This is a genomic window from Burkholderia sp. Bp9016 (assembly GCF_003857765.1).
Classification (GTDB): Bacteria; Pseudomonadota; Gammaproteobacteria; order Burkholderiales; family Burkholderiaceae; genus Burkholderia.
Genome location: NZ_QTPY01000006.1, coordinates 115,344 through 228,047 on the forward strand (window position 1 = coordinate 115,344; position 112,704 = coordinate 228,047).

The 112,704-nt window shown below is 66.6% G+C and carries 108 protein-coding genes, 1 tRNA gene and 1 pseudogene (2 of these 110 running past the window's edge); 70 read left to right on the forward strand and 40 right to left on the reverse strand.

Annotation, left to right across the window (positions count from 1 at the left end; translation table 11 throughout):
- From DIE13_RS09560 to DIE13_RS09590, 7 genes are all read left to right on the forward strand, one after another.
- Window positions 1–284 carry the 3' end of a glycosyltransferase gene (locus DIE13_RS09560; RefSeq protein ID WP_124826912.1) on the forward strand. Its footprint begins 1,000 nt before the window's first position, so 284 of the gene's 1,284 nt are visible here — the last part of the coding sequence; its start codon lies beyond the left edge, outside the window; it ends in the stop codon at window positions 282–284.
- Window positions 281–1,879, forward strand: a complete 1,599-nt coding sequence (locus tag DIE13_RS09565; protein ID WP_124826913.1) for a DHA2 family efflux MFS transporter permease subunit — start codon at window positions 281–283, stop codon at window positions 1,877–1,879. Before DIE13_RS09560 ends, DIE13_RS09565 begins: the two co-directional genes overlap by 4 nt.
- A gap of 10 nt (window positions 1,880–1,889) precedes the next feature.
- Window positions 1,890–2,828 carry a glycosyltransferase family 2 protein gene (locus DIE13_RS09570; protein ID WP_124826914.1) on the forward strand — a complete coding sequence of 313 codons (939 nt, stop codon included), beginning with the start codon at window positions 1,890–1,892 and terminating at the stop codon, window positions 2,826–2,828.
- A gap of 8 nt (window positions 2,829–2,836) precedes the next feature.
- On the forward strand, window positions 2,837–4,645 hold the full coding sequence (locus tag DIE13_RS09575; RefSeq protein WP_124826915.1) for an efflux transporter outer membrane subunit: 1,809 nt from the start codon (window positions 2,837–2,839) through the stop codon (window positions 4,643–4,645).
- Window positions 4,645–5,835: an HlyD family efflux transporter periplasmic adaptor subunit gene (locus tag DIE13_RS09580; RefSeq protein ID WP_124826916.1), complete on the forward strand. Its 1,191-nt coding sequence runs from the start codon at window positions 4,645–4,647 to the stop codon at window positions 5,833–5,835. Before DIE13_RS09575 ends, DIE13_RS09580 begins: the two co-directional genes overlap by 1 nt.
- 232 nt (window positions 5,836–6,067) lie before the next feature.
- Window positions 6,068–7,264, forward strand: a complete 1,197-nt coding sequence (gene fdhA / locus DIE13_RS09585) for a formaldehyde dehydrogenase, glutathione-independent (protein WP_057927550.1) — start codon at window positions 6,068–6,070, stop codon at window positions 7,262–7,264.
- Window positions 7,265–7,457: 193 nt separating this feature from the next.
- Window positions 7,458–8,372: a LysR substrate-binding domain-containing protein gene (locus DIE13_RS09590; protein ID WP_124826917.1), complete on the forward strand. Its 915-nt coding sequence runs from the start codon at window positions 7,458–7,460 to the stop codon at window positions 8,370–8,372.
- Here DIE13_RS09590 and DIE13_RS09595 read toward each other — a convergent pair.
- Window positions 8,361–9,248 carry a DMT family transporter gene (locus tag DIE13_RS09595; RefSeq protein ID WP_124826918.1) on the reverse strand — a complete coding sequence of 296 codons (888 nt, stop codon included), beginning with the start codon at window positions 9,246–9,248 and terminating at the stop codon, window positions 8,361–8,363. The two genes, DIE13_RS09590 and DIE13_RS09595, sit on opposite strands and share 12 nt — an antisense overlap.
- A 425-nt stretch (window positions 9,249–9,673) precedes the next feature.
- Window positions 9,674–10,789 (reverse strand): GlxA family transcriptional regulator, encoded by a 1,116-nt coding sequence (locus tag DIE13_RS09600; RefSeq protein WP_124826919.1) that lies wholly within the window; start codon window positions 10,787–10,789, stop codon window positions 9,674–9,676.
- Window positions 10,790–11,145: 356 nt separating this feature from the next.
- On the opposite strand from DIE13_RS09600, the gene DIE13_RS09610 reads away from it, so the two are divergent.
- The 11 genes from DIE13_RS09610 to DIE13_RS09660 all read left to right on the forward strand — a co-directional run bounded on the left by DIE13_RS09610 (window position 11,146) and on the right by DIE13_RS09660 (window position 25,423).
- Window positions 11,146–12,420 (forward strand): serine hydroxymethyltransferase, encoded by a 1,275-nt coding sequence (locus tag DIE13_RS09610; protein ID WP_124826921.1) that lies wholly within the window; start codon window positions 11,146–11,148, stop codon window positions 12,418–12,420.
- 43 nt (window positions 12,421–12,463) lie between these two features.
- Window positions 12,464–13,435 carry a dipeptidase gene (locus tag DIE13_RS09615; RefSeq protein WP_006488981.1) on the forward strand — a complete coding sequence of 324 codons (972 nt, stop codon included), beginning with the start codon at window positions 12,464–12,466 and terminating at the stop codon, window positions 13,433–13,435.
- Window positions 13,436–13,570: 135 nt separating this feature from the next.
- A complete protein-coding gene (locus tag DIE13_RS09620) occupies window positions 13,571–14,104 on the forward strand; it encodes a DUF5943 domain-containing protein (RefSeq protein WP_124826922.1) in 534 nt (177 codons plus the stop codon).
- A 68-nt stretch (window positions 14,105–14,172) separates the two neighbouring features.
- Window positions 14,173–16,236 (forward strand): NADH:flavin oxidoreductase, encoded by a 2,064-nt coding sequence (locus DIE13_RS09625; protein WP_124826923.1) that lies wholly within the window; start codon window positions 14,173–14,175, stop codon window positions 16,234–16,236.
- A 2-nt stretch (window positions 16,237–16,238) separates the two neighbouring features.
- A complete protein-coding gene (locus DIE13_RS09630) occupies window positions 16,239–18,164 on the forward strand; it encodes a (Fe-S)-binding protein (protein ID WP_124826924.1) in 1,926 nt (641 codons plus the stop codon).
- Between the two features lie 4 nt (window positions 18,165–18,168).
- Window positions 18,169–19,335, forward strand: a complete 1,167-nt coding sequence (locus DIE13_RS09635; protein ID WP_124826925.1) for an electron transfer flavoprotein subunit alpha/FixB family protein — start codon at window positions 18,169–18,171, stop codon at window positions 19,333–19,335.
- The gene (locus DIE13_RS09640; protein ID WP_124826926.1) at window positions 19,332–20,117 is read left to right on the forward strand and encodes an electron transfer flavoprotein subunit beta/FixA family protein; all 786 of its coding nucleotides are present in this window, start codon (window positions 19,332–19,334) and stop codon (window positions 20,115–20,117) included. Before DIE13_RS09635 ends, DIE13_RS09640 begins: the two co-directional genes overlap by 4 nt.
- 53 nt (window positions 20,118–20,170) lie before the next feature.
- Window positions 20,171–21,412 carry an aromatic ring-hydroxylating oxygenase subunit alpha gene (locus tag DIE13_RS09645; protein ID WP_124826927.1) on the forward strand — a complete coding sequence of 414 codons (1,242 nt, stop codon included), beginning with the start codon at window positions 20,171–20,173 and terminating at the stop codon, window positions 21,410–21,412.
- A gap of 29 nt (window positions 21,413–21,441) precedes the next feature.
- Window positions 21,442–22,590 (forward strand): hybrid-cluster NAD(P)-dependent oxidoreductase, encoded by a 1,149-nt coding sequence (locus DIE13_RS09650; protein WP_124826928.1) that lies wholly within the window; start codon window positions 21,442–21,444, stop codon window positions 22,588–22,590.
- Between the two features lie 135 nt (window positions 22,591–22,725).
- Window positions 22,726–23,589 (forward strand): glycine betaine ABC transporter substrate-binding protein, encoded by an 864-nt coding sequence (locus DIE13_RS09655; RefSeq protein WP_124826929.1) that lies wholly within the window; start codon window positions 22,726–22,728, stop codon window positions 23,587–23,589.
- Between the two features lie 178 nt (window positions 23,590–23,767).
- The gene (locus tag DIE13_RS09660) at window positions 23,768–25,423 is read left to right on the forward strand and encodes an APC family permease (protein WP_124826930.1); all 1,656 of its coding nucleotides are present in this window, start codon (window positions 23,768–23,770) and stop codon (window positions 25,421–25,423) included.
- A gap of 293 nt (window positions 25,424–25,716) precedes the next feature.
- Here DIE13_RS09660 and purU read toward each other — a convergent pair whose 3' ends face one another.
- Together purU and DIE13_RS09670 are read right to left on the reverse strand one after the other, a co-directional pair.
- Window positions 25,717–26,604 (reverse strand): formyltetrahydrofolate deformylase, encoded by an 888-nt coding sequence (gene purU, locus DIE13_RS09665; RefSeq protein ID WP_124826931.1) that lies wholly within the window; start codon window positions 26,602–26,604, stop codon window positions 25,717–25,719.
- Between the two features lie 205 nt (window positions 26,605–26,809).
- On the reverse strand, window positions 26,810–27,736 hold the full coding sequence (locus tag DIE13_RS09670; protein WP_124826932.1) for a choline sulfate utilization transcriptional regulator: 927 nt from the start codon (window positions 27,734–27,736) through the stop codon (window positions 26,810–26,812).
- Between the two features lie 202 nt (window positions 27,737–27,938).
- Between DIE13_RS09670 and betC the strand changes: the two genes are divergently transcribed.
- The 7 genes from betC (at window position 27,939) to DIE13_RS09710 (ending at window position 37,595) form a co-directional block, all read left to right on the forward strand.
- On the forward strand, window positions 27,939–29,489 hold the full coding sequence (gene betC / locus DIE13_RS09680; protein ID WP_124826933.1) for a choline-sulfatase: 1,551 nt from the start codon (window positions 27,939–27,941) through the stop codon (window positions 29,487–29,489).
- A gap of 45 nt (window positions 29,490–29,534) precedes the next feature.
- Window positions 29,535–30,503, forward strand: a complete 969-nt coding sequence (gene choX / locus DIE13_RS09685) for a choline ABC transporter substrate-binding protein (RefSeq protein ID WP_124826934.1) — start codon at window positions 29,535–29,537, stop codon at window positions 30,501–30,503.
- 257 nt (window positions 30,504–30,760) lie between these two features.
- Window positions 30,761–31,900 (forward strand): porin, encoded by a 1,140-nt coding sequence (locus tag DIE13_RS09690; protein WP_124826935.1) that lies wholly within the window; start codon window positions 30,761–30,763, stop codon window positions 31,898–31,900.
- A 235-nt stretch (window positions 31,901–32,135) separates the two neighbouring features.
- Window positions 32,136–33,386 (forward strand): MFS transporter, encoded by a 1,251-nt coding sequence (locus tag DIE13_RS09695; protein WP_124826936.1) that lies wholly within the window; start codon window positions 32,136–32,138, stop codon window positions 33,384–33,386.
- A 575-nt stretch (window positions 33,387–33,961) separates the two neighbouring features.
- Window positions 33,962–36,160 carry a TonB-dependent siderophore receptor gene (locus tag DIE13_RS09700; RefSeq protein WP_124826937.1) on the forward strand — a complete coding sequence of 733 codons (2,199 nt, stop codon included), beginning with the start codon at window positions 33,962–33,964 and terminating at the stop codon, window positions 36,158–36,160.
- A 44-nt stretch (window positions 36,161–36,204) separates the two neighbouring features.
- Window positions 36,205–36,888, forward strand: a complete 684-nt coding sequence (locus DIE13_RS09705; RefSeq protein WP_124826938.1) for a Fe2+-dependent dioxygenase — start codon at window positions 36,205–36,207, stop codon at window positions 36,886–36,888.
- Entirely contained in the window at window positions 36,885–37,595 is a 711-nt protein-coding gene (locus tag DIE13_RS09710) for a PepSY-associated TM helix domain-containing protein (protein ID WP_124826939.1), read from the forward strand. Before DIE13_RS09705 ends, DIE13_RS09710 begins: the two co-directional genes overlap by 4 nt.
- A gap of 10 nt (window positions 37,596–37,605) precedes the next feature.
- Here DIE13_RS09710 and DIE13_RS09715 read toward each other — a convergent pair whose 3' ends face one another.
- The 3 genes from DIE13_RS09715 to DIE13_RS09725 form a co-directional block, all read right to left on the reverse strand.
- The gene (locus tag DIE13_RS09715; protein ID WP_124826940.1) at window positions 37,606–37,974 is read right to left on the reverse strand and encodes a YbjQ family protein; all 369 of its coding nucleotides are present in this window, start codon (window positions 37,972–37,974) and stop codon (window positions 37,606–37,608) included.
- Between the two features lie 152 nt (window positions 37,975–38,126).
- Complete coding sequence (locus DIE13_RS09720) at window positions 38,127–39,071, reverse strand: GlxA family transcriptional regulator (RefSeq protein ID WP_124826941.1); 945 nt, start codon at window positions 39,069–39,071, stop codon at window positions 38,127–38,129.
- Between the two features lie 111 nt (window positions 39,072–39,182).
- Window positions 39,183–40,145, reverse strand: a complete 963-nt coding sequence (locus tag DIE13_RS09725) for a helix-turn-helix domain-containing protein (protein ID WP_124826942.1) — start codon at window positions 40,143–40,145, stop codon at window positions 39,183–39,185.
- Window positions 40,146–40,386: 241 nt separating this feature from the next.
- Here DIE13_RS09725 and DIE13_RS09730 point away from each other — a divergent pair, with 241 nt between their 5' ends.
- From DIE13_RS09730 to DIE13_RS09755, 6 genes are read left to right on the forward strand one after another with little or no spacing between them, the layout of a single operon-like run.
- On the forward strand, window positions 40,387–41,544 hold the full coding sequence (locus DIE13_RS09730; protein WP_124826943.1) for an amine dehydrogenase large subunit: 1,158 nt from the start codon (window positions 40,387–40,389) through the stop codon (window positions 41,542–41,544).
- A 7-nt stretch (window positions 41,545–41,551) separates the two neighbouring features.
- On the forward strand, window positions 41,552–42,106 hold the full coding sequence (locus DIE13_RS09735) for a MauE/DoxX family redox-associated membrane protein (RefSeq protein ID WP_124826944.1): 555 nt from the start codon (window positions 41,552–41,554) through the stop codon (window positions 42,104–42,106).
- Window positions 42,103–42,738, forward strand: coding sequence for a methylamine dehydrogenase accessory protein MauD (gene mauD / locus DIE13_RS09740; protein WP_124826945.1), 636 nt, complete (start codon window positions 42,103–42,105; stop codon window positions 42,736–42,738). Before DIE13_RS09735 ends, mauD begins: the two co-directional genes overlap by 4 nt.
- A gap of 39 nt (window positions 42,739–42,777) precedes the next feature.
- Window positions 42,778–43,323: a methylamine dehydrogenase light chain gene (locus tag DIE13_RS09745; RefSeq protein WP_044847763.1), complete on the forward strand. Its 546-nt coding sequence runs from the start codon at window positions 42,778–42,780 to the stop codon at window positions 43,321–43,323.
- On the forward strand, window positions 43,320–43,820 hold the full coding sequence (locus tag DIE13_RS09750) for a c-type cytochrome (protein WP_124826946.1): 501 nt from the start codon (window positions 43,320–43,322) through the stop codon (window positions 43,818–43,820). Before DIE13_RS09745 ends, DIE13_RS09750 begins: the two co-directional genes overlap by 4 nt.
- Before the next feature lie 11 nt (window positions 43,821–43,831).
- Complete coding sequence (locus DIE13_RS09755; RefSeq protein ID WP_124826947.1) at window positions 43,832–44,299, forward strand: cytochrome c; 468 nt, start codon at window positions 43,832–43,834, stop codon at window positions 44,297–44,299.
- A gap of 117 nt (window positions 44,300–44,416) precedes the next feature.
- Here DIE13_RS09755 and DIE13_RS09760 read toward each other — a convergent pair whose 3' ends face one another.
- Window positions 44,417–44,800: an ATP-dependent protease gene (locus tag DIE13_RS09760; RefSeq protein ID WP_124826948.1), complete on the reverse strand. Its 384-nt coding sequence runs from the start codon at window positions 44,798–44,800 to the stop codon at window positions 44,417–44,419.
- A gap of 488 nt (window positions 44,801–45,288) precedes the next feature.
- On the opposite strand from DIE13_RS09760, the gene DIE13_RS09765 reads away from it, so the two are divergent.
- Window positions 45,289–46,416 (forward strand): aminotransferase class V-fold PLP-dependent enzyme, encoded by a 1,128-nt coding sequence (locus DIE13_RS09765; RefSeq protein ID WP_124826949.1) that lies wholly within the window; start codon window positions 45,289–45,291, stop codon window positions 46,414–46,416.
- A gap of 344 nt (window positions 46,417–46,760) precedes the next feature.
- On the opposite strand, the gene DIE13_RS09770 is transcribed toward DIE13_RS09765, so the two are convergent.
- Together DIE13_RS09770 and DIE13_RS09775 are read right to left on the reverse strand one after the other, a co-directional pair.
- Window positions 46,761–47,117 carry an STAS/SEC14 domain-containing protein gene (locus tag DIE13_RS09770; RefSeq protein ID WP_124827041.1) on the reverse strand — a complete coding sequence of 119 codons (357 nt, stop codon included), beginning with the start codon at window positions 47,115–47,117 and terminating at the stop codon, window positions 46,761–46,763.
- 264 nt (window positions 47,118–47,381) lie between these two features.
- On the reverse strand, window positions 47,382–49,682 hold the full coding sequence (locus tag DIE13_RS09775) for an NADP-dependent malic enzyme (protein ID WP_124826950.1): 2,301 nt from the start codon (window positions 49,680–49,682) through the stop codon (window positions 47,382–47,384).
- 137 nt (window positions 49,683–49,819) lie between these two features.
- Between DIE13_RS09775 and DIE13_RS09780 the strand changes: the two genes are divergently transcribed.
- The 6 genes from DIE13_RS09780 to DIE13_RS09810 all read left to right on the forward strand — a co-directional run bounded on the left by DIE13_RS09780 (window position 49,820) and on the right by DIE13_RS09810 (window position 55,613).
- The gene (locus DIE13_RS09780; RefSeq protein WP_124826951.1) at window positions 49,820–50,791 is read left to right on the forward strand and encodes a LysR substrate-binding domain-containing protein; all 972 of its coding nucleotides are present in this window, start codon (window positions 49,820–49,822) and stop codon (window positions 50,789–50,791) included.
- A 314-nt stretch (window positions 50,792–51,105) separates the two neighbouring features.
- Entirely contained in the window at window positions 51,106–52,059 is a 954-nt protein-coding gene (locus DIE13_RS09790) for a choline ABC transporter substrate-binding protein (RefSeq protein ID WP_124826953.1), read from the forward strand.
- Window positions 52,060–52,159: 100 nt separating this feature from the next.
- Window positions 52,160–53,089 carry a 3-keto-5-aminohexanoate cleavage protein gene (locus DIE13_RS09795; protein WP_124826954.1) on the forward strand — a complete coding sequence of 310 codons (930 nt, stop codon included), beginning with the start codon at window positions 52,160–52,162 and terminating at the stop codon, window positions 53,087–53,089.
- A gap of 89 nt (window positions 53,090–53,178) precedes the next feature.
- The gene (locus DIE13_RS09800; RefSeq protein ID WP_124826955.1) at window positions 53,179–54,144 is read left to right on the forward strand and encodes an L-carnitine dehydrogenase; all 966 of its coding nucleotides are present in this window, start codon (window positions 53,179–53,181) and stop codon (window positions 54,142–54,144) included.
- A gap of 4 nt (window positions 54,145–54,148) precedes the next feature.
- The gene (locus DIE13_RS09805; RefSeq protein WP_124826956.1) at window positions 54,149–54,637 is read left to right on the forward strand and encodes a thioesterase family protein; all 489 of its coding nucleotides are present in this window, start codon (window positions 54,149–54,151) and stop codon (window positions 54,635–54,637) included.
- 22 nt (window positions 54,638–54,659) lie between these two features.
- Complete coding sequence (locus tag DIE13_RS09810; RefSeq protein ID WP_124826957.1) at window positions 54,660–55,613, forward strand: alpha/beta hydrolase; 954 nt, start codon at window positions 54,660–54,662, stop codon at window positions 55,611–55,613.
- 193 nt (window positions 55,614–55,806) lie between these two features.
- Here the strand turns inward: DIE13_RS09810 and DIE13_RS09815 are convergent, their stop codons facing one another.
- The 3 genes from DIE13_RS09815 to DIE13_RS09825 form a co-directional block, all read right to left on the reverse strand.
- Complete coding sequence (locus DIE13_RS09815; protein WP_096501752.1) at window positions 55,807–56,109, reverse strand: DUF4148 domain-containing protein; 303 nt, start codon at window positions 56,107–56,109, stop codon at window positions 55,807–55,809.
- 214 nt (window positions 56,110–56,323) lie between these two features.
- On the reverse strand, window positions 56,324–57,310 hold the full coding sequence (locus DIE13_RS09820; RefSeq protein ID WP_124826958.1) for an oxidoreductase: 987 nt from the start codon (window positions 57,308–57,310) through the stop codon (window positions 56,324–56,326).
- Between the two features lie 156 nt (window positions 57,311–57,466).
- Window positions 57,467–57,757 (reverse strand): DUF3331 domain-containing protein, encoded by a 291-nt coding sequence (locus tag DIE13_RS09825; protein WP_124826959.1) that lies wholly within the window; start codon window positions 57,755–57,757, stop codon window positions 57,467–57,469.
- A gap of 679 nt (window positions 57,758–58,436) precedes the next feature.
- Here DIE13_RS09825 and DIE13_RS09830 point away from each other — a divergent pair.
- The 9 genes from DIE13_RS09830 (at window position 58,437) to DIE13_RS09870 (ending at window position 67,655) form a co-directional block, all read left to right on the forward strand.
- Complete coding sequence (locus DIE13_RS09830) at window positions 58,437–59,201, forward strand: SDR family oxidoreductase (RefSeq protein WP_124826960.1); 765 nt, start codon at window positions 58,437–58,439, stop codon at window positions 59,199–59,201.
- A 43-nt stretch (window positions 59,202–59,244) separates the two neighbouring features.
- Window positions 59,245–60,087, forward strand: coding sequence for an ureidoglycolate lyase (locus DIE13_RS09835; RefSeq protein WP_124826961.1), 843 nt, complete (start codon window positions 59,245–59,247; stop codon window positions 60,085–60,087).
- A gap of 23 nt (window positions 60,088–60,110) precedes the next feature.
- Complete coding sequence (locus tag DIE13_RS09840; RefSeq protein ID WP_124826962.1) at window positions 60,111–61,388, forward strand: L-fuconate dehydratase; 1,278 nt, start codon at window positions 60,111–60,113, stop codon at window positions 61,386–61,388.
- 81 nt (window positions 61,389–61,469) lie between these two features.
- On the forward strand, window positions 61,470–62,246 hold the full coding sequence (locus tag DIE13_RS09845) for an SDR family oxidoreductase (protein WP_124826963.1): 777 nt from the start codon (window positions 61,470–61,472) through the stop codon (window positions 62,244–62,246).
- A 12-nt stretch (window positions 62,247–62,258) separates the two neighbouring features.
- The gene (locus DIE13_RS09850; RefSeq protein ID WP_124826964.1) at window positions 62,259–63,803 is read left to right on the forward strand and encodes a sugar ABC transporter ATP-binding protein; all 1,545 of its coding nucleotides are present in this window, start codon (window positions 62,259–62,261) and stop codon (window positions 63,801–63,803) included.
- A gap of 19 nt (window positions 63,804–63,822) precedes the next feature.
- On the forward strand, window positions 63,823–64,860 hold the full coding sequence (locus DIE13_RS09855; RefSeq protein WP_124826965.1) for an ABC transporter permease: 1,038 nt from the start codon (window positions 63,823–63,825) through the stop codon (window positions 64,858–64,860).
- An 82-nt stretch (window positions 64,861–64,942) separates the two neighbouring features.
- A complete protein-coding gene (locus DIE13_RS09860) occupies window positions 64,943–65,884 on the forward strand; it encodes an ABC transporter substrate-binding protein (protein ID WP_124826966.1) in 942 nt (313 codons plus the stop codon).
- A gap of 47 nt (window positions 65,885–65,931) precedes the next feature.
- A complete protein-coding gene (locus tag DIE13_RS09865; RefSeq protein WP_124826967.1) occupies window positions 65,932–66,822 on the forward strand; it encodes an amidohydrolase family protein in 891 nt (296 codons plus the stop codon).
- Window positions 66,823–66,893: 71 nt separating this feature from the next.
- Window positions 66,894–67,655 (forward strand): FadR/GntR family transcriptional regulator, encoded by a 762-nt coding sequence (locus DIE13_RS09870; protein WP_124826968.1) that lies wholly within the window; start codon window positions 66,894–66,896, stop codon window positions 67,653–67,655.
- A gap of 24 nt (window positions 67,656–67,679) precedes the next feature.
- Here DIE13_RS09870 and DIE13_RS09875 read toward each other — a convergent pair whose 3' ends face one another.
- The 9 genes from DIE13_RS09875 to DIE13_RS09915 form a co-directional block, all read right to left on the reverse strand.
- A complete protein-coding gene (locus DIE13_RS09875; RefSeq protein WP_124826969.1) occupies window positions 67,680–68,921 on the reverse strand; it encodes an FAD-binding oxidoreductase in 1,242 nt (413 codons plus the stop codon).
- 205 nt (window positions 68,922–69,126) lie between these two features.
- Complete coding sequence (locus DIE13_RS09880; protein ID WP_124826970.1) at window positions 69,127–69,852, reverse strand: aspartate/glutamate racemase family protein; 726 nt, start codon at window positions 69,850–69,852, stop codon at window positions 69,127–69,129.
- A 14-nt stretch (window positions 69,853–69,866) separates the two neighbouring features.
- A complete protein-coding gene (locus DIE13_RS09885) occupies window positions 69,867–71,249 on the reverse strand; it encodes an amidohydrolase family protein (RefSeq protein WP_124827042.1) in 1,383 nt (460 codons plus the stop codon).
- A 78-nt stretch (window positions 71,250–71,327) separates the two neighbouring features.
- Window positions 71,328–72,701, reverse strand: coding sequence for a nucleobase:cation symporter-2 family protein (locus DIE13_RS09890; protein WP_124826971.1), 1,374 nt, complete (start codon window positions 72,699–72,701; stop codon window positions 71,328–71,330).
- A gap of 60 nt (window positions 72,702–72,761) precedes the next feature.
- Window positions 72,762–73,859 carry a GTP-binding protein gene (locus tag DIE13_RS09895; RefSeq protein WP_124826972.1) on the reverse strand — a complete coding sequence of 366 codons (1,098 nt, stop codon included), beginning with the start codon at window positions 73,857–73,859 and terminating at the stop codon, window positions 72,762–72,764.
- Window positions 73,856–74,482, reverse strand: coding sequence for a UbiX family flavin prenyltransferase (locus DIE13_RS09900; protein WP_124826973.1), 627 nt, complete (start codon window positions 74,480–74,482; stop codon window positions 73,856–73,858). Before DIE13_RS09900 ends, DIE13_RS09895 begins: the two co-directional genes overlap by 4 nt.
- The gene (locus DIE13_RS09905; protein ID WP_124826974.1) at window positions 74,479–75,882 is read right to left on the reverse strand and encodes a UbiD family decarboxylase; all 1,404 of its coding nucleotides are present in this window, start codon (window positions 75,880–75,882) and stop codon (window positions 74,479–74,481) included. Before DIE13_RS09905 ends, DIE13_RS09900 begins: the two co-directional genes overlap by 4 nt.
- Before the next feature lie 80 nt (window positions 75,883–75,962).
- Window positions 75,963–76,868 (reverse strand): amidohydrolase family protein, encoded by a 906-nt coding sequence (locus DIE13_RS09910; RefSeq protein ID WP_124826975.1) that lies wholly within the window; start codon window positions 76,866–76,868, stop codon window positions 75,963–75,965.
- A 36-nt stretch (window positions 76,869–76,904) separates the two neighbouring features.
- Entirely contained in the window at window positions 76,905–77,807 is a 903-nt protein-coding gene (locus tag DIE13_RS09915) for an amidohydrolase family protein (protein WP_124826976.1), read from the reverse strand.
- Between the two features lie 241 nt (window positions 77,808–78,048).
- On the opposite strand from DIE13_RS09915, the gene DIE13_RS09920 reads away from it, so the two are divergent.
- Window positions 78,049–78,939, forward strand: a complete 891-nt coding sequence (locus DIE13_RS09920) for a LysR substrate-binding domain-containing protein (protein ID WP_124826977.1) — start codon at window positions 78,049–78,051, stop codon at window positions 78,937–78,939.
- A 13-nt stretch (window positions 78,940–78,952) separates the two neighbouring features.
- On the opposite strand, the gene DIE13_RS09925 is transcribed toward DIE13_RS09920, so the two are convergent.
- Entirely contained in the window at window positions 78,953–79,846 is an 894-nt protein-coding gene (locus DIE13_RS09925) for a LysR substrate-binding domain-containing protein (RefSeq protein WP_124826978.1), read from the reverse strand.
- Window positions 79,847–79,975: 129 nt separating this feature from the next.
- On the opposite strand from DIE13_RS09925, the gene DIE13_RS09930 reads away from it, so the two are divergent.
- The 5 genes from DIE13_RS09930 (at window position 79,976) to DIE13_RS09950 (ending at window position 85,541) form a co-directional block, all read left to right on the forward strand.
- On the forward strand, window positions 79,976–80,470 hold the full coding sequence (locus tag DIE13_RS09930) for a (2Fe-2S)-binding protein (protein WP_124826979.1): 495 nt from the start codon (window positions 79,976–79,978) through the stop codon (window positions 80,468–80,470).
- Window position 80,471: 1 nt separating this feature from the next.
- Window positions 80,472–82,721, forward strand: coding sequence for a molybdopterin cofactor-binding domain-containing protein (locus DIE13_RS09935; RefSeq protein WP_124826980.1), 2,250 nt, complete (start codon window positions 80,472–80,474; stop codon window positions 82,719–82,721).
- 261 nt (window positions 82,722–82,982) lie between these two features.
- Complete coding sequence (locus tag DIE13_RS09940; RefSeq protein WP_124826981.1) at window positions 82,983–83,681, forward strand: YfiR family protein; 699 nt, start codon at window positions 82,983–82,985, stop codon at window positions 83,679–83,681.
- Window positions 83,678–84,946: a diguanylate cyclase domain-containing protein gene (locus DIE13_RS09945; protein WP_124826982.1), complete on the forward strand. Its 1,269-nt coding sequence runs from the start codon at window positions 83,678–83,680 to the stop codon at window positions 84,944–84,946. Before DIE13_RS09940 ends, DIE13_RS09945 begins: the two co-directional genes overlap by 4 nt.
- 85 nt (window positions 84,947–85,031) lie before the next feature.
- A complete protein-coding gene (locus DIE13_RS09950; protein WP_124826983.1) occupies window positions 85,032–85,541 on the forward strand; it encodes an OmpA family protein in 510 nt (169 codons plus the stop codon).
- A gap of 320 nt (window positions 85,542–85,861) precedes the next feature.
- Here DIE13_RS09950 and DIE13_RS09955 read toward each other — a convergent pair.
- Window positions 85,862–86,611 (reverse strand): annotated as a pseudogene (locus DIE13_RS09955) (IS256 family transposase); the annotation flags it as partial.
- Between the two features lie 38 nt (window positions 86,612–86,649).
- On the opposite strand from DIE13_RS09955, the gene DIE13_RS32830 reads away from it, so the two are divergent.
- Both DIE13_RS32830 and DIE13_RS09960 read left to right on the forward strand, forming a co-directional pair.
- Window positions 86,650–86,826 (forward strand): hypothetical protein, encoded by a 177-nt coding sequence (locus DIE13_RS32830; RefSeq protein ID WP_175750802.1) that lies wholly within the window; start codon window positions 86,650–86,652, stop codon window positions 86,824–86,826.
- Window positions 86,827–87,294: 468 nt separating this feature from the next.
- A complete protein-coding gene (locus DIE13_RS09960) occupies window positions 87,295–87,516 on the forward strand; it encodes a hypothetical protein (RefSeq protein WP_175750803.1) in 222 nt (73 codons plus the stop codon).
- A 260-nt stretch (window positions 87,517–87,776) separates the two neighbouring features.
- Here DIE13_RS09960 and DIE13_RS09965 read toward each other — a convergent pair whose 3' ends face one another.
- Window positions 87,777–88,397, reverse strand: a complete 621-nt coding sequence (locus DIE13_RS09965; protein ID WP_175750804.1) for a hypothetical protein — start codon at window positions 88,395–88,397, stop codon at window positions 87,777–87,779.
- Window positions 88,398–89,208: 811 nt separating this feature from the next.
- Between DIE13_RS09965 and DIE13_RS09970 the strand changes: the two genes are divergently transcribed.
- The 6 genes from DIE13_RS09970 to DIE13_RS09995 all read left to right on the forward strand — a co-directional run bounded on the left by DIE13_RS09970 (window position 89,209) and on the right by DIE13_RS09995 (window position 94,699).
- A complete protein-coding gene (locus DIE13_RS09970) occupies window positions 89,209–90,327 on the forward strand; it encodes a branched-chain amino acid ABC transporter substrate-binding protein (protein ID WP_124826984.1) in 1,119 nt (372 codons plus the stop codon).
- Between the two features lie 174 nt (window positions 90,328–90,501).
- The gene (livH, locus tag DIE13_RS09975; protein WP_124826985.1) at window positions 90,502–91,428 is read left to right on the forward strand and encodes a high-affinity branched-chain amino acid ABC transporter permease LivH; all 927 of its coding nucleotides are present in this window, start codon (window positions 90,502–90,504) and stop codon (window positions 91,426–91,428) included.
- 11 nt (window positions 91,429–91,439) lie between these two features.
- The gene (locus DIE13_RS09980) at window positions 91,440–92,711 is read left to right on the forward strand and encodes a high-affinity branched-chain amino acid ABC transporter permease LivM (RefSeq protein ID WP_124826986.1); all 1,272 of its coding nucleotides are present in this window, start codon (window positions 91,440–91,442) and stop codon (window positions 92,709–92,711) included.
- The gene (livG, locus tag DIE13_RS09985; protein ID WP_124826987.1) at window positions 92,708–93,481 is read left to right on the forward strand and encodes a high-affinity branched-chain amino acid ABC transporter ATP-binding protein LivG; all 774 of its coding nucleotides are present in this window, start codon (window positions 92,708–92,710) and stop codon (window positions 93,479–93,481) included. The genes DIE13_RS09980 and livG overlap by 4 nt, the downstream gene beginning before the upstream one ends.
- A complete protein-coding gene (locus tag DIE13_RS09990; protein WP_096501694.1) occupies window positions 93,481–94,182 on the forward strand; it encodes an ABC transporter ATP-binding protein in 702 nt (233 codons plus the stop codon). The genes livG and DIE13_RS09990 overlap by 1 nt, the downstream gene beginning before the upstream one ends.
- Window positions 94,183–94,348: 166 nt before the next feature.
- Window positions 94,349–94,699 (forward strand): VOC family protein, encoded by a 351-nt coding sequence (locus DIE13_RS09995; protein ID WP_124826988.1) that lies wholly within the window; start codon window positions 94,349–94,351, stop codon window positions 94,697–94,699.
- A gap of 26 nt (window positions 94,700–94,725) precedes the next feature.
- On the opposite strand, the gene DIE13_RS10000 is transcribed toward DIE13_RS09995, so the two are convergent.
- The 3 genes from DIE13_RS10000 to DIE13_RS10010 form a co-directional block, all read right to left on the reverse strand.
- Window positions 94,726–95,133 carry a DUF2000 domain-containing protein gene (locus DIE13_RS10000; protein ID WP_124826989.1) on the reverse strand — a complete coding sequence of 136 codons (408 nt, stop codon included), beginning with the start codon at window positions 95,131–95,133 and terminating at the stop codon, window positions 94,726–94,728.
- 44 nt (window positions 95,134–95,177) lie between these two features.
- Complete coding sequence (locus tag DIE13_RS10005; RefSeq protein WP_124826990.1) at window positions 95,178–96,035, reverse strand: AraC family transcriptional regulator; 858 nt, start codon at window positions 96,033–96,035, stop codon at window positions 95,178–95,180.
- Window positions 96,036–96,119: 84 nt separating this feature from the next.
- Window positions 96,120–97,421 carry an aspartate aminotransferase family protein gene (locus DIE13_RS10010; RefSeq protein ID WP_124826991.1) on the reverse strand — a complete coding sequence of 434 codons (1,302 nt, stop codon included), beginning with the start codon at window positions 97,419–97,421 and terminating at the stop codon, window positions 96,120–96,122.
- Window positions 97,422–97,502: 81 nt separating this feature from the next.
- Between DIE13_RS10010 and DIE13_RS10015 the strand changes: the two genes are divergently transcribed.
- The 6 genes from DIE13_RS10015 to DIE13_RS10040 all read left to right on the forward strand — a co-directional run bounded on the left by DIE13_RS10015 (window position 97,503) and on the right by DIE13_RS10040 (window position 103,716).
- On the forward strand, window positions 97,503–98,387 hold the full coding sequence (locus DIE13_RS10015) for a LysR family transcriptional regulator (protein WP_175750807.1): 885 nt from the start codon (window positions 97,503–97,505) through the stop codon (window positions 98,385–98,387).
- Between the two features lie 236 nt (window positions 98,388–98,623).
- Window positions 98,624–99,523: a LysR substrate-binding domain-containing protein gene (locus DIE13_RS10020; RefSeq protein ID WP_124826993.1), complete on the forward strand. Its 900-nt coding sequence runs from the start codon at window positions 98,624–98,626 to the stop codon at window positions 99,521–99,523.
- 162 nt (window positions 99,524–99,685) lie between these two features.
- The gene (locus DIE13_RS10025) at window positions 99,686–100,435 is read left to right on the forward strand and encodes an SDR family NAD(P)-dependent oxidoreductase (protein WP_124826994.1); all 750 of its coding nucleotides are present in this window, start codon (window positions 99,686–99,688) and stop codon (window positions 100,433–100,435) included.
- 74 nt (window positions 100,436–100,509) lie between these two features.
- Entirely contained in the window at window positions 100,510–101,835 is a 1,326-nt protein-coding gene (locus DIE13_RS10030; protein WP_124826995.1) for an MFS transporter, read from the forward strand.
- A gap of 40 nt (window positions 101,836–101,875) precedes the next feature.
- A complete protein-coding gene (locus tag DIE13_RS10035; protein ID WP_124826996.1) occupies window positions 101,876–102,721 on the forward strand; it encodes a transketolase in 846 nt (281 codons plus the stop codon).
- Complete coding sequence (locus DIE13_RS10040) at window positions 102,718–103,716, forward strand: transketolase family protein (protein ID WP_124826997.1); 999 nt, start codon at window positions 102,718–102,720, stop codon at window positions 103,714–103,716. Before DIE13_RS10035 ends, DIE13_RS10040 begins: the two co-directional genes overlap by 4 nt.
- Window positions 103,717–103,866: 150 nt before the next feature.
- Here DIE13_RS10040 and DIE13_RS10045 read toward each other — a convergent pair.
- Window positions 103,867–103,951: transfer RNA gene (locus DIE13_RS10045), tRNA-Leu, on the reverse strand.
- A 149-nt stretch (window positions 103,952–104,100) separates the two neighbouring features.
- Here DIE13_RS10045 and DIE13_RS10050 point away from each other — a divergent pair.
- The gene (locus tag DIE13_RS10050) at window positions 104,101–105,426 is read left to right on the forward strand and encodes a leucine-rich repeat-containing protein kinase family protein (RefSeq protein WP_124826998.1); all 1,326 of its coding nucleotides are present in this window, start codon (window positions 104,101–104,103) and stop codon (window positions 105,424–105,426) included.
- A 28-nt stretch (window positions 105,427–105,454) separates the two neighbouring features.
- On the opposite strand, the gene DIE13_RS10055 is transcribed toward DIE13_RS10050, so the two are convergent.
- The 9 genes from DIE13_RS10055 to DIE13_RS10090 all read right to left on the reverse strand — a co-directional run bounded on the left by DIE13_RS10055 (window position 105,455) and on the right by DIE13_RS10090 (window position 110,393).
- Window positions 105,455–105,634, reverse strand: a complete 180-nt coding sequence (locus DIE13_RS10055) for a hypothetical protein (RefSeq protein WP_233410034.1) — start codon at window positions 105,632–105,634, stop codon at window positions 105,455–105,457.
- 4 nt (window positions 105,635–105,638) lie between these two features.
- The gene (locus DIE13_RS32835; RefSeq protein ID WP_175750809.1) at window positions 105,639–105,812 is read right to left on the reverse strand and encodes a hypothetical protein; all 174 of its coding nucleotides are present in this window, start codon (window positions 105,810–105,812) and stop codon (window positions 105,639–105,641) included.
- 32 nt (window positions 105,813–105,844) lie between these two features.
- Window positions 105,845–106,291, reverse strand: coding sequence for a copper chaperone PCu(A)C (locus DIE13_RS10060; protein ID WP_124827045.1), 447 nt, complete (start codon window positions 106,289–106,291; stop codon window positions 105,845–105,847).
- Between the two features lie 76 nt (window positions 106,292–106,367).
- Window positions 106,368–106,733, reverse strand: coding sequence for a copper resistance protein CopC (locus DIE13_RS10065; protein ID WP_124826999.1), 366 nt, complete (start codon window positions 106,731–106,733; stop codon window positions 106,368–106,370).
- The gene (locus DIE13_RS10070) at window positions 106,730–106,972 is read right to left on the reverse strand and encodes a hypothetical protein (protein ID WP_124827000.1); all 243 of its coding nucleotides are present in this window, start codon (window positions 106,970–106,972) and stop codon (window positions 106,730–106,732) included. Before DIE13_RS10070 ends, DIE13_RS10065 begins: the two co-directional genes overlap by 4 nt.
- Window positions 106,973–107,064: 92 nt before the next feature.
- Window positions 107,065–107,442, reverse strand: coding sequence for a DUF2946 domain-containing protein (locus DIE13_RS10075; RefSeq protein ID WP_124827001.1), 378 nt, complete (start codon window positions 107,440–107,442; stop codon window positions 107,065–107,067).
- 115 nt (window positions 107,443–107,557) lie between these two features.
- Window positions 107,558–108,052, reverse strand: coding sequence for an SRPBCC family protein (locus DIE13_RS10080; RefSeq protein ID WP_124827002.1), 495 nt, complete (start codon window positions 108,050–108,052; stop codon window positions 107,558–107,560).
- Window positions 108,053–108,114: 62 nt separating this feature from the next.
- Complete coding sequence (locus DIE13_RS10085; protein ID WP_011659384.1) at window positions 108,115–108,417, reverse strand: 2Fe-2S iron-sulfur cluster-binding protein; 303 nt, start codon at window positions 108,415–108,417, stop codon at window positions 108,115–108,117.
- A gap of 86 nt (window positions 108,418–108,503) precedes the next feature.
- On the reverse strand, window positions 108,504–110,393 hold the full coding sequence (locus tag DIE13_RS10090) for a sigma-54-dependent Fis family transcriptional regulator (RefSeq protein WP_124827003.1): 1,890 nt from the start codon (window positions 110,391–110,393) through the stop codon (window positions 108,504–108,506).
- Window positions 110,394–110,723: 330 nt separating this feature from the next.
- On the opposite strand from DIE13_RS10090, the gene DIE13_RS10095 reads away from it, so the two are divergent.
- Together DIE13_RS10095 and DIE13_RS10100 are read left to right on the forward strand one after the other, a co-directional pair.
- Complete coding sequence (locus DIE13_RS10095; RefSeq protein ID WP_098552873.1) at window positions 110,724–110,915, forward strand: DUF2964 family protein; 192 nt, start codon at window positions 110,724–110,726, stop codon at window positions 110,913–110,915.
- A 242-nt stretch (window positions 110,916–111,157) separates the two neighbouring features.
- Window positions 111,158–111,445, forward strand: a complete 288-nt coding sequence (locus DIE13_RS10100) for a DUF1488 domain-containing protein (RefSeq protein WP_096501666.1) — start codon at window positions 111,158–111,160, stop codon at window positions 111,443–111,445.
- A 120-nt stretch (window positions 111,446–111,565) separates the two neighbouring features.
- Here the strand turns inward: DIE13_RS10100 and DIE13_RS10105 are convergent, their stop codons facing one another.
- Complete coding sequence (locus DIE13_RS10105) at window positions 111,566–112,429, reverse strand: MBL fold metallo-hydrolase (protein ID WP_124827004.1); 864 nt, start codon at window positions 112,427–112,429, stop codon at window positions 111,566–111,568.
- Between the two features lie 3 nt (window positions 112,430–112,432).
- Window positions 112,433–112,704, reverse strand: the 3' portion of a protein-coding gene (locus DIE13_RS10110) for a hypothetical protein (protein WP_124827005.1). Its footprint extends 55 nt past the window's final position; 272 of the gene's 327 nt are visible here — the last part of the coding sequence; its start codon lies beyond the right edge, outside the window; it ends in the stop codon at window positions 112,433–112,435.

Sequence of the window (112,704 nt, forward strand, 5' to 3'; positions counted from 1 at the left end):
AGGTCGCGACGCCGTTCGCGCACGACCAGTTCGACAATGCGCAACGCGTTGCCGCGAGCGGCTGCGGTGTGCGCGTCGATGGCCCGGTCGACGGCGCGCGCCTCGGCGCGGCGCTCGCGCGCGTGCTCGGCGAGCCCGCCTTCGCCGAGCGGGCGGCACGCATGCGTGCGCGGGTCCATGCCGCGCCGGACGGTTGCGAGATGGCCGCCGATTTCATCGAGCGCCTCGCGCCGAACCACGGACGCGCGCATATGCGGGCCGACGTCGCTGCGGCGGGCGCATGAGCACGGCGTCGCCGCTGCAGGACACGCCCGCCGCCTTCGATGCGTCCGCGCCCGCGTCCACGTCTGCACCGGCCGCGCAGCCGGTGCGCGGCGCGCGGCTCGCGCTGCTGACGTTCGCGCTGTCGCTCGCGACCTTCATCGAAGTGCTCGACTCGACCGTGACGAACGTCGCGGTGCCGGCGATCTCCGGCAGCCTCGGCGTCTCGAACAGCCAGGGCACGTGGGTGATCAGCTCGTATTCGGTCGCGGCCGCGATCGCGGTGCCGCTCACCGGCTGGCTCGCGCGCCGCGTCGGCGAGTTGCGGCTGTTCGTCGGCGCGGTGCTGCTGTTCACGCTGACGTCGCTGCTGTGCGGGCTCGCGCGCGATCTGCACGTGCTGGTAGTCTGCCGCGCGCTGCAGGGGCTGTGCTCGGGGCCGATGGTGCCGCTGTCGCAGACGATCCTGCTGCGCACCTTTCCGCCGGACAAGCGCACCGTCGCGCTCGCGCTATGGGCGATGACGGTGCTGCTCGCGCCGATCTTCGGGCCGGTGGTCGGCGGCTGGATCGTCGACAGCTTCTCGTGGCCGTGGATCTTCCTGATCAATTTGCCGATTGGGCTCTTCTCGTTCGCAGTCTGCACGACGATGCTGCGCCCCGACGCGCAGCGCGGCGCGGCCGGCCCGATCGACCTGCCGGGCATCGTCCTGCTCGTGATCGGTGTCGGCTCGCTGCAGGCGATGCTCGACCTCGGCCACGACAAGGGCTGGTTCGACTCGCCGCTGATCGTCACGCTCGCGGTGGTCGCGGGGCTCGCGATCGTGTCGCTGCTGATCTGGGAGGCGGGCGAGGCGCACCCGGTCGTCGACCTTAGCCTGTTTCGCGACCGCACGTTCTCGTTCTGCGTGCTGATCATCTCGCTCGGGATGATGAGCTTCTCGGTGGTCGGCGTCGTGTTTCCGCTGTGGATGCAGGCGGTGATGGGCTACAACGCGTTCCATGCGGGCCTGGCCACCGCATCGCTCGGCGTGCTCGCGCTCGTGTTCTCGATTCTCGTCGGCCTGCACGCGCACCGCTTCGACGCACGCGTGCTCGCGACCTTCGGCTTCCTGGTGTTTGCGGCCGTGCTCGCGTGGGATGCGCATTTCACGCTCAAGATGACATTCGCGCAGATCGCCGCGCCGGGGCTGATCCAGGGGATCGGGCTGCCATGCTTCTTCATTCCGCTGACCGCTGCGACGCTGTCGCGCATTCCGGACGACCGGCTCGCAGCCGCGTCGAGCCTGTCGAATTTCCTGCGCACGCTGTCGGCCGCATTCGGCACCGCGATGAGCGTGACGCTGTGGGACAGCCGCGCGACCTATCACTACGACGTCGTGTCGCAATCGGTCACGCACGCATCGGCGAACACGCAGCGTTTCGTGCACACGCTGAACGCGATGGGCGTGGACGGCGTGCGCGAGCTGACGACGCTGCATCAGGTCGTGATGCAGCAGGCCTACATGATGGCGACGGGCGACATGTTCTGGATGGCGAGCATGACCTGCCTCGTGCTCGCCGCGATGATGTGGCTGACGCGGCCCAGGCGCGGCGCGGCCGCTTCGTTCGGACATTGAGGAAACCCGCATGACGACACTCGGCGCACTCGTGATCCTGTATCACCCGACCGATGCACAACTCGCGGCGCTTGGCGCATGGCGGCATGCGTGCGACGCGTTGCTCGTCGTCGACAACACGCCGCAACCCGATGCCCGTGCAAGCGCGCTGTGCGCGCGCGACGGCATCGGGCTGCTGCATCACGGCAACCGCGGCGGGATTGCCGGCGCGTACAACGCGGGGCTCGCCGCGCTGTTTCGCGAGAACGTCGATGCGGTTGCGCTGTTCGACCAGGATTCGTCGGTGCCGGCCGGCTACTTCTCGACGATGCGCGACGTCTGCGCGAGGCTCGCGGGCCGCGCGTTCCTGGCCGGCCCGCGCATCTTCGACGAGAACGCGCGCAGCTTCCTGCCGGAGCTCGCGACCAACGGGATCGCGTTGCGCCGGCTGCGGGTCGAAGCCGACGGGCCGCCGCAGCGCTGCGCGTTCCTGATCTCGTCCGGCTGCGTCGTGTCGCGTGCCGCGTTCGACGCGCTCGGCCGCTTCGACGAGACGCTGTTCATCGATCACGTCGACACCGAGTACAGCTTCCGCGCGCTCGCGCGCAACGTGCCGCTCTATGTCGTGCCGTCGCTGGTGCTGCCGCACCGGATCGGCGCGAAACAGCGCCACGCGTTCGGCCCTTTCGAAATGACGTCGATGAATCACTCGTGGCAACGGCGCTACTACAGCGCGCGCAATGCGGTGCAGCTCGCGATGCAGTACGGGTTGCGCTTTCCGGTGGCGATCGTGCCGAACCTGCTGACCGTGTGGCAGGTCGTGCAGATCGCGCTCGTCGAGCGCGACAAGCGCGACAAGCTCGCCGGCATCCTGTTGGGCATCGCGGACGGCCTGTTCGGCCGGCTCGGCCCGCTCGAGCGGACGCGACCGCGTCTGGCCGCGCGCGCGCAGCGCATCCAGCAGGGGTGAGGCGCGCGATGGAATGCATCTTGAAAGCGGCCGCACCGGCACGCGGCGGGCAGGGCGGCTGGACGATTCTGGCGACGGCCGCGCTGCTCGCGCTCGGCGGCTGCGTGCCGTCGGGATTCCTGCCGTCGCTGTCGCTGCGCGCACCGGCCGCCGACGCGTTGGCACACACGGCGGCCCCCGGCGCGAACGGCGCTTGGCCCGCGCCCGACTGGGTGAAGCAACTGCAGGATCCGCAGCTCGACGATCTGGTGGCGGAGGCGTCGCAGAACAATCCCGATTTGCAGGTTGCGCAGGCGCGGCTGCGCGTGGCGCAGGCACAGCTTCAGCAGTTCGATTCGCTGACCGGACTGACGGGCACCGCGGGCGCGACGGTCAGCCGCGCGCGGATGCCCAAGCCGGGCGACATCGCCGACGTGACGGCGGGCGGCTATCGCGTGCCGGTTGAGATCTTCGGCGATCCGGTCGTGTCGCCGTCGTCGGTGTTCGTCGGGCTGAACTACCAGCTCGACCTATGGGGCAAGAACCGCGCGGCGACGAAGAGCCTGATGTCGCTGCGCGACGCGGCGGGCGTCGAGGCCGAGCAGGTGCGGCTCACGCTCGCGGTCGCGATCGTCACCGTGTATTGCCAGCTCGACCAGGCGTACGCGGTGCGCGACCTGCTGCAACAGAAGCTGAAGATCAGCCAGCGCGTGACGGCCGTGCTGCGCGAGCGCACCGCGCGCGGCCTCGACAACGCATACGACGCGAGCGACGCATCGATCAAGCGCAGCCGCCTGCTCGAACAGATCGCGATGAACGACGAGCAGATCAAGCTTGCGCAACTGCAGCTCGGCGTGCTGTCGGGCCGCGGCCCCGAGCGCGGGCTCGCGCTGCAGCGGCCTCGCGTCGGCGCGTTTCCGGGCGGCGCGCTGCCTGCGCGGCTGCCGGCCGATCTGCTCGGCCGCCGGCCGGACATCGTCGCCGCGCGGCTGCGTGTGGAAGCCGCGTTCGCGAATGCCGATTCGACGCGTGCGCAGTTCTATCCGGACGTGAACCTCGTCGCGCTCGGTGGAGTGTTCGCGCTGACGCCCGCGTCGATGTTCTCGCGCGACGCGCTCGCAGGTTCCGTCGGCCCCGCGATCTCGCTGCCGGTGTTCGATCGCGGCCGGCTGAAGGCGAAACTCGGCGCGGACGTCGCGCAGGCCGACGTCGCGATCGGGCTGTACAACAAGACCGTCGACGACGCGCTCGGGCAGGTCGCGCAGATCGTCACGTCGCTGCAGACGTCGCGGACGCTCGTCGCGCAGCAGCAGGATGCGGTCGCGGCCGCGCTGAAGATCGTGCAGATCGCGGCCGAGCGGCATCGCCGCGGCGTGCTGATGCAGAAGGACGTCGATGTCGCCGATCTGACGCTGATCGACGAGCGTGCGCAACTGATTGCGTTGCAGGGTCGGCAGCGGACGTTGCGCGTCGGCCTCGTCGGCGCGCTCGGCGGCGGGTTCGATGCGAGCGCAACGATGGCGGCCGCATCGGCTCCTGCGCCCGCGGCGCGTGCCGCGCGCGGTGCGGCGCCGAATGCCGCTGCGCAAACCCCTGCGGGTACGGGCGCGGAACCGGCGCGCTCGGCTGCTATCGGTACCGGCACCGCGCCGCCTGTTGCGCGGCTCGAGCCGCCGCCGGTCATCCGAGCGCAGCGCAGCGCGGTTGCCGATACCGCGAGCGCGAATTTCGCCGCGCGCAGCGCGGCCCCCGCCGCTTCCATCGACGCTCGCGTGTCCGCGATGCCCGCGATACCCCTGTTCCAGCATGACCGCCTGATCGTTACGCAAAGCGACTGATGCACCACGACAACCTTCATACCGCCGCATCGCCGGCCGCCCGGAACGACCCGGGACTCGACGCGCGCCGGGCGACACGCCGCAAGCGCTTCACGCTGTTCGTCGCGGTCGTGCTGCTGGCCGCGCTCGTCTGGCTTGCGTTCTGGCTGTTGCGCGACCGCTACTACGAAGATACCGACGACGCGTACGTCGCCGGCAGCATCGTGCAGGTCGCCGCGCAGACACCCGGCGCCGTGACCGACGTGCTGGTCGCCGATACGCAGGCCGTGCGCGCCGGGCAGACGCTTGTGCGGCTCGACGATACGGAGGCCGCCGTCGCGTTCGCGCAGGCCAAGGCGCAGCTCGTGCAGGCCGTGCGGCAGGTCGCGAACGCGAAGATCTCGAACACGATGTACGTCGAAGCCGTGAACGCGCGTCAGGCCGACCTGTCGCTCGCGCAGCGTGCGCTGGCCGCGCGCTCGGGCGCGTCGGTCGAGATCGTCGCGCCGGAGGAGCTGGCGCGCGCCCGCGCGGCGGTTGCCGGCGCGCAGGCGAACCTCGCGGCCGCGCAGGCGCAGCTCGAAGCCGCGCGTGCGCTCGGTAGCCGGCTGCCCGTCGACGAAAGCCCGGCCGTCGTGCAGGCGGCCGCGCAGTTCAAGCTCGCGTACCGGAACCTGAAGCGCACGACGATCGTTGCGCCGGTCGACGGCACGATCGGCCAGCGTTCGGTGCAGGTCGGCCAGCAGGTCGGCCCCGGCGTGCCGCTGATGTCGATCGTGCAGCTGAACCGGCTGTGGGTCGAGGCGAACTTCAAGGAAGGGCAGATTCGGCACATGCGCGTCGGCCAGCCGGTCGACGTGGTGTCCGACCTGTACGGGTCGCGCATCGTCTATCGCGGCCGCGTACAGGGCTTCTCGGCGGGCACCGGCAGCGCGTTCTCGATGCTGCCGTCGCAGAACGCGGCCGGCAACTGGATCAAGGTCGTGCAGCGCGTGCCGGTCGTGATCGCGCTCGATCCCCGCGACCTGGCCGCGCATCCGCTGCGCGTCGGGCTGTCGATGCGCGCGACGGTCGACACGCGCAACCGCGGCGGGCACGCGCTCGACAGCGAGCCGCCGACGCCGGCCGTCAGCACGCGCGTGCACGACGGCGTCGCGAGCGACGCCGACGCGGCCGTCGCCGCGATCATCCGCGAGAATCAGGGCGGCTAACGCGCGCCGGCCCGCCGGGCGGGCCGATCGCGACGATCCGCCGGACGACGGGCCTTCGTCCGGCTACCGACCCGACTTTCGTCTTTCCGCCATCGATGTCGGCGCCGATCAAACGCATGTCGCGTTTGAGACATCGGCGCCCCTGCCTCCGGGACTACTCTCGAACAGCACGTTGCGTGCGCGCCGCACCGGCGCGCAGCGGCGCCATCCAACGAGACATGGAGACAATACGATGAGCAGCAATCGAGGTGTCGTCTATCTTGGGCCGGGCAAGGTCGAAGTCCAGAAAATCGATTATCCGAAGATGGTCGATCCGACCGGCCGCGCCATCGGACACGGCGTGATTCTGAAGGTCGTCAGCACGAACATCTGCGGTTCCGACCAGCACATGGTGCGCGGCCGCACGACCGCGCCGGTCGGTCTCGTGCTCGGTCACGAGATCACGGGCGAAGTGGTCGAGGTGGGCCCCGACGTCGAGACGCTGAGGATCGGCGATCTGGTGTCGGTGCCGTTCAACGTCGCATGCGGCCGCTGCGCGATGTGCAAGGACACGCATACGGGCGTGTGCCTGAACGTGAACCCGTCGCGTGCCGGTGGCGCTTACGGCTACGTCGACATGGGCGGCTGGATCGGCGGCCAGGCCGAGTACGTGCTCGTGCCGTACGCCGACTTCAACCTGCTGAAATTCCCGGACCGCGATCAGGCGATGGCGAAGATTCGCGACCTGACCTGCCTGTCCGACATTCTGCCGACCGGTTATCACGGCGCGGTGAGCGCGGGCGTGAAGCCGGGCTCGACGGTCTACATCGCGGGCGCGGGCCCGGTCGGGATGGCGGCGGCCGCATCGGCGCGCCTGCTCGGCGCGGCGGTGACGATCGTCGGCGACATGAACGAGGAACGCCTCGCGCATGCGCGCGCGATGGGCTTCGAGACGGTCGACCTGTCGAAGGACGCGTCGCTCGGCGAGCAGATCGAGCAGATCCTCGGCGTGCCGGAGATCGACTGCGCGGTCGACTGCGTCGGCTTCGAGGCGCACGGCCACGGTTCGTCGGGCCATTCCGAGGAAGCGCCCGCGACCGTGCTGAACTCGCTGATGGAAATCACGCGGCCGGCCGGCGCGATCGGCATCCCGGGCCTGTACGTGACGGACGATCCGGGCGCGAAGGACAAGGCCGCGCAGCACGGCAGCCTCAGCATCCGCTTCGGCCTCGGCTGGGCGAAGTCGCACTCGTTCTTCACGGGGCAGACGCCGGTGCTGAAGTACAACCGCAACCTGATGCAGGCCATCCTGTTCGACCGTCTGCCGATCGCGAAGATCGTCAACGTCGAAGTGATCTCGCTCGATCAGGCGCCGGAAGGCTACAAGAAGTTCGACGGCGGCGCGCCGCGCAAATTCGTGATCGATCCGCACGGTTTGCTGGCAGCCTGACGTACGAACAGAAGAGGCGTGAAACGGGCGGTGCCGGAGACGGCACCGCCCGTTTTTGCTGTGGCGCAACGCGCGTCGTCATCGCTGCAGCCGTGGACGATAGCGGCGACCCCGATCGTCGCGGCCGGGCGTTTGCTGCGATAATCATCGCCCGATCCCGACCCTCTGTCGCCGTCCGGCGGCGACCGCACGGATGGCCAAGTCACTCCCTCTCGCCGCGCTGCACACCTTCGTCGAAGTGGCGCGCTGTGGCAGCATGAAGCAGGCGGCCGACCTGCTGTGCATTTCGCCGGGCGCGGTCAGCCAGCATGTCCGCAATCTAGAGGACCGGCTCGCCATGCGCCTGTTCGAGCGTACCGGGCGCGAGCTCGAGCTGACCGGCACGGGCCGCGCGCTGTTCGACCAGCTTGCCGGCGGGTTCAACGAGATCGAAGCCGCGTGGGCGGACGTTCACGGCGCGAACCGGCGCATCGTGCGGCTCGCCGTGACGACCACCGCGTCGTTCGCGAACACGTGGCTCGTGCAGCGCCTCGGCTCGTTCAATGCCGAATACCCCGAAATCGAAATCACCGTCGAGACGCGCGCGCAACTCGTCGACCTGCGGCGCGACTACGTCGACGTCGCGATTCGCCACGGATTGGGCCGTTATCCCGGGCACGCGGCGTTTCGCATCTGGACGCCCGAGATGTGGCCGGTCTGCAGCCCGCGATTGCTCGATCCGGCCCGCCCGATCCGCACGGCGGCCGATTGCCTGTCGTATCCGCTGCTGCAGGATGCCGATCGCGCCGACTGGACGCTATGGTTGCGCACGCAGGGGATCGAGGATGCGCGCACACCGCGCGGCGCGAGCTTCAGCGAGGACGCGTTGCTGATCAAGGCGGCCGTCGCCGGGCAGGGCATTGCGCTGGTCCGCGACATCTACGCGCGCGACGAAGTCGCGGCGGGGCGGCTCGCGCGCGTGCTCGCGCGGCCGTGGCCGACCGAGTTCTCCTATTACGTCGTATGCAGCGAAGCGCGTCAGCACGAGTGGAAGATCGTTGCGTTCCGCGACTGGCTGGCACGCGAGCTCGGCGAGCTCGACGACGATGCGCGTGGCCTATTGGTGTGACCTGCGCGCGACGCCAGACGAGAACCCCTTGATCTTGCCGGTCGCAAGCGCCGTGCCGAGCAGGATGACCGCGCACCCGGCGATCGTCTGGACGGTAATCGTCTCGTGCAGGAAGACCGCGCCCCACACGACGCCGAAGATCGGGATCAGGAACGTGACCGACGCCGCGTATTGCGCGCCGGCGTTGCGGATCAGCCCGAAATACAGCAGGTAGGCGACGGCCGTGCAGATCGCGCCGAGCAGCACCACGGCGATCCATGCGGACGCGGGAACCGGCGCGTGCGGCCACATCGGCACGGCCAGCGGCACGAGCACGATCGCCGCGAACAGCTGGCTGCCGAACGCCGACACGAACGGCCTGACGTTCGCCAGCTTGCGCTTCGAGTAATGCGCGGCGAATCCGTACGACAGCGTCGCGAGCATCGCGGCCGCGATCGCGCGCGGGGCGCCGGGCGCGCCGGCGCCGATCGCGGAGCCGGCCAGCACGACGACGCCGGCGAAGCCGACCGCGAGGCCGATCGCCTGCGGCTTCGTCAGCGGCACGCGCAGCCATACATACGCGACGAGCGCTGTCCACAACGGGGTCGTGGCGTTCAGGATCGAATCGGTGCCGGCGGACACGAACAACGCCGCATAGGTCAGCAGGCAGAACGGCAGCGCCGAGTTGGCGATGCCGACGACGAACAGCGGCGCCGCGTGCGCGCGGAATTCGCGTCGTGCATCGGCGCTGCGCAACACCGGCAGCAGCAGCACGGTGGCGATCGCCACGCGCAGCGCGATCAGCGGGACGGCGCCGAACGACGGCGCGCCCATGCGCATGAACAGAAACGACGCGCCCCAGATGGCAGCCAGGGTCACGAGCTGTAGTGCATTCATCGACGAACTCCGTTCAATGGGTCGGGCAACCCATTGAACGTCACACGTGCGTCGCGGTGCAAACCCGGTTTTGTGAGGGCCGGTTTAGAAAAATGAATCGGTGCGGGGGTGCGGGGGTGCGGGAGAGGCGGGAGAGGCGGCCCGCTTTGTGCGGGCTGGTAAATGCACCGTTTAACGTCAGTGCGTCCTGGGCATCGTGCGACGGTCCCGCTGCTCCAGTTAATTGCCCGGCGAACGTAACGGAAACGCACCGGGCATGGGGGAGTTGGCCGCCACAGCGGTCGTGTCGTCAGATGAAGCGGCTCGAAAGCACGAATCGAAAGTCAGCGTTTCTGCATGGCGTATGCGACCATGCCCTTACAACTTCTCGGCACCCGTTTCTTTAAGGCCGCTTTATTTTTCTACCGCATCACGCCGCACGCACGTCACGCATGAATCACATGCGCCGGAAATGCCATCCCCGGGCCTGCCGAACCCTGCGCGAGCGGGGCGACCTGCTTGCGACGTTCGCGCGTCGGCGCAACGCCGAAAGCATCGCGATAGCTCTTGCTGAAGTGGCACGCCGACTGGAACCCGCACGCCATCGTGATGTGCATGATCGACATGTCGGTCTGCAGCAGCAGTTCGCGCGCGCGGCGCAGCCGCAGCGTCAGGTAATAGTGCGTGGGCGTCATCCCGAGATGCTCGCGGAACAGCCGCTGCAGCTGACGCTGCGACATGTTCGCCAGCCGCGCGAGTTCCTCGCGCGACAGCGGCTCCTCGATGTTGTTCTCCATCAGCGAGATCACTTCGAACAGCGACTTGTTCGCCGAGCCCAGACGTGCGACGAGCGGCATCCGTTGTTGCGCGCTCGTGTCGCGCACGTGCTCGACGATGAACTGCTCGGCGATCTGCGTGACGCGCGCGGTGCCCACGCGCGCGGCGATCAGGTTCAGCATCATGTCGAGCGGCGCGACGCCGCCCGTGCACGTGATGCGGTCGCGATCGACCACGAACAGTTCCTTCAGGAAGCGCGTGTCCGGAAACTCTTCCTTCAGCGCCGACATGTTTTCCCAGTGGATCGCGCACGCGTAGCCCGCGAGCAACCCCGACTTCGCCAGTGCGTAGGTGCCCGTGCACAGGCTGCCGAGCGGCAGGCCCATGCGAGCAAAACGGCGCAGGGTCGAGAGGTGGGCGGGCGTCGTCGCGCGCTGCACGTCCACACCGCCGCACACGAAAACGATATCCGGCTGCCCCACGCATTCGGCCGGCCCCGTGTCGACCGTGAGCCCGTTGCTCGCCGTGACCGGGCCGCCTTCGGGGCTGATCACCGACCAGCGGTAGAGCGGCTGCCCGCTCAGGTAGTTCGCCATCCGAAGCACCTCGATCGCATTGGTGAACGCGATCATCGTGAAGTTCGGTAAGGGCATGAACGCGAAGTGGGACAGCGACGCTGTGCGGTCGGGCGACATGGGGAGCGTTCCTTGAATCTCTAATAGCTTTTGGCCCGAGGCACGGATCGGGCTGCCGTATTGTGTGAGCGAGCGCAACAAGCGTGCCATACGGCTAAACCCTAGCTCCATACGTTGTATGGGCGTAAGGCCGATGCTGCATTGCACCGTAAACGGGCTGCGCTGCACCTGGGACGAGCGGGGCAGGCACCGACGAAGTGCCTGTCCATAGGTGAACCGCGAGGGCCGGTTCGTTGGGTCATCCGGAAAAGCACGAGCGGTCACTTGTACAAAACGGACGTGCATGGCGGAAAAGGCAAAGAACGCGTCTAAATTCATCAATCCGCCGAAAATCCGAACGACAAGAATAGAGCCGTCGGCAGCCTTGCTCTGGACGCGCTGGAAACCCAGGTACGGCGGGCCTCGAGCTTCGGTTTTCCGCCCTTCATTCTTGTCACGGACGCACTATGTCGAACACCCAGCCTTTCTTCTCGCAGCCTCTTGCCGAGCGTGACGCGCCGGTGCGCAGTGCCATCCTCAAGGAGCTCGAGCGCCAGCAGTCGCAAGTCGAGCTGATCGCGTCGGAAAACATCGTGTCGCGCGCGGTGCTGGAAGCACAGGGTTCGGTGCTGACCAACAAGTATGCGGAAGGCTATCCTGGCAAGCGTTACTACGGCGGCTGCGAATTCGCGGACGAAGTCGAGGCGCTGGCGATCGAGCGCGTGAAGCAGATCTTCAACGCCGGCTACGCGAACGTGCAGCCCCACTCGGGCGCGCAGGCGAACGGCTCGGTGATGCTCGCGCTGGCCAAGCCGGGCGACACGGTGCTCGGCATGTCGCTGGACGCCGGCGGCCACCTGACGCACGGCGCGAAGCCGGCGCTGTCGGGCAAGTGGTTCAACGCGGTTCAGTACGGCGTGAACCGCGACACGATGCGAATCGACTACGACCAGGTTGAAGAACTGGCGCACCAGCACAAGCCGAATCTGATCATCGCCGGTTTCTCGGCATACCCGCGCGCACTGGACTTCGCTCGCTTTCGCGCGATCGCCGACAGCGTCGGCGCGAAGCTGATGGTCGACATGGCGCACATCGCGGGCGTGATCGCCGCCGGCCGCCATGCGAACCCGGTCGAGCATGCGCACGTCGTCACGTCCACCACGCACAAGACGCTGCGCGGCCCGCGCGGCGGCTTCGTGCTGACCAACGACGAAGAGATCGCGAAGAAGATCAACTCGGCCGTGTTCCCCGGCCTGCAGGGCGGCCCGCTGATGCACGTGATCGCCGGCAAGGCTGTCGCGTTCGGCGAAGTGCTGCATGCGGACTTCAGGACCTACATCGACAGCGTGCTCGCGAACGCGCAGGCGCTCGGCGAAGTGCTGAAGGCGGGCGGCGTGGATCTCGTCACCGGCGGCACCGACAACCACCTGCTGCTGGTCGACCTGCGCCCGAAGGGCCTGAAGGGCGCGCCGGTCGAGCAGGCGCTGGAGCGTGCGGGCATCACCTGCAACAAGAACGGCATTCCGTTCGACACCGAGAAGCCGACCGTCACGTCGGGCATCCGCCTCGGCACGCCGGCCGGCACGACGCGCGGCTTCGGCGTCGCGGAGTTCCGCGAGATCGGCCGCCTGATTCTCGAAGTGTTCGACGCGCTGCGCGCGAACCCGGAAGGCGACCATGCGACCGAACAGCGCGTGCGCCGCGAGATTTTCGCGCTTTGCGAGCGCTTCCCGATTTACTGATCGACGACCCCCACAAATACAGAGACTGGAGCGAGAGGCAGATATGAGCACGCTGCATCAGGACAGCATCATCATCGACGGACTGAACATTTCGAAGTTCGAGAAGCCGGTGTTCGAAGACATGCGCCGCGGCGGCATCACGGCCGCGAACTGCACGGTGTCGGTGTGGGAGAACTTCACCAAGACCGTCGACAACATCGGCGTGATGAAGAAGAAGATCCGCGACAACGGCGAACTGCTGACGCTGGTGCGCACGACGGACGACATCTTCCGCGCGAAGAAGGAAGGCAAGACGGGCATCATCCTCGGCTTCCAGAACGCACATGCGTTCGAGGACAACCTTGGCTACATCGAGGCGTTCGCCGACATGGGCGTGCGCGTCGTGCAGCTTTGCTACAACACGCAGAACCTGGTCGGCACGGGCTGCTACGAGCGCGACGGCGGCCTGTCGGATTTCGGTCGCGAAGTGATCACCGAGATGAACCGCGTCGGCATCATGGTCGACCTGTCGCACGTGGGCGGCAACACGTCGTCGGAAGCGATCGCGTTCTCGAAGAAGCCGGTGTGCTACTCGCACTGCCTGCCGTCGGGCCTGAAGGAACATCCGCGCAACAAGAGCGACGCCCAGCTGAAGGAAATCGCCGACGCAGGCGGTTTCGTCGGCGTGACGATGTTCGCGCCGTTCCTGAAGCGCGGGATCGAAGCGAACATCGACGACTACATCGAGGCGATCGACTACGTCGTGAACCTGATCGGCGAAGACGCGGTCGGCATCGGCACGGACTTCACGCAGGATTTCGCGAAGGAATTCTTCGACATGCTGACGCATGACAAGGGCCGCTATCGCCAGCTGACGAACTTCGGCAAGGTGATCAACCCGGACGGCATCCGCACGATCGGCGAATTCCCGAACCTGACGGCCGCGATGGAACGACACGGCTGGAAGGAGTCGCGCATCCGCAAGATCATGGGCGAGAACTGGGTGCGCGTGTTCAAGGACGTGTGGGGCGCATAAGCGCCCGCCGAGCCGAACCGCCACCAGCTCAACACTAGAAAAATCGGGACGTGCCAGCGCTTGCCGCGCGGGCACGCGGACGATGTCGCGCCCGCGCCCGAGCCGCGCGGCCACTTTCCTCACGGAGCCACAACGATGCAACCGCAACTGCCGATCAACGTCGATCCCGATACCGGCGTCTGGACCACCGACGCGCTGCCGATGCTGTACGTGCCGCGTCACTTCTTCACGAACAACCATGTCGCCGTCGAGGAAGCGCTCGGCGTCGAAGCGTATGCGGAGATTCTCTACAAGGCCGGCTACAAGTCCGCGTACCACTGGTGCGACAAGGAAGCGAAGCTGCACGGCCTGACCGGCATGGCCGTGTTCGAGCACTATCTGAAGCGCCTGTCGCAACGCGGCTGGGGCCTGTTCTCGATCATCGAAGCCGATCCGGCCAGCGCGCATGCCCGGATCGAGTTGCGCCACTCGTCGTTCGTACTCCAGCAGCCGGGCAAGGAAGGCAAGCTCTGCTACATGTTCGCGGGCTGGTTCGCCGGCGCGATGGACTGGGTCAACGACACGACGCCGGAAGGCAAGGGCGCGCCGCGCTCGCAGTCGAAGGAAGTGCAGTGTGCGGCCGAGCACCACGACCACTGCGTCTTCGAAGTGTCGCCGATCGCGCACTGACGTCCTGACCGACCGACACAGAACAACACCCGCAACACGAAACACACGAACGCCAGAGGTCGCCTGCGATGCGTTATCCCCACCTGTTCAAACCCATGCAGCTGAACCAGTTGACGCTGCGCAACCGGATCGTCAGCACCGCGCACGCGGAGGTGTATGCCGAGCCGGGCGGCCTGCCGGGCGACCGCTATATCCGCTACTACGAAGAGAAGGCGAAGGGTGGCGTCGGCCTGGCGATCTGCGGCGGCTCGAGCCCCGTGTCGATCGACAGCCCGCAGGGCTGGTGGAAATCGGTGAACCTGTCGAACGACAAGATCATCGATCCGCTGACGCGCCTGGCCGATGCGATGCACAAGCATGGCGCGAAGATCATGATCCAGGCCACGCACATGGGCCGCCGCTCGTCGTTCCACGGCGAGCACTGGCCGCACCTGATGTCGCCGTCGGGCGTGCGCGAGCCGGTGCATCGCGGTAACGCGAAGATCATCGAGATCGAGGAAATCCGCCGCATCATCGGCGACTTCGCGGCAGCCGCGAAGCGCGTGAAGGCGGCCGGCATGGACGGCATCGAAATCTCGGCCGCGCATCAGCACCTGATCGACCAGTTCTGGAGCAAGCGTTCGAACCATCGAACCGACGAATGGGGCGGCAGCCTCGAGAACCGTCTGCGCTTCGGCATCGAGGTGCTGACGGCCGTGCGCGAGGCAGTCGGCAAGGATTTCTGCGTCGGCCTGCGGATGTGCGGCGACGAATTCCACGAAGACGGCCTCGACCACGAAGCGCTGAAGGAAATCGCGCAGGCGATGTCGGAAACGGGCCTGATCGACTACCTGAGCGTGGTCGGTTCGGGCGGCGACACCCACAACACGATCGCCAATTGCATGCCGCCGATGGCGCTGCCGCCGGAGCCGTTCGTGCACCTCGCGGCCGGCATCAAGTCGGTGGTGAAGATTCCGGTGATGCACGCGCAGAGCATCCGCGATGCGGGTCAGGCCGAGCGCCTGCTCGCGAACGGCATGATCGACCTGGTCGGCATGACCCGCGCGCAGATCGCCGATCCGCACATGGTGATCAAGATCCGTGACGGCCGCGAAGACGAAATCAAGCAGTGCGTCGGCGCGAACTACTGCATCGACCGCCAGTACAACGGCCTCGACGTGCTGTGCATCCAGAACGCGGCCACCTCGCGCGAAGCGACGATGCCGCACATCATCGAGAAGTCGCGCGGTCCGAAGCGCAAGGTGGTGGTGGTCGGCGCGGGCCCCGCGGGGCTCGAGGCGGCACGTGTCGCGAAGCTGCGCGGCCACGACGTGGTGCTGTTCGAAAAGAACACCGAAGTGGGCGGCCAGGTGATGATCGCCGCGAAGGCGCCGCAGCGCGAACAGATGTCGGGGATCATCCGCTGGTTCGACATGGAAACCAGGCGCCTGGGCGTCGATCGCCGCCTCGGCGTCGCCGCCGACGAGAAGATGATCATGGCCGAGAAGCCGGACATCGTCGTGCTCGCCACCGGCGGTTCGAGCTTCACGTGGCAGGTGCCTGCCTGGGGCGTGGCCGAAGGGCTCGCCGTCAGCTCGTGGGACATCCTGACCGGCAAGGTCGAGCCGAAGCAGAACGTGCTGCTGTTCGACGGCGTGAGCACGCATGCGGGCGCGGGCGTCGCCGACTTCATGGCGAGCCGCGGCTCGAAGGTCGAGGTCGTGACGCCCGACGTGAAGGTAGCCGACGATTGCGGCGGCACGACGTTCCCGATCTTCTACCGCCGCCTGTATGCGCTCGGCGTGATCCCGACGCCGAATTACATGCTCGATCGCGTGTACGAAGAGGACGGCAAGAAGATCGCCGTGCTGCGCAACGAATACACCGAAGAACTGGAAGAGCGTGCGGTCGACCAGGTGGTGATCGAAAACGGTTCGTCGCCGAACGACGACCTGTACTGGAAGCTCAAGCCTGAATCGGTGAACCGCGGCCAGATCGATCCGCACACGCTGTTCGCGGCCGAGCCGCAGCCGTGCCTGTCGGAAGAGCTGGGCAACGGCCGCTTCCTGCTGTTCCGTGTCGGCGACTGCATCTCGATGCACAACGTCCACGGTGCGATCTATGACTCGCTGCGTCTCGTCAAGGATTTCTAAAGATGAATCCGGCTTTCCTCATTACCGCACTGCTGTGGCTGTCGGTGGCGGGGCTCGCGTTCGCGGTCGCGAAGCGCTCGTCCTACTGGCGTCTCGGGCGCGCCACCGCACCCGGCTCGTTCGGCGTCGCGAACCTGTTCGCGATTCCGAAACGCTACTTCGTCGACCTGCACCACGTGGTTGCCCGCGATCCGTACATCGCGAAGACCCACGTCGCGACCGCGGGCGGAGCGATCGCCGCGCTCGCACTGGTGTTCGTCAACTACGGCCTCGCGATCTACTCGCCGTGGCTCGACAAGCTGATCTTCCTCGCGGCGCTCGCGATGCTCGTCGGCGCGGTGTTCGTATGGCGCCGTCGTGCGGCGAAGGACGTGCCCGCACGCCTGTCGCGCGGCCCGTGGAATACGCTGCCGTGGATGCTCGGTTCGTTCGCGCTGGGCCTCGTGCTGTTCATGGTGGTGCCGACCGGCGCGATGTCCGGCGCCTTTGCGGTGCTCTGCGCGCTGCTGATCGGTGCCGGTGCATTCACGATGACCGTCGGCGCCGCAAAGGGCGGCCCGATGAAGCATGCGATCGCCGGCCTGCTGCACCTCGCGTTCCACCCGCGCCAGGAGCGTTTTGCGGCTACCCGTGATTCGTTCACGGGTAGCGGCACGGCCACGCCGCCGACCGCGCTGAAGCTGCCGGACATTGCGCACGAGGAGTACGGTGTCGCGAAGCCCGTCGAATTTCGCTGGAACCAGCTGTTGAGCTTCGACGCGTGCGTGCAGTGCGGCAAGTGCGAAGCCGCATGCCCCGCGTTCGCGTCGGGCCAGCCGCTGAACCCGAAGAAACTGATCCAGGATCTCGTTGTCGGGATGGCGGGCGGCACCGATGCCGCGTACGCCGGCAGCCCGACGCCGGGCCTCGCGGTCGGCCAGCATCGCGGCGAGCCGAACGGCCCGATCGTGTCCGGCCTGATCGAGGAGCAGACGCTGTGGTCGTGCACGACCTGCCGTGCCTGCGTGCAGGAATGCCCGATGCTGATCGAGCACGTCGACGCGATCGTCGACATGCGCCGCAACCGCACGCTGGTGCACGGTACGGTGCCGGGCAAGGGCCAGGAAGTGCTGGCGAACCTGCGCGAGACCGGCACGATGGGCGGCTACGACACGGCCGCACGCTACGACTGGTCGGTCGACCTGAACGCGCCCGTCGCGCAAGCCGGCAAGCCGGTCGACGTGCTGTTCGTCGCAGGCGAAGGCGCGTTCGACATGCGCTACCAGCGCACGCTGCGCGCGTTCGTCAAGGTGCTGAACAAGGCCGGCGTCGACTACGCGGTGCTCGGCGGGACCGAGACCGATACCGGTGACGTCGCCCGCCGCCTCGGCGACGAAGCGACGTTCCAGCAGATGGCAAAGCGCCTGATCGCGACGCTCGGCTCGCTGTCGTACAAGCAGATCGTAACGGCCGACCCGCACGTGATGCACAGCCTGCGCAACGAATACCGCGCGCTCGGGCTGCGCGTGACGGTCAAGCATCACACGACGTACCTCGCGGAGCTGGCCGATACCGGCAAGATCGCGCCGAAGGCCGTCGAAGCGCTGCGCGAAAAGCGCACCACGTATCACGACCCGTGCTACCTCGGCCGCTACAACGGCGAAACGGAATCGCCGCGCAAGCTGCTGAAGAAGATCGGCATCCAGGTCGTCGAGATGGAGCGCAATGGCATGCGCGGCCGCTGCTGCGGCGGTGGCGGCGGTGCACCGCTGACCGACATCCCGGGCAAGCAGCGTATTCCCGATATCCGTATCGCCGACGCACGCGCGATCGGTGCGGACGTGGTCGCGGTCGGTTGCCCGAACTGCACGGCGATGCTCGAAGGCGTCGTGGGCCCGCGCCCCGACGTGCTTGACGTGGCCGAACTCGTTGCCGCCTCGCTGGAGTGAATCGATGAACACGATCAAACGAATCGATCCGCGCCGGCCGTTCATCATCACGGCCGAGGGCCTGAAGCGCATCACGCTCGGCGAGGAAGGCAGCGCCGATGCGAACGCGCAATGGTCTGCGCACGGTCACGGCGTGGCGGCTGCGAAGCCGCGCCGCGCGGTGCAGGATCCGAAGCACGTGATGCTGGTGGTGGCGCACACCGAACGCGGCGCGCTCGACGATCACACGCGGCAGGCGATCGCCGCCGCCGCGGTGCTCGCCGACGCGCAGACGGAAGTCGCGCTGCTGGCATTCGGCGAACTGAAGGACGACGCCGCGGAACTCGGCGTCGACAAGCTGATCGAGCTGGCCGATTTCGACCGTCGCGCGTTTGCGCCTGAAAGCGAATTGCAGGCATTGCTGGCCTGCGCGGCGGCACTCGCGCCGAAGCACGTGTTCGTGCCCGACAACGCGACCGGCGACGGCGACCTCGGCCGGCGTTACGCGGCAGCCGCCGGAGCGAGCGTCGCGACCCACGTGGTCGAGATCGACGCGAAGCATGTCGGCGCGTATGCGCAGGCCGGACGGGCGTTCGCGACGCGCGGGCTGCCCGACGTGATCCTGCTCGCGCAGAACGCGGTCGAAGCGAAACTGCCGTTCGTCGGCGCGGGCGAGCGCCTGGCGGCCGGCTTCATCCGCCCGGCCGGCGACGCGGCGCAGACGTACCGCGATCTCGGCCTCGAGGAAATCGATGCGGCTCAGGTCGCGCTCGAGGAAGCCGACTTCATCGTGTCCGCCGGCAACGGCGTGTCCGACATCGGCGCGTTCGAGCGCCTCGCCGGCGCATTCGGCGCGGCGATCGGCGCGAGCCGCGTCGCGGTCGACAACGGTCACTTCACGCGCGACAAGCAGGTGGGGGCGACCGGCAAGACGGTCGAGGCGAGCGTGTACATCGCGTTCGGCATCTCCGGCGCGGTGCAGCATCTGCAGGGGATCAAGGACTGCCGCCACGTGATCGCCGTGAACCTCGACGGTAGCGCGCCGATCGCGAAGCGCGCGAACCTGACGGTGGTGGGCGACGCGCAGGCGACCATCGCCGCGCTGATCGAACAGGTGCAGGCCGCGCGCGCGTCGCGCGGACAATCGCCGGCTGCGGTCGGCAGCCGTGAAACGGAAGGAGTCGCAGCATGAACGCCCCCCGCCAGTTGCAACGCATCGCGGTGCTCGTGTCCGTGGGCCGACACCCCGTCAGCGGTGCCGCGCGCTACAGCCGCAACGACGCGGCCGCGCTCGAAGCAGGCCGCCAGCTCGCGGAGAAGCATCGCGCGCAGCTCGACGTGATCCACGCGGGCGACCCTGCGAATGAAGCGCTTGCTGAATACCTCGCGCTCGGCGCGCGGCAGGTCGAAGTGCTGGCCTGCCGCGACGGCGACGATGCCGCGCATGCGCTCGCCGCGCGCGTCGAAGACTACGACCTCGTGCTGACCGGCACCCGTGCCGAGGGCGCGTACGACACCGGGATGCTGCCGTATCGCGTCGCCGCGACGCTCGGCTATCCGCTCGTCGGCTCGGCCGTCGACGTGACGGTCGAAGGCGGCCGCGCGGCCGTGCGGCAATTCTTGCCGAAAGGGCTGCGGCGGCGCGTCGACGCGGCGCTGCCGGCCGTCATCGCGGTTCATCCGCTCGCCAACGCACAGCCGCGCTATGCGTATGCGCGGCTGCGGGCCGGCGCGATCCGTCCAGCGCTCGCGGCGACCGGTGCGGATGCCGACGCCGCCGCGTGGCGGGTCGGTCCGATCGAGCGTAAACCCGTAAAGCTCGTGGCTGCCGAGAAGCGCTCCGGGCATGCGCGGATGCTGTCCGCGACGACGACCGAAAGCCGTGGCGGCAACGTCGTAAATGAAGGGAGTTCAGTCGAAAAAGCACAAGTGATCCTCGCGTATTTGCGCGAGCATCAACTCATCGACTACTGAATTTTGATGCCTGTCGGCAACCACACTGGGATGCAAGGAATCCGGAGCAAACGATGAAAGTATCGGCAGACATTCGCGCACTGATCGAGCGACGCAAGGAAGGTTACAGCCTCGAGGCGCCGTTCTATACGAGCGAGGAAATTTTCGCCCTCGACATGGAGGCGATTTTCCGCCAGCACTGGATCCAGGTGGCGGTCGAACCGGATATTCCCGAGCCGGGCGACTACGTGACCGTGGAACTGGGCAGCGACTCGATCCTGATCGTGCGCGACGACGACATGGAAATCCGCGCGTTCCACAACGTGTGCCGCCACCGCGGCGCGCGTCTGTGCAACGAGGACAAAGGCTCGGTCGGCAACATCGTGTGCCCGTACCACAGCTGGACCTACAACCTGACAGGCCAGTTGATGTTCGCCGAGCACATGGGCGAGAAGTTCGACCGCTGCAAGCACAGCCTGAAGTCCGTGCATGTGCAGAATCTGGCGGGCCTGATCTTCGTGTGCCTTGCCGACGAGCCGCCCGCCGACTTCGCGCAGTTGCGCGCCGAGATGGAGCCGTACCTGCTGCCGCACGATCTGCCGAATACGAAGATCGCCGCGCAGATCGACATCATCGAGGAAGGCAACTGGAAGCTCACGATGGAGAACAACCGCGAGTGCTATCACTGCGTCGCGAACCATCCGGAGCTGACGATCTCGCTGTACGAATACGGCTTCGGCTACCAGCGCTCCGACGCGAACGCCGAAGGCATGGACGCCTTCGCGGAAACCTGCGTGCGCCGCGGCAAGGAGTGGGCCGAGATGGGGCTGCCGTCCGCCGAAATCGAAAAGCTGCTCGACGTGACGGGTTTCCGCACGCAGCGCCTGCCGCTCGACCGCCACGGCGAATCGCAGACGCTCGATGCGAAGGTCGCGTCGAAGAAGCTGCTCGGCCAGTTCGACCAGGCCGACCTCGGCGGCCTGTCGTTCTGGACGCAGCCGAACTCGTGGCACCACTTCATGAGCGATCACATCGTGACCTTCTCGGTGATTCCGCTGTCGGCCGGCAAGACGCTCGTGCGCACCAAGTGGCTCGTGAACAAGGATGCAAAGGAAGGCATCGACTACGACGTGAAGAACCTCACGGCCGTGTGGAATGCGACCAACGACCAGGATCGCGCGCTCGTCGAATTCTCGCAGCGCGGCGCGACCAGCAGCGCGTACGAGCCGGGCCCGTACTCGCCGTTCACGGAAGGTCTCGTCGAAAAATTCTCGGCCTGGTACATCGGCCGGCTCGCCGAAAAAACCGGCGCGTAGTACTTGGTAGCGAACAAGCGGAGCAAGACATGATGCGAGATGCGGCCAATTTCGAGCCGGCGGACAGCCGGGTAACGCACCCGGCGTTCTGGAGCGCGCTGCCCGAGCGCTGGACGAGCGACGTCGAGGAAACGCTGGTGTGCTGCCACGTGCGGCAGGAAACCCACGACGTGAAGAGCTTCTTCTTCCGTTCGCCGCAAGGCCGTGCGTTCTCGTTCGAGCCCGGGCAGTTCATCACGCTCGAACTCGACATCGAAGGCGAGACGATCAACCGGTGCTACACGATCTCGTCGTCGCCGGCGCGGCCGCACACGATCTCGATCACGGTCAAGCGCGTGCCGGGCGGCAAGGTGTCGAACTGGCTGCACGACAACCTGCAGCCGGGCGCGTCGGTTCGCGTGCTCGGCCCGGCCGGCGAATTCACGTGCGCACGGCATCCGGCGCGCAAGTACCTGTTCCTGTCGGCAGGCTCGGGCGTCACGCCGCTGATGTCGATGAGCCGTGCGCACCATGATCTCGCGGAGGATCGCGACATCCTGTTCGTGCATAGCGCACGCACGCCGGACGACATCATCTTCGCGCGCGAACTCGACCTGATCGCCTCGAACCATACGAACTTCCGCACGTCGTTCGTCGTCGAGCGCGTCGGTGCGCGCACCAACTGGCCGGGCGTCACGGGCTTCCTGACGCTGCCGCTGCTCAAGCTGATCGCACCGGACTTCATGGAGCGCGAGATCTTCACGTGCGGCCCCGCGCCGTACATGAAGGCCGTGCGCGACCTGCTCGACGAGGCCGGTTTCGATCGCAAGCAGTATCACGAGGAAAGCTTCTCGTTCGAGACGCTCGCGCAGACCGCGAGCGACGAAGTGCTCGCCGAACTCGTGCCGGCGGCCGACGGCGTCGACGCCGCGACGAGGCAGTACACGGTCAGCTTCGCGAAGAGCAACCGCGAGATCGCATGCGGCTCCGGGCAGCATGTGCTCGACGCGGCGCGCCAGTCCGGCGTGCGGCTTCCCGCTTCGTGCACGCAGGGCATGTGCGGCACCTGCAAGGTGAAGCTCGTGTCGGGGCAAGTCGAGATGAAGCACAACGGCGGCATCCGCCAGCGCGAGATCGACCAGGGAATGGTGCTGCTGTGCTGCAGCAAGCCGTTGTCGGATCTCGTGATCGACAAATAAAGCAGACGCGCCATCGGTCGGCCCGGAGGCGTCGCCTCCGGACAAGCATCCGTCGCAAAACAACCGGACCGCCGAATTGTGGTTGAAGAACCTAGAGAGACAACGCGCGGTGTGCGCATATCAAGGAGATCGACCATGAAACTGTTTGGAAAAATTCTGTGGACCGCTGCGCTGTCGGCGATGGTGGCGTTGAGCGCGTCGGCGCTCGCCGACACGAAACCGACGTTGAAGATCGGCTACGTCGAAGGCTGGGACGACAGCGTCGCGACGTCCAACGTCGCCGCGCGCGTGATCGAGAAGAAGCTCGGCTACCAGGTCCAGCTCGTGCCGGTCGCTGCCGGGATCATGTGGCAGGGTGTGGCACGCGGCGACCTCGATGCGACGCTGTCCGCATGGTTGCCCGTCACGCACGGCTCGTACTGGGACGAGTACAAGGCGAAGGTCGTCGATCTGGGCGCGAATTTCCCCGATGCGAAGATCGGCCTGATCGTGCCGGCCTACGTGAAGGCGAAGAGCATCGACGACCTGAACGCCGAGAAAAGCAGCTTCGGCGGCCGCATCGTCGGCATCGATGCGGGCGCGGGCGTGATGCGCAAGACGGACGATGCGATCAAGAGCTACGGATTGAACTACACGCTGATGCCGAGTTCGGGCAGTGCGATGACGGCCGAACTGTCGCGCTCCATCAATGCGAACAAGCCGGTGATCGTGACCGGCTGGGCGCCGCACTGGATGTTCGCGAAGTGGAAACTGCGCTTCCTCGAGGATCCGAAGAAGGTGTTCGGCGGCGCGGAACACGTCGACAGCGTCGTGAATCCGCAGCTCGAAACGAAGGCCAAGCCGGTTGTCGCGTTCCTGAAGAAATTCCAGTGGAAGCCGGGCGAAATCGACAGCGTGATGCTCGCGATCCAGAGCGGTTCGAAGCCGGAAGCAGCCGCCGATGCCTGGATTGCAGCGCATGCGGACCGCGTGAATTCGTGGACTGACGGCGTGCAGTAAGCCCGCGGCGATTCGCCACGCACAACACCATAACAACATGCCGGGAATGGCATGCAGGAATCCGAAACAATCGTGATTCGATGCAGCCATATCCCGGTTTTCTTTTACCGATTCTGCAAAAAAGCGCATAAGTTGTTACACTACGGCCCTTGTGCGGAGTCATCACAGGAGGAATTGGATGAGTCAGGCAGGACTGCGTGCGAACCGCACCAGTGATGTTGGAACAACCATCTCACATGATTCGACGGGCCACACGCTGCATCGTGGCCTGACTTGGAAGGATGCATTTTGGGTAACGAGCGGCGTGCCGGCTGGCGTGCTGTTCACGATCGGCGGAGTCTGTACGACGATCGGCCAGCCCGCGTGGGCGATCTGGATCGCCGCGATCACGATGGGGCTGATTCAAAGCGCGACTTATGCGGAAATATCGGGGCTATTTCCCCATAAATCGGGCGGCGCGTCGGTGTACGGCGCGATCGGCTGGGTCCGTTACAGCAAGCTGATTGCCCCGGTTTCCGTGTGGTGCAACTGGCTCGCGTGGTCGCCGATGCTCGCGCTCGGCTGCGGCCTCGCGGCGAGCTATGCGCTCACGAGTCTCTTTCCCGCCGATGCGGCGGTGCTGCACTGGCAGCTCAGGATCGCGGATCTCGGTTTCATCAAGCCGGGCCTGTCCCTGAGAATCAACGCGACGTTCATCATCGCGACGATCCTGCTTCTCATCACGTTCAAGCTTCAGCACAGCGGTGCGTCGAAGGCTGCACGTACGCAACGCATTCTCGGCATTGCATCGCTCACGCCGCTGCTGATCGTCGGCATCGTGCCGTTCGTCACCGGCGACGTGCCGATGTCGAACCTGCTCCCGCTGCTGCCGCTCGGTCACGACGCGCACGGCAACCTCACGGCCGCGACGTTCGGCTCGTGGAACGGGCAGGGCGTCACGATGGCGCTCGGCGCGATGTTCATGGCGGGATGGGCGTCGTACGGTTTCGAGACGGCCGTGTGCTACACGCGCGAATTCCGCGATCCTAGTCGCGACACCGCGAAGGCGATCTTCTGGTCGGGCGCGCTGTGTCTCGTCGTGATGACGCTCGTGCCGATGGCGTTCCAGGGCGCGCTCGGCACGCAGGCGATGCTCGATCCGGCGATTGGCGACGGCACGGGTGTCGCGGCCGCGATGGCGAAGATTGTCGGTGGCGGCGCGTGGGTCGCGAATGCGGTCGTCGTGATGCTGATGCTGTCGATCCTGCTGATCGTGATGACGTCGATGATGGGATCGTCGCGCACGCTGTACCAGGCATCGGTCGACGGCTGGCTGCCGAAGTACCTGTCGCACGTGAACGAGCATGGCTCGCCCACGCGCGCGATGTGGACCGATCTCGGCTTCAACCTCGTGTTGCTGATGATGTCGGACTACATGACGGTGCTGTCGATCTCGAACGTCTGCTACATGTTGTTCGTATTCCTGAACCTTCAGTCGGGCTGGATCCACCGGATGGACCGCGGCAACTGGGATCGGCCGTTCCGCTGCCCGACGTGGCTGCTCGTCGCGGGCTCGATCTGCGGCTATGCGAACCTCGTCTACGTCGGCGCGGGTGCGAACCTGCAGGGCGAAGGCACGCTGCGCAACGGGCTGATCGCGATGCTGCTGATCGTGCCGGTGTTCCTGTTCCGCCACTACTGGCAGGATCGCGGCCGTTTCCCCGCGCAGATGCAGCGCGACATGGAGCTCGAAGTGCCGAAGCGCGCGATGTGGCTGAATCTGATGCCGTATGCGGCGCTGATCGGGGCGGCGCTCACGATCTGGCTGTCGCATTACCTTGCGTGGGTGAAGTGACGCGCGAGGCTGCGTGACGGTGCGCGACGCCCGCAAGCCGCACGCGGGCGTTGCGATCGATCATGCGGCACCGACGAAGCCCGACCGGCATGCAAGCGGTCGGGCTTTCGTCGTTCATGGGGAGGCGGCGTCGCCGCCTGCATCGCCCGCTTCGCGCGATCGAAGCCGCTTGATTTCGGGAATGACCGGTTTCGGACGGCGCGCGTCCCGGGCGCGGCGAATCGGCACGGCGCCTGCGCGCGTGCCGGCGGCTTGCGCGTGACGAGCGGTCGGTCCCGCCCGCTCGTCACGCGTTACGGAAACACCACCGTCCGGTCGCCGTTCAGGAACACCCGCCGTTCGATGAACGCCTTCACCGCCCGCGCGAGCGTGATGGATTCGACGTCACGCCCCACCGCGAGCAGTTGCTCCGGCCGCAACGCGTGATCGACACGCTCGACCACCTGCTCGATGATCGGGCCTTCGTCGAGATCGTCGGTCACGAAGTGGGCGGTTGCGCCGATCAGCTTCACGCCGCGCGCATGCGCCTGGTGATACGGCTTCGCGCCCTTGAAGCCGGGCAGGAACGAGTGATGGATGTTGATCGCGCGGTTCGCGAGTTTCGCGCTCGTTTCCTGCGACAGCACCTGCATGTAGCGCGCGAGGATCACGAGTTCGGCGCCGCTCGACTCGAAGAAGTCGAGCCACTGTGCTTCCTGCTGCGCCTTGGTGTCGGCCGTGATCGGGAAGTGCCGGAACGGCAGCCCGTGCTGCGTGGCGAGCGATTCGAAGTCCGGATGGTTCGACACGATGCCGACGATGTCCATCTTCAGCTCGCCCATCCGCCAGCGGAACAGCAGGTCCGCGAGGCAGTGCTCGAGCTTCGACACCATGATCAGCACCTTGGGGCGCGCGCTCACGTCGTGGATCGCCCACTGCGCATCGCCTTCGGCGTTGCCGCCGAGCTTGGCTGCGATCGGGCCGAACTCCTGGCGCAGTGCGTCGATCTGCAGCGTCTCATCCGTCGGATGAAACACGCAGCGCACGAAGAAGTGGTTGCTGAGATCGTCGTCGAACACGTTCAGCGCATCGACATAGCAGCGATGGCGCTCGAGAAAGCCGACGACGGCGGCGACCTGGCCGGCCGCGCTCGGGCACGACAGCGTCAGGACGAATTGATCGGGGCGTGAGTCGGCAGTCATGAGAATCCTCGGGTGTCATGGGGCGCGAACCCTCGCGGCGGCGCACCGGGGTGCCGCGCGACGCGGGTAGCGGGAGACTCAAGTAAATCAGGACGATTTTTGCGCGGATAGAACCAACGCGCCGTGTGGCTGGTATCGGTACGCCAGCACGGACGGACGGCGCGCAGCCGGTCATGCGGCGGTTTTCAGGCCGCCGGGCGGCCGGTCATGCCGGCGCGCAGGCGTCGAGCAGCCAGCGCCGGAACACATGGGTCGCGTCCGGCTCGGGCCGCTGCGGCGGCCGCACGAGGAAGTAGCCGCGCGACGTGACGACCGGCGCGTCGACGAGCTTCACCAGTTGCCCGGACGCGACGAGCTCGTCGACGAGCGGCGACCAGCCGAGCGCGACGCCCTCGCCGAGCAGTGCAGCATGGATCACGAGCGCATAGCTGTTGAATGTCACGCCGCGCGCGGCGGCCGGCGCATCGAGGCCATGCGCGTCGAACCAGCCGGCCCACGACAGCCAGCGCTCGGGGCGTGTCGGCTGCACGTGCAGCAGCGGCAGCGCATGCAGGTGGTCGGGCCGCGCGACGTGCGGGTGCGCGGCGCGAAACGCCGGCGAGCAGACGGGCGTGACCGATTCCGGAAAGAGGCGCGCGGCCGTGCACGACGGCCAGTGGCCGTCGCCGAACAGGATCGCGATGTCGGCATGGTCGCGCTGCGCGTCGTAATCCTGCGACGTGACGACCCGCACGTCGACGTCCGGCATCACGTGCTTCAGGCCGGCCAGGCGCGGCATCAGCCAGTAGGTGGCGAACCCGAAATCCGTGACGATCGTGAGCGCACCGTGCTCGCGGCGCGCGCGCAGCGTCGCCGTGGCGCCGCGCAGCGTATCGAGGCTCTGCCGCACCGCTTCGTACAGGCACTGGCCGTCGGTCGTCAGTGTGACGCCGCGCGGGCTGCGCTCGAACAGCGGCACGCCGAGCTCCGCCTCCAGCTGGAACACCTGCTGGCTCACGGCCGGCTGCGTCGAGCCCAGCTCGCGTGCGGCGGCCGTGAAGCTCGCGAGACGGGCGGCCGATTCGAACGCGCGCAGCGCCTGCATCGACGGTAACGCTTCGGGTTTCGACATAAGTCTCTCTAATGGCCCCATAAGGGGAGGATGCCTTCCCGCCCGAATTCGGGCGGGAGATAGTGCTTCGGACGGCACGGCGCCGCGCCAGGCCCTCCGCGATTCTAGCCAGTCGCGGCCGGTGCGCGCGGCACTTTCTTCAAGCTGCGTCCGTCATGCCGGCTGCGTCGCTGTCCGAGCGTCGCGCCGTTCCGTTCGAACACCGATTTCACCGTGACCGCTGATGACGAACCCGACTCCCAACATCCTGATCCTGATGGCCGACCAGCTCACGCCGTTCGCATTGCCGGCTTACGGCAACCGCGTCGCGCGCACGCCGACGCTCGACCGGCTGGCCGCGCAAGGCGTGGTGTTCGACGCCGCCTACTGCGCGAGCCCGCTGTGCGCGCCGTCGCGCTTCTCGCTGCTGACCGGCAAGCTGCCGTCGGGTATCGGCGCCTACGATAACGCCGCCGAATTGCCGGCGCAAACGCTGACGTTCGCGCACTACCTGCGCGCGGGCGGCTACCGGACGATGCTGTCCGGCAAGATGCACTTCTGCGGCCCCGACCAGCTGCACGGCTTCGAGGAGCGGCTCACGACCGACATCTATCCGGCCGACTTCGGCTGGGTGCCGGACTGGGATCAGCCGACCGAGCGGCCGAGCTGGTATCACAACATGAGCTCGGTGCTCGAGGCCGGCCCCTGCGTGCGCACGAACCAGCTCGACTTCGACGACGAAGTCACGTTCGCGGCGAAGCAGAAGCTGTACGACGTCGCGCGCGAGCGCGCGGCCGGGCGCGACGAGCGGCCGTTCTGCATGGTCGTGTCGCTGACGCATCCGCACGATCCGTATGCGATCACGCGCGAATACTGGGATCTGTACAGCGACGAAGAAATCGACATGCCGACCGTGCGACTCGATGCGGCGGAAAGCGATCCGCATTCTCGGCGGCTGCGCTTCGTCTGCGAAAACGACCGCACGCCGCCGACCGACGCGCAGATCCGTGCCGCGCGCCACGCGTACTACGGCGCGACGTCCTACGTCGACGCGCAGTTCGGCAGCGTGCTGGCCGCGCTCGAGCAATGCGGGTTTGCCGACGACACGATCGTGATCGTCACGTCCGACCACGGCGACATGCTCGGCGAGCGCGGGCTCTGGTACAAGATGACGTTCTTCGAAGGCGGCTGCCGCGTGCCGCTGATCGTCCACGCGCCGAACCGCTTCGACGCGGCGCGCGTGCGCGGGCCCGTGTCGCACGTCGACCTGCTGCCGACGCTCGTCGACCTGGCCGGCGCCGCACCGGCCGGCGGCCGGCCCGATGCCGGATGGCCGGACCCGGTCGACGGCGCGAGCCTCGTGCCGCATCTGCATGGCAAGCCCGCGCACGACGTTGCCCTTGGCGAATACCTCGCGGAAGGGGCGGTCGCGCCGGTCGTGATGATCCGCCGCGGCGACTGGAAGTACGTGCATTGCCCGGCCGATCCCGACCAGCTCTACAACCTCGCCGACGATCCGCGCGAGCGCACCAACCTGGCCGGGACGCCCGAGGCGGCCGGGCTGCTCGCCGCATTCCGCGCCGAGGCCGCGCAGCGCTGGAACCTGCCCGAGCTCGATGCCCAGGTGCGCGCCAGCCAGCGGCGGCGCCGTTTCCATTACGCGGCGACGACGCAGGGCCGTATCCAGGCGTGGGACTGGCAGCCGTTTACCGATGCGACCCAGCGCTACATGCGCAATCACATCGAACTCGACACGCTCGAAGCGATGGCGCGCTTTCCGCGCGTCGGGCGCTGAACGGTCCGCATCGAGGACATTGACGAACGACGGAGGAAGCAAATCATGAAACGAGAGTGCAATGCAGCAATCCGGAGGGCCGGCGCGGTATTCGCTGCGACCGCATGCGCGATGGCGGCACTGCCCGCGCACGCCGCCGACCCGCAGACGTGTCGCGACGTGCGGATGGCGGCGCCCGGCTGGACCGACATCGACGCGACGAACGCGATGGCCGGCGTCGTGCTGAAGGCGCTCGGATATCGGCAGGACGTCGCGAACCTGTCGGTGCCGATCACGTACCAAGGGCTCAAGAAAGGGCAGGTCGACGTCTTCCTCGGCAACTGGATGCCCGCGCAGGCGCCGCTCGTGAAGCCGTTCGTCGACGAGAAATCGATCGACGTGCTGCACGCGAACCTGAGCGGCGCGAAGTTTACGCTTGCGGTGCCCGACTACGTCGCGGCTGCCGGCGTGCACACGTTCGCCGATCTCGCGCGCTACGCGGACCGCTTCGGCGACAAGATCTACGGGATCGAGCCTGGCGCGCCGGCGAACCAGAACATCAAGCGGATGCTGTCCGACCATGCCCTCGGCACGGCGAACTGGTCGCTGGTCGAATCGAGCGAGACGGGGATGCTCACGCAGGTCGAGCGCGCGGTACGCGACAAGCGCTGGATCGTGTTCCTCGCGTGGGAGCCGCACCTGATGAACACCAAGTTCCACCTGACCTACCTGTCGGGCGGCGACGCGTACTTCGGGCCGAACTACGGCGGTGCGACGGTCAACACCGTGACCCGCTCGGGCTTTGCCGGCCAGTGCGCGAACCTCGCGCGGCTGTTCCGGCAGATGACGTTCTCCGTCGACGTCGAAAACAAGATGATCGCCGACATGCTCGACAACAAGTCGTCGCCCGCGGTCGCGGCGCAGCGTGCGCTGAAGGCCGACCCCACGCTCGTCGAGGGCTGGCTGGACGGCGTAACCACGGCGTCCGGCACACCGGCGCTGCCGGCCGTGCGCGCGGCGCTCGACGGCCGCTGACCTGCCTCCGGGCGGCCGGCTTTTTGCCCGGCCGCCCGTCTCCGTGTTTTCCCGACCAGTCGCATCGAGACTATTTGGTGTCGCCTTCAGACGGGTGACCTGAAATATGGGTTTGTATTTTTCGCCAATGGCTGCGTTATTGCGAAAAAAGAAATGCCGAAGCCATCGGACGTACTGAATTCGAATCAGCCGGCGTATTGCAGCGCGCGTCAGGTCACGGTTCTTTCCATTGAACGGTTCAGGGAGGGTGGGCGAGAATGAAGCAAAAGAAAGTTGCCGTAGCCGCCGCGCTGGTATGCGCGGCCTGTATTCCCGCCATCGGCCACGCGCAGAGCAGCGTGACGCTGTACGGGATTCTCGACGCGGGCATCACGTACGTGAACAACACGGGCGGTTCGCACGTGGTCAAGTTCGACGACGGCGTCGCATACGGGAACCGCTTCGGCCTGAAGGGCACGGAAGATCTCGGCGGTGGACTGAAGGCGGTCTTCGCGCTCGAGAGCGGTTTCCACCTCGGCAACGGGCAGCTCGGCTTCGGCGGTTCGGAGTTCGGGCGTCAGGCTTACGTCGGTCTGCAGAACAACTGGGGCACGCTGTCGTTCGGCAACCAGCTCGACATCACCAACGAGCTCGTGTCGATCTACAACATCTCGGCATGGGGCAGCGGCTATGCGATCCACCAGGGCGACTTCGACCGCTTCAACGGCGACCGCCTGCCTAACTCGGTGAAATTCCTGTCGAACGACATGAGCGGCCTCAAGTTCGGCGCGATGTACTCGTTCGGCAACGTCGCCGGCAACTTCCACCGCAACAGCGCATGGAGCGCGGGCGCGAGCTTCACGCGCGGCGACTTCTCGGTCGGCGCCGCATACACGCGCCTGAACAACCCGAACGGCATCTATGCGTTCGACCCGTACGCGATGATCGGCACGCATACGTTCCTCGGCCAGCAGACCGTCACCGTCGATCCGGTGACCGGCGCGCGCACCGACCTGTACGCGGATACGGCGATGAACGTCGACAGCCAGGGCACGTTCGGCATCGGCACGAGCTACACGATCGGCAAGCTGTCGCTCGACGCGAACTTCTCGTACACGACGATCAAGGGCTTCGGCCAGTCGTCGCACATGCAGGTGTATGAAGGCGGCGGCCTGTACCAGTTCACGCCGGCGCTGAGCTTCATCGCGGGCTATCAGCACACGCGCTTCGAAGGCCACCACTGGAACCAGGGCACGGCCGGCCTGCACTACCTGCTGTCGAAGCGCACCGACGTGTATATCTCCGGCGATTACCTGCGCGCGTCGCAGGGCGTCGATGCGGTCATCGGCTACAGCTTCACGCCGTCGACGACGCAGACGCAGGCCGATGTGCGGATCGGCATGCGGCATTCTTTCTGAGCGGGGTGCGGCAGATCTTTCGACGTCTTCAGCGAGGTCTCTCTTTGGCGCGAACTGCGGTTCGCGCTTTTTTTTGTGCAACCCGGTGCGATGACGTGCGGCGTCGCGCGATGCGGGCTGTCGTCGTCCGCATCGGGCGCGTGCCCGACAGGAGTCCGGCGGTTGGCGATATCATCGCGGTTTGGCCGCGTCGCGTATCGTCGATCGCCGGCCGCCCTTCGATGACGCCTTCCCGATGACCGCCCCGTTACCCGAGTCCAGTCCGCCGTCTCCGTTACCCGCCAACCTGTTCCGCCACGCACCGTTCCAGCGTTTCTGGGGCACGCGCGTGATGTCGTCGCTGGCGTTCCAGATCCTGTCGGTCGCGATCGGCTGGTACGTATATGCACTCACGCACAGTGCGTTCGCGCTCGGCCTCGTCGGCCTCGCGCAGTTCGTGCCGATGTTCGCGCTGACGCTCGTCGTCGGACAGGTGGCCGACCGTTACGACCGGCGGCGCATCGCGACAATCTGCCAGAGCGTCGAGGCGCTGGCCGCCGGCGTGTTCCTGCTCGGCGCGGCACAAGGGTGGCTCGCTGCGCCGGGTGTCTATGCGCTCGCGGCGATCGTCGGCACCGCGCGCGCGTTCGAATCGCCGTCGGTGTCGTCGCTGCTGCCGGCCGTGGTGCCGCGTAGCGACTTGCCGCGCGCAACCGCGTTGTCGACGTCCGCGAACCAGGCCGCGCAGATTCTCGGGCCTGCGTTCGGCGGGCTGCTCTACGGCCTCGGTGCGCCCGTTGCCTTCGGCACGAGTGTCGCCGCGTTTGCGATCGCGGCGGTGTTGAGCGGCACGATTCCGCTGCGTAGCGCACCGCCCGCGCGCGAGCCCGTCACGCTGCGCTCGGTGTTCTCGGGCATCGCGTTCATCCGGCGCGAACCGGCGATTCTCGGTGCGCTGTCGCTCGACCTGTTCGCGGTGCTGTTTGGCGGCGCGACCGCGCTGCTGCCGATCTACGCGCGCGACATCCTGCAGGTGGGGCCGTGGGGGCTCGGCGCGTTGCGCGCCGCGCCCGCGGTCGGCGCGCTCGCGGGCACGCTGTGGCTCACGCGTTTTCCGTTGAAGCGGCGGCCCGGCCGCGCGATGTTCGGCGGCGTGATCGCGTTCGGCATCGCGACGATCGTGTTCGGGCTGTCGCGGCATTTCGCGCTGTCGCTCGTCGCGCTGGCGGCGTTGGGTGCGTCGGACGTGGTGAGCGTCGTCGTGCGCCTGTCGCTCGTGCAGTTGAGAACGCCGGACGACATGCTCGGGCGCGTGAGCGCGGTCAACTCGCTGTTCATCGGCACGTCGAACCAGCTCGGCGAATTTGAATCGGGCGTGACGGCCGCATGGTGGGGCGCGCCGGCGGCGATCGTGGTCGGCGGCGCGGCGACGATCGCCGTTGCGCTCACGTGGATGCGGCTGTTTCCGACATTGCGGAACATGACGTCGCTGGAGCGCGATCATTGAGCCGACCCGGGTGTCCGTGGCATTCGGTCGAAACCGGCGCGGCTGACGGCGAGATATTTCAAATTGCTTTCTTGTTTCAATCAAATGCCAAACGATTTTCGGGTCCGGATAATCGTCTGAATAATCAATCCGGCTGCGATCAATTCGGTCGGGCCGGAATGCCGATTTAGAAAACCGTGGGCATGGCCCCGGTCTGCCGAGTACGAAACCGAACCGGCGCCATTCCCTTCAACCCCTTGGAGCACAAGGGCTCGGCCGATCGTTCGTCGGAAGAAATCATCTTTTCATTGCAAATCAATTACAACAAATTTCATTGCGCTTTCCATAATCTTTAGAAACATAGCGCTTTCGTATGACGAAGCAGTTATCGATTGAAACAAAAAGAAATACATGGAATGATATCGATTCTCATTACTGTGATCGCTGCGGCAACTGCCGTGGCCACTCGTCAACCGTAGCCATCTAGTGTCGTTGTCGGCCTGATAGTCGGCGGCCAGCAAGCCATCGCATCCGTGCTTCGTGCGCGCGCATCGCCGCGTGTCCACGCAGGACGGTTTCATTCCGACTGGATTTCCATGCCGAACAAGACCCCGTTCGCGAGCGCGCTCGCGCTGGCCTTTGCTTTGCCTATCGCTTCGCCCGCACTCGCCCAGAGCATGGGCGCCGAATCGTCGCCGCCCGCCGCGGCAAAACCGGGCGAGGCGTCGCCGCCGGCCGCCCACGACGTGCTGCCGACGATCAGCGTCTCGGGGCAGGCCGTACAACAGGACTTTCAGGCCGAACGCTCGACCGTCGGCGCGAAAGCCCCGACCGCGCTGCGTGACATTCCGCAGTCGGTCACGGTGATCAACAAGGCGCTGATGGAATCGCAGGGACTCACGTCGTTCCAGGACGCGTTGCGCAATGCGCCGGGCATCACGATCGGCGGCGCGGAAGGCGGACAGATCGGCAACAACATCAACCTGCGCGGCTTCACCGCGCAGAACGACATCTACCTGGACGGCTTCCGCGACCGCAACCAGTACTACCGCGACACGTTCGACCTCGATTCGGTCGAGGTGCTGTACGGCCCGTCGTCGATGCTGTTCGGGCGCGGTTCGACGGGCGGCGTGATCAACCAGGTGTCGAAGAAGGCGAACCTGACGCCGTCGGCCGAGGTATCGACGACGATCGGCACCGATGATCACTACCGGACGAGCGTCGACCTGAACCGGCCGCTCGGCGCGACGTCGGCGTTCCGCATCAACGCGTTCGGCCAGTCGCTCGGCTCGACGCGCGACGTGATGAAGAACAAGGACTACGGGATCGCGCCGGAGCTGCGCTTCGGCATCGGCACGCCGACCGAGGTGACGCTCTCCGCGCTGATCCAGCACAACTACGACATGCCCGATTACGGCGTGCTCGCGGTCAACGGCCATCCGGCGCCGGTGTCGAAGAACACCTTTTACGGCCTCGCCGACGACCGCACGATCCAGGACGTCCAGACCGTGTCCGCGCGCGTCGATCATCGTGTCAACGATGCGCTGACGATCAGCAACCGCACGTCGTTCTCGCACTCGATGACCGATGCGCGCGAGACGGCCCCGAACGCGGTGCTGACGGGGCCGCTGTCGTCGAGCACGGCACTGACGAACGGCAACTACACGTCGTTGCCGATGTCCGCGCTGTACGTGAGGCTCGCGAGCCACGACCGCGTGATCGAAAACCATTCGGTCGACAACGACACGATGGCGCATTTCAGGTTCGACACGGGCTTCGTGAAGCACGACCTGATCGCCGGTGTCGAAGTCGGGCACGACAGCTACACGAACCAGGCGTACACGCGCAGCGGCCTGCCGATCCTGTCGCTGATCGATCCGGCCTACCTGTCGTCGACGGCGTCCAATGCGACGCAGACGCCGACCAACCATGCCGAATCGGGCGCGACCACGCTCGCCGCGTACCTGAACGACACGGTGTCGATCGGCCGCGACTGGAAATTCGTCGGCGGTCTGCGCTGGGATCGCTTCCAGGCGCATCTCGCGAACACGGTGAGCGCACCCGGCTATGCGTCGCAGACGAACTATTTCACGAGCGTGCGGGCCGGCTTGATCTACCAGCCGACCGAATCGCAGTCGTATTACTTCTCGTACGGCACGTCGTTCAACCCGTCGCTCGAGACGTTGACGGTCACGAACAATACGCAGAACCTCTCGCCCGAACACACGAAGTCGTACGAGGTGGGCGGCAAGTGGGACCTGCTGAACGACAACCTGTCGGTCACGTCGGCGCTGTTCCAGCAGGAGAAGAGCAACGCGCGCACGCAGACGTCGACGGGCGAATACCTGCTGGAAGGCGACATTCGCGTGCGCGGCTTCCAGGCGAGCGTGACGGGCCACATCACGCCGAAGTGGCAGGTGTTCGGCAGCTACACGTACATGAACGGCGCGATCCTGAGCGCGCTCGACGGCACGCAGGGCAAGACGCTCGCGAATACGCCGCGCAACACGTTCACGCTGTGGACCACGTACGCGTTCACGCCGCACTGGGAGATCGGCGGCGGCCCGACCTACATGTCGGGACGCTACGCCGCGAACACGGACTACGTGCAGGTGGGGGGCTACACGCGCTGGGATGCGACGGCCGCGTATCACGCGAAGCAGTGGGACCTGCGCCTGAACCTGCTGAACCTGACCAACAAGTTCTATTACGACGCGCTGATCCAGTCGGACGGCGGCCGCGCGGTGCCGGGCGTCGGGCGCACGTTCCTCGCGACGCTCGACTACCGGTTCTGAGCGATACGCGTGCCGCTGCGCCATTCGATGAAAGAGGTGAAACGATGCTTGTACACATCCCGAACGTGCTGACGCCCGAGCAGGTGCGCACGGTGCGCGACCGGCTTGACCGCGCGGGCGACGCGTGGGTCGACGGCCGTGTGACGGCCGGCTATACGGGCGCGCCGGTCAAGCGCAACCAGCAGATCGCGGAGCATTCGTCGGTCGCGCGCGAACTGGGCGACGTGATCCTTGCCGCGGTCGAGCGCAATCCGCTGTTCATCAGCGCGGCGTTGCCGAACCAGGTCTATCCGCCGCTGTTCAACCGCTACGAAGGCGGGATGACGTTCGGCAGTCATGTCGACGGCGCGGTGCGCGTGCTGCCGAACGGCGTGAAGCTGCGCACGGACGTGTCCGTCACGCTGTTCCTGTCCGCGCCCGACGAATACGACGGTGGCGAACTCGTGATCGAGGATGCGTATGGCGTCCAGCAGGTCAAGCTGCCGGCCGGGGACATGATCGTTTACCCGGCGACGAGCCTGCACCAGGTCACGCCCGTCACGCGCGGCGTGCGCGTGGCGAGCTTCTTCTGGGTGCAGAGCCTCGTGCGCGGCGATGCGCAGCGTGCGCTGCTGTTCGACATGGACACGGCGATCCAGCGGCTCAACGCCAGCGGCGCCGATGCGCAGGCGTGCCGCAGTCTGGTCGGCTGTTATCACAATCTTCTGAGAATCTGGAGCGAAACGTGAGCGTTGCCGATCCCATCGAAATCGACGCGGCGCCCGCGTCGCGCGTCGCGCCCGGCCCGCGCGCCGCTGGTGCCGGCGGCACGCGATCGCGCCGCGGCACGTTCATCAGGTGGCTGCGCAAGGTGCATGGCTGGGTCGGCCTGTGGGGCGCCGCACTCGGCCTGCTGTTCGGCACGACGGGGTTCCTGCTGAATCATCGCGCGCCGCCGCTGCGGATCCAGACCGGCGCGCCGCATGTCGAGACGTTGCGGCTCGACGTGCCCGACCCGGAACCCGATTCGCCGCGCGAGCTTGCGCAATGGTTGCGCGGACAACCGGATCTGCATTTGCCGGAACGGATGGGCCGCGTGCAGAAGGAACCCGAGCATCCGGTCGCATGGGGCGACCGCGAGACCGTGCAGCCCGAGCACTGGCAGCTCGTGTTCGCGTCGCCGCGTGAAAGCGTCGCGGTCGACTACTGGGTCGGCAGCGACACGATGACGCTCAAGCGCAGCGAAAACGGCACGTTCGCCTGGCTGACGAACCTGCACAAGGGCGTGGGAATGAGCATCGGCTGGGTGCTGCTCGTCGATACGCTCGCGGGCGCGCTGATTCTGCTGTCGCTGACCGGCGTGCTGTTGTGGACCGAGCTGAACAAGCGCAAGACGATCGGCGCGGTGCTCGTGGTCGGTTCGATCGTCGCGATCGTGTGTGCGGCCAGCGCGTAGCGCCTGACGCTCAGGTGCCGGCGTCGCGCGAGACCTGTACGGCCGTGCCGTAGCAGATGACCTCCGTGACGCCCGTGCCGATCTCGGTCGAGTCGTAGCGCATCGCGACGACTGCGTTCGCGCCGAGCTTGCGCGCATCGGCGAGCATCTTGTCGAAGGCCTGCTGGCGCGCCTTCTCGCACAGCGACGTATACAGCGTGATGTTCCCGCCGAACAGCGTTTGCAGTGCCGCGCCGAACGAGCCGACGATCGAGCGCGAACGCACGATGATGCCCTGCGCGACGCCGAGCGAGCGGATGGTCGTATGGCCGGGAAGATCGAACGCGGTCGTGACGCGATCGGGCGAAAGGTTGTCGACGGAGCGGGAGAAATCGGTCATGGCGGTCCATCGTGTTGTGGAAGTGATCGAACGACGATTCTAGCCGGAACGGCAAGCGCGCCCGGACGGGTAGGCGGCCTGGGTCGATTTCCGGGCGGGAGATTCGATCGCGGCGCGATGGCGCGCCGGCTTGCGCGCCAAACCGGCGACGCTCAATGCGTCGCACGCCGGTCGCTGCGCGGGCTCACGCCAAAACGCGAGCGGTACGTGCGCGAGAAATGCGACGGCGACTCGAAGCCGCACGCGACGCACACCGACGTGATGCTCATGTCGGTCTGCTGCAGCAGCTCGCGCGCGCGGTCCAGACGCAGGTTCAGGTAGAAGCGCGTCGGCGTGTCGTTCAGCGTCGCGCTGAACAGCCGTTCGAGCTGGCGCCGCGTGATCGATACCTCCTGCGCGAGCGCATCGGAGCCGAGCGGATTCTCCATGTGCCGCTGCATCGTGCCGATCACCTGGATCAGCTTGCGGTTGTGCACGCCGTAGCGCGCGGCGATCTCGAGCCGCTGGCTGTCCGAACGCTGCCGGATGCGGCTCACGACGAACTGCTCGGAGATTGCCGCCGCGAGGTCGGCGCCGTGCCGCCGGCCGATCAGGTCGAGCATCATGTCGATCGACGCAGTGCCGCCCGCGCACGTGATGCGCCGGTCGTCGATCTCGAACAGCTCCTGCGTCGCGTTCAGCCCCGGGTAGCGTTCGCGGAACGCGGCGAGCGCTTCCCAGTGCAGCGTGAGCGTTTGCGACGCGTCGAACAGCCCGGCTTCCGCGAGCACGAAGCTGCCGGTGTCGATCCCGCCGAGCGTCGCGCCGTGCCGGTTCTGGCGGCGCAGCCAGTCGCCGAGCGCGCGGTCGTAGCACACCAGCGGATCGAAGCCGGCGACGACGAATACCGTCTCGACTTGCGCGACGTCCGCACACGCGGCTTCGGCCGCGACCGGAATCCCGTTGCTCGCGGCCACGGGCGCACCGTCCGAGCTGATCACATGCCAGCGGTACAGCTCGGTGCGAAAGCGGTTCGCGACGCGCAACGGCTCGACCGCGGACATGAAGCCGAGCGCGGAGAAGCCGGGCAGCAACAGGAAGTGGAAATCCTCTGGCATCGGGGCGTGGGGTGAAATCGGGTGGTCGTCGCGCCTTGCGCGCCGCGGCGCCGCGCCCGGCTCGCACGAGCCGAACGTTCAACACGGCATTATCGCGGGTTTTGCCGGCGCTCAGCGCGTTTTCGAGCCGCGCACCGACCGGCGCGCGGTCGTCGACGGCAGTTCGCCGAACTGCGCCTTGTATGCGTTCGCGAAATGCCCGAGGTGGATGAAGCCCCAGCGCGCGGCCGCTTCGCTGATCGGCAGATCGGCTTGCCGCGTGTCGAGCAGCAGGCGGCGCACCTGTGCGAGGCGCAGCGAGCGCGTGTAGTTCAGCGGGCTCGTCTGTGCGACCGACTGAAAGCTGTTCTGCATCGTGCGCCGGCTCACGCGCAGTTGCGTGCACAGGCTGAGGATGTCGACAGGGGCTTCCGGGTGCTCGATCACGTAGTCGTGCACGCGGCGCACGATGTCGGCGTGACATGCATGCGTGAGCCGGTTCGACGGTTCGGGCATCCGGTATGTGAGGAGATCGACGAGCACGTTGGCGACTTCGCCGCGCAGCTCGCACTGCGCCCGCGCCGGATCGAACGTAGCGGGGTTCGCCAGCACGCGTTCGAGCAGCGTCGCGAGCTGCACGCTCGCGCGTTCGCGCGCGGCGACCGGCACGTCGACGACGCCGCGCCGCAGCGTGCGTCCGTCCACCCGGACGTCGGCCATATCCTCGATCTGCTGCATCAGCTCGGGATCGACGACCACGCCGATCAGCGACATGTCGTCGGGAGAATGGAGTTCGAACGGCGAGCCGCCGCGTGCCATCACGATCGTGCCGCGCTCGATGCGCGCATTGCCGAACGCGAAGGTGCCCGAGCCGGTGAGCGGCATCCCGAACACCGTATGGCCGCTCGGCAATTGTCCGCGCTGGATGATGCGCACGTTCGCCGCTTCCTGGAACAGCTGCACGCCGTCGAGTTCCACGTGCTTGACCGCGCTGCGATACGAGCCGGGGCCAATCTGGTCGTAACGCTGATCCCAGCCGCGCAGCGCCTCGGCATGCCGGTCTGCATCGTCGAACATCTGGTGAAACACGAGCACGGCGCCTCCGGCGGTCGTTCGGACGGCGCAAGAATAAACCGACCGAACGGTCGGCGCAATACGGGCGAGCGCTATTCGGCATGGGGTTTTTCAGGGGTCGGAAGCGGGGCTTCCCGCGTGCCTTTCAGGCGGTTTTCCAATATCCCGAATCGGCACGCACGCGTTGCCGGTCCTGGTGTCGAGCGGATTTATTGTCGAACTACAGTCGCCCCACATAACGTGATTCCCAACTGGAGGCGACATGAGAACAAGGCGACGAACCGCGGCATTCGCGGCGACGCTGGCGTTCGCGGCGGCGTGGGCCGGCAGCGCATACGCGACGGAAAAGCCCGAGGAGCTGGTCGTACAGAAGATGCCGCCGTGGCATCCGCACGAGGTCTACGTCGTCGATATCGCGATGCCGACGATGACCGACGGGCGCATCTACGTGTACGACGCCGACGCGAAGAAGCTGCTCGGCCAGATCGACGGCGGCTTCGCGCCCGGCCTCGCGATCTCGCCGGACCACAAGACCAGCTTCATCGCGACGACCTATTTCTCGCGCGGCTCGCACGGCACGCGCACCGACGTCGTCGAGATGACGGACAACACGACGCTCGATCACACGGGCGAGATCGTGATTCCGGCGAAGCACGGGCAGCACGTGCCGTCGCCGTACAACACCGCGTTCAGCGCGGACGGCAAGCGGCTGTACGTCGCGAACATCACGCCGGCCGCGTCGGTGACGGTGATCGATGCGGTGTCGAAGAAGGTGTTGTCGGAAATCGACACCGCGGCGTGCGTGCTCGCGTATCCGTCGGGCAACGACCGCTTCACCGCGCTGTGTGAAAGCGGCAAGGCGCTGACCATCACGCTCGACGCGAGCGGCAAGGAAGTGAAGCGCACGATGTCGGATGCGTTCATCGACGTCGACCGGGATCCGGCCTTCGTGAACGCGTCGCGCTACGACGGCGGCTATCTGTTCACGACGTACCACGGCAACGTGCGCCGCGCCGATTTCAGCGGCGACAAGCCGGTATTCGGCAAGTCGTGGTCGCTCGTGACCGATGCCGAGCGCGCGGAAGGCTGGCGGCCGGGCGGCATGCAGCAGACTGCCGTGCAGGCGAAGCAGCACCGCTACTACGTGCTGATGCACAAGGGCGGCGACGGTTCGCACAAGGACCCCGGCACGCAGGTGTGGGTGTACGACCTGAAGACGAAACAGCGCGTCGCGCGCTGGGATCTCGCGCAGCAGAAGGTCGATCCGCTCGTGTCGATCCAGGTCAGCGACGACGACAAGCCGCTGTTCTACGGGCTGACCGGCACGTCCGATCTCGTCGTGATGGACGCGCGCACCGGCAAGCTGCAGCACGTCGAGAAGCAGATCGGCAGTACGCCGTCGCTGCTCGTGAACCCGTGAGGCCGCGATGACGCTCGATCCCGTACTCGCCACCAGCGCGCAGGCCGGCGCGGCCGTCGTCGTGCTGCTCGGCGCCTTCGCGAAGATGCGCCGGCCCGCCGCGTTCCGGCAGGCGCTCGCCGGCTATCGCCTGCTGCCCGATGCGCTCACCGCGCCGGCTGCGTTCGCGATCCCGCTCGCGGAAGCCCTCTGCGCGGCCGCGCTGCTGTTTCCCGATACGCGCACGGCCGGTGCGCTCGGCCTGATCGCGTTGCTGCTCGTGTTCGCGGCCGGCATGACGATCAACATCCTGCGCGGCCATACCGACATCGACTGCGGCTGTTCCGGTTTCGCCGCGACGCGCGCTGATGCGCCGCGCGGCATCGGCTGGCCGCATGTCGCGCGCGTGATGCTGCTCGTCGCGCTGGCCGCGACCGCGCTCGTCGAACCGGGCGGCCGCGCGGTCGTGTGGTTCGACTACCTGACGCTGTTTTCTTCCGTATTGCTGATCGTCTGCGCGCTGCTCACCGTCGACGTGCTGCTCGCCAACGTACCGCGCCTTGCCCACCTGAGGAATTCATGATGCAAACCGCTCTCACCGTTTCCACCGCCTTGCTGTGGGTTGCCGTTCTCGCGCTCGGCGCGATCTGTCTCGCGCTCGTCCGGCAGATCGGCATCCTGTACGAACGCATCATGCCGGCCGGCGCGCTGATGATCGACAAGGGGCCGGCAGTCGGCGCGATCGCGCCGATGTTCGAGCTGACCGACATCCGCGGCGCGCAGGTGAAGGTCGGCGGCATCGATGCAGCGGGCAAGGCCACGCTGCTGTTTTTCCTGTCGCCGACGTGTCCGGTCTGCAAGAAGCTGCTGCCACTGTTGCCGTCGCTGCAGGCGAGCGAATCGACGCCGCTGAACATCGTGCTCGCGAGCGACGGCGATCTCGACGAACACACGCGTTTCGCGCAGAAGCACAACCTCGCGCGCTTTCCGTACGTGCTGTCGCAGGAGCTTGGTCTTGCGTACCAGATCGGCAAGCTGCCGTACGCGGTGCTGCTCGATGATGCCGGCACCGTGCGCGCGAAGGGCCTCGTCAATACCCGCGAGCATCTCGAGAGCCTGTTCGAAGCGAAGGAGCGTGGCGTCGCGTCGCTGCAGCAGTTCGTGCATGGCGATCACGACCACGGTGGTCACGAAAAGCACGCGCAGCACGCGTGATCGGCCGACTCTCTTTCAACGTCAACGGAGAACAACGACATGGGCCTGTTTGATTCATGGTTCGAACGGTCGGCGCGCGGCGTCGCGCAGCACAGTTCGCGGCGCAGCGCGATGGCGAAGCTCGGCAAGGTGCTGGTGGGGTCGGCGATGCTGCCGCTCCTGCCCGTCGATCGCACCGCGTATGCGGCCGATGCGGCGTCCGGCGCATCGGCGGCTTCCGGCGCCGCCGCATCGGGCGCGAGCGACGATCCGATGAGCTGCGATTACTGGAAGTACTGCGCGATCGACGGCTGGCTGTGCAGTTGCTGCGGCGGCACGTCGAGCAGCTGCCCGCCGGGCACGACACCGTCGCCGATCACGTGGATCGGCACCTGCCGCAATCCGCATGACGGGTCGGACTACATCGTGTCGTACAACGACTGCTGCGGCAAGACATCGTGCGGCAAGTGCTTCTGCAATCGCAACGAGCGCGAGAAGCCGCTGTACAAGCTGTCGCTGAACAACGACATCAACTGGTGCATGGCGAACGGTAATTCGAATTACCACTGTTCGGTTTCGGTCCTGCTGGGGGCGGCAAAGCAATGAAAGTGAAGCAAGCTGGAAAGATCGTTGTTGCATGCATGGCCGCTGCGGCCGGTTTTGCGTTGCCGGGTTTCGCCGGCGCGCAGCAGGTTGTCCATTACCCTGCGGGCAAGAGCCTGTTCGACGCGCAGTGCGCGGTGTGTCACCAGGCGGGCGGCAAGGGGCAGGACGGCCTTGCGCCGCCGCTGACCGAGTATCCGGGCAAGTACGCGAGCGCCGACGCAGGGCGTGCGCAGCTCACGGCGACGCTGTTGCACGGGATGTTCGGCGAGATCGAGGTGCGCGACAAGCACTACAACTTCAAGATGCCGTCGTTTGCGAGCGCGAGCGACGACGATATCGCGAACGTGCTCAACTACGTCGTGTTCGATCTCAACGAGCAGCACGGCAGCGCGAAGCCGTTCACCGCGGCGGACATTCGCGCGGCGCGGGCGAAGGAGATGGACGGGACGGCCGTGCACGCGCAGCGTGCGATCGTGACGAAGGGGCTGGGGCTGTGAAGGCGTCGCGCATGGGGCGCCGTCTGCCGTCGTGGCTGGTGGCGGTTGCGGGTGCCGCATGTGCGATGGCGATACCCGCATATGCCGACGGCGTGACCGACGCCACGCTTGCGCGGCAGCACTGGGTGCTCAACTGCATGGGGTGCCATACGGCGACGGGCGGCGGCATTCCGGGCAAGGTGCCGCCGCTCGCGAATTCGCTCGGCTATTTCACGCATCTGCCGGCGGGGCGCGAGTACGTGATGCGCGTGCCCGGCGCGTCGAACTCGGCGCTGTCCGACCAGGATCTCGCCGACGTGCTCAACTGGGTGCTCACGACGATGAACCGCGATGCGCTGCCGCGCGATTTCAGGCCTTATACGGCGGCCGAAGTTGCCGCGCATCGACGGCCGGCGTTTTCGGACGTCGCGACCGTGCGTGCCGGGCTGGTCCGCGCGCTGCACGAGCGCGGGATAGAAGGGGTATCCGACCGGTACTGATTCGGGCCGTCAACGGCGGCGCGGTCTCCCCGCGCCGTCACGCGCGGCTGCGGCGACAGGAACACGACCGCCGGCATCGCGACCAGCCCGGCTCGAGGCCCAAATGGCAGGCCATGATCAGAGATCTCCGCGCACTTCGCCGGTTCCCAGCGCGCTCCGCTGCCGGTTGACTTCCGCCCAAAGTGCATCGCTGTCGTCATTGCGCAGCACGATCATCCAGTCCAGTTGATCGTCGGTCACGCCGAAGTATTCCAGGATTTCCCGGCGAACCGCATCGACGAACTGCGCGTATTCCGGGGTAGCCTGGGCCTGTGCGTGCAAGGCGTCGTATGCTGCGTCGTCAGCGCCGCCGCCGTGCTCGTCGATATAGCGCGAGATCCACTGGTCTCGTTCGTGGTCGTAATCGGCCTCGGCGCGCATCGCTTGCACCGCCGTGTAGAAATCCAGTTGGGCAAACGCGGCGATCGCCGCCGTCGTCGCCTCGTCGAATGTAGTCGTCATTCCATCTCTCATGTCAGTCATGGCGCATCATCGCACGGGCCGCACCCGGGCAACAGGACACGCATTTTGCTGCACTGCAAGCACGGCGATGAAAACAACCGGGCACGGCAGATCGCGGAACACGTTTCGGCCGTATCGCCGCGAGCGTCACGTCGGCACTTGAGCGCCCATGCGGGCGCCGGTCGTGAATGGCACGGCTCACCGAAACCGTTTGCCTGCGAGCCGATCAGTCATATCGACGGAGAAGCGCACCGCCAGGTCGCCGCACGGTTGCTTCACGGTCGGTGCGCCCCGCCGTTCCACGCACGCGCATCCCCCAAAGCGCCCCTTCACGCACCGCACAAACCCCCCAGCCCCCCGCCTTCCGTCGCTTTCGTTAGAATCGGTCGTCGTCCAAGCAAAAACGCAGCTTTGCATGGGCGCAGCGGTATCCGCCCATGAATACCGCGCGCTCTCATCACATGGTTCATCCTTTACCGGAGGCGAACGTGCCAGGATTACTTCCCGATGTCGACCGCGACGGGCTCCTCGAATATTCGGTGGTGTATACCGACCGGTCGATCAATCACATGTCGCAGCGCTTTCAAGGCGTCATGCGCGACATTTCCGCCGCCCTGAAAAAGGTTTACAACGCGAAGGCGGTCGCCATCGTCCCGGGCAGCGGGACGTTCGGCATGGAAGCCGTCGCGCGCCAGTTCGCGACGAACAAGAAGTGTCTGGTCATCCGCAACGGCTGGTTCAGCTTCCGCTGGTCGCAGATTTTCGACATGGGCAGTATTCCGTCCGAATCGATCGTGCTGAAGGCGCGTCCGGTCGAATCGGGAAGGCAGGCCGCGTTTGCGCCGGCCCCGATCGACGAAGTCGTCGCGGCGATCCGCGAGCACAAGCCGGATCTCGTCTTTGCGCCGCACGTCGAAACCGCATCCGGGATGATGCTGCCCGATGGCTATATGCGCGCGGTGGCCGACGCCGTGCATGCGGTCGGCGGCATGTTCGTGCTGGATTGCATCGCGTCCGGCACGATCTGGGTCGACATGGAGGCGAGCGGCGTCGACGTGCTGATCAGCGCGCCGCAAAAGGGCTGGAGCGCATCGCCCGGCTGCGCGCTGGTGATGCTCGGCCCGCTCGCCCGCGAGCGGATCGATGCGACGACCAGCACCAGCTTCGCCTGCGATCTGCGCAAGTGGCTGCAGATCATGGAAGCGTACGAGAACGGCGGATTCGCGTATCACGCGACGATGCCCACGGACAGCCTCGCGACGCTGCGCGACGTCATCAAGGAAACGGAAGCGTACGGCTTCGACAAGGTGAGTGCGGAGCAGCTCGAACTCGGCACGCGCATCCGCGCGCTGCTGGCCGAAAAGGGTTTCAGGAGCGTGGCGGCAAAGGGCTTCGAGGCGCCGGGCGTCGTGGTCAGCTACACGGACGACGACGACATTCGCTCCGGCAAGAAATTCGCCGACGTCGGCATGCAGATCGCGGCCGGCGTGCCGCTGCAATGCGACGAGCCGGCGGATTTCAAGACCTTCCGGATCGGTTTGTTCGGTCTCGACAAACTGCATGATGTCGATGCCGCGGTTGCCAGATTCGCTGGCGCGCTGGAGCGCGTTCTGTAGAACGTTTCTCTCTGAAAGAGCGCATGGCGGCGCATGAAGTGGCGAGACCGGGTTGTTCGGCGCCACTGGATGCGCCGCCTGCACCGTGCGACTCGGCGGCTTCCCGAAAAGCGGCCCACGCCTCGAAGGTCGTGGCAGCGCCCCCGGACGCGCCGAACGATCTTCGATGATGTAAGCGGGTTGCGCAAACCGTCCGGAGCGAGACCGGATGAGCGCCCACGGGTCGCGCCGCGAGAACACGGCCCCCTGTCTGCCGTACCGGCACGACATCATTGCCGAGTCGATCGCCCACCTGGGCTATCCGCGCCGGATCGACTCCACCAGTCTCGGCCCGTTCGGGCTTCTCACGCGGCGACCCAGGCACGCGCCTGTTCCAGCTCGTTCACGTGGAACGCCTTGATTTCGGCCTTCGTAAAGAACCGGGCCAGATGCATCGACGCGTGAATCCAGCTCGCGTCGGCCACCACGGCAGCCCGCGTGATCTTGCGGGCGAGCGGCACGCCGAGCGTCACGTCGGTCCACAACGCCTTCGGCTCGATACCGCTGAAATGTTCGATGCGTTCGAGCACACGGGTTTTGCCGTTCAGCTCGAGATCGCTGCGCATGCGCTCGATGGTTTCGCGCAGTTCGTGGTCGGTGATTTTTCCTTCGACGGATATTTCGACGACCGGCGAATCGGGGGTGGAGTGGTACAGGATCATGGCGGGACTCCGAGTCGGGAAGACGTGGCGCGCCCGGGCACGAACGCAAGCCCGGCGCTCGATGGCTTCTTCATGGTACGCCTTCCTGCGCGAGCGGTTTGCCTGCGAGCACCGGGCTTTGCTTGCTTCAATGCCCGACGCGACAGATACGGCCGCCATGCACGCCAGCCAGAGCGGCACCGGTACGAAAAAGCGGCGGATCGCCGAACCCTTCCGGATCCGGCTATCCGCCGCTCGATGAACAACTGTGCCGCGAAGAATCGATCAGCCGGCCACGTTGCGATTCGCCTGGATCACCGTCAACGCGGTCATGTTCACGATCCGTCGCACGGTGGAGCTCGACGTCAGGATATTCACCGGCGCATTCACGCCGAGCAGGAACGGCCCGACCGCAACGTTGCTGCCGGCTTCGGTCTTCAGCAGGTTGTAGGCGATGTTTCCCGCATCGACGTTCGGGCACACGAGCAGGTTCGCCGCGCCCTTGAGCGGCGACATCGGCAGCAGTCGCGACCGCAGGGCTTCGTCGAGCGCGCAGTCGCCGTGCATTTCGCCGTCCGCCTCGATATCCGGCGCCTGCGCGCGAATGATGTCCAGCGCCTTGCGCATCTTCACGCCCGACGCCGCGCTGCCCGACCCGAAGTTCGACCGCGACAGCAACGCAACCTTCGGCGTCAGATTCAGCCACTCCATCTGGCGCGCCGCGGCGATCGTGTATTCCGCGATCTGTTCCGCATCGGGGTTGTCGTTGATGTGCGTATCGACCAGCGCCACCGTCCGCTGATTGAGCAACAGGATGTTCATCGCCGCGTAGGTCGACGCATCGGGCTTCTTGCCGATCACTTCGTCGACGAAGCGCAGGTGATTGTGATACTCGCCGACGGCCCCGCAGATCATCCCGTCCGCGTCGCCGAGCCGCACCATCATCGCGCCGATCAGCGTCAGGCGACGGCGCATTTCGACTCGCGCCATTTCCTTCGAAATACCGTCGCGGCAGCGCAGTTCCCAGTACGTCGTCCAGTATTGCGGGAAGCGTTCGTCGTATTCCGGGTTGGTGACTTCGACGTCCTCGCCGAGTCGCAGGCGCAGGCCGAACCGCTCGATCCGCGCCAGCAGCACTTCCGGACGGCCGACCAGGATCGGACGCGCGAGCTTTTCGTCGACGATGACCTGCACCGCGCGCAGCACGCGTTCGTCTTCGCCTTCGGTGAACACGATGCGCGCCTTGCCGCCGTCACGCACGAGCTGACGCGCGGCCGCGAACAGCGGCTTCATGAATGCGCCCGAGTGGTAGACGAACTGCTGCAGTTGCTCGACGTACGCGTCGAGATCCGCGAGCGGGCGCGTCGCCACGCCGCCTTCGATCGCAGCCTTGGCCACGGCCGGTGCGATACGGACGATCAGGCGCGGGTCGAACGGCTTCGGAATCAGGTATTGCGGGCCGAAGGACACTTCGTCGCCGCCATAGGCCGCCGCGACGATGTCGTTCTGCTCTTCCTGGGCGAGGCCGGCGATCGCGTGAACCGCGGCGATTTCCATTTCGCGGGTGATCGTGGTGGCGCCCACATCCAGTGCGCCGCGGAAAATGTACGGGAAGCACAGGACGTTGTTGACCTGGTTCGGGAAGTCCGAGCGGCCGGTCGCGATCACGACGTCGTCGCGCGTCGCATGGGCGAGCTCCGGGAAGATTTCCGGCGTCGGATTGGCGAGCGCGAGAATCAGCGGGCGCGCGGCCATTGCCTTCAGCATTTCCGGTTTCAGAATGCCGCCGACAGACAGCCCGAGGAACACGTCGGCACCGCCGATCACCTCGGACAGCGTGCGTGCATCGGTCTCCTGCGCGAAGCGTTCCTTGGCCGGATCCATCAGCGTGGTCCGGCCGCGATAGACGACGCCTTCGATATCGGTCGCCCACACGTTTTCGATCGGCAGCCCGAGGTCGACCAGCAGGTCCAGACAGGCCAGCGCGGCCGCGCCGGCGCCCGACGTCACGACCTTCACGTCCTTGATCGACTTCCCGACGACCTTCAGCCCGTTGATGAACGCGGCGGCGACGGTGATGGCGGTGCCGTGCTGGTCGTCATGGAAGACGGGGATCTTCATGCGCTCGCGCAGCTTGCGCTCGACGGTGAAGCACTCCGGCGCCTTGATGTCCTCGAGGTTGATCCCGCCGAAGGTGGGTTCGAGGCCGGCGATGATGTCGACGAGCTTGTCCGGGTCGGTTTCGTTGATCTCGATGTCGAACACGTCGATGCCCGCGAACTTCTTGAAGAGCACCGCCTTGCCTTCCATCACCGGCTTCGACGCGAGCGCGCCGATGTTGCCCAGACCCAGCACCGCGGTGCCGTTGGTGATGACCCCCACCAGATTCCCGCGGCTCGTGAAGCGGTGCGCGTTCAGCGGCTCGGCCGCGATCGACTCGCAGACGCTCGCGACGCCGGGCGTGTAGGCGAGCGCGAGATCGCGCTGCGTCACGAGCGGCTTGCTGGCGACGACGGAGATCTTCCCCGGGGTCGGAAACTCGTGATAGTCGAACGCTGCCTGCTGCTGAGTCTCTGTCTGTTTCATGTTCTTGGGTCCGGGCATGTGCGCCAGGCCAGTCCCGGCGCGATCCATGGGGAGTGATTCTAGGCACCGGCCATAACGAGATGATTCTGTTTTAATATTGGTCCATCACTTTTTCATGATGAATGATTGACCAGTCAATGACATTCGACGCGAACGACGTGGTCAGGCGGCTCGGCGCCCGCCTGAAGATGCGGCACCTGATGCTGCTGCTGCAGATCCAGCAGCACGGGTCGCTGACGCGCGTCGCGGAGCACATGGCCAGCAGCCAGCCGGCGGTGACGAACGCGCTGTCGGAGCTGGAAAGCATGTTCGGCACGCCGCTGTTCGAGCGCTCGTCGCGCGGGATGCGGCCGACCGCGCTGGGCGCGGTGGTGCTCGAGCGGGCCAGGGCGATGCTGCAGGACCTCGACCACCTCGCCCGCGAGATGGAGGCGGTTGCCGCCGGGCATGCGGCCCACCTGCATATCGGCGTGATCCCGTTCATTTCGGGCCAGATGCTGTCGGCGGCGCTCAAGCGGCTGCAATCGCGGATGGAGCGGCGCGTGACGGTGACGATTCACGAAGGCACCAGCGACCAACTGCTGCTGCAACTCCGGGATCACAGCGTCGACCTCGTGATCGGGCGGGCATCGTCGGCGGTCGATCTGGGGCAGGTGTCGTTCGAGGTGCTGTACCAGCAGCAGCCGCGGATGATCGCGAGCCGGCGGCTGGCCGCGAAACTGGCCCGCGCGAGGCTCGACTGGGAGAAGTTGCGTGCGCTGGACTGGATTCTCGGCGCCCCGCACACGCCGATGCGCGAGCAGGTGACCGACCTGTTTCTGTCGGCGGGCATTGCGCCGCCGGTGCCGATCGTCGAAAGCTACTCGTCGAAGCTGATTGGCGAAATGATCGCGTCGAGCGACGAGGCCGTGTCGATCGTGCCGGCCGATATCGCGGAGGAAATGGTGCGCATCGCCGGGGTGGCGATCGTGCCTTACTCGCTGGTCTGGACGCTGCCGCCCATCGCGCTGTTTACCCGCGCCGACGAATCGCATGTGCCGACGCGGGATCTGCTGGTTCAGGCACTGCGTGAGATCTGCAGGGAAACCTACGTCGAAGTCCCCCGATAACGCTTCGGTTCCCGGCCCGGACGCGCGGGGCCGGGAACCGCGTCACACCTGCTCGCGCGCCGCCGCCGAAGCATGTCCGGTCTGCCTTCCCTGCGCCGCATCCGGACAACCCCCCGCCCATCTGGATTTGCTCCAAACCCTCGCCGCACAAGCCACAGCCCGTGCATAGTGGTTTCCACCCATAGTCGCAAATAGTCAAGAACAGGTCGCCGCCGGTCGTCTTGCGACCAATATGGCTCGTTACTTTTACTCCCACGATGCAGGCCGGGACGCACTCCGCGCACCGTCGCACATCGGCCCACAGGGGAGAAACCATGAAGTCGACAAAGATCGCCGCGTTCGTCGCGGCCGTGCTGGCGACCGGCGCATTCGCGACTGCGGCGCAGGCCGAAACGGATGCCGCGACCTGCCGCAACGTACGCTTTGCGGATATCGGCTGGACCGACATCACGTCCACCACGGCGCTCGCCTCGACGGTGTTCGAAGGGCTCGGCTACAAGCCGACGACGACGATCGCATCGGTGCCGATCTCGTTCGCCGGCCTGAAGAGCAAGCAACTCGACGTGTCGCTCGGCTACTGGTGGCCGGTGCAGCAAAAGCAGCTTCAGCCGTTCCTCGACAGCAAGTCGATCAACGTCGTCGAACCGCCGAACCTGTCGGGCGCGAAGGCGACGCTTGCGGTGCCGAGCTACGAATACCAGGCCGGCCTGAAGACCTTCGAAGACATCGCGAAACACCGCGCGGAGCTCGACGGCAAGATCTACGGGATCGAGCCGGGCAGCAGCGCGAACGCGACGATCCAGAAGATGATCGACACGAACCAGTACGGCCTCGGCGGCTTCAAGCTGGTCGAATCGAGCGAGGCGGGGATGCTCGTCACGGTCGAGCGCGCGATCCGCGAGAAGAAGTGGGTCGTGTTCCTCGGCTGGGAACCGCATCCGATGAACATCCAGATCAGCATGAACTACCTGTCCGGCGGCGACGCGTCCTTCGGTCCGAACTATGGCGAAGCGCGCGTGTACACGCTGACGGCGCCCGACTTCATTTCCCGCTGCCCGAATGCCGGCAAGCTGATCGAGAACCTGCGTTTCTCGACACAGCTCGAGAACCAGCTGATGCAGTCGGTGATGAACAAGACGAAGCCGGCCGACGCCGCGAAGGCGTATCTGAAGAAGAATCCGCAGGTGCTCGACGCGTGGCTGGCCGGCGTCAAGACGTTCGACGGCAAGGACGGGCTGCCCGCCGTGAAGGCCTATCTCGGCCTGTGACGGCCCGTGCGCGCCGGGCGTTCCCGGCGCGCAGCGACAAATCATCTGCAGTACGACGGAAATCGGGCGACACCATCCGAATCAAGCGAGGGCTCACAGCATGAACAACGAAGTCATCATCACCTGCGCGGTCACCGGCGCGGGCGACACGGTCGGCAAGCACCCGGCGATTCCGGTCACGCCGAGGGAAATCGCGGCCGCCGCGATCGAAGCGGCCAGGGCCGGCGCGACGGTGGCGCACTGCCACGTGCGCGATCCGCAGACGGGCCGCGGCAGCCGCGATCCGAATCTGTACCGCGAGGTGGTCGACCGGATCCGCTCGGCCGACGTCGACGTGATCATCAACCTGACGGCCGGCATGGGCGGCGATCTGGAAATCGGCCCGGGCGAAGATCCGATGCGCTTCGGCAAGGGCACCGATCTCGTCGGCGGCCTCACGCGCCTCGTGCACGTCGAGGAACTGCTGCCGGAAATCTGCACGCTGGATTGCGGCACGCTGAATTTCGGCGACGGCGACTACATCTACGTGTCGACGCCCGCGCAACTGCGCGCCGGTGCGAAGCGCATCCAGGAACTCGGCGTGAAGCCGGAGCTGGAAATCTTCGACACGGGCCATTTGTGGTTCGCGAAGCAATTGCTGAAGGAAGGTTTGCTCGACGATCCGCCGCTGTTCCAGCTGTGCCTCGGCATTCCGTGGGGCGCGCCGGCCGACACCGGCACGATGAAGGCGATGGTCGACAACCTGCCGCCGGGCGCGCACTGGGCCGGCTTCGGGATCGGCCGCATGCAGATGCCGATGGTCGCGCAGGCGATGCTGCTCGGTGGCCACGTGCGCGTCGGCCTCGAAGACAACATCTGGCTCGATCGCGGCGTGCATGCGACCAACGGCACACTCGTCGAGCGCGCGCGGGAAATCGTCGAACGGCTCGGCGGCCGCGTGCTGACGCCGGCCGAAGGGCGTCGCAAGCTCGGCCTGCCGGCGCGCGGCGAACGTCCGCTCGAACGGCGTGCGGTGACCGAATTCGCGTGAGTGTCTGCAACTGATCCAGCTTTATTGCGGCGGCGCGCGCACGAGTGCGGCCGCCGTCCGATCCCCCTCGATTTGAAGGATGCGTTGACATGGCTGTGAAGACCGACATCAGGACGTTCGCCGCGATTGGCACCGGCGTGATCGGCAGCGGGTGGATTTGCCGTGCGCTCGCGTACGGTCTCGACGTGGTCGTATGGGATCCGGCACCGGGCGCGGAAGAGCGGCTGCGCGCGAACGTTGCGAATGCATGGCCCGCGCTCGAACGCGTCGGCCTCGCGCCGGGCGCCGATCCCGCGCGGCTGCGCTTCGCGTCGACGATCGAGGCCTGCGTCGCCGATGCCGACTTCATCCAGGAAAGCGCGCCCGAGCGCGAGGCGCTGAAGCTCGAACTGCACGAACAGATCAGCCGCGCGGCGAAGCCCGACGCGATCATCGCGTCGTCGACGTCGGGGCTGCTGCCGACCGACTTCTATGCGCGGGCGGTGCATCCGGAGCGCTGCGTGGTCGGCCATCCGTTCAATCCGGTCTACCTGCTGCCGCTCGTCGAGGTGCTCGGCGGCGCGCGCACGTCGCCGGAAGCCGTGGAAGCGGCGATGGCGATCTATCGCAAGCTCGGCATGCGGCCGCTGCACGTGCGCAAGGAAGTGCCGGGCTTCATCGCGGACCGGCTGCTCGAAGCGCTGTGGCGCGAGGCGCTGCATCTGGTCAACGAAGGCGTCGCGACGACCGGCGAGATCGACGACGCGATCCGCTTCGGCGCCGGCATCCGCTGGTCGTTCATGGGCACGTTCCTGACCTACACGCTGGCCGGCGGCGACGCGGGCATGCGACACTTCATGCAGCAGTTCGGCCCCGCGCTCGAACTGCCGTGGACCAAGCTGGTCGCGCCGAAGCTGACCGACGCACTGATCGACAGTGTCGTCGAAGGCACGAGCGAGCAGCAAGGCAAGCGCAGCATCAAGGAACTCGAGCGCTATCGCGACGAGTGCATTACCGAGGTGCTGAAGGCGATCGCCGCAGTGAAGGCGCGGCACGGGATGCGATTCGAGGACTGACAACATGACCGGCGATACCCCGCTGACGATCTACCGCGACGTCGTACGGCCCGAGTGGGTCGACTACAACGGCCATCTGCGCGACGCGTTCTATCTGCTGATCTTCAGCTTCGCGACCGATGCGCTGCTGGACCGCATCGGCCTCGACGACGCCACGCGTCGCGAGCGGGGCCGCTCGGTCTATACGCTCGAAGCGCATGTGAACTATCTGCAGGAGATCAAGGAAGGCACGCACGTGCGCGTCGATGCACGAGTGTTCGCGCATGACGCGAAGCGGCTGCACATGTATCTCGAACTGTTCGCGGACGGGCACGACGGCGCGGTGTCGGCGAGCGAGCAGATGATGCTGCACGTCGACACGCGCGACGGCGCGAAATCGGCGCCGTTCGACGACGACGTCGCCGTGCGCGTGGCCGGGCTTCACGCATTGCAGCGCGATTGCGCGGTGCCCGCGTATGCGGGCCGCGTGATCGGCCTGCCGCCGCGTCGCTGATTTCGACGGCAGCGCACGCCCGATGCTCGAACCGGAAATCGCCGCGTTCGTCGCGGCTGTCGACGCGGCGTATCCGGCCGATACCGCCGCGCGCTCGCCCGACGAACAGCGCCGCCTCTACGATCGCTTCGCGGCCGCATGGACGCCCGCCGCGCTGCCGGCCGGCGTCGTGCGGCACGATGCGGTGTGGCACGCACCGGACGGGCGCGCGATCGCGCTGCGGCGGCATGCGCCCGCGCACGGTGCGCCGCGTGGCACCGTGCTGTTCTTTCACGGCGGCGGCTTCGTCGTCGGCTCGCTCGACAGTCACGCGCTGATCACCGCGCAACTGGCGGCCGACACGGGGCTGGCAGTGATCGCGGTCGACTACCGGCTCGCGCCCGAGCATCGCGTACCTGCTGCACTCGAGGACTGCATGGCCGTCACGCGGGCCGCGCGCGATGCATGCTGGCCGTTCGGCCCATGCGTGCGGCCGCTGACCCTCGCGGGCGACAGCGCGGGCGGCAATCTCGCGGCGGCGGTCGCGACCGCGCTGCGCGATGCGAACGAACGGGGCGTCGACGGCATCGCACTCGTCTATCCGATGCTCGGCATCGAACCGCAATCGCCCGCGCGCGAGACCGAAGCGCACGCGCCGATGCTGACGCTCGACGATGTCCACAGTTATCGCGCGCTGTACTGGGGCGATGCGGATGAAACCGCGTTGAACGACGCCCCGCTGTTGCGCGCATCGGTGCCGCTTGCCGCGTCGCGTTTCGACGGGTTGCCACCGGTGCTTGCGATCGGCGCGGAACACGATCCGCTGCGTGACGACGCGCGCGTCTATGTCGAAAGGATTCTCGGGGCCGGCGGCGCCGCGCGTTACTGGATGGGAGAGGGGCTCGTGCACGGCTGCTGGCGTGCGCTTGGCACCAGCACGCAGGCGGCGCGGATGCACCGGATGGTCGGTGAGTTCTTGCTTGCGCCCTGCGGGTGACCGGTGCTCACGCCCGGCCGCCGTTTTTCCCTGAATACGAAAAAGCGCCCGGCCGCAACGCGCCCGGGCGAAGCCACCCGCTGCCGGGCGGCGGAGGTATACGTTTCATAAAAAAGACGAGCCCGCACTGCGGGCTCGTCCGGTTACAGCTTCATCGCGCGATGCGCGGTGTGCCCGCCGGGGGCGTGTCGGCTTACTGGCCGAAGAAGATCGAGTCGCGAGCGTTCGACGACGCTGCGGCGGCCGGGGCGCCCGAGTGGACGACCGGAGCCGGTTGTGCGCCATAGCCGCTGGCGTCGGCACCATGAACACGCGCTTCCGCCGACTGGATGTCGTTCGGGTAGTACGGGCTCGACAGGCCCGGCTTGTAGCCGGCTTGTTCGAGCTGAACCAGTTCGTTGCGGACTTGTGCGCGGGTCACGGTGCTTTGTGCGAAAGCACCGAACGAAGCGGACAGGGCGACAGCGGCAACAACTGCGGAAACGAGCGATTTCATGATGACCTCCGGTGTTTTATTGGGTTCGCTCTCGACACCATGTCTTAAGCGATTGACTAAATCTTAGTCACCGGGGGCTTCAGGGTAAACGCTGATTTTGACGATAGATTGTTTCCTGAGTGGTAACAGTAGTGCGGCGAATCAGTCTTTCAACATCCTTTCGTTTCCGTTTGCGCAATAAGTGTGAAGAATGAGCGAGCCGGCGGCATGCCGTTCAGCGCGCCTCGGCCGCAGCGTCGAACGGCTTGGCGAGCGGCCGCCCGGCGGGGGCGCCCGCGCTCAGGAAACGCACGCCCGTTGCGGTTTCCGACGCTTCCCACAGCAGCGCGGCCACGGCCGCGTCGCGGGCCGAACGCGGCACGCTCGCAGGTGCTGGCAGGCCGCGCGACTCGAACCAGCCGGATGGGCCGATATACGAGCCGCCGATGAGGTCGGGCGCCGTCGCCGCATGAATCGCCGGCAGCGCGCCCCGGTCGGCGGGCTGCGCGAGATAACGGTTCGCCGCACGCATCAGGGCGGTGCGGGCGGGCGAGCTGTCCATCGCGGGGCCCGCGAACTGCAGGTTGGTCGCCGCGTAGCCGGGGTGCGCCGCGACGCTGATCCCCGCGAATGCCGCACGCTGGAAGCGGCGCTGCAACTCGATCGCGAACACGAGGTTCGCGAGCTTGCTGTCGCAATAGGCGAGATAACGGTTGTAGCGATGCTCGGCGCGCAGGTCGTCGACGCGGATCCGGCCGCCGCGGTTGAGGCCGCTCGACATCGTGACGACGCGCGCCCGGCGGGCGGCGCGCAGCGCGGGCAGCAGATGGCCGGTGAGCGCGAAATGGCCGAGGTGGTTGGTGCCGAACTGCATCTCGAAGCCGTCGCGCGTATGCCGCAGCGGCAGGAACATCACGCCGGCGTTGTTGCAGAGGATGTCGACGCGGCCGTGGCGTTCGGACACGCCGTCGGCGAAGCGCTGGATCGATGCGAGATCGGCGAGGTCGAGCGGATCGACTTCGACGCGGGCAGCGGGATGAAGACGGCGGATCGCATCGGCCGCCTGCGCGGCGCGGACGGCATCGCGGCAACCCATCACGACGGTTGCGCCCTTGGCGGCGAGCGTTTCCGCGATCTGCCAGCCGAGACCGCTGTTGGCGCCGGTCACGACCGCGACCTTGCCGCCTTGCGCCGGGACGTGGCGCGCGCTCCATGCATGCATGTCTGCCTCCCTCGGCGTGGCGATGCACCACGGCGCGTAATCGTTACATTGAATGCTGTAACGATAGTCCGCGCAGGCGGAGCAGACAAGCGGGGGATTTAGACCGGCGGTTCTAGGCGCGTGACGCAGCCGGCCCGCGCATGCGGGCGGTGCGCGTTATCGGCCGCCGGCCATGCCGAGTACTTCGGCGGCGGAGATCATCGCGGCCGCATTCGCGGGTGCCGGGCGCTCGGCCGGCCGGAATACTTCGTCGCCGCGCTGGATGACCTGGCGCGACAGCGCGCAGGTGCCGGTGCGCTGCGCGAAGCGGCGGCGCCAGCGCTGTTCGCCGTAATGACAACGGCCGGGTTCGACCCAGCGGACGACGAGCAGCGTATCGGAACGTTCGAGAATTTCGACGTGGACGTCGGCGGGATCGAGCGCAGGCAGGGATTTAGAGGCCTTCATTTTGCCGTTTCCTAAAGCTCGTGCGGTTTCGGCCTTGGCAGTGGATGTCACTACCCGATGGCGAATCCGTAGCGGTTTCCATGAGTGGTGCGCTAAATGTAAGCGTCTGTGACCGGAAAAAACATCCTGTCTGGCTCAAATTACCTTTTGCCGATTTAGAAACAATCAACCTGCATTTTCTTTAAAAAGGGCGGACAAAAACGCCCCGGACGCGTACGCCCGGGGCGGAAAATCGGCCCGCGCCGCCGTGTCTGCTCGCTCAGTCACGTGGCCCACCGCGGGGGACGGAGATGCCCGCCAGGGACCGTCGGCGGGCGGGGGATGCGGTGTGCCGGGCGGCGCGGTCCGGCCACACGATGATCGCGCGCGTATCCCGTTGAAACCCTGACGGCAGCATGACTTTTCTGTCAGATTCGCCGGCCGCGGCGTGATGCGGGCCGCAGAAACCGGCGGAAACGCCCGCCGGCATTGGCTTCGCGCGATGTGCAGCCGACCGTCCGGGTACGGATTGCACGCCGATCCGCCACCTGCGGCACTGCTTCCCGGCCGATTCTCCCGCTCGGGAAAATACTGAATCGCGCGGCCGTGACAAATCCGGAATCTGTTCCTATGATTGGTTGGACCTTTGGTCCTTTGTGCCAATCGGCCGGTTCGCCGGCATCTATTCGGAGAGGTGCGCATGAGATTGCAGGGCAAGCACGCGCTGGTCACGGCGGCCGGGCAGGGCATCGGTCGGGCGACCGCGCTGCGGTTCGCGAGCGAGGGCGCCGACGTGCTGGCGACCGACATCAACGAAGCCGCGCTCGCGCAGCTCGCGGCCGACGCCGAACGCGCGGGCGGCCGGCTGGCGACGCGGCGGCTCGACGTGACCGATGCGCACGACGTCGCGGCACTCGCCGCGCAGGAACGGGCGTTCGACGTGCTGTTCAACTGCGCCGGTTTCGTCCATCACGGCTCGATCCTCGATTGCGACGACGACGCGTGGGCGTTCTCGCTGAACCTGAACGTCACGTCGATGTACCGGCTGATCCGCGCGCTGCTGCCGGCAATGCTCGAAGCGGGCGGCGCGTCGATCGTCAACATGGCATCGGCGGCGTCGAGCGTGAAGGGCGTGCCGAACCGCTTCGTCTACGGCACGACCAAGGCCGCCGTGATCGGGCTGACCAAGGCGGTCGCGGCCGATTTCGTCGAGCAGCGCATCCGCTGCAACGCAATCTGCCCCGGCACGATCGAGTCGCCGTCGCTCGAGCAGCGGATCGCCGAGCAGGCGCGCACGCGCCAGGTGTCGACCGATACCGTGCGGCAGGCATTCGTCGCGCGCCAGCCGATGGGCCGCATCGGCACCGCGGAAGAAGTGGCCGCGCTCGCGCTGTACCTTGCCTCCGACGAAGCGTCGTTTACGACCGGCGCGATTCATCTGATCGACGGCGGCTGGTCAAACTGACCGAGCCCTCACATTCACTTTCCGTTTCCGTTCGGACGACCCCATGAAACTGCTGAGATTTGGCGACAAACACCATGAGAAACCGGGCCTGCTCGATGCGCAGGGCAAGATCCGCGACCTGTCGGGCGTGATCGACGACGTCGCCGGCGATGCGCTCACCCCGGCGTCGCTCGCGCGGCTGCGCGACATCCCGCCGTCGTCGCTGCCGCTCGTCGAGGGCACGCCGCGCCTCGGCGCGTGCGTCGGCCGCGTCGGCAAGTTCATCTGCATCGGCCTCAATTACTCCGACCACGCGGCCGAATCGGGCATGGACGTTCCGAAGGAACCGGTGGTGTTCGGCAAATGGACGAGCGCGATCTCGGGGCCGAACGACGACGTCGAGATTCCGCGCGGCTCGGAGAAGACCGACTGGGAAGTCGAGCTCGGCGTCGTGATCGGCCAGGGCGGCCGCAATATCGACGAAGCCGATGCGCTGTCGCACGTCGCCGGTTATTGCGTGGTGAACGACGTGTCGGAGCGCGAATACCAGCTCGAACGCGGCGGCACGTGGGACAAGGGCAAGGGCAACGACACGTTCGGCCCGCTCGGCCCGTGGCTCGTGACGGCCGACGAAGTGCCCGATCCGCACGCGCTGCGGTTGTGGCTCGAGGTGGACGGCCACCGCTACCAGAACGGCACGACCGCGACGATGGTGTTCCGCGTGCCGCACCTGATCAGCTACCTGAGCCGCTTCATGAGCCTGCAGCCGGGCGACGTGATCTCGACCGGCACGCCGCCGGGCGTCGGGCTCGGGCAGAAGCCCCCCATCTATCTGCGCGCCGGGCAGTCGATCACGCTCGGGATCGACGGGCTCGGCGAGCAGCGTCAGCGCACCGTGCAGGCCTGATTCCATTCAACGGACCGTTCGTCATGCCTATCATTCGATCGATGCGCGTCCTCGACGTGCGCTTCCCGACCTCGCGCCAGCTCGACGGCTCCGATGCGATGAACCCGGACCCGGACTACTCGGCCGCGTACGTCGTGCTCGACACCGACCACGACGGGCTCGAAGGCCACGGGCTCACGTTCACCATCGGGCGCGGCAACGAAATCTGCTGCGCGGCGATCGACGCGATGCGTCATCTCGTCGTCGGCCTCGACCTTGACTGGATCCGCGACGACATGGGCCGCTTCTGGCGCCACGTGACATCGGACAGCCAGTTGCGCTGGATCGGTCCCGACAAGGGCGCGATCCATCTGGCGACGGGGGCCGTCGTCAATGCCGTATGGGATCTGTGGGCGAAGTCGGTCGGCAAGCCGCTTTGGCGGCTCGTCGTCGACCTGAGCCCGGAAGACATCGTGCGCGCGGTCGATTTCCGCTACCTGACCGACTGCCTGACGCAGGACGAAGCGCTCGACCTGCTGCGCCGGCAGGCGCCCGGCAAGGTCGCGCGGATCGCGGCACTCGAGCGCGACGGCTATCCGTGCTACACGACGTCGGCGGGCTGGCTCGGCTACAGCGACGACAAGCTGCGCCGGCTGTGCCGCGAAGCGGTGGACGCGGGCTTCGACTACGTGAAGCTGAAGGTCGGCGCGAACCTGGAAGACGACATCCGCCGCGTGACGATCGCGCGCGAGGTGATCGGCCCGCAGCGCAAGCTGATGATCGACGCGAACCAGGTGTGGGAAGTCGACGAGGCGATCGACTGGGTGCGCGAACTCGCGTTCGCGAAGCCGTGGTTCATCGAGGAGCCGACGAGCCCCGACGACGTCGAAGGGCATCGCAAGATCCGCGAGGCGATCGCGCCGGTGCAGGTCGCGACCGGCGAGATGTGCCAGAACCGTGTGCTGTTCAAGCAGTTCATCGAGCGCGGCGCGATCGACGTCGTGCAGATCGACGCATGCCGGCTCGGCGGCGTGAACGAGATTCTCGCGGTGATGCTGCTGGCCGCGAAGTACGGGCTGCCGGTGTGTCCGCATGCCGGCGGTGTCGGATTGTGCGAATACGTGCAGCATCTGTCCATGATCGACTACGTGTGCATTTCCGGTACGAAGGAAGGGCGCGTGACCGAATACGTCGATCACCTGCACGAGCATTTCGTCGAACCGTGCGTCGTGCGCGGCGCGGCGTACATGCCGCCGACGGCGCCCGGTTTCTCGATCGAGATGAAGCCCGAGTCGCTCGAGCAGTATCGGTTCCGCGGCTGAAGGACGGCGCACGACGAAGCACGACGTACGATGCGCCGCGCGCGGCCTGCGCGGCGACGACACGAACGACGGAGACGCGAAGTGGATTTGAATCTGCAAGACAAGGTCGCGATCGTGACCGGCGGTGCATCGGGCATCGGCGCGGCGATCTCGATGCGGCTGGCCGACGAACGCGCGATTCCCGTGGTGTTCGCGCGGCACGCGCCGGACGACACGTTCTGGCATGCGCTCACGCGGAAGCAGCCGCGCGCCGCATGGGTGTCCGCCGAGTTGCAGGACGACGCGCAATGCCGCGAGGCCGTCGCACAGACCGTCGCGCGTTTCGGCCGCATCGACGGCCTCGTCAACAACGCCGGCATCAACGACAGCGTCGGCCTCGACGCCGGGCGCGACGCGTTCGTCGCGTCGCTCGAGCGCAACCTGATTCACTACTACGCGATGGCGCATTACTGCGTGCCGCACCTGAAGGCGACGCGCGGCGCGATCGTCAACATCTCGTCGAAGACGGCCGTGACCGGGCAGGGCAACACGAGCGGCTATTGCGCGTCGAAGGGCGCGCAACTCGCGTTGACGCGAGAATGGGCCGTCGCATTGCGGAACGACGGCGTGCGCGTGAACGCGGTGATTCCCGCCGAGGTGATGACGCCGCTCTACCAGAACTGGATCGCCGGCTTCGACGACCCGGAAGCGAAGCTCGCGGAAATCGCCGGCAAGGTGCCGCTCGGCAAGCGCTTCACGACGGCCGACGAGATCGCCGACACGGCCGTGTTCCTGCTGTCGGAACGCGCATCGCACACGACGGGCCAGTGGCTGTTCGTCGATGGCGGCTATACGCATCTCGATCGTGCGATCGGCTGAGGACGGCGCGCCATGCAACCCGATCCGAACCCGACGACCGCCGCACCCGTGGCGCTGATCGCATTGACCGGCGTCAGCAAGCGCTTTCCGGGCGTGCAGGCGCTCGACGATTGCCGGTTCGACCTGCGCGCCGGCGAAGTGCATGCGCTGATGGGCGAGAACGGCGCCGGCAAGTCGACGCTGATGAAGATCCTCGCCGGCGTGTACCAGCGGGACGGCGGCGAGATCCGCATGGACGGCCGCGCGGTGGAGATCGCCGATCCGCGTGCCGCGCAGGCGCTCGGCATCGGCATCATCCATCAGGAGTTGAACCTGATGAACCACCTGAGCGTCGCGCAGAACATCTTCATCGGCCGCGAGCCGCGCGGCCGCTTCGGCGTGTTCGTCGACGAAGACAGGCTGAACCGCGACGCAGCCGCGATCTTCGCGCGGATGCGGCTCGATCTCGATCCGCGCACCCCGGTCGGCCGGCTGACGGTCGCGAAGCAGCAGATGGTCGAGATCGCGAAGGCGCTGTCGTTCGATTCGCGCGTGCTGATCATGGACGAGCCGACCGCCGCGCTGAACAACGCGGAGATCGCCGAGCTGTTTCGCATCATCGGCGACCTGCGCGCGCACGGCGTCGGCATCGTCTACATCTCGCACAAGATGGACGAGCTGCGCCAGATCGCCGACCGCGTGACCGTGATGCGCGACGGCAAGTACGTCGCGACCGTGCCGATGGCCGAAACGTCGATGGACGCGATCATCGCGATGATGGTCGGCCGCCAGCTCGACACGACGTTCCGTACACCGCCCGATACGTCGTCCAGCGACGTCGCGCTCGAAGTGCGCGGATTGTCGCGCGGCCGCGCGATCCGCGACGTCGGTTTCACGCTGCGGCGCGGCGAGATCCTCGGCTTCGCGGGGTTGATGGGCGCTGGCCGCACCGAGGTCGCGCGCGCCGTGTTCGGCGCGGACCCGATCGATGCGGGCGAGATCCGCGTGCACGGCAAGACCGTGACGATCCGCACGCCGGCCGACGCGGTCAGGCACGGCATCGGTTATCTGTCGGAGGACCGCAAGCACTTCGGGCTTGCGGTCGGGATGGACGTGCAGAACAACATCGCGCTGTCGAGCATGCGCCGCTTCGTGCGCCGCGGCGTGTTTCTGGATGCACGCGAGATGCGCGACACCGCGCAGTCGTATGTGCGGCAGCTTTCGATTCGCACGCCGTCGGTCGCGCAGCCGGCGCGGCTGCTGTCGGGCGGCAACCAGCAGAAGATCGTGATCGCGAAGTGGCTGCTGCGCGACTGCGACATCCTGTTCTTCGACGAGCCGACGCGCGGCATCGACGTCGGCGCGAAAAGCGAGATCTACAAGCTGCTCGACGCGCTCGCCGCCGACGGCAAGGCGATCGTGATGATCTCGTCGGAGCTGCCCGAGGTGCTGCGCATGAGCCACCGGATTCTCGTGATGTGCGAAGGGCGCGTGACCGGCGAGCTGCGCGCGGCCGACGCCACGCAGGAAAAGATCATGCAGCTCGCGACGCAGCGCGAGTCGACCGTATTGTCCTGATTCAGACGCCTACCCGATCATGTCCAACGATACGCATCCCGTCCCGCCTCTTGCCACCGGCGACACGCCGGCGGCCGCACCGGGCCTGCGCGCCCGCCTCTTCAACCCGGCCGCGCGGCAGAAGCTGCTTGCGTTCGCGAGCCTCGTGCTGCTGATCGTGTTCTTCAGCATCGCATCGCCGAACTTCCTCGAAGTCGACAACCTCGTTTCGATCCTGCAGGCCACCGCCGTGAACGGCGTGCTGGCCGTCGCCTGCACCTACGTGATCATCACGTCGGGCATCGACCTGTCGGTCGGCACGCTGATGACGTTCTGCGCGGTGATGGCCGGCGTCGTGCTGACGAACTGGGGCATGCCGCTGCCGCTCGGGATCCTGGCCGCGCTGTTGTTCGGCGCGCTGTCGGGCAGCGTGTCGGGCTTCGTGATCGCGAAGATGAAGGTGCCGCCGTTCATCGCGACGCTCGGCATGATGATGCTGCTCAAGGGGCTGTCGCTCGTGATCTCGGGCACGCGGCCGATCTACTTCAACGACACGCCCGGCTTCACGTCGATCGCGCAGGATTCGCTGATCGGCAACCTGATTCCGTCGCTGCCGATTCCGAACGCCGTGCTGATCCTGTTCCTCGTCGCGATCGGTGCGTCGATCGTGCTGAACCGGACCATCTTCGGCCGCTACACGTTCGCGCTCGGCAGCAACGAGGAAGCGCTGCGGCTGTCCGGCGTGAACGTCGATGCGTGGAAGATCGCCGTCTACACGTTCAGCGGCGCGGTGTGCGGGATCGCGGGGCTGCTGATCGCGTCGCGGCTGAATTCCGCGCAGCCCGCGCTCGGGCAGGGCTACGAGCTCGATGCGATCGCGGCCGTGGTGATCGGCGGCACGTCGCTGTCGGGCGGCGCGGGCAGCATCGTCGGCACCATCATCGGCGCATTCATCATGAGCGTGCTGACCAACGGCCTGCGCATCATGTCGGTCGCGCAGGAATGGCAGACGGTCGTCACCGGCGTGATCATCATCCTCGCCGTGTACGTGGACATCCTGCGCCGGCGTCGCCGCTGACGTCGACGCATTGACGTGCGTGCATCCGCTTCACCGCCGGCCTGGCCGGCATTTCAGTCGATACCAACCAAGGAGACGCGAAGTGATCAGGAGCAAGGTGTTGAACGCGATCGTCGGGCTGACGTTCGCCGTCGGCGTCACGGCCGGCGCGCATGCGCAGGAAACCTACATCCCGCTGATCTCGAAGGGCTTCCAGCATCAGTTCTGGCAGGCCGTGAAAGCCGGCGCGATGCAGGCCGCGAAGGACTACAAGGTGAAGGTGACGTTCGAGGGCCCCGAAACCGAGGCGATGGTCGACAAGCAGATCGACATGCTGTCCGCCGCGATCGCGAAGAAGCCGGCCGCGCTCGGCTTCGCGGCGCTCGACAGCAAGGCCGCGCTGCCGCTGCTGAAGAAGGCGCAGGCCGAGAAGATCCCGGTGATCGCGTTCGACTCGGGCGTCGACAGCGACATCCCGGTGACGACCGCCGCGACCAACAACAAGGCCGCCGCGGCGCTCGCCGCCGACAAGCTCGCCGCGCTGATCGGCGACGAAGGCGAGGTGGCCGTGGTCGCGCACGACCAGACGAGCCGCACCGGCATCGACCGCCGCGACGGCTTTCTCGAACGAATGAAGTCGGCGCACCCGAAGGTGCAGGTCGTGACTGTCCAGTACGGCGAGGGCGACCAGCTGAAGTCGACCGAAGTGACGAAGTCGATCCTGCAGGCGTATCCGAAGCTCAAGGGCCTGTTCGGCACCAACGAAGGCTCGGCGATCGGCGTGGTCAACGGCGTGCGCGAGATGAAGCGCAAGGTCGTGATCGTCGGCTACGATTCGGGCAAGCAGCAGAAGGATGCGATCCGCAGCGGGCTGATGGCCGGCGCGATCACGCAGAACCCGATCGGGATCGGTTACAAGACCGTCGAGGCGGCCGTGAAGGCGATCAAGGGCGAGAAGCTGCCGAAGGTCATCGATACCGGTTTCTATTGGTACGACAAGTCCAACATCGACGACCCGAAGATCGCCGCGGTGTTGTACGACTGAGCGAGACGTAATGTCATGCGTGGGTAAGGGCGGAAGACGAGGACACCATGGGCGCAGTGCGTATCGATTCTCATCAGCACTTCTGGCGTTACCGCCCGGCCGACTATCCGTGGATCGGCCACGGGATGGGCGTGCTCGCGCGAGACTACCTGCCCGACATGCTGTGGCCGCAGATGCATGCGCAGGCGCTCGGCGCGTCGATCGCAGTGCAGGCGCGCGCCGGACGCGACGAGACGGCATTCCTGCTCGATCTCGCTCGCGACGACGGGCATATCGCGGCCGTGGTCGGCTGGGAAGACCTCGGTGCGCCGGAACTGGCCGACCGCATCGCCGCATGGGCGAGCCCGAAGCTGCGCGGCTTTCGTCATCAGGTGCAGGACGAAGCCGACGTCGCCGCGTTCGTCGAGGCCCCCGCGTTCAATCGCGGCGTCGCCTGGCTGCAGGCGAACGGCTATGTGTACGACGTGCTCGTGTTCGAGCGCCAGTTGCCCGACGTGCGTGCGTTCTGCGCGCGGCACGACGCGCACTGGCTCGTGCTCGATCATGCCGGCAAGCCCGCGCTCGCCGAGTTCGAGCGCGACGACACCGCGCTGGCGCGCTGGCGTGCCGGGTTGCGCGAGCTCGGTGCACTGCCGCATGTCGTGTGCAAGCTGTCGGGTCTCGTGACCGAGACGGACTGGCGGCGCGGCCTGCGCGCGAAGGACATCCGGCACATCGAGCAGTGCCTCGATGCGGCGCTCGACGCATTCGGGCCGCAACGCTTGATGTTCGGCTCGGACTGGCCGGTGTGTCTGCTCGCGGCGTCGTATGACGAAGTGGCGTCGCTGGTCGAGCGCTGGGCCGAAGCGCGGCTGTCGGCGGCCGAGCGCGGCGCATTGTGGGGAGGCACGGCCGCGCGTTGCTATGCGGTGCCGGTCGAGTCGAAGCCCGGCATATAAAATAGGCGCGAACGGCCTGACGCTTCATTCGGCAGGCCGGCCGCAACGAAACCGCTCACCTGTATCAACGTATGTCCATCCAGCCGATCCAGAACCGCCGCCTGTACCAGCAGATCGCCGACAAGCTCAGCACGATGATCGAGTCCGGCGATTTTCCGCCGGGCAGTTATCTGCCGCCCGAGCGCGAACTGGCCGAACGGTTCGGCGTGTCGCGCACGTCGGTGCGCGAGGCGCTGATCGCGCTCGAAGTCAACGGGCTCGTCAGCGTGCGCGTCGGCGACGGCGTAAAGGTGCGCCAGCCCGAGGCGGCTGTCGTGCCGGAGCCGCAACCCGTCACGAAGGTCGCGCCGTTTTCGATCGTCGAGATCGATCCGGAACTCGGCATCGCGCTCGACCTCGACACCGAAATCCCGCCGTTCGCGCTGTTGCAGGCGCGCCGGCTGATCGAGCCGGAAGCCGCGTCGCTCGCCGCGAAACACGGCTCGGACGCGCAGATCGACGGGATCCATGAAGCGTTCCTGCGCAACCAGGAAGACAACCGCAGCGGCTCGCTCACGCATCCGGGCGACCGGCTGTTCCATATCCGTATCGCGGAAGCGAGCGACAACCCCGCGTATGCGCTGATGATCAAGCAACTGCTCGCGCACAAATACGACCCGATGTTCCAGCGGCTGCAGTCGCTGTACATGCCGAACGACATGCCGCACCGGTCGGAGCTGGAGCACCGCGCGATCCTCGACGCAATCCGCGCGCGCGATCCGCAAGCCGCGCGCCGCGCGATGGCCGAGCATCTCGACGAGGTGATCCGGATCTTCGGCCGCGCGCTCGACTGAGCGCGGGCGTTCAGTCGTTCGACATCAGAAGCGGTCGGCGCGGTAGGGCGTCGGATCGGTGAACGGGGTTTCGCCCGTCATCATCTCGGCCAGCAGGCGGCCGGACACGGGGCCGAGCGTCAGCCCGTGATGGTTGTGCCCGAACGCGAACCACAGCCCGCGATGCGCGGGCGCGGGGCCGATCACCGGCCGCATGTCGGGCGTGCATGGGCGAAAGCCGAGCCACGGCTGCGGGTCGAGCCGTTCGCCGAAACCGAACACCGGGCGCGCAACGCGTTCCGCGCGTTCGAGCTGCACGCCCGTCGGCGGCAGGCCGCGGCGCGCGATTTCCACGCCGGTGGTCAGCCGCAGGCCGCGCCGCATCGGCGCGATCACGTAGCCGTATTCGCGATCGACGATCGGCGCCGACGGCGTGCCGCGTTCGGACGGCGCGTAGTGCATGTGATAGCCGCGTTTCTCGCGCAGCGGGATCTTGTAGCCGAACTTGCCGAACACCGTGTCGGACCACGGGCCGAGCGCGACGACGACGGCCGGCGCGGCGATCCTGCCTTCGTCCGTCGTGACCTGCCAGCCCGGCGATAACGCCTCGAGGCTCGCGGCGTCGCCGTTGAGCAGGGTGCCGCCGCCTTGCACGAAGAGCTGCGCGTAGGTTTTGACGAGCGCCGACGGATCGACGACGCTCTTCGGATCGAGCCAGTGCAGCGCGCCGCAGAAACCCGGCGCGAGGCTCGGCTCCCGCGCACGCAGTGCCGCGGCGTCGAGCGGCGTGATGCCGAGCCCGTGGCGGCGCGCGGTGAGCCCCGCATCGGCGACCGCGCGTTCGAACGCGGCCGGCGTGCGGAACGCTTCCATCCAGCCGCTCGCACGAATCAGCTCGGCTGCACCGGCGCGCGCGATCAGCGCGTCGTGCTCGACGATGCAGCGCTCGATCAGCGGCAGCATGTCGCGCGAGGCCGCCGCATGACGCATCGGCGCCGATTCCCACCAGAAGCGCGCGAGCCACGGCGCGAATGCCGGCAGCGACGTGCTGTGCCAGTAGAGATCGGTCGAGCGGTTCAGCGCGTAGCGCATCAGCGTGAACGGGCTGCGCGGGAACGGATACGGCTCGACCGACGAGCGCTCGATCAGTCCCGCGTTGCCGAAGCTCGTGCCTTCGCCGGGCGCACCGCGGTCGACCAGCGCGACCTTGCGGCCGCGATCCTGCAGGTGCAGCGCGGCGGACACGCCGACGATGCCCGCGCCCAGAACGATTACGTCGAAATCCATCGTGTGAGTGGCCGTTTGCGGGGCGCCTGGCCGCAGTGCGGTGTATGCGCCCGGGTTGGAGATCGTATGAGCTCAAAGCATACTCGCGCAGACGTGCGGCACCAAGAGGGACACGTGGGGGCGTGCGCGCCGCGGGCGGCCCGCGCGACGACGGCGGGCGGCAAGCGGCGGGCTGCGTCGACAAACGATCGGCCACCCGGATCGATCAATGCATCCCGAACAATCTCCCCCACCGTGCCAGCCCGTGCGTATCGATCCCCGCCATCCTCAGCGCCTTCCACACGACCGTCGACACCGTGTCGTAAGCCGCGATACCGGTCGCCTCTTCGAACGATCCGGCCAGATGCGCCGCATGCAGGTTCGTGCAGAACGTTGTCACCGCGTCCGGCCGCGCCTGCGCGGCCTTGCGCATCAGCGCGGCGAGCTGCGTGTCGGGCACTTCCGCGAAGCTGTAGTTGTCGCGCAGCCCGAGATGCTGCTCGGCCACGCAGTCGATGCCGAGCTGCGCATACTGGCGCATGATCCGCTGCTGCACGTCGTCCAGATACGGCGTGACCAGCCCGAGCCGCCGCACGCCGGTACGTTCGAGCAACTCGTTCAGCGCCAGCACGGACGTCGTCGCCGGAATGCCGGTCGCCTGCGCGATGCCGCGGCACAGCGCGGCATCGCGCTCGAAGCCGAGCCAGCCGGCCGAGGTGCCGCTCCAGCCGATCACGTCGACGCGCGCGTCGGCCAGTTGCCGGGCCGCGACCAGAATGCGCTCCGCGTTGAACTGGTCGAGCGCGGCCGCGCTCAGGGCGATCTCGGTCACGGTGAAGCGCGCGAAATGCACGCTGACGTTCGGCAGCTCGGCGACGATCGCGGACGTCAGTGGTTCGAGCGCGGTGTTCGACGACGGCGTCACGATGCCGATGCGGGTGCGAGGATTCATCGCGCCGCCTCCCTTCAGTCGAGCAATTGCCGCACCGCATCGAGCGCCGCGCGGCGCAGCGCCGGGAGGTCGAGGCCCGGAATCTCGCCGTTGTCCACCACGACGCGGCCATTCACGATGCTGTATTTCACCGGCGACGGCTCGCCGGCCGCGACCGGCGCGATCGCATAGTCGTGGAAGCCGTTGAAGCGCGGCCCGCTCACGTCGTACAGCACCAGATCGGCGGCCTGGCCGACGTCGAGCGTGCCGACCGCATCGAGTCCGAGCACGCTCGCGCCGCCCTGTGTTCCCCAGTTCAGCACGTCCTCGGCGGTCGTCGCCGACGCACCATGCGCCGCGCGATGCACGAGCCACGCGAAGTTGGCCTCGTGCGTCATGCTGCCCGACTCGTTCGACGCGACGCCGTCCACGCCGAGCGACACCGGCACGCCGGCCGCCGCCATGCGCGGCGCGGGGGCGATGCCGCTGCCGAGCCGCGCGTTGCTGACGGGGCAGTGCGAGCAGCCGGTGCCGGTTTCCGCGAGCATCGCGATCTCGCTCGCGTCGAGATGGACGAGGTGCGCGAACCACACGTCGGGGCCCAGCCATTCGTGATCGGCGGCGAACTCGACCGGCAGCTTGCCGTAGCGCTCGCGGCAGAAGTCGACGTAGCGCGTCGTCTCCGACAGGTGCGAATGCAGCCGCAAGCCCATCCCGCGCGCCGCGCGTGCGACTTCGGGCAGCAAATCGGGCGGCAGCGAGAATGTCGGCGTCGTCGGCGCGACGACCACGCGGCGCATCGATGCGGCGCTCGCGTCGTGATGGCGCGCTTTCAGCCGCTCGATGTCCGCGAGCATCTGGTCGAGCGTTTCGGGTTGCAGCGCGGTACCGGCGAAGCCGGGATGATCGCCGGCCGCCTGCAATGCGCCGCCGCGGCACAGCACGAAGCGCATTCCGAAGCCGGCTGCTTCGTCGAACAGCAGGTCGCCGGTCTCGGTCGTGCCGCCCGCGTGATACAGGTAGTGGTGATCGGCGCAGGTCGTCACGCCCGACAGCAGCAGCTCCGCGAAACCGAGCCGCGCGGCGATGCGCGCGAGCGCCGGCGTGAAGCGCGCCACGCGCGGATACGGAACGGCAGCGAGCCATGCCTGCAGATCCGCGTCGATACCGGCCGGCACCGCCTTCAGCAGGTTCTGGAACAAATGATGGTGCGTGTTGACCCAGCCGGGGTAGACAACGCAGTGGCTGGCGTCGATCACGCGCTCGCCGGGCAGCGGCGCGAGATCGGGCGCGATCGATTCGATCCGGCCGTCACGGATGCGCAGGTCGGTCCGGCCGAGTCGCGCGGCACTGCCGGTGCGTCCGCTCATGACCGCGACCGGGTGGCGGATCAGCAATGAAGAAGAGGGAAGGTTCACGATCGGGTTTCCTCGGATTAGGATGTTCGTCGTCATGCGTTGGTCGTCATGCGCGCGCCGCACGCGGCGCGCGGTCGATCAGTCGCACTCGCGCGCCATCGGGCTGCGGTGTGCGGTGTCGGGCAGCACGTGCGATTCGACGGGATCGGCTGCCTGCACGCCGTTGAGCAGCGCGTTCAGCACGACCGACACGAGACACGCGATCACGACGCCGCTATGCAGGAACGGCTGCGTCCAGTCCGGCATGTGCGCGAAGACTTTCGGCGCCATCACCGGAATCAGCGCGGTCGCGATCGTGAAGCCGACGATCAGCACGTTGTAGCGATTGCCCTCGAAGTCGACCTTCGCGAGCGTCTGCACGCCGGCCGCGACGACCACGCCGAACATCGCGATGCCCGCGCCGCCGAGCGCGGCGGACGGCGTCGACGCGACGATCGCGCCGATCTTCGGCACCAGCGCGACGACACACATCAGCACGCCGCTGATCGCGACGATCCAGCGGCTGCGCACGCCGGTCAGGATCACGAGCCCGACGTTCTCCATGAACGCGATGAACGGGAACGCGGCGAACGTGCCGGCGATCGCGCTCGCGACGCCGTTCGCGCGCAGGCCGCGCACGACGTCGTCCTCGCTCACGTGCTTCTCGACGATGTCGCCGATCGCGACGAACAGGCCCATCGACTCGACCATCTGCACGATCATCACGACCACCATCGTCAGCACCGGCACGACCGCGAACACCGGCGCGCCGAAATGGAACGGGTAGGGCACGGTGAACCAGGGCGCTGCCGCCACGTTCGCGAAGTTGCCCATCCCGAGCGCGATGGCGAGCAGGCTGCCGGCGACGAGCCCGATCAGCACCGACAGGTTGCGCAGGAACGCATTCGCGAAGCGGTTGATCGCGAGGATCACGATCGCGACGACCAGCGTGACGGCAAGGAACGACGGCTCGCCGAACTGCAGCTTCGCCGCGTCGCCGCCGCCCGCCCAGTGATACGCGACCGGGAACAGCTGCAAGCCGATCACGGTGACGATGCAGCCCGTCACGACCGGCGGGAACAGGCGCCGCAGCCGGCCGACGAGCGGCGCGGCGAAGGTCGTGATGATTCCCGCGCCGATCACCGCGCCGCATACGCCGGCGAAGCCGACGCCGGGCGTGAGGCCAATCGCGATCACGGGGCCGACGCTGCTGAATGCGACGCCTTGCAGGATCGGCAGACGCACGCCGAGCTTCCAGACGCCGACCGTCTGCAGGATCGTCGAGATGCCGGAACAGAACAGCGCGGTACTGATCAGCACGGTTGTATCGGCGGGCGACATCTTCAATGCGGATGCAACGATCAGCGGCACCGCGATCGCGCCGATATACGCGACGAGCATGTGCTGCAGGCCGAGCGTCAGCATCTGGCGGCGCGGCAGGACCCGATCGACGGGATGTGAGGCAGAGTTCATGGGCGTGTCTCCTGATGTTCGTTATCGGGCGGGCGCGTCGCGTGCCCGCCTGGACTCCCGTCAGGCCGCGACCGGGGCGGCGAGACAGGCGTGGAAGCGGTCGGTCAGCGCGGCGCGATCGAGATCGCGGCCGATGAAAACGATGCGTGAAGCGCGCGGCTCGCACCCCCACGCCTGCGCGGCACGCAATTCGATCACGCCGTGCACGCCCTGCAGCACGTAGCGCTGCACGCGGCCGTGCACGGCCAGGATGCCTTTCATCCGGAACAGGTTCGCGGTGTCGGCGCGGCGCAGTTCGCCGAGCCAGGCTTCGAGCGCGTCGAGATCGACGTCCGCGTCGACTTCGATGCCCACCGACGACACGCTGTCGTCGTGTTCGTGGTGGTCGTGGTCGTCGTCGTGTGCAAGGGCATGCTCGTCGTGAGCATGGGGCTCATGCTCGTGGTGTTCCGCGTGCGGCGCTGCGGCCTGCAATCCGTCGCTCTCGACGAGAATCTGCGCAAACTCGTTCGCGCCGATCCCGAGGATGCGATCGAGGTCGACCTGCGCATAGCTGGACGTGACGATCTCTGCGGTCGTGTTCAGCTCGCGCAGCCGCGCGGTCAGCGCATCGACGTCCGGCGCCTCGACGAGATCGACCTTGTTGATCACGATCCGGTCTGCGCAGACGATCTGGTCGACTGCCTGGTTGTCGCGGCCGTCGAGCACGAGATCGTCGAGGTGCGCGCGAATGTGCTTCGCATCCACCATCGTGACTACCGCGTCGAGCGCGACTTCCTTCGCGATCGGATCGTCGAGGAAGAAGGTCTGCGCGACCGGATACGGATCGGCGAGACCGCTCGTCTCGACGATGATGTGATCCAGCCGGTCGGGCCGCGCGACGAGCATCCGCACGATCCGCACGAGGTCCTCGCGCACCGCGCCGACGCAGCACACGCAGCCGTTCGTCATCTCGTAGATTTCCTCGGTCGATTCGAGCACGAGGCCGCCGTCGATGCCGATTTCGCCGAACTCGTTCTCGATCACCGCGATCTTGCGGCCGTGCTTCTCGCGCAGGATGTAATTCAGCAGCGTCGTCTTGCCCGCGCCGAGAAAACCCGTGAGCACGGTGACCGGGATCTTCTCGACGTGGCTGTGGGTGGTATGGATGTGGGTCATGATGCGTCTCCGTTGAGTCGGTTGGGCTGCGGATTGGGCTGCAGGTCGGGCCGGGACCCGCTTTCCTTCCAGCGATGGACGGTGCGGGAATCGAGGTCGAACAGGTCGAGCACGCGGCCGAGCGTGTGGTCGATCATCTGGTCGAGCGAAGCGGGGCGCGCATAGAACGCCGGCACGGGCGGCGCGACGATCGCGCCCATTTCCGTGACGGTCGCCATGTTGCGCAGATGCGTGAGCGTGTAGGGTGTTTCGCGGGCGAGCAGCACGAGCCGGCGGCGCTCTTTCAAGACGACATCGGCCGCGCGTGAAATCAGGCCGGACGACAGCCCGCTCGCGATTTCGGCGAGCGTCTTCATCGAGCACGGCGCGACGATCATCCCGAGCGTGCGGAACGACCCGCTCGAGATGGGCGCCGCGATGTCGTCGCTGCGATACAGCACGCTCGCGAGCGATACGACGTCCGACAGCTTGAAGTCGGTCTCGTGCGCCATCGTCAGTGCGGCGGCGCGCGACACGACCACGTGCGTCTCGATGTCGAGCGCGCGCAGCAGTGCGAGCAGCCGCATCCCGTAGACGAAGCCGGACGCGCCGCTGATGCCGACCACGAGCCTGCGCGCGCTCATCGCGCGGCTCCGCCGAGTTGCGCGATCACATGTGCGGCGCGCTGCATCGCCGCGTCGCCGACGCGGGCGCGCACGCCGTCGAAGCGCGCGCCGCGTGTCGCGTCGATGCCCATCCGCGATGTCGTGCCGTCGGACGACGACGACGGATCGAGCGGGCTGCCGGGCAGGCCGTCGACGACGAACAGGTCGCGATGCGGCTGGAAGTGCGTGGCGATCGCCCACAGCACCTGCGCGTCGTCGGTGATGTCGACGTCGCTGTCGACCGCGACGACGTTCTTCAGATACGGATCCCAGCCGAGCAGCGCGAGCATGATCTGCCGCGCTTCGCCGTCGCGCGTCTGCTTCAGCGCGACGTAGCAATGGAAGTGCGTGCCGGAGTTCGGGTAGTGGATCGCGGTGACGGCCGGAAAGCGCGCTTTCAGCTTCTCGCTCATCTCGGCTTCGCGCGGCAGCCGCGCAAGCGTCAGGTGCTCGGCGTACGGGCCGCCGACCACGTCGACGAGCCACGCATCGTTGCGCCGCATCATCGTGTCGATGCGCAGCACGTTGTTGGTCGAGCGGTCCGACGAGTATCCGGTGAACTCGCCGAACGGGCCTTCGTCGGCGTGTGCGTCCGGATCGATCGTGCCTTCGAGCACGAACTCGGCGGCGGCCGGCACGCCGATTCCGTGGCGCGGCGTGCGGACGAGCTGCAACGGCGCGCCGAACAGCCCGCCGGCAATGGCACGCTCGTCGGCGCCGAACGGCAGGCGCGCGGCGGCCGCGAGCATGAACAGCGGATGCGCACCGATCACCATCGCGACCTTCAGCGTGTCGCCCCGTGCCTTGGCGGTCTGCAGCATCCGCCATAGATGGCCGCGCGAATGGAGGCTCGTCGCCAGTGCGTTGCGCGCATGCGGCATCGAGCGGTGATAGCTGAGGTTCGCGACGCCCGTCACCGGATCCTCGGCGACGATCACCGCGTTGGTGACGTAAGGCCCGCGATCGGTTTCGAAGTGGCGGATCATCGGCAGTTGCGCGAGATCGACCGCGTCGCCTTCGATCACCTGGTCGAGCACGGGGCCGTGCGGTACGGCGACCGGCGCGACGGGCGCGTTCGCGCGCTGCTGCCATGCGTCGAACAGGCCGTTCGCATCGACGCCGAACAGCCGGCCGATCCGTGTGCGGGACGCGAACACGTTGGTGACGAGCGGCGTCGCGAGACCGTCGACACGCTCGCAGACGAGCATGTCGTGCCGCCCGCGTGCGGCGAGCGACGCGACGACGGCCGTGATGTCCTGGTCGGCGGACAGCGGCTGCGCGACCGTCAGCACGTCGTCCGGAAAGCGATCGCGGTACGCGGTCGCGAAATGGTGGAAATCCTGCTGCTCGGCGAAAGGACTGGAAGGACTGGACGCCATGATGCACTCCGTCGGATGCGGAAGAGGAAAGGCCGGACCGCGCGATGCGTGCGGCGATGCGCGATCCGGCCGCCGGCGCGTTACACGTAGGTCGCCGTCAGGCGCTTGTGCGCTTCGTCGAGATCCTTCGGCGGCCGGGTCGGCTCGATGCCGACGAGGCGGGCGATGTTGTTGCCCATGTAGTCCTCGAGGCCGTCTTCATCGAGATCCATCCCCTGCGGCGCGGGACCGCATAGCATCTCCAGCTCGCGCAGCCACATGCCGGGCTCGTTCGGCGGCGAATCGGTGCCGAACACGATCTTGTTGCGCGGCAGCTCGCGCGCAAATTCGACGATCCGCGACTGGTAGCACCAGCCCGATTCGCAGTACACGTTCGGCGTGTCCATCGCCATCCAGAACGCTTCGAACGAGTAGTTGCCGCCCGTCTGGATTCCGAAGTGACCGATGATGAAGTTCACCATCGGAAACTCGCGGATGATCGGGTAGAACTGCGTCGGGATCGTGTACGGGCCGTCGCCGGTGTGGATCAGCACGACGATGTTGTACTTCGCGCAAACCTTCATCGCGGGGCGCAGCCAGTCGAGCGCGCGATCGGGCCGGTAGCCGTGCATGTTCGCGTGCAGCTTCACCATCTTGAAGCCGTACTCCCTGATGTGGAATTCCAGCTCCGCCGCGCCGTTCTCCGGGCCCCAGCGCGGGTTGTACGTGAAGTTGCCGATGAAGCGGTCCGGGTACTTCTGCGTCAGTTCGGCGATGTACGCCATGTAGTCGCGGATGCCTTCGCGGCCGCGGCGGTTGCCGTCGCGATAGCCGGTGTTGCCCGGCGGCGGCTGGATGAAGCCCATGTCGATGCGGCGTGGCTTGCCGTTGATGATGTACGGGCCGTCCATCATCTTCAGCAGGCGTTCGCCGGTGAACGGTTCGCCGGTGTGGCGCCAGGCCTCGTCGACGAGGTTGGTCGGGTGCAGGTGCGTATCGATGATCATGCAATGCTCCGGATTCGGGAGAGAAGGGCGCGGGCGTCAGGCGGCGAGCAGCGCTCGCGCTTCTTCGACGGTGCGCGGCGCGGGCGTCGGTTCGAGACCGATCATCCGGGCCGTGTTGTTGCCGAGGTAATCCTCGAGCGTGTCCTCGTCGAGATTCATCCCCTGCGGCGGCTCGAAGCACAGCACTTCGAGCAGGCGCAGCCACATGCCGGGCTCGTTCGGCGGCGTGTCGGAGCCGAACAGGATCTTGTGCTTCGGCAGCACCTTCGCGAATTCGACGATGCGCGACTGCAGGCACCAGCCCGATTCGCAATACACGTTCGGCAGGTCCATCGCGAGCTGGAACGGCTCGAAGCAATAGACGCCGCCCGTCTGCACGCCGAAGTGCGCCATGATGAAATTGACCGTCGGGAATTCCTTGATCATCGGCACCCACTCGGTCGGGATGCTGTACGGGCCGTCGCCCGTGTGCAGTTTCACGAGCACGCCGAGCTCCGCGCATTTCTTCAGCGCGGGGCGCAGCCAGTCGAGCGCGCGGTCGGGCCGGTACGCATGCATGTTGGCCTGGAACTGCACCATCCGGAAGCCGAGCTTGCGGACGTAGTGATCGATCGCGTTCACGCCGTTTTCCACGCCGCAGCGCGGGTTGTAGACGAAGCAGCCGATGAAGCGGTCGGGGTGCTTGCGCACCATTTCGACCGTGTACGCCATGTACGCGTCGATCGATTCGGCGCCCGATTTTTCACCGTCGGCGTAGGTATAGATGGTGTTGCCTTGCGGTGGCTGGATGAACGCCTTGTCGACGCGGCGCGGCTTGCCGTTGATGAGGAACGGGCCGTTCATCGTCTCGATCAGGCGCTCGCCGGTAAACGGCGGGCCGTCGTGACGCCACGCGAGGTCGACGAGATTCGTCGGGTAACAGCTGGTGTCGATGATCATCTACTCGATCTCCTTGAGAGGAACCGGAAAGGCCGGTTGCCGGGTCGCGGGCAGGCACGTCGATGAAGCGACCGTGTCGGTCGGATTCATGCGGCCTTTTGCAAGGCGCCTTTTTTGGCGCCTTCCCCTCGCCGGCATCGAGTGACACACTGCGACGTGCACTGCTGCTTGGGACCGAGTGTCACAAGCCGAATGTGCTCTGTACAATATTTTTTACTGACGCTCTTGATACGTTTGCGATATGGACATGCGTGTGTTGCGTTACTTCGCGGTGCTTGCCGACGAACTGCATTTCGGGCGTGCGGCCGCGCGGCTCCATATCTCGCAGCCGCCGTTGAGCCAGCAGATCCGCCTGCTCGAGGAGCAGCTCGGCACCGCGCTGTTCGTGCGCTCGCAGCATCGCGTGGAACTCACCGAGGCAGGGAAAACACTGAAGGAGCAGGTACCGCTGATCGTCGCGCAGTTCGATCGCGCGATCGATCTCACGCGTTGCGCGGGGCGCGGCGAGGTGGGGCGTCTCGCGGTCGGCATCATCAGTTCGGCGATGGTCGCGCCGATTCCGCGCGCGTTGCGCGTGTTCGCCGAACGCCATCCGCACGTGCACTGGTCGCTGCACGAGATGACGCCCGCCGCGCAGATCGATGCGTTGAAGGAGAAGCGGCTCGACGTGTGCTTCTTCCGGCTGTTCCAGGAGGATCCGTCGATCCGCAGCGAGATCGTCGTGCGCGAGACGGCCGTGGCCGTGTTGCCGGCAGGTCATCCGCTCGCGTCGCGCGACGCCATCGCGCTCGGCGAACTCGCGAACGAGCAGTTCGTGTCGTTCGGCCTGCGGCACTCGCAACTGGCGCGGTTCCTGCAGCAGAGTTGCGTCGATGCGCGCTTCACGCCGCGGATCGCGCATGAAGTCGTCGAGGTGCACACGCTGCTGTCGCTGGTGCGCGAGGGGCTGGGGGTGGCGTTGCTGCCGGCGTCGTCGCTGCAGATTTCGACTGGCGGCGTCGCGTTCGTGCCGCTGTCGTCGCCGGAACTCGAGGTGTCGCTGCAGGCGCGCTATCGCGCCGACGATACGTCCGCGGTGCTCGGCGCATTTCTCGATACCGTGCGCGAAGTCGCGACGGCATTCAGCACGTGAGTCCGCGCATGCTTCAGCGGGTGAGCGACTTCGCGACCAGCTCGCCGATCGCGTCGATCAGCGGCTTCACGCGCGCGTGCCGCTCGCGCGGCCAGATCGCATGGAGGTTGTAGTGCGTCGGAATCGCGATCGTGCAGAGTTCGACGAGCCGGCCGTCGCGCAACGCGTCGGCCGCAAGCAGGCCGCGGACGAGGCCTGCGCCCAGCCCTGACGCGAGCGTCGCGACGAGCCCGGCCGCGTTGTCGAACACCGCGATCGTCTGCGGTTCGGTCGGTTCGAGGCCGGCCGCTTCGAGCCACGGAATCCACGAACGCTTCGTATAGCCGAGCAGCGGCAGTTCCAGCACCTGCTCCGGCGTGAGCGGTGCGGTGAGCCCGTGGCGTTCGAGCAGCGCGGGCGCGGCCATCGCGGTCAGCCGGTCGGGGCACACCAGCGCGCAGTCGACGCCTTCCCATTCTCCGTAGCCATAGCGCAGCGCAACATCGACGCGATCGAATGCATCGCGGTCGTGACGCGGCGACGACAGTACCGTCAGCGTCGCGTCGTCGAGCGTGCGCATCAGCGCCGGCAGCCGTGCGGGCAGCCAGCCCTGCATCAGTTCCGGATCGACGTCGAGCCGGATCGACGGCCCCGTCGTGCGCCCCTTCACCGACGACAGCGCGCGATCGATCTGTTCGAGGCCGTCCGACAACTGGTTCGCGAACAGCGTGCCGGCATCGGTCAGCATCACGCGGCCGCCGGCCCGCGCGAACAGCGGCTGGCCGATGAATTCCTCGAGCGAGCGAATTTGCTGGCTGATCGCACTGTGCGTGAGCGCCAGCTGGCGTGCCGCGCTCGAAAAACTGCCGACCCGCGCGGCCTGCAGAAACGCCTGCATCGACTGGATCGAAGGGTATCGCTTGAGCATCTGTTAGTCCGACTGACAGGGATTCGATGAAATGATCGCTGGCGCGCCCGCGCATCGCGTTTCGATAATGCTCCGGCGCCGCGCCATCGACGCGGGCGAACACCATGAATGCGAATCAGGAGACAGCGCATGATCGACATCGTCGTGAACGATACACGCCATTCGCTCGAGAATGTACCCGAGGATATGCCGTTGCTGTGGGTGCTGCGCGACCGGCTCAAGCTCACTGGCACGAAGTTCGGCTGCGGCAAGGGCTTGTGCGGCGCGTGCACGGTGCATCTCGAAGGGCAGGCCGTGCGGTCGTGCCTGATCCCGGCCGTCGCCGCGAACGGGCAGCACGTGACGACGATCGAAGGACTGTCTCCGGACGGCCGCCATCCGCTGCAACTCGCGTGGGTGGCGGAGGACGTGCCGCAATGCGGCTACTGCCAGCCGGGGCAACTGATGCAGGCGGCCGCGCTGCTGAAGGGCGGCCAGCCGCTCGACGATGCAGCGATCGTGTCGGCGATGTCAGGCAACATCTGCCGGTGCGGCACGTATGCGCGGATTCATCGCGCGATCAGGCGCGCGGCGTCGGGCGATCCTGCGTTGAAGGCTGAAGCCGAACCGGCGAAGGAGGCGTGACATGCGCGACGATCTCACGACCGATGTGCCGCACGATAGCGGCAACACGCCGCGCCGCCGCTTCCTCAAGCAGAGTTCCGCGTTGCTCGCGGCCGGCATCGCGATCGGCTTCCGGATGCCCGATGCGATGGCCGCGGGCAGGAACGTGAGCGGCGATCCGCATCCTGCCGCCGGCGAGTTCGAGCCGAACGCTTGGGTGCGCGTGCTGCCCGACGACACGATCAAGCTCGTCGTGCACAAACACGATTCGGGCACCGGCACGCGCACTGCGCTGGCCGCCGTGGTGGCCGAGGAACTCGACGTCGATCCGTTCAAGGTCGATGTCGTGACCCCCGAAGATCCGTTCTTCGCCGACTACATCCATCCGCTGTGGAAAGTGTTCTCGACCGGCGGCAGCACGAGCGTCGCGATGGAATACGACCGGCTGCGCCGCGCGGGTGCGATGGCGCGCGCGATGCTCGTCGACGCAGCCGCGCAGCAATGGCATGTGCCGGTGTCGTCGTGCACGACGGCCGACGGCGCCGTGTTGCATGCGGCGAGCGGGCGCCGCGCGACGTACGGTTCGCTCGCGTCCGCGGCCGCACAACTGCCCGCGCCGAAACAAGTCGTGCTGAAGGATCCCGCCCGGTTTCGCTATATCGGCAAGCTGCGCAGGAAGCGCGATGCCGCGCAGAAGGCCGACGGATCGTTTCCGTACAGCATCGACGTGTCGCTGCCGGGGATGCTCGTCGCCGTCGTCACGCGCGCGCCGGTCATCGACGCGCGCTTGCGCAGCGTCGACGCGAAGGCCGCGCTCGCGATTCCCGGCGTGCGCGACGTGCTGCAGATCCCGCCGCGTCCCGACGTGCTCGGCGGCAATCAGGCTGGGGTCGCCGTGCTCGCGGACGACTACTGGTCCGCGCACAAGGGGCAGGCCGCATTGAGGATCGAATGGGAGGACAGCCTGTTCGAGACGTTCGACAGCAGCACGCTCGCCGCCCGCCAGGCCGCGTGGATCGACGATCCGGCCGCGCGTGTCGTGCCGACGATCGCCGACGGCGATCCGTCGAAGGCGAACGTCGCCGGCGCACGCACGATCGAGGCGTCGTATTCGATGCCGCACAAGGCGGCGAATCCGCTGGAGCCGATCAACATCACCGTGTGGGCGCGCAACGGCGGGATCGAGTACTGGGGCGGGTTGCAGGTGCCGTCCACCGCGATGGAGGCGGCCGACGTGATCGGCGGCATTCCCGCGCATCGCGTGACGCTGCACGAACTCGTGTCGGGCGGCAGCTTTGGCGCGCGCGAATCGAAGTACTGGCTGTTCGAGGCAACGTGGCTCGCGCTGAAGACAGGCAAGCCGGTGAAGCTGATGAACAGTCGCGAGGACGAGATGCGCGCGCTGTTCTATCACGCGGCGAGCCATCACCGCGCGCGCGCGGTGCTCGATGCGAGGGGCAATCTCGCGTCGCTGTGGTTGCGCGGCGTGATGCCCGCGTCGCCGCAGCAGTGGGAGCCCGGCTATCTGGAGCGCGCCGACCGGATGGATTTCAGCACGACCGAAGCGATCACGAAGTGGGAATTCGCGTACGCGGCGCCGCATCGCGACCTCGGCTGGATCCGCATGGAGACGGGCGTGCCGACCGGCTGGTTTCGTGCGGTCAGCTATATCCCGAACGTGTTCGCGGTCGAGTCGGTGATGGACGAGGCCGCGCATGCGGCGAAGCGCGACCCCGTCGAGTTCAGGCTCGCGCACATGCGCGACCGGCCGCGGCATGCGGCCGTGCTGCGCGAAGCTGCGCGGCGCGCGGGTTGGGGGCAGCCGTTGCCGGACGGTGTCGCGCTCGGCATCGCAACGAATCAGGCGTACGACAGCTATGTCGCGGTGGTGGCGCGCGTCGCTCGCAAGAGCGGCGCGGTGCGCGTGGAGAAGCTCACGTGCGTGGCCGATTGCGGGATCGCCGTGTCGCCGGCCGGCGTCGACGAGCAGTTGTACGGCGGATTGATGTGGGGGCTCGGCCATGCGACGTCCGATCGCGTCGATTTCAAAAACGGGCGCGTGCAGCAGTCGAATTTCGATACGTATCGCGTGATGCGGATGAGCGACATGCCGGAGACCGACATTCATATCGTGCAGGGCGATCCGGCGAAGCCGGGCGGCGTCGGCGAGTTGTCGAGCCCGGCCGTGACGCCGGCGATCGCGAATGCGGTGTTCAGGCTGACGGGGAAGCGGTTGAGGCAGACACCGTTCGATCTGTCGGCGATCGTATAGCGCGCCGCTGAAGAAAGTATGAAGTTTGCAGCTTTCGGTTGCGTAATCCGCTGATCAATTCGCCGCCGTCGACGCTGGATCGGTGCGGGCTGCCGCGGCACCGGTCCAGCCGGCTTTTCGACGTGATTCGCGGGTGTATCCCACTGGTTTGGGATACGCATTTTTACCTAAGATGGAAGCGTTCGTGCGTGTGAGACGGTGTCGGCACGCGCATGGCAAGCCGGGGCATCACCTGGAACGACTGCGGCAGATGTTTCCATCATGGATGCGAGAGTGTGCGCGGCGGTCGCGAACCATGCGGCCGCATCGACGCCAGCTGGCGCGGCGGCAATCGCCGCGTGGAGGGCGTCCGGCCGACCGGGTCGAGTCGCCTCGTTGCGGCATGCGTTCGTCGCAATCGTTTGCGTTCTGAGCGCCGCGCCGGGCGTAATGGCCGGGGTTTTCGCCGATGCGGATGTGCCGATCGACGCGGTGCAGATCGCCGCCGCAGTGCCTCCCGCCGATCCGGCGATTTCGTCATCCGACTCCGCCGTGCGCCAGGTCGTGCTCGGCATCGTCAGTTTCACGCGCTGGCCCGCGACGCCCGTTCGTCTGCATCTGTGCGTGACGGGCAAGCCCGACTACGCGGGCGGACTCACCGCCCCGTTGCAGGCTGGCTCGACCGTGCTCGACGTGGAGCGCGTACGCTTCGACGATCCCGCGCTGGGCATCGCGTGCGACGTCGTCTATCTCGGCACCCTCGGCAGCGACGAGCGAACGCGCGTGAGGGCCGCGTTGGCCGGCCACCCCGTGCTGACGATTGCCGAACACGATGCGTCCTGCACCGCGGGCGCGATGTTCTGCCTCACGGTCGACCGCGAACGCGTCACCTTCGACATCAATCTCGATGCCGTCGCGCGCAGCGGCGTGCGCGTCCATCCGAATGTCCTCAACCTCGCGCGGCGGCCGCTGACGCCATGACACGTTCCGCGTCCTCCATTTCGTCTTCACGTGTGCCGCGCCCGACGCTGCAGAGCGTGTTGCGCCGCGCGCATTTGCGCCTGGCTTTCGTCGCGGTTGCGATGGCTGCCGTGTCGCTGATCGTCGTCGCCGTGATCGCGTTGCGCGCATACGCCGGCAACAACCTGAACCTGCTGGCGCGCTCGCTGGGTTATACCGTCGAGGCGGCGCTCGTGTTCGGCGATCGCGTCGCCGCGAGCGAGGCCATCGCAACCATCGCCAACGACGAGGACGTCGCGCAGGTGGTGGTCACCGACAGCAAGGGCCAGTTGTTCGCGACCTGGAAGCTGCCTGCCGAAGGACGAATTGCCCGGCTCGAGCGCGGCGTCGCCGATCTTGCGCTGCCCGGGCCCGCGACCGTCCCGGTGATGCATGACGGCATCGTCGTTGGTCAGGTCATCGTGCGTGGCCGCGGACATCAGTTCTTCGGGTTCCTGCTCGGCGGCATCGGCGGCATTCTCGGCTGCCTGGCCGTCAGCGTGCTCGGCGCGTATGTCAGCTCGAAGCGTCTGCTTCGCAACATCGTCGCGCCGCTGCGCGCGCTTGCCGGCGTCGCGCACGCCGTGCGGCGCGAGCGGGCGTTCGCGCGGCGCGTCGAGCCCGTGGCGATCGCCGAACTGAACCAGCTCGGCGATGACTTCAATGCGTTGCTCGATGAATTCGAAGACTGGCAGAACACGCTGCGTGACGAGAACGCGTCGCTCGAACACCGGGCGACTCACGATGCGCTCACGGGGCTGCCCAACCGCGCGCAGTTCGAGACGCGTCTGTCGCTTGCGCTTTGCGATGCCGTCGTGACGGGGCAGCGGGTCGCGATCCTGTATCTCGACTGCGACCGCTTCAAGGAGATCAACGATTGTCTCGGACACGACGCGGGCGATGCGGTGCTGGTTGGCGTTGCCGCGCGGCTGCGCACGCAGGTGCGCGAGACCGATCTGGTCGCGCGCCTGGGCGGCGATGAGTTCGCGGTGATGCTGACGGCCGTGCGCGAAGCGGACAGCGTAGGCCGGATCGCCGACGCGATTTTGTCCGGCATGGTGCCGTCGATCGAGCTGTCCGACGGACGCATGGTGGCCACCATGATGAGTGCCGGCGTTGCGCTGTATCCCGACCATGCGTCCGACGCCAGCGGCTTGCTGCGCGCGGCCGATGCCGCGATGTACCGGGCCAAGCGTACGCGACCGGGGTCGTGGCAGCAGGCGGAAGGCGTTGCCGGACCGGTTTGAGGTCTATTGGTTTCGCGCTACGGGCGAGGCCGTAGCGGCGGGATAAAAAGCGCACGCGACGCGGGCGCGTACATAGGGGTCGATGATGGAAAACTCGTTGCCAGTGTGCATAGGGCGGATGTGCGTCGGGAGCGCGGTGCTGCTGTGCCTGCTGCTGGGCGGGTGCAAGACGGCGCCGCTGCATCGGGGGCTCACGCAGACGCAGGTCACGGCGCTGAAGTCGGCCGGTTTTCAGGAGACGGAGCAGGGGTTCGAGTTCGGGTCGACCGGGCCGATTTTGTTCGACTTCGATCGATATAACCTCCGGCCCGATGTGAGGCGGATTGTCGAGCGGATTGGCAGGACGTTGAAGTCGGCGGGGATCAATGGGGTCCGGGTTTATGGTTACTCGGATGAGGAAGGGGAAGCTGCTTACGATCTCGAGTTGTCGAGACGGCGGGCGGAGGTCGTTGCCATCGAGCTGGTGGATGTCGGGCTGGACGGGAAGCGCATCGTGATCGTCGGGAGGGGGAAGAGCGATCCGGTAGGAGATAACCGCACACCGGCCGGGCGGGCGCAGAACCGGCGGGCGGCGATCGTGATCTCGCCGAGGTGACGGGGCGCGCCGCGCACGGGCGTGCCTCGGGGCAATCCGTTGTAACTGTTTGCCACCATTGCGGGGCACATTCGCGCGCGTCCGTTCGCGCGCAGCGGACCTTGATGTACGTGGCATCCGGGACGTATCGGCGTCGTGAAACAGTCATGCGCGGCTGCAAGCCGTTCGACACGTTCGAAACGAGGATTTCAATTGCCTGAATAAAATCGTTCCGTCAGTTTTGAACGCTGCGTGGCCATGCTGCCAGCGCAGCGACGACCGGAACGTGTATGGCCCTGAACCTGTCCGCATTTTTGTGGGCGAGGCGGTTGAGCAGCACGTTATCCACGCGCCGGCATAAATCGGTCTCCGAACAGGATAGCAAACTGGTTCATCGCCGATTTCCAGTCGAAGGCGGTCCGTACGGTCTTGGCCAGCACATTGCGCAGCGCCAGCCAGAGCAGCTTGATGGCCGCCTCGTCATTCGGGAAGTGACCACGCGTCTTGATGATCTTGCGCAGCTGCATGTTCAGACTTTCTATGGCGTTTGTCGTGTATACAACCCGTCGAATTTCCGGCGGGAACACGAAGAACGGTACGACGTGCTCCCATGCCCGCTGCCACGATTGCACGATGGTCGGGTACTTCGCGCCCCAAGGACCGTCGGCGAAGTCTTGTAGCGCCTGCCTTGCCGCCTCTTCGCTGGCGACCGCGTAGATCGGGCGTAGCGCGGCGGCCAGTGCCTTGCGATCCTTGTAGCTGGCGTACTCGAGACTGTTGCGGATCAGATGCACAATGCAGGTCTGCACGGTTGTCCGCGGGTAGGCTGCGCTGATGGCCTCGGTCAATCCTTTTAGACCATCAACCACGGCGATCAGGATGCCCTGGCAGCCGCGCGTCTTGAGTTCGTTGAACACCTTGAGCCAGAACTTGGCGCCCTCGGTCTGCTCGATCCAGAGGCCGAGTACGTCGTGCTGGCCGTCGGCCTGAATGCTCAAAGCCATATAGACGGCCTTATTGCTGACCACGCCGTCGTCGCGGATCTTGACCCGCAGCGCGTCGAAGAAGACGACCGGATACATCGCCTCAAGTTTCGAGGCGTTTCTCGAGCTTTCTTTTGACTGGAGCGGTGGCATCACGCAGACCAATCCTGGCGACAGCCGGCACGCTGTTTCTGCAGAAGAATGCGGTGCCCGACGAGGTCGGGCACGGATACTTCCTTGGCGCAAAGGGTACGCTCGACTATTTCCGCGCGCCGGGGTTGAGCGTGCTCTTCATGAGTACGCCGGACGCGTCAGTGCGCTGAAGTCGCCCGTCGGCAGGGTCAGCGGATCCGGTCGTCCGAAGGGAAGCAACAGGCGCTTTTGTCCCGAAACGCGTTCTTGCGCTGAGTGAAGCCGATTCATTCAAACTGTTTCGAATCGTTGCGTTCCGAGGCCGACCGACGTCTGTTTCAGCTCACTTTTTCCGTTCGCATCGTCGCATGCAATAGCCCGGTGGGTGCTGACGAAATTACGTGCCTATGCCTAATGGCTAACGCTCGCGCAAGCGGAAAATATATGGTGTTAGCGATGGTCTAATAGAAGTATTCAATGCTGATCGCGCGCGAACGAGCGCTAAGCAGCCTGTAGATCCGGTCCAAGCACTATTTCATCGATGAAGTGGAAAGGGAGGAATCCGAAATATAAAAAACACTGCAGTAAACGAGCGCGGGCCGCAAGTGCTACCAACACTCACGACCCGCTGGCCACAGCCAACTTACAAGGAGTTGCCCATGGCTAAGGCGAATGATAAAGCACGTCCCCCGATTGCGGAACGCTACGTGACGGTCCAGGAAATCTGGGGTGTTCCGAAAAGATTTGGTCCGAGGCCGAAGACGTTCTTTCCGTATATGAAGATTGGCGGAATGTGGCTCATCAATGACGTGGGTTTTGAGCCAGGCAAAAAGGTGCGGATAGCGGTCGATCCGGGATGGCTGGTCATCACGACGATGTGAGATGCGACAGCGGCGCTGTACATCGGCCCGATTCGTCTCGATGCGAATCGGCCGATCGGCTAGTGTGGCGCGAACCCCTACATTCAGACCGTGATCGCCGATGAGCCGGCGATACAAAAGGCCGCGCAGACAGCACCGCGCGGCCTGATCGAACTTCAACTCGCGCAAATGCGCGCCTCGGTGCAGCAAGCATGCAACCGCGGAGCGCAAGGCAGCACATCAAGCCGGGTAGGGCAGCAGCCTCCGGCCACGAAAAAACATCACCAGGCGATATTGCAAGACGACCGCGCCGTCCCAGCACCACCCGTCGCCGTGCAACGCGAACCCGCGCCGCCGTCATAAAACGTCCGCGTTTCTGGTTGCGGCACTGACGGATCGTACGGATTCGGCACAGCGTGCGGACCGCGCGCAGCATCGAAGGGCCACGCAGGCGCATACGCATTCCCGCCGCCACGCGCATGTGACCCATTGGCCCGCAGATATTCATTCCAGTTCAGCTCGCGCTGTTCGTGTCTCGGCAGCACGCGACCGAAGCTATCGTTCCCGCCCGCACCGAGCTCGACGCGATTCGAAGGCCAAACAGAATCGCGAGATCCATGTTCCGCCGAAGGCTGCGGTTTAAGCGAATCGCCCGAAACCCTCAACGGCCGCGTATCCGGCGTATCGAACGGACTGCGTTCAACCGGCGCCGCGTACTTCACGCGCTGCGTCGTTGGCACTGAACGCTCAACGTCCCGAGCCATAGCCCGACGTTCCGAACGAAACACATTGGCCCCGTCTGAACGATCGACCAGCGAATCGTGACCGGAAGCATCGACGGTAGAAACAGAAAGCGCGCAAGCAAGCGCGGCGGCAGAAGAAAAGCGAAGAGGAGGATTCATCGGGGCTCCGAACCACGTGATAAGCAATGAGAAAAAACGGCAGATCACTGGCTGGCGGCTCGGCGACGGAGGGGCGTCGACGCGGCCCTGAAGCGACTGCGAGGCGCGGAGGGTGCGACCCGCAGGAAGGCTGGCTGGATTGCAGAAGCGAGCCCGGATTATTTCATAAAAATCACAAAAAGCTTTCTGTGTGACGCCGCGCGTTAGCAATCAGAATGATTGACGCCCGTGGACTACCGCCCCGAGTCGGTGCACGCCCCAACAATCATCAGTCGAATAATTTTCAACGATCGGACCCCAAACAATCAAAAAGCAGCCTCCCACGAACCACCGAATCCCCAAAACCCAATCCCGGCAAGCCTGAACCTCACCAACCCACCCGAATCGCAACCCAATTGCACCCGTCCGCAAACGATGGTGCCACGATCAGGTTGCTACCGAGTAGCCACCCGGGAATCGGCAAGTTTCTCCGTGTTTTCCCCAAGAAGGGCGGCATTTTTGACAGACGATTAAAAAACGCCCATATAATTTCGGCTGCCTTGCCAACGGCTGTCGGACCATCCCTCCGATCAAGCGGTTGGCAAGCGGGGCAGGCGAAACGCTTGCGCAATGCAAGACGCATCACGATGTCTTTCCGAACCAGACGTCCCCTTCGGGGACTGCAAGAGCCGGGCCCCGCTACGCAACATTCCGCCGGAGTTCCGTCTTCTATGTGTCTCGGGCGTGTCCCATGTCCTCGCCCCGGGTGCTGTTCGATTGCGCAAGTCATGCCGCCTTTGCCCGTATGACTAACAACATCGAGGAGCTCCTGATGACGCTGTCCCGTCTTACGTCCATTTCCGTCGCCGCCGTGCTGTTCGCCGCGGGCGCCGCCGCCGCGCAAGCGGACACCGTGAAGATCGCCATCGCTGGCCCGATGAGCGGCTCGGTCGCCCAGTATGGCGACATGGTGAAGGCCGGCGCGCTGACCGCGATCGAGCAGATCAACGCCGCAGGCGGCGCGGGCGGCAACAAGTTCGAAGTGGTAATGATGGACGACGCATGCGAGCCGAAGCAGGCCGTCGCCGTCGCCAACAAGATCGTCAGCCAGAAGATCAAGTACGTGATTGGCCACGTGTGCTCGGGTTCGACGATTCCCGCGTCCGACATCTACGAAAACGAAGGCATCGTGATGGTCACGCCGTCGGCCACCGCGCCGCAGCTGACCGAAGGCAAGAAGCGCCACTTCATCTTCCGCACGATCGGCCGTGACGACCAGCAAGGCCCGGCTGCCGCGCAATACATCATCAACCACGTGAAGCCGAAGAAGGTTGCGGTCCTGCACGACAAGCAGTCGTACGGCCAGGGCATCGCGACGTCGGTGAAGAAGGACCTCGAAGCCGCGAAGATCCCGGTCGTGCTGTTCGAAGGCATCAACGCCGGCGATTCGGACTACTCGGCGATCATCACGAAGCTGAAGTCGCAAGGTGTCGATTTCGTCTACTTCGGCGGCTACCACCCGGAAATGGGCCTTCTGATGCGCCAGGCGCGCGAGCAGGGCGTGAAGGCCACGTTCATGGGGCCTGAAGGCGTGGGCAACAAGGACGTGACGGCCATCGCCGGCCCGGCTTCGGAAGGCATGCTGGTCACGCTGCCGGCCGACTTCTCGGCCGATCCGGCCAACGCGGCGCTGGTGAAGGCGTTCGCGGACAAGAAGCGCGATCCGAACGGCCCGTTCCAGATGCCGGCGTACGCAGCGGTGAAGATCATCGCCGACTCGATCGCGGGAGCGAAGACGACGGACCCGACGAAGGTCGCCGCGTACATGCACAAGACGACGTTCGACACGCCGATCGGCAAGGTCGCGTATGACGCACAGGGCGACCTGAAGGCGTTCAAGTTCGTCGTCTACACGTGGCACAAGGACGCGACGAAGACCGCCGCCAAGTAATACGGAGTACCCGCCCCCGCGCACCCGCTCTGCCCGTCACCCGGGCAGGGCGCGTGCGCATTTGGCCGTTGCGCGGCCAAGGGGCGGCCCGAGACGACACCGTGCGTTGCGCGCGGCCGACCGCCGTGATCCGGCGACGGCATGCGACACAGCGCCAACGGGAGCTTCCCGCACATGACTGACTTCTTTCCGCAATTCGCCCAGCAGCTGGTCAACGGCCTGACGCTGGGTGCGATCTATGCGTTGATCGCCATCGGCTATTCGATGGTCTATGGCATCATCGGCATGATCAACTTCGCCCATGGCGAGATCTACATGATCGGCGCGTACGTGGGCCTCGTAACCCTCACGGCCATCGGCATCTCCGCCGGTTATCCGCTGCCGCTCGTGCTCGGCGCCGCACTGATCGTGTCGGTGATCGTCACGGGGCTGTACGGCTTCGCGGTCGAGCGCGTCGCGTATCGCCCGCTGCGCGGCGGCCCGCGCCTCGTGCCGCTGATCTCCGCGATCGGCATGTCGATCTTCCTGCAGAACTACGTGCAGATCGGCCAGGGTGCGCGCGACGTGTCCGTGCCGATCCTGATCTCCGGCGCGTTCGACATCCATCTCGGCGGCGACTTCGACGTGACGATCCCGTATGCGCGTCTCCTGATCGTCTGCGTGACGCTCGTGCTGATGATCGCGCTCACGCTGTTCATCTCGCATTCGCGGATGGGCCGGGCGTGCCGCGCGTGCGCGGAGGACATGAAGATGGCGAACCTGCTCGGCATCGACACGAACCGCGTGATCTCGTTCACGTTCGTGCTCGGCGCGATGCTGGCGGCCGTCGGCGGCGTGCTGATCGGGCTGACGATCGGCAAGCTGAACCCGTATATCGGCTTCGTCGCAGGCATCAAGGCGTTCACCGCCGCGGTGCTAGGCGGGATCGGCAGCATCCCGGGCGCGATGCTCGGCGGCGTGCTGCTGGGCCTTGCCGAAACCTTCGCCGCAGGCTACATGCCGGCCGAGTACAAGGACGTCGTCGCGTTCGGCCTGCTCGTGCTGATCCTGCTCTTCCGCCCGACCGGCCTGCTCGGCAAGTCGGACATCGAAAAGGTTTGACGGAGACGCAGATGAGTACAGTCATTTCCGTTCGCCGCCCGGCCGCCGACGCTTCGTTCGGCCAGGCGCTGAAGAATGCCGTGGCCGCCGCGATCCTGACGGCGATCCTCACGATCCCCGTGCTCGGGCTGCAACTGAAGCTCGACGGCTACCAGGTCGTGCTGACGCCGCACTGGCGACCGGTGTGGATCGCGGTCGCGGGCGTGTTCCTGTTCCAGTTGTTCAAGCCGTGGCTCATGCGCGCCAAAGCGGCCGTGAAGCTGCCGGCAGCGCCCGCGATGGGCGCGCGGCAGCAGCGCGCGATCATCTGGGTGCTCCTCGCGGTCGGGCTCGTGTGGCCGTTCTTCGGCTCGCGCGGTGCAGTGGACGTCGCGACGCTCGCGCTGATCTACGTGATCCTCGGTCTGGGGCTGAACATCGTGGTCGGTTTCGCGGGGCTGCTGGATCTCGGCTATGTCGGGTTCTACGCGGTCGGCGGCTATACGTACGCGATGCTGAACCAGTATTTCGGGCTGTCGTTCTGGGAGTGCCTGCCGCTCGCGGCGATCGCGGCGGCGACGTTCGGCTTCCTGCTCGGCTTCCCGGTGCTGCGCTTGCGCGGCGACTATCTGGCGATCGTCACGCTCGGCTTCGGCGAAATCATCCGCCTGCTCGCAAACAACCTGACCGACCTGACGGGCGGTCCGGACGGCATCTCGAGCATTCCGAAGCCGACGGTGTTCGGCTTCGAGATGGCGCGCACGGCGAGCGTCGAAGGCGCGAAGACCTTCCATGAACTGATCGGGCTGGAGTACAGCGGCGAGCACATGGTGATCTTCCTGTACCTGATCGCGCTGCTGCTGGTCGGCTTCACGCTGTTCGTGACGAGCCGCCTGATCCGCATGCCGATGGGGCGCGCGTGGGAAGCGCTGCGCGACGACGAGATCGCGTGCCGTTCGCTCGGCCTGAACCCGACGCGCATCAAGCTGTCGGCGTTCACGCTCGGCGCGGCGTTCGCGGGCATCGGCGGCGCGTTCTTCGCGGCGCGTCAGGGCCTCGTGAATCCTGAATCGTTCACCTTCATCGAATCGGCGCTGATTCTCGCGATCGTCGTGCTCGGCGGGATGGGCTCGCAGCTCGGCGTGATTCTCGCGGCGATCCTGCTGACCGTGTTGCCGGAAGTCGCGCGCGGGTTCGCCGAGTACCGGATGCTGATCTTCGGTCTGGTGATGGTGCTGATGATGATGTGGCGTCCGCAGGGCCTGCTGCCCGCGAGCCGTCCCCACGTGGAGTTGCCGCAATGAGCGCGAATGCAGAACTGTTGAAGGTCGCCGGGCTGCAGATGCGCTTCGGCGGGTTGCTCGCGGTGGACGGCATCGATTTCGATGTGCGCCGCAACGAGGTGTTTGCGATCATCGGGCCGAACGGCGCGGGCAAGACCACGGTGTTCAACTGCGTCGGCGGCTTCTACAAGCCGACCGGCGGCGACGTCGTGCTCGACGGCCACGCGATTGGCGGGCTGCCGAGCCACAAGATCGCGTTGAAGGGCCTGGTGCGCACGTTCCAGAACATCCGCCTGTTCAAGTCGCTCACCGTCGTCGAGAACCTGCTCGTCGCGCAACATCGCAAGGTGAAGTCGGGGCTGCTGCATGGCCTGTTCGCGACGCCCGCATATCGTCACGCGGAGAAGGAGGCGCTCGAACGTGCGGCGGTATGGCTCGACCGGATGGGGCTGAAGGCGGTCGCCAACCGGCCGGCCGGCACGCTGTCGTACGGGCACCAGCGGCGCCTGGAGATCGCGCGCTGCATGATCACCGAGCCGCGCCTCTTGATGCTCGACGAGCCGGCGGCCGGCCTCAACCCGCAGGAAAAGATCGAACTGCAGCACCTGATCGACAAGCTGCGCCGTGAATTCGGCGTATCGGTGCTGCTGATCGAACACGACATGAGCCTCGTGATGGGCGTGTCGGACCGCATCCTCGTGATGGAGCACGGCCGGCCGATCGTGATCGGCACGCCGGAAGCGGTCCGCAACGACCCGCGCGTGATCAAGGCGTATCTGGGGGAAGAGTGATGCTGAAGCTGGAACAGGTCCATACGCACTACGGCGCGGTGGAGGCGCTCGCGGGCGTGTCGATCGAGGTGAACAAGGGCGAGATCGTCACGCTGATCGGCAGCAACGGCGCCGGCAAGACGACGCTGATGATGACCGTGTGCGGCACGCCGCGCGCCTCGTCGGGCCGCGTGCTGTTCGAGGGCAACGACATCACCGGGATGTCGACGCACCAGATCATGCGGCAGGGGATGGCAATCTCGCCGGAAGGGCGGCGCGTGTTCCCGAGCCTGACGGTGCTCGAGAACCTGAAGATGGGCGGCTTCTTCGCGAGCCGTCACGAGATCGACGACGGCATCGAGCATGTGTTCAAGCTGTTTCCGCGGCTGAAGGAGCGCGCGACGCAGCGGGCCGGCACGATGTCGGGCGGCGAGCAGCAGATGCTGGCGATCGGCCGTGCGCTGATGAGCAAGCCGCGCTTGCTGCTGCTCGACGAGCCGACGCTCGGCCTCGCGCCGCTCGTGATCGCGCAGATCTTCGACATCATCCGTGCGATTCGCGACGAGGGCGTCACGGTGTTCCTGGTCGAGCAGAACGCGAACAAGGCGCTGGGTGTGGCCGATCGCGGTTACGTGCTCGAAACGGGGCGCGTGGTACTGGCCGACACGGGCGCGAACCTGCTCGCGAACGACCGGATCAAGCAGGCCTATCTCGGCGGTTGAGGCGGGAAGCCGCCGGCCTGCAACGGGCCGGCGGCCGACAGGAGTGATGTAGCCGATTTGGCTCCGATCGCGGCAAATTGGGCCGAACCCGGTGAAGCACTGCCCGACTTGCCATAAAGTAGGTAGCCATTCCCGTCAAATCGCATTCGCATTCGAGAGGAATCCCATGAAAGTCAAACGCATCGTCGCGAACGTCGACACGCAGTCCGTCGACGACGCCAGGCGTTTTTACCAACGGATCTTCGGCCTCGACCTGCTGATGGACCACGGCTGGATCGCGACTTACGGCAATGCCGAGCAGATGGACGTGCAGATCAGCTTCGCATCGGAGGGCGGATCGGGTACGCCGACCCCCGACCTTTCGATCGAGGTCGACGACGTTGATGAAGCGCTGGAACGTGTGCGTGCAGCCGGCATTCCCGTCGAATACGGCCCGGCCGACGAACCGTGGGGCGTGCGGCGTTTCTACGTCCGCGATCCGTTCGGCAAGCTCGTCAACGTGCTCGCTCACAGCTGACTCGAAGCGGCGGCGTCGCCCGAGCCTCACGCGTGCAGCGCCAATCCTTTCACCGCCTTGTCCACGGCCTTCTTCGGTCCGTGTAACGCCAGGCCGACCAGGTCGGGATTCGCCGCATCTTCGGCGCGAAACGCTTCGCGGTTGGCTGCATCGTGCCCGGTCGAAAACATCGCGCGCACGTAGGGCACGATCGTGAGTTCGCGCGACAGCGCCTGGCGGTGCGCGGCCTGCAACCCGTTCAAGTCGGCCGAGAACACCAGCATCGGCTGGCCGAGCATCCGGCTGTAGCGGCGGCCTGCCGCATCCTCGTAAGGCTCGCCGAGCGCTTCGGGCGCACCGGCCGCGACGCCCGTCGCGAGAAACGCGATCACATTGAGTTTCTGCCACGTCGCGAGATCGTCGCGCACGATCAATGCCACTTTCGTATCGAACATGAGTGCTCCTCGTTGAAGCGCTCATGATCGAATACCGTGCGAGATCAGTCTGGAACGTTTGTGCAGAGCTGCCGGTACGCGGCCGGCGTGATCCGGTAAGCGCGGCGGAACCAGCGGCCCAGATGGCTCTGGTCGGCGAAACCGACATCCGCGGCTGCCTGGGCGGGGGTACGGCCGGCCGCGAGCAACCGGCGCGCGGCGCGCAGCCGCAGGCGCACCAGGTAGGCGTGCGGCGATGTGCCGAATGCACGCTGGAACATGCGCGTCAGCCGGAACCGGTCGATGCCGGCGACGCCGGCGAGTTCGTCGAGGCCGATGTTGCCGTCCATGTGCTCATGCAGCAGATCGCGCACGCGCGCGATCGCGGGCGGCACGACGCCGCTTTCCGGCGCGAGCGGGCCGCGCAGTTCGCCGCCGAGCCGCATCAGCAGGCGATCCAGTGTCTGGTCGCGTGCGAGCCGGCCTTCGTTGTCGTGGATTGCAAAAAAGGCGTTCCGGATCGCCTCGACGAGGCTGCTGTCGTCGACGAGCGTATGGCCGAAGGTGGCTTCGACAGCGCCGAGCCCCGGCAGGTCCAGACGGTGCGCGGCGCGCGCGACCCAGGCTTGCGGCAGGTACAGCATGCCGTAGGTGAAGCCGCCGGCTTCGGGCGCGTGGCCGTCGTGCATCGCGCCGGGCTCGATCAGGATCGCGCGGCCCGGCACGCTCGTATGCAGCGACCGGTGGCACTGGAAGCGTTGCACGCCTTGTTCGGTGAAGCCGACGAGCATGTCGTCGTGATCGTGCGCATCGTACGCGTGGCCGTTGAAATGCGCGTGCAGGCTTTCGATACCCGTTTCCGCGTCGCGCCGCGCGACGAGCCAGTGGTCGGTCGTGCCGGTTCCGTTCACAGCGGTTGTCATCGCTTGCCTCGTTCGCCGTCGTTGCCTGCCCGGTAGTGTACGCAGATCGCGCTAAACCGGTATGGCAGCGACGGGACCGCGCGGCTAGCGTGTGCGCGCGATCGCCTGTTCCAGCAGCGACAGGCCGAGGTCGATCTCGGCCTCGCTGACGGTCAGCGGCGGCGCGATGCGGAACACGCCGCCCATGCCGGGCAACTGCACGATGTTCATGCTGAGCCCGAGGTTCATGCATTCGCGCGTGATCTTCGCGCCGAGGCCGTCCGCCGGTTCCTTCGTCCGGCGATCCTTGACGATCTCGACGCCGAGCAGCAAGCCGCGCCCGCGCACGTCGCCGATGCAGTCGAAGCGCTCCATCAGGTCGAGCAGGCCGCGCCGCAGCCGTTCGCCCATCACGTTCGCGCGCCGGACGAGGCCGTCGCGCTGCACCACGTCGAGCACGCGCAGGCCGACCGCGGCGGGCAGCGGATCCGATACGTGCGTCGTATAGAACAGGTAGCCGAGCTCGTGCGCGCGTTCCTCGATCTGCGCGGACGTGACGACGGCCGCGAGCGGCAGCCCGGCGCCGAGCGTCTTCGACAGCGTGAGGATGTCTGGCGTCACGCCGTCGCGCTGGCACGCGAACATCGTGCCGGTCCGGCCGACGCCCGTCTGCGCTTCGTCGAGGATCAGCAGCATCCCGCGCGCTTCGCACTTGCGCTTGAGCGCCGCCATGTAGCCTTCCGGCAATTCGATGATGCCGCCCGAGCTGAGGATCGGCTCCGCGATGAACGCGGCGAGGTTGCCGCTCGACTGGCGGTCGATCAGGTCGAACGCATAGTCGAGCTCGGCGAGAGGGTCGTACGTGCCGTTGTGCTCGAAGCGCGGCCGGTACGTGAACGGCGCCGGAATCGCGAACGAGCCGACGGCGGCCGGGCCGACGCCTTTGCGCCCGGCGCTGTACGTGGCGGACGCCGCGGCGCCCGTCATCCCGTGCCACGACTGCGCGAAGCCGACGATCTCGTACTTGCCGGTGACGAGCTTCGCCATCCGGATCGCCGCTTCGTTCGATTCCGCGCCGGTGCTCAGCAGCAGCGCGCGGTCGAGCCCCGGCGGCGTGATGTCGGCCAGGCGCGTCGCGAGATCGACGACCGGACGCGACAGCATTCCGCTGAACAGGTGGTCGAGCTTGCCGGCGTATTCGCCGATCACGGAGACGATCTCCGGGTGGCTGTGCCCGAGCACCGCGCTCATCTGGCCCGACGTGAAGTCGAGGATCGCGCGGCCGTCCGCGTCGTAGATGAAGCTGCCTTGCGCACGCTCGATGATCATCGGCTCGAATGTGCCGCCGTAGCGGATCAGGTGCTGTCTGGCGTTGCGCCAGAAGGTTGCGTCGTCGTTCAGGGACATCGGGCTTCTCCGGCAAGGGCAAGGGCAGGGGTCGCTTGCAGTCTAGGCGCCGGTCTGGTTTGATGGAAACGAATAGTTCTTATGCAAGGTAGAAAAGGAGCTAATACCTTGGGGCGCTCGCTCGAAATCGACCTGCTGCGCTCGTTCGTCGTGATCGCCGAGGTGCGCTCGCTCAGCCGCGCGGCGGCGCGGGTCGGCCGCACGCAGTCCGCGCTGAGCCAGCAGATGCGGCGGCTCGAGGAGGTCGTCGATCAGCCGCTGTTCCAGCGCACCGGCCGCGGCGTACTGCTGACGCATCCCGGCGAGCGGCTGCTCGCGCATGCGCAGCGTATCCTGCGGCAGCACGACGAGGCGATGGCCGACCTGTGCGGCACGGGGCTGTCGGGCAGCATCCGTTTCGGCTGCCCGGACGATTACGCGGCTGTGTTCCTGCCGACGCTGTTGCGGCAGTTCTCGAACCAGCATCCGCAGGCGATCGTCGAAGTCGTGTGCGGGCCGACGCCGCGCTTGCTCGAGCAACTGGACAAGCGGGCGGTCGATCTGGCGATGATCTCGTTGCCGGACGACGATTCGGACGATGACTTCATTCGTCGCGAGCAACTGGTCTGGATCGGTTATCCGGGCCTGGATGCCGCGCAGTTCGACCCGTTGCCGCTCGCGCTGTCCGATCCCGATACGCTCGATCACATCGCGGCTTGCGAGGCGCTGGATCGAGCGGGGCGCGATTACCGCGTCGCGTATGCGAGCAGCAGCCTTGCGGGGCTGACCGCGCTGGTGCGTTCCGGGCAGGCGTTCGCGGTGATGACGCAGACGGCCGTGCCCGCGGATCTGGCGATTCTCGCCGGCGACCGCGGGTTGCCGCCGTTGCCGGCGGTGGGGATCACGCTTAAGTTCGACCGGAAGCGGCCGTCGCATCTGACGGTCGCGTTTGCCGAGCACATTCGGGCGGTGTTGCCTGTGCTGTGATGCGAAGTCTTCGCTCCGGACAATGACGCGGCGGCCGTCAGTCGTTCGGCATCACCGCGAAGGTTGTCCGCGACGGGATCGCGCGAAAACCGCGTGTCGATCCGCGGGGACGCGCGGCCGGAGCCGGCCGGCGCTCTAGAATTGACCCCTGATCGACCGGGATGCCGCGGCCCGGTCGATGCTTCGATACCGCCGCCGGCCTGTCGGACGAACCGCTCTCTTCAACGGATTCCAGCATGCGCATCCCACCGCTCAAGGCAATCATCGCATTCGAAAGCGTGGCCCGAACCAAAAGCGTCAACCGCGCGGCGGAAGAGCTCGGCCTGACCGCGTCCGCCGTGAGCCACCAGCTCAGCAACCTCGAATCGCAGATCGGTCAGCCGTTGTTCCAGCGCTCGGGGCGCGGCCTCGTCCTCACGCCCACCGGGGAACGCTACCTGGCGGACGTCACCGGCTCGCTGGCCGATCTGAGCCGCGCCACCGAGCGCGCGTCGAGTCGCACGGAGGTCGATATCCTGCGCGTGCATTCGAGCCCGAGCTTCGGGCTGATGTGGCTGCTGCCGCGGCTGTCGTCGTTTCAGGAGGCGAACGGCGATATCCAGCTGAACCTGGCGTGCTCGTACGAAAACGTGTCGTTCTCGAACGGCTTCTACGATATCGATGTGCGTCACGGTTACGGCAACTGGGACAATCTCGAGGTCAAAACGGTGCGCGGCGAGTTCATCGCGCCGCTCGCTTCGCCGCGATACCTGGAACGGCATCCGGTGAACGCGCCGGAGGACCTGCTCGCGCACCGGCTGATCTATTCCGAAACGCCGCTGGTGCAATGGAAGCAGTGGTTCGGCAGGACCGGCGTGTCGCTCGCCACGCAGAAAACCTTCGATTTTTCATTCGACCGCTCGTACATGTCGCTCGAAACCGCCGCGCTGGGTCTCGGCATTGCGCTCGAAAGCCTGATGCTTGCGTCGGTGAAGATCCGGGAAGGGCTGCTGGTGCCGGTGTTCGACGCGACCCACGCGGTCGAAGTCGGCGCGCATCATCTCGTGTATCCGCGGCAGAACGCGGAGCTGCCGCGCGTGAAGCGCTTCCTCTCGTGGATCGAGCGCGAGGTCGCGGCGCACGGGCGGGCGAGCTGAGCGTCGCGCGTCCGCTCTGCAGGCGATATTGCGCTGCAGCACGCCGCGACGGGGCGCGCGGCGACATCTGAAATTTTCTCAGCTATGGCTGAGCGTTTCCGCGTTGATGCGGGTGTCGGGCAAGCCGACACTCTGCACACACATCAACACAGGAGACAAACGATGTTGCTCGACCACAAGACCATCATCGTGACCGGCGCCGCGTCGCCGCGCGGTATCGGCAAGGCCACGGCCCGCGCACTGGCCGCGCAGGGCGCGCGCGTGGCGATCCTCGACCTTCGCCGCGAAGACGCGCAGGCCGCCGCGGCGGACCTCGGCCCGGGCCACCTTGGCCTGGCATGCGACGTGACCGACCGCGACGCGTGCGAGGCGGCTGCCCGCGCGACGCTCGAGCGCTTCGGCCGCATCGACGGCCTCGTGAACAACGCCGGCATCACGCAGCCGGTGCGGACGATGGAGATTTCCGGGCGCGACTTCGACGCGATTGTCGACGTGAACCTGCGCGGCACGCTGTACATGTCGCAGGCGGTGCTGCCGGCGATGCAGGAGCAGCGCGGCGGCAGCATTGTCTGCATGTCGTCGGTGTCCGCGCAGCGCGGCGGCGGCATCTTCGGCGGGCCGCACTACAGCGCCGCGAAGGCCGGCGTGCTGGGTCTCGCGAAGGCGATGGCGCGCGAATTCGGCGCCGACCATATCCGCGTCAATTCGATCACGCCGGGCCTGATCCAGACCGACATCACGGGCGACAAGCTGACGCCCGCGATGCGCGAGGACATCGTCAAGGGCATTCCGCTCGGCCGGCTCGGCGATGCCGCCGATGTCGCCAACGCGTGCCTGTTCCTGCTGAGCGACCTGTCGAGCTACCTGACGGGCGTCACGCTCGACGTCAACGGCGGCATGCTGATCCACTGAGAACGGCGCCGCGACACGCGCGGCGCCGCCCATCACGCACCCGGGACAACCCGGGGCCATGGCAGGAGACAAAGATGAGAGCAAAGTACCCCGCACCGCCCGTTCAGGGCGAGATGCTGCAACGGGACGATGCGTCGACGTTCGAGGCGGCCACGTATGCGAAGGTGGCGCGCCGGCTGATCCCGTTCCTGATGTTGTGCTACCTGGGCGCGTATCTCGACCGGGTCAACGTCGGGTTCGCGAAACTGCAGATGCTCAACGACCTGCGCTTCAGCGAGACGGTGTATGGCGTGGGCGCAGGCATTTTCTTTCTCGGCTACTTTCTGTTCGAAGTGCCAAGCAATCTGATCCTGCATCGCGTCGGTGCGCGCCGCTGGCTCGCGCGCATCATGCTGACCTGGGCCGTGATTTCCGCGAGCTTCGTGTTCGTGAAGTCGCCCATCGCGTTCTACGTGCTGCGGTTTCTGCTCGGCGTCGCCGAAGCGGGCTTTGCGCCGGGCGTGATCCTGTATCTCACGTACTGGTTCCCGTCGGCGCGTCGCGCGAAGGCGCTGTCGCTGTTCTTCATGGCGATTCCGCTCGCGGGGATCGTCGGCGGCCCGCTATCCGGCGCGATCATGCATTCGCTGCACGGCGCGATGTCGATGGCCGGCTGGAAGTGGCTGTTCCTGCTCGAAGCGCTGCCGTCGTGCGTGCTGGGTTTTGCGATCCTGCTGTATCTCGACGATGGCATCGACCGCGCGAAATGGCTGACCGATGCCGAAAAGGCCTTGCTGGCACGCAACGTGTCGGCCGATGCCGCGCACACGACCGCCCACCTGTCGATCCGCGCGTTCGTCGCCGATCGCCGGCTGTGGCTGATGGCCGCGATCTACTTCTGCGTCGTGCTCGGGCAGTACGGCCTCACGTTCTGGCTGCCCACGATCATTCGCAAGGCCGGCGTCGCCGATCCGCTGTGGGTCGGACTGTTCACCGCGATTCCGTATGCGTGCGCGATCGTCGCATTGCCGCTGATCGGCATGAGCGCGGATCGTCGTCGCGAGCGCCGCTTCCATCTCGCGGTGCCGATGCTGATCGCGGCGGCGGGCTTCGCGACGTTGCCGATACTGGGCAGCGTCGGCGCGTCGATCGTGTGCCTGAGCATTGCGTCCGCCGGCATTCTCGCGGCGTCGTCGCAGTTCTGGTCGCTGCCGACGGCGCTGCTGGGCGGCATGTCGGCGGCGGCGGGCATCGCCGCGGTCAACTGCGTCGCCAACCTCGCGGGCTTCTTTTCGCCGGCGATCGTCGGCTGGTTGAACGACCTGACCGGCAAGTCCACCGCCGGGCTGATCTTCATCTCCGTCGCGATCACGGTCGGCGCGCTGCTCGTGTTCCGGGTGCCCCGATCCGTCAACCGCTGATTCGACCTGCATTCCTTCCGATCCAATACTGGAGCTATCGATGGATACCGAAACCATCCATGAAGCGGTCACGCTCGCCGAGCGCGCGTACCGCATCCGCAGAAACGCCGTGCTGATGGGCGAAGTCCAGGGCCAGGGTTATGTCGGCCAGGCGCTCGACATCGCCGACGTGCTGGCCGTCGCGTACTTCGGCGCGATGCGCTATCGCCCCGACGATCCCGAGTGGGAAGGGCGCGACCGCTTCCTGCTGTCGAACGGTCACTATGCGATCGCGCTGTACGCGGCGCTGTTCGAAGCCGGCATTCTGCCGGCAGAGGAACTCGAAACCTACGGCAGCGACGACAGCCGTTTGCCGATGTCCGGGATGGCGAGCTACACGCCCGGGATGGAGATGTCCGGCGGTTCGCTCGGGCAGGGCTTGACGATTGCGGTCGGCCGTTGCCTCGGGCTCAGGCGCAACGGCTCGGACGCATTCGTCTATACGCTGTTCTCGGACGGCGAACTCGACGAAGGCGCGATCTGGGAAGGATTGATGTCGGCCGCGCACTGGAAGCTCGACAATCTGATCGCGATCGTCGACGTGAACAACCAGCAGGCCGACGGCCCGTCGACGCAAATCATGGCGTTCGAGCCGCTGGCCGACAAGCTCGAAGCTTTCGGCTGGTACACGCAACGCGTGGACGGCAACGACATCGACGCGGTGAAGCGCGCATTCGACAATGCGCGCCGGTACGACAAGCCGCAGCCGCGCATCATCGTTTGCGACACGAAGATGGGACGCGGCGTGCCATTCCTCGAAGCACGCGAGAAGAGCCATTTCATTCGCGTCGATGCGCACGAGTGGAAACTCGCGCTCGACGCGCTCGAAGCAGGGAGACACGCATGAGCACCGCCGACAACAAACCGCGCCTGAAGACTTCCGCGATGATCGCATCCATCGCGGCCGAAGGGCAGGCGACCCGTGCCGCGCCGTTCGGCCATGCGCTGGCGAGCCTCGCGCGTACGAACGGCAACGTGATCGGCATGACGGCCGATCTCGGCAAGTACACCGACCTGCACATCTTCGCGAAGGAATTTCCCGAGCGCTACTATCAGATGGGCATGGCCGAGCAGTTGCTGATGGGGGCCGCCGCCGGGTTCGCGCACGAAGGGGCGCAGCCGTTCGTCACGACCTATGCGGTGTTCGCGACGCGCCGCGCGTACGACTTCATCCATCAGGCGATCGCCGAGGACAATCTCGACGTGAAGCTCGTGTGTGCATTGCCTGGCCTCACGACCGGTTACGGGCCGAGCCACCAGGCGGCCGAGGATCTGGCGCTGATGCGCGCGATGCCGAACATGACCGTGATCGATCCGTGCGACGCGCTGGACATCGAGCAGATGGTGCCGGCGATGGCCGCGCACAAGGGGCCGGTGTATGCACGTCTGCTCCGTGGCAACGTGCCGGTCGTGCTCGACGAATACGACTACCGGTTCGAACTCGGCAAGGCCAAGCTGCTGCGCGACGGCAACGACGTGCTGCTGATCTCGTCCGGGATCATGACGATGCGTTCGCTCGAGGTCGCGAAGGCGCTTGAAGCCGACCGCATCGATGCCGCCGTGCTGCACGTTCCGACGATCAAGCCGCTCGATACGGCGACCATCGTTCGGGAGGCGCGGCGCAAGGGACGCATGGTGATCGTCGCGGAGAACCATACGGTGATCGGCGGACTCGGCGAAGCGGTGGCGACTGCGTTGCTGGCGGACGGCGTTGCCGCGCCGTTCCGCCAGATCGCGCTGCCGGATGCCTACCTCGCCGCGGGCGCGTTGCCGACGCTGCACGATCGCTACGGGATCTCGGCCAGCGCGATGCGGGAGAATATCAGGTCGTGGGTGGGGTGAAGGATCGAATCCGGGGCGGCGACACGGGTGCGTGCCTGCGGCTCCGGATCGCAATCGGGTCGTCTACGGCGCCCCGGAAACAAAAAAACCGCGAAGCGTTGCGCTGTCGCGGTTTTTTGCACATGCCCGAAACACGGTGAAAACCGTATCTGGTGCCGACGGCGAGACTCGAACTCGCACAGCTTTCGCCACTACCCCCTCAAGATAGCGTGTCTACCAATTTCACCACGTCGGCACTTCAGTACTGCAAGGGGCGCTATTCTAACGTCACTTTTTGCGTTTGTGAAGAGGATGTGACGCGGTGCGCGCGGCACGCGAAAGCGATCCCGGTAAAATTCGTCCGATCGATCCGACGATCATCGCAATCACAACTGCTTTCCCTCCGTGACGACCACTCTTGAACAATTGCAGGCCGGCCAACTGTCGGGCGCCCGCCAACTCAAGCTCGCGTGCGGGCTTACCGAATTTCCGCGCGAAATCTTCGATCTGGCAGACACGCTCGAAGTGCTCGACCTGTCCGGAAATGCACTGTCCGCGCTGCCGGACGACCTGTCGCGGCTGCACCGTTTGCGCATCCTGTTCGCGTCGTCCAACCGCTTCACGGAATTCCCGGAAGTGCTCGGCACGTGTGCGCAACTCGACATGATCGGCTTCAAGGCGAACCGGATTCGCGCGGTGCCGCGCCATTCGCTGCCGCGCGCGTTGCGCTGGCTGATCCTGACCGACAACGAAATCGAAGAACTGCCCGCCGACATCGGTGACTGCTCGCGCCTGCAGAAGCTGATGCTCGCGGGCAACCGTCTGCGCGCGCTGCCCACGGAAATGGCCGCATGCCGCGCGCTCGAACTGGTGCGTCTGTCGGCGAACCGGCTCGACGCGCTGCCGGACTGGCTGCTGCGTTTGCCGCGGCTCGCGTGGCTCGCGGCCGCAGGCAATCCGCTCGGCGCCGCGCCGGAGGCGGCGGCTTCTGCCGAGCCGGGCGTTACGGACATCGACTGGACGTCGCTCTCCTGCGAACGGAAGCTCGGCGAAGGCGCATCGGGCGTCATCCACCGTGCGCGATGGCAGGCTAACGGTCGCGCGCCGCGCGCGGTCGCGGTCAAGCTGTTCAAGGGCGCGGTGACGAGCGACGGTCTGCCCGATTGCGAAATGGCCGCCTGCCTGCACGCGGGACGCCACACGAACATGATCCCGGTGATCGGCAAGGTGCGCGGTCATCCGGACGGCACGCACGGCCTCGTGATGGAACTGGTCGATCCGGCACTGACGAACCTCGCCGGGCCGCCGAGCTTCGCGACCTGCACGCGCGACGTGTATGCGGACGATGCGCGGTTCGCTCCGGCGGCCGCGGCACGGATCGCGCACGGCATCGCATCGGTCGCGGCGCATCTGCACGCACGCGGCATCATGCACGGCGATCTGTATGCGCACAACATCCTGCACGATGGCGAGGGCGGCGCGCTGCTCGGCGATTTCGGCGCGGCGTCGGTCTACGACGTGAATGACCGCGCGCACGCTGCGCGGCTCGAACGGCTGGAAGTCAGGGCATTCGGCTATCTGCTCGGCGAGTTGCTGGAGCGATGCGAGCCGCGCGCGCGGGACGGGGCGAGCGAACTTGAAGCGCTTGCGGCCGCGTGCCTGAACGAGGACGTCGATGAGCGTCCGTCGTTCGACGCGATTGCTGCTTCACTGGCTGTATTGAAGCGCTGACGTTTGCGCGCCGAAGGCATGCCGGCGCTTACACCTGCCGTGCGGTCAGCAGCTTGATCCCGAGCCCGACGAACAGCAGCCCGCTCGCGCGCCTGGCCGCGGGTACCCACGGGCTGACGCCGAAGTCTCGACGGAGCCGGTGCAGGCGATCGTCGCGGCGGTGCCGCGCGTGCCGTAGCGCACCGTGTTGCGGATCACCCCGATGCACCGTGTCAACGCGCGTCGCGCACGCAGTAAGCGGCGATCGACGACGGCAAGTCGATCGCGGCGGGCTGCGTCATCCATGCGATCCACGCCGCCCATAACCCGCAGACGATCAGCACGGCAACGTTCAGCGGCGTCCGGTAGCGGGCGATCAGGTCGGCCAGCGGCAGGCGTTCTTTCATGTTCGTCTCCATCGGTTGTGACGCAGGCGGCGTTACTGGCCCGTGTACGACGGCGCCTTCGCGTCGCAGGTCACGGACACCGTCGAGCCGTCGGCGAAATGCAGCCGGAACGGGATCTTCGCGCCGGGCGCGACGCTCTGGCGCGGTTGTTCGAGCATCACGTGATAGCTCTTCGGCTTGAACATCACCGTGCCGTGCGCGGGCACCTCGACCGCGTCGACGTGGACCATCTTCGCGGTGCTGCCGGCCGTCTGCGTTTCGTGCAGCATGGCCATCCCGAATGCCGGCGTGTCGATGCCCGTGAGCGTAGCGGGGGCGTCGCCGTCGTTCTTCAGGGTGAAGTAGCCGGACGACGGCACCGTCGCGGGCATTGCGCGGATCCAGCAGGCATCGGCCTGTACGGCTGGCGCGGCGAACGTGGCGGGAGCGTGCAGCGCGAACAGCGCAAACAGCAGGGCGGCCGGAATCGAGCGTTTCATCATGTGTTCTCCTTATCGAAAGTACGGAATGCGGATGGAGCGGCGATGCGCCCCTGACGATGCGGGCACGCGTGCGTCACTTCAGCGTGAACGCGTAGTGCCCCTGGGTCCGGTGGCCGTCGCTGGCCACCGCGACCCAGGCGACGGTGTAGGTGCCGGCCGTCAGGCTCGTCAGCGCGACGTGCATCCGCTTGTGGTTGCCGTCGTCGACGACGGCCTTGCCGGTCGCGACCGACTGGCCGTGGCTGTCGGTCACGGCGATCGAGCTGAATGCGGGCTCGAGCGCTTCGTCGAAATCGATCGTGACGGCTTGCGGTGCGGCGGTGAGCGTTTCGCCGGCGGCCGGCTGTTGCGTTTTCGGAAACGCGTGCGCGTGGGCGGCCTGGACGATGACGAAGGTCAGTGCGGCGATGGCGCCGCGGAAAAGCGCGGATGTTTTCATGGCTTGGAAAATGCGTTGTGGATCGGGGCGGGGAAAATGTCGTCGAGATGCGTACGAGCCCGCAGCAGGGTCGCGATGTGACCGTACTGGAAGTCGAACGCATCGCCGACGCTCGGGGTGTCGATGGTCATCGTGACGGCGTGCATGCGATCTTCCGCACTCGCGCATGCATGCTCATGCGCGGCGACGGCGACGCACGCGCACGGTGACATGCGGCGCGCGGCAATAAGGGTCGACATGATCGTCCTCGTGAACGTGACACGACACGGGCGCCGGCAGGGCGCGCGCGAACGGCGCGATGCGTTCAGGCATCGCGCGCTGTGGCTACGGTTCAGGCGGAGGCGGGTGGGGCGCGCGGCTGAGCGGCCGTGAGCGCCAACGCGCGCCGCAGGCTTTCGAAGCGGGTCGCTTCGCGATGCTGGATGACGCGCACATGGGCCGCGAACGTCAGTTCGGGCGCGGGTAGTGCGGGTGTATGGGCGAGCAGGTTGCAATAGCCGCACGCCTGCAAATGGGCTTGCAGGCTCTTCGACGGCGCATGCGTCCGATGGTCGCCGACAACCGGGCCGGCCGTGCAGTAACCGGCGAGCAATGCATCGACGCGGCCTTGCGTCGTCAGCGCCTGCGAGATCGTCGGCGCGAGTGCCGTCATCAGGATGGCGAGCATCCCGATCAGACTGCCGATCTTCCGGAGGCGACGACTGAGCATGCGATGAGCAGCGGCGTGAGGACTGCGATGGGGCGGATTATGCCACGCACCCCGCGAGGCCGGCATGCGCGCATCCGCATGCCGGGGATGGCGGGCAAGGGCCGGCAAGGGCCGGTTACGCGTGCGTCGCCAGATATTTCGTGATCAGCATCATCTGCGCGGCCCAGCCGTGATCGTTCATTTCGCGAGCCTTCGCGCGACGCGCTTCGATCAGTTGGTCGAACCCCGTTTCAGTGACCGTGAGCCGCGTGCCGCCGTTTTGCTCGGCGATCGCGAACGTGACGAGCGTCATCGGCTCGGCCGAGTAATCGAAGTTCGGATCGATCGCGAACGGATGCCAGCGGAACGAGAACAGTTGCTTCGGCTCGACGCGCTCGACGACGATTTCGAATACAGCGCCCGAGTAGGGCTCCTGGGCCTTGGCGACGACGTCGTCGATACGCGTCGGCGTGATGCGGCCGAATAGCGGCTGGCCTTCCGCGAACGGCCCGTCGAAGGTGACACCGAACCACGTGCCGAATTCCGCGGAATTGCCGATCGCTTCCCACACGCGCGCCGGCGGCGCGGCGAGCACGGCCTGTTTCTCGATGCGATCGGTTGACTGGGTCATCACACTCTCCCGACGGGCTTGCCCGTCACGGTTGCGGGACGGCGCGCCACTGCGCGTCGCGTTCAGTCGATCATCTCCGCGTCGGGCACGTCGAGCACGACATCCGACGTCGCGACGGCCACGCACGGCAGCGTATAGCCGTCGGCCTTTTCCTCGCGGCTCAACCCGGGCCATTCGATCGTGTAGCGTACGCTGCCGCTGACGATCCTGCACAGGCAGCTTCGGCACGTACCGTTGCGGCACGAACGCGGCAGCCTGACGTGCGCGAACGCGGCGGCTTCGAGCAGGGTCAGCGAATCGGGTGCGTCGAACGTCGCGCCGAGCGGCTCGATGCGCACGAGAGGCGGGTGGTCGGGATCGGTCATGGGGCGAAGCGGGCGGCGGCAAGGCAAGCGCCAAGCATACCCGAAGCCGCATGCGGCCGGCGCCCGCCGGGCGGCCGGCGGGCGCGTCAATGGCGGCGCAGGTAGCGGTACACGGTATTGCGGGCGAGCCCGAGTTCCCGCGCGGCCGCCGACACGTTGCCGCCGTGCCGCGCGAGCACTGCATCGATCACTGCGGCCTGGTGGCTTTGCAGCGTCGTCGTTTCGCCTGCGTCGGCCGGTGCGGCGGGTGCCGCCGGTGCATCGTCGCAGTCGAGCCAGAAATCGTCGGGCAGATGCGCGAGCGCGATCTCGGCTTCGTCTTCGGCGAGCATGCCGGCGGTGCGGAGCACGTTGGTCATTTGCCGCAGGTTGCCGGGCCAGCGGTGGCGCATGAATGCGTCGAGCACGTCGGGTGCGAGACGGCACGGCATCGGCTCGCTGCGCGCGAGCCGCGCGAGGATGCGCTCGACCAGCGCCGTCAGGTCGGTACGGTCGGCCAGTGCCGGCAGCGTGACCGCGAGCCCGTTGATCCGGTAGAACAGGTCTTCGCGGAACGTGCCTTCGGCGATCATCGCGCGCAGGTCGCGGTGAGTCGCGCAGACCACGCGCACGTCGACCGGCACCGCGCGCGCGCCGCCGAGCGGCATCACCGCGCGTTCCTGCAGCACGCGCATCAGCCGGACCTGCTGCGCGAGCGGCATGTCGCCGATTTCGTCGAGAAACAGCGTGCCGCCGTCGGCCTGCGCGATCTTGCCGGGGCTGCCGCGCTTGCGTGCGCCGGTGAAGGCGCCGTCCTCATAGCCGAACAGTTCGGCTTCGATCAGCGAATCCGGCAGCGCCGCGCAGTTCACCGCGACGAACGGGCCGTCCGAGCGCGGCGACGCCTGGTGCAGCGCTCGGGCGAGCCATTCCTTGCCGGTGCCCGTCTGGCCGAGGATCAGCAGCGGCAGGTCGCGTCCGCGGATCTTCGCGACGCGTTCGAGCACGGCGGCCATGCGCGCGTCGCCGGTGTCGAGCGTCGCGAACGTGATCGCGTCGGGATCCGGCGCGGGCACGCGCACGGCGGGTGCGGGCGGCGTGACGGTGACCGTCGTCTTGTGCGTTTCCGCGAATTCGCAGCGCGCGAGCACGCGCACGCCGGTCGATAGCGTCAGGCGGAACGATGCGCCGGGCGCGCGCGCCGCCTGCTGGGCGAGCTGGCCGAACTGCATGCCGAACAGCGCATCGCAGCCGCGATGCTGCAATGCATCGAACGTCGCGCCGAGCTGGAATTGTGCGCTGCGGTTCGCGGCGATCAGCCCGCCGTCGGGGCCGAACGCGACGAGTCCGGCGAACAGCGAGTCGACGCAATCCTCGTGGGCGTGAAAGCGCAGCCGCAGCGCTTGCGCGCACTGGTTCGCGAACAGATGGTTCTCGATCAGTTGCGCGGACATGCGCACCAGCGCGAGCGTATGCGAGCTGAACCCGCGCGGGTCGCCGCTCACGTCGAGCGCGCCGAGCGTGCGGCCGAACGGATCGATGATCGGTGCACACGAGCAGGTGAGGATGTGGTTGGCGCGCAGGAAGTGTTCGGAGCCGTGTACCGCGACGGCCTGGCCGGACGCGAGCGCGGTGCCGATCGCATTGGTGCCGCGTGCGCCTTCGGCCCACGACACGCCGTTGCACAGCGCGACGCGGTTTGCTTTCTCGATGAAGTCCGCGTCGCCGATGCTGTGCAGGATCACGCCGTCGGCATCGGTGAGCAGCACGAGGCTTTGCGTATCGGCGATCTGTGCGTGGAGGTCCTCCATCACCGGGCGCGCGTGCGCGAACAGCGCATGGTTCGTGTCGAGCAGTTCGCGCAGTGCGAGCCGCGACAGCGGCGAGAAATCGGGGCGCTCGTTTGCGCGCAGGCCGACTGCGGTCGAACGCGCATGCGCCTGCGCGAGCAGGTCGGTGCGGCCCGTGGTGGCGGGCAGCACGAAAGATTGAGGCATGTCTTGTCTCCTGTCGGCCCAAGTTAGCGCTTTAGCGCTTACTTGGGCCCCATGCTTCGCGGTCGGTCCGGGTCCGTGCTTTCGCGCCTGCTTGGACCTCATGCTTGGCAGTCGGCTCAACCTGCTGCTTCCGCATCGCAACAACCCAAACCCCGGCCGCCGCCTCGATATCGCACCATCATACAAGCGCCGCGTGCGTTGCGCGACCGCGAACAAAATCCCCTTGCTTTTAAGCGTACGCCTGCAATGATTGAAATGGAGCGCGCACGCGCCGTGTTCCGCATCGCAACATGCATGCGACGTGACATGCATCCGTTCGGGAGACGCATCATGGTTCGGACGGAACTGAGAGTCGTGCTGGCGGCCATCGCCACCTTCATCATGCTGGGCGGCATCGCCGTGGCGATCCACGGTCTGCTGTTCGATCTGAGCACCGCAGTGCGATACGGGGCCGCCGCCATCGCGGTGGGCGCCACGACCGCGGCGATCTCGCTGAACATCTGGCCGACCGACCCTCACTGACGCCGTTTGACCCAGCGTGCCGGATGCCGCGTAGATCAGACGAAATGCGCGTCGGAACGACGCACATCGCAAATTTTGCCTCCTGCGCGAAACCGTCTAAAGTGGAATGCAACCGGCACGCATTGTCCGCGCCATACCCCCGCGAACGGTGTCTCTGTCGGCGAGCCCGCGTACATTTTCGTCCGGCCGGTAGCGGACGACGGACGCGGTCATTCGCTTTCTACCGGCGATAGGCGGCTCCCATGCAGATCCATTTCACGAACGAGAAGCCCGAATATTCGGGGCGCGACTTGATGCTCGGGTTCATGGCGTTGGTCAATGGCGAGCGTGTCCAATGTCAGATTACAGCCGAGGCGCTGGAGGACCATTTCGGTGCGGCATCGCCGCGCTTCGAGGACATGGTCGGTGCGTACGATCAGCATCGCGAACGTATCGAGGCGGCCGCACGGCGGCTGCTGTCCGAAACGCGTGCGCAATGCGTGACGCTGCGTAGCGGCTACGTGCGCTTCTATGAGGCGAACTGGCGCTGAACCGGACGACCGGGCAGCGACTGAGCGGGCGCCGGTTACCGGCGCCCGTGTCGTATCGGCGCATGCGTGCCGGGTCGTGCGCACGCGCGACGATGCGCGCGCCGTTTCCGTCTTTGTCCGTCAGTTCGCACCGGTGAGCGCATACGCGCCACCGGTTTCGCCATACGCTCGCGCGATGCGCGCGAAGCCTGTTTCGGCGAGATGCATTCCCGCAATCAGCAGGTCGTCCGAAGCCGCTTCGGCGAGCGTGGCCGCGCGCGTCGCGACGGCCAGCGCCGGATCGTGATCGAACGCGATCGACACGTCCGGACGCACGACCTGAATCGGCGCGAAATGCACGAGATCGCCCCAGATCAACAGACGCTCGTCATGCGATTCGATGCGATACCCCGTGTGACCGGGCGTATGTCCCGGTAGCGGAACCGCGACGATGCCGGGCAGCACGCCGCCCGCTTCGATAGTGCGCAGCCGGGTGCGACAGGCATCGAACGCGCGCCGCGCGATCCGGAAATTGCCGCGGGTCCGTTCGTTGGCCTGCTCGAACGCTGCGTCGTCCAGCCAGAACGCCAGTTCCCGTTCGTGAACGAGCACTTCCGCGTGCGCGAAGGCCGGTTGCCCGTCCGGATCGAGCAAGCCGCCGATGTGGTCGGGGTGTGCATGCGTCAGCAGGATCGTGTCGATGTCGCGCGCGTCGATGCCGGCTCGCGCCAGGGACGGCATCAACCGGCCGCCCCAGTTGCGGATGCCGCCGGCACCTGTGTCGACGAGCACGGTACGGTCGTTCCCGCGGATCACGTAGCAGTTGATATTGACGCTCGACGGCGCGGCGATGCCCGCGCTTTGCATGATGCAGGCCGCATCGTCGACCTCGATGTTCGACAGCAGGTCGAGGCCGGCGGTCAGCGTGCCGTCGCTGATCGCGACGACCGAGAAATCGCCAACCCGGCGGCACGGAAACGGGAGGCGGGGAAGGGGGGCGCTCATGGCTCAATGTCGGGCGTGAAGGTGGGCGGCGTCGTAGCCGAAGCAGCGGATGCGCGCGACGCATCCGGTGTGGCGAAGCATCTCGCGATCCAGCGAGACCATGAAACGATCCATCAATTCAGGGGTGCGAAACGGTTGGGTGCGATAGCGGATTTCGGCGCTGACGGGATGTCCGTAGCCGTGCCGGACCGGAACGAGGATGACGTGGACCGTGCCGGGCGCGGCCTGCAACACGTCGGTGCAGAGCGACGCGCAGGCCGACGACAGCGCGTCGA

Coding starts and splice junctions, on each gene's coding strand:
- DIE13_RS09565 (WP_124826913.1), top strand. CDS start 281: ATGAGCACGGCGTCGCCGCTGCAGGACACGCCCGCCGCCTTCGATGCG.
- DIE13_RS09570 (WP_124826914.1), top strand. CDS start 1,890: ATGACGACACTCGGCGCACTCGTGATCCTGTATCACCCGACCGATGCA.
- DIE13_RS09575 (WP_124826915.1), top strand. CDS start 2,837: ATGGAATGCATCTTGAAAGCGGCCGCACCGGCACGCGGCGGGCAGGGC.
- DIE13_RS09580 (WP_124826916.1), top strand. CDS start 4,645: ATGCACCACGACAACCTTCATACCGCCGCATCGCCGGCCGCCCGGAAC.
- fdhA (WP_057927550.1), top strand. CDS start 6,068: ATGAGCAGCAATCGAGGTGTCGTCTATCTTGGGCCGGGCAAGGTCGAA.
- DIE13_RS09590 (WP_124826917.1), top strand. CDS start 7,458: ATGGCCAAGTCACTCCCTCTCGCCGCGCTGCACACCTTCGTCGAAGTG.
- DIE13_RS09595 (WP_124826918.1), bottom strand. CDS start 9,248: ATGAATGCACTACAGCTCGTGACCCTGGCTGCCATCTGGGGCGCGTCG.
- DIE13_RS09600 (WP_124826919.1), bottom strand. CDS start 10,789: ATGGCACGCTTGTTGCGCTCGCTCACACAATACGGCAGCCCGATCCGT.
- DIE13_RS09610 (WP_124826921.1), top strand. CDS start 11,146: ATGTCGAACACCCAGCCTTTCTTCTCGCAGCCTCTTGCCGAGCGTGAC.
- DIE13_RS09615 (WP_006488981.1), top strand. CDS start 12,464: ATGAGCACGCTGCATCAGGACAGCATCATCATCGACGGACTGAACATT.
- DIE13_RS09620 (WP_124826922.1), top strand. CDS start 13,571: ATGCAACCGCAACTGCCGATCAACGTCGATCCCGATACCGGCGTCTGG.
- DIE13_RS09625 (WP_124826923.1), top strand. CDS start 14,173: ATGCGTTATCCCCACCTGTTCAAACCCATGCAGCTGAACCAGTTGACG.
- DIE13_RS09630 (WP_124826924.1), top strand. CDS start 16,239: ATGAATCCGGCTTTCCTCATTACCGCACTGCTGTGGCTGTCGGTGGCG.
- DIE13_RS09635 (WP_124826925.1), top strand. CDS start 18,169: ATGAACACGATCAAACGAATCGATCCGCGCCGGCCGTTCATCATCACG.
- DIE13_RS09640 (WP_124826926.1), top strand. CDS start 19,332: ATGAACGCCCCCCGCCAGTTGCAACGCATCGCGGTGCTCGTGTCCGTG.
- DIE13_RS09645 (WP_124826927.1), top strand. CDS start 20,171: ATGAAAGTATCGGCAGACATTCGCGCACTGATCGAGCGACGCAAGGAA.
- DIE13_RS09650 (WP_124826928.1), top strand. CDS start 21,442: ATGATGCGAGATGCGGCCAATTTCGAGCCGGCGGACAGCCGGGTAACG.
- DIE13_RS09655 (WP_124826929.1), top strand. CDS start 22,726: ATGAAACTGTTTGGAAAAATTCTGTGGACCGCTGCGCTGTCGGCGATG.
- DIE13_RS09660 (WP_124826930.1), top strand. CDS start 23,768: ATGAGTCAGGCAGGACTGCGTGCGAACCGCACCAGTGATGTTGGAACA.
- purU (WP_124826931.1), bottom strand. CDS start 26,604: ATGACTGCCGACTCACGCCCCGATCAATTCGTCCTGACGCTGTCGTGC.
- DIE13_RS09670 (WP_124826932.1), bottom strand. CDS start 27,736: ATGGGGCCATTAGAGAGACTTATGTCGAAACCCGAAGCGTTACCGTCG.
- betC (WP_124826933.1), top strand. CDS start 27,939: ATGACGAACCCGACTCCCAACATCCTGATCCTGATGGCCGACCAGCTC.
- choX (WP_124826934.1), top strand. CDS start 29,535: ATGAAACGAGAGTGCAATGCAGCAATCCGGAGGGCCGGCGCGGTATTC.
- DIE13_RS09690 (WP_124826935.1), top strand. CDS start 30,761: ATGAAGCAAAAGAAAGTTGCCGTAGCCGCCGCGCTGGTATGCGCGGCC.
- DIE13_RS09695 (WP_124826936.1), top strand. CDS start 32,136: ATGACCGCCCCGTTACCCGAGTCCAGTCCGCCGTCTCCGTTACCCGCC.
- DIE13_RS09700 (WP_124826937.1), top strand. CDS start 33,962: ATGCCGAACAAGACCCCGTTCGCGAGCGCGCTCGCGCTGGCCTTTGCT.
- DIE13_RS09705 (WP_124826938.1), top strand. CDS start 36,205: ATGCTTGTACACATCCCGAACGTGCTGACGCCCGAGCAGGTGCGCACG.
- DIE13_RS09715 (WP_124826940.1), bottom strand. CDS start 37,974: ATGACCGATTTCTCCCGCTCCGTCGACAACCTTTCGCCCGATCGCGTC.
- DIE13_RS09720 (WP_124826941.1), bottom strand. CDS start 39,071: ATGCCAGAGGATTTCCACTTCCTGTTGCTGCCCGGCTTCTCCGCGCTC.
- DIE13_RS09730 (WP_124826943.1), top strand. CDS start 40,387: ATGAGAACAAGGCGACGAACCGCGGCATTCGCGGCGACGCTGGCGTTC.
- DIE13_RS09735 (WP_124826944.1), top strand. CDS start 41,552: ATGACGCTCGATCCCGTACTCGCCACCAGCGCGCAGGCCGGCGCGGCC.
- mauD (WP_124826945.1), top strand. CDS start 42,103: ATGATGCAAACCGCTCTCACCGTTTCCACCGCCTTGCTGTGGGTTGCC.
- DIE13_RS09745 (WP_044847763.1), top strand. CDS start 42,778: ATGGGCCTGTTTGATTCATGGTTCGAACGGTCGGCGCGCGGCGTCGCG.
- DIE13_RS09750 (WP_124826946.1), top strand. CDS start 43,320: ATGAAAGTGAAGCAAGCTGGAAAGATCGTTGTTGCATGCATGGCCGCT.
- DIE13_RS09755 (WP_124826947.1), top strand. CDS start 43,832: ATGGGGCGCCGTCTGCCGTCGTGGCTGGTGGCGGTTGCGGGTGCCGCA.
- DIE13_RS09760 (WP_124826948.1), bottom strand. CDS start 44,800: ATGACGACTACATTCGACGAGGCGACGACGGCGGCGATCGCCGCGTTT.
- DIE13_RS09770 (WP_124827041.1), bottom strand. CDS start 47,117: ATGATCCTGTACCACTCCACCCCCGATTCGCCGGTCGTCGAAATATCC.
- DIE13_RS09775 (WP_124826950.1), bottom strand. CDS start 49,682: ATGAAACAGACAGAGACTCAGCAGCAGGCAGCGTTCGACTATCACGAG.
- DIE13_RS09780 (WP_124826951.1), top strand. CDS start 49,820: ATGACATTCGACGCGAACGACGTGGTCAGGCGGCTCGGCGCCCGCCTG.
- DIE13_RS09790 (WP_124826953.1), top strand. CDS start 51,106: ATGAAGTCGACAAAGATCGCCGCGTTCGTCGCGGCCGTGCTGGCGACC.
- DIE13_RS09795 (WP_124826954.1), top strand. CDS start 52,160: ATGAACAACGAAGTCATCATCACCTGCGCGGTCACCGGCGCGGGCGAC.
- DIE13_RS09800 (WP_124826955.1), top strand. CDS start 53,179: ATGGCTGTGAAGACCGACATCAGGACGTTCGCCGCGATTGGCACCGGC.
- DIE13_RS09805 (WP_124826956.1), top strand. CDS start 54,149: ATGACCGGCGATACCCCGCTGACGATCTACCGCGACGTCGTACGGCCC.
- DIE13_RS09810 (WP_124826957.1), top strand. CDS start 54,660: ATGCTCGAACCGGAAATCGCCGCGTTCGTCGCGGCTGTCGACGCGGCG.
- DIE13_RS09815 (WP_096501752.1), bottom strand. CDS start 56,109: ATGAAATCGCTCGTTTCCGCAGTTGTTGCCGCTGTCGCCCTGTCCGCT.
- DIE13_RS09820 (WP_124826958.1), bottom strand. CDS start 57,310: ATGCATGCATGGAGCGCGCGCCACGTCCCGGCGCAAGGCGGCAAGGTC.
- DIE13_RS09825 (WP_124826959.1), bottom strand. CDS start 57,757: ATGAAGGCCTCTAAATCCCTGCCTGCGCTCGATCCCGCCGACGTCCAC.
- DIE13_RS09830 (WP_124826960.1), top strand. CDS start 58,437: ATGAGATTGCAGGGCAAGCACGCGCTGGTCACGGCGGCCGGGCAGGGC.
- DIE13_RS09835 (WP_124826961.1), top strand. CDS start 59,245: ATGAAACTGCTGAGATTTGGCGACAAACACCATGAGAAACCGGGCCTG.
- DIE13_RS09840 (WP_124826962.1), top strand. CDS start 60,111: ATGCCTATCATTCGATCGATGCGCGTCCTCGACGTGCGCTTCCCGACC.
- DIE13_RS09850 (WP_124826964.1), top strand. CDS start 62,259: ATGCAACCCGATCCGAACCCGACGACCGCCGCACCCGTGGCGCTGATC.
- DIE13_RS09855 (WP_124826965.1), top strand. CDS start 63,823: ATGTCCAACGATACGCATCCCGTCCCGCCTCTTGCCACCGGCGACACG.
- DIE13_RS09865 (WP_124826967.1), top strand. CDS start 65,932: ATGGGCGCAGTGCGTATCGATTCTCATCAGCACTTCTGGCGTTACCGC.
- DIE13_RS09870 (WP_124826968.1), top strand. CDS start 66,894: ATGTCCATCCAGCCGATCCAGAACCGCCGCCTGTACCAGCAGATCGCC.
- DIE13_RS09875 (WP_124826969.1), bottom strand. CDS start 68,921: ATGGATTTCGACGTAATCGTTCTGGGCGCGGGCATCGTCGGCGTGTCC.
- DIE13_RS09880 (WP_124826970.1), bottom strand. CDS start 69,852: ATGAATCCTCGCACCCGCATCGGCATCGTGACGCCGTCGTCGAACACC.
- DIE13_RS09890 (WP_124826971.1), bottom strand. CDS start 72,701: ATGAACTCTGCCTCACATCCCGTCGATCGGGTCCTGCCGCGCCGCCAG.
- DIE13_RS09895 (WP_124826972.1), bottom strand. CDS start 73,859: ATGACCCACATCCATACCACCCACAGCCACGTCGAGAAGATCCCGGTC.
- DIE13_RS09900 (WP_124826973.1), bottom strand. CDS start 74,482: ATGAGCGCGCGCAGGCTCGTGGTCGGCATCAGCGGCGCGTCCGGCTTC.
- DIE13_RS09905 (WP_124826974.1), bottom strand. CDS start 75,882: ATGGCGTCCAGTCCTTCCAGTCCTTTCGCCGAGCAGCAGGATTTCCAC.
- DIE13_RS09910 (WP_124826975.1), bottom strand. CDS start 76,868: ATGATCATCGATACGCACCTGCACCCGACCAACCTCGTCGACGAGGCC.
- DIE13_RS09915 (WP_124826976.1), bottom strand. CDS start 77,807: ATGATCATCGACACCAGCTGTTACCCGACGAATCTCGTCGACCTCGCG.
- DIE13_RS09920 (WP_124826977.1), top strand. CDS start 78,049: ATGGACATGCGTGTGTTGCGTTACTTCGCGGTGCTTGCCGACGAACTG.
- DIE13_RS09925 (WP_124826978.1), bottom strand. CDS start 79,846: ATGCTCAAGCGATACCCTTCGATCCAGTCGATGCAGGCGTTTCTGCAG.
- DIE13_RS09930 (WP_124826979.1), top strand. CDS start 79,976: ATGATCGACATCGTCGTGAACGATACACGCCATTCGCTCGAGAATGTA.
- DIE13_RS09935 (WP_124826980.1), top strand. CDS start 80,472: ATGCGCGACGATCTCACGACCGATGTGCCGCACGATAGCGGCAACACG.
- DIE13_RS09940 (WP_124826981.1), top strand. CDS start 82,983: ATGGATGCGAGAGTGTGCGCGGCGGTCGCGAACCATGCGGCCGCATCG.
- DIE13_RS09945 (WP_124826982.1), top strand. CDS start 83,678: ATGACACGTTCCGCGTCCTCCATTTCGTCTTCACGTGTGCCGCGCCCG.
- DIE13_RS09950 (WP_124826983.1), top strand. CDS start 85,032: ATGGAAAACTCGTTGCCAGTGTGCATAGGGCGGATGTGCGTCGGGAGC.
- DIE13_RS09960 (WP_175750803.1), top strand. CDS start 87,295: ATGGCTAAGGCGAATGATAAAGCACGTCCCCCGATTGCGGAACGCTAC.
- DIE13_RS09965 (WP_175750804.1), bottom strand. CDS start 88,397: ATGAATCCTCCTCTTCGCTTTTCTTCTGCCGCCGCGCTTGCTTGCGCG.
- DIE13_RS09970 (WP_124826984.1), top strand. CDS start 89,209: ATGACGCTGTCCCGTCTTACGTCCATTTCCGTCGCCGCCGTGCTGTTC.
- livH (WP_124826985.1), top strand. CDS start 90,502: ATGACTGACTTCTTTCCGCAATTCGCCCAGCAGCTGGTCAACGGCCTG.
- DIE13_RS09980 (WP_124826986.1), top strand. CDS start 91,440: ATGAGTACAGTCATTTCCGTTCGCCGCCCGGCCGCCGACGCTTCGTTC.
- livG (WP_124826987.1), top strand. CDS start 92,708: ATGAGCGCGAATGCAGAACTGTTGAAGGTCGCCGGGCTGCAGATGCGC.
- DIE13_RS09990 (WP_096501694.1), top strand. CDS start 93,481: ATGCTGAAGCTGGAACAGGTCCATACGCACTACGGCGCGGTGGAGGCG.
- DIE13_RS09995 (WP_124826988.1), top strand. CDS start 94,349: ATGAAAGTCAAACGCATCGTCGCGAACGTCGACACGCAGTCCGTCGAC.
- DIE13_RS10000 (WP_124826989.1), bottom strand. CDS start 95,133: ATGTTCGATACGAAAGTGGCATTGATCGTGCGCGACGATCTCGCGACG.
- DIE13_RS10005 (WP_124826990.1), bottom strand. CDS start 96,035: ATGACAACCGCTGTGAACGGAACCGGCACGACCGACCACTGGCTCGTC.
- DIE13_RS10010 (WP_124826991.1), bottom strand. CDS start 97,421: ATGTCCCTGAACGACGACGCAACCTTCTGGCGCAACGCCAGACAGCAC.
- DIE13_RS10015 (WP_175750807.1), top strand. CDS start 97,503: ATGCAAGGTAGAAAAGGAGCTAATACCTTGGGGCGCTCGCTCGAAATC.
- DIE13_RS10020 (WP_124826993.1), top strand. CDS start 98,624: ATGCGCATCCCACCGCTCAAGGCAATCATCGCATTCGAAAGCGTGGCC.
- DIE13_RS10025 (WP_124826994.1), top strand. CDS start 99,686: ATGTTGCTCGACCACAAGACCATCATCGTGACCGGCGCCGCGTCGCCG.
- DIE13_RS10030 (WP_124826995.1), top strand. CDS start 100,510: ATGAGAGCAAAGTACCCCGCACCGCCCGTTCAGGGCGAGATGCTGCAA.
- DIE13_RS10035 (WP_124826996.1), top strand. CDS start 101,876: ATGGATACCGAAACCATCCATGAAGCGGTCACGCTCGCCGAGCGCGCG.
- DIE13_RS10040 (WP_124826997.1), top strand. CDS start 102,718: ATGAGCACCGCCGACAACAAACCGCGCCTGAAGACTTCCGCGATGATC.
- DIE13_RS32835 (WP_175750809.1), bottom strand. CDS start 105,812: ATGAAAGAACGCCTGCCGCTGGCCGACCTGATCGCCCGCTACCGGACG.
- DIE13_RS10060 (WP_124827045.1), bottom strand. CDS start 106,291: ATGAAACGCTCGATTCCGGCCGCCCTGCTGTTTGCGCTGTTCGCGCTG.
- DIE13_RS10065 (WP_124826999.1), bottom strand. CDS start 106,733: ATGAAAACATCCGCGCTTTTCCGCGGCGCCATCGCCGCACTGACCTTC.
- DIE13_RS10070 (WP_124827000.1), bottom strand. CDS start 106,972: ATGTCGACCCTTATTGCCGCGCGCCGCATGTCACCGTGCGCGTGCGTC.
- DIE13_RS10075 (WP_124827001.1), bottom strand. CDS start 107,442: ATGCTCAGTCGTCGCCTCCGGAAGATCGGCAGTCTGATCGGGATGCTC.
- DIE13_RS10080 (WP_124827002.1), bottom strand. CDS start 108,052: ATGACCCAGTCAACCGATCGCATCGAGAAACAGGCCGTGCTCGCCGCG.
- DIE13_RS10085 (WP_011659384.1), bottom strand. CDS start 108,417: ATGACCGATCCCGACCACCCGCCTCTCGTGCGCATCGAGCCGCTCGGC.
- DIE13_RS10090 (WP_124827003.1), bottom strand. CDS start 110,393: ATGCCTCAATCTTTCGTGCTGCCCGCCACCACGGGCCGCACCGACCTG.
- DIE13_RS10095 (WP_098552873.1), top strand. CDS start 110,724: ATGGTTCGGACGGAACTGAGAGTCGTGCTGGCGGCCATCGCCACCTTC.
- DIE13_RS10100 (WP_096501666.1), top strand. CDS start 111,158: ATGCAGATCCATTTCACGAACGAGAAGCCCGAATATTCGGGGCGCGAC.
- DIE13_RS10105 (WP_124827004.1), bottom strand. CDS start 112,429: ATGAGCGCCCCCCTTCCCCGCCTCCCGTTTCCGTGCCGCCGGGTTGGC.